General features: G+C 40.7%; 101 protein-coding genes and 1 riboswitch (2 of these 102 cut by a window edge). Of the genes, 34 read left to right on the top strand and 67 right to left on the bottom strand.

Going from position 1 to position 115,343, the window contains the following annotated elements; translation table 11 throughout:
* Window positions 1-812 carry the 5' portion of a tRNA dihydrouridine synthase gene (locus IGK85_RS15460; RefSeq protein ID WP_005230648.1) on the bottom strand. The gene continues 175 nt to the left of window position 1, outside the view, so the window shows 812 of its 987 coding nt (coding positions 1-812); it begins with the start codon at window positions 810-812; its stop codon lies off the left edge, out of view.
* Window positions 813-958: 146 nt separating this feature from the next.
* Window positions 959-1,519 carry a TIGR00730 family Rossman fold protein gene (locus IGK85_RS15465; RefSeq protein ID WP_008380221.1) on the bottom strand — a complete coding sequence of 187 codons (561 nt, stop codon included), beginning with the start codon at window positions 1,517-1,519 and terminating at the stop codon, window positions 959-961.
* A gap of 86 nt (window positions 1,520-1,605) precedes the next feature.
* Between IGK85_RS15465 and IGK85_RS15470 the strand changes: the two genes are divergently transcribed.
* Window positions 1,606-1,947, top strand: a complete 342-nt coding sequence (locus IGK85_RS15470; RefSeq protein WP_034872892.1) for a MazG nucleotide pyrophosphohydrolase domain-containing protein — start codon at window positions 1,606-1,608, stop codon at window positions 1,945-1,947.
* Between the two features lie 150 nt (window positions 1,948-2,097).
* Here the strand turns inward: IGK85_RS15470 and IGK85_RS15475 are convergent, their stop codons facing one another.
* From IGK85_RS15475 to IGK85_RS15515, 9 genes are all read right to left on the bottom strand, one after another.
* Complete coding sequence (locus tag IGK85_RS15475; RefSeq protein ID WP_005233274.1) at window positions 2,098-3,111, bottom strand: ABC transporter substrate-binding protein; 1,014 nt, start codon at window positions 3,109-3,111, stop codon at window positions 2,098-2,100.
* Window positions 3,104-3,886 carry an ABC transporter ATP-binding protein gene (locus IGK85_RS15480; RefSeq protein ID WP_008380226.1) on the bottom strand — a complete coding sequence of 261 codons (783 nt, stop codon included), beginning with the start codon at window positions 3,884-3,886 and terminating at the stop codon, window positions 3,104-3,106. The genes IGK85_RS15475 and IGK85_RS15480 overlap by 8 nt, the downstream gene beginning before the upstream one ends.
* 4 nt (window positions 3,887-3,890) lie before the next feature.
* Window positions 3,891-4,964 (bottom strand): FecCD family ABC transporter permease, encoded by a 1,074-nt coding sequence (locus IGK85_RS15485; protein ID WP_005233272.1) that lies wholly within the window; start codon window positions 4,962-4,964, stop codon window positions 3,891-3,893.
* 469 nt (window positions 4,965-5,433) lie between these two features.
* Window positions 5,434-5,907 (bottom strand): 6,7-dimethyl-8-ribityllumazine synthase, encoded by a 474-nt coding sequence (ribH, locus tag IGK85_RS15490; RefSeq protein ID WP_008380228.1) that lies wholly within the window; start codon window positions 5,905-5,907, stop codon window positions 5,434-5,436.
* 21 nt (window positions 5,908-5,928) lie between these two features.
* Window positions 5,929-7,140 carry a 3,4-dihydroxy-2-butanone-4-phosphate synthase gene (gene ribB / locus IGK85_RS15495; protein WP_081487932.1) on the bottom strand — a complete coding sequence of 404 codons (1,212 nt, stop codon included), beginning with the start codon at window positions 7,138-7,140 and terminating at the stop codon, window positions 5,929-5,931.
* Window positions 7,118-7,705: a riboflavin synthase gene (locus IGK85_RS15500; protein WP_008380232.1), complete on the bottom strand. Its 588-nt coding sequence runs from the start codon at window positions 7,703-7,705 to the stop codon at window positions 7,118-7,120. Before IGK85_RS15500 ends, ribB begins: the two co-directional genes overlap by 23 nt.
* Window positions 7,690-8,766 carry a bifunctional diaminohydroxyphosphoribosylaminopyrimidine deaminase/5-amino-6-(5-phosphoribosylamino)uracil reductase RibD gene (gene ribD, locus IGK85_RS15505; RefSeq protein WP_008380234.1) on the bottom strand — a complete coding sequence of 359 codons (1,077 nt, stop codon included), beginning with the start codon at window positions 8,764-8,766 and terminating at the stop codon, window positions 7,690-7,692. The genes IGK85_RS15500 and ribD overlap by 16 nt, the downstream gene beginning before the upstream one ends.
* A 112-nt stretch (window positions 8,767-8,878) precedes the next feature.
* A riboswitch (FMN riboswitch) is annotated at window positions 8,879-9,017 on the bottom strand.
* A 194-nt stretch (window positions 9,018-9,211) separates the two neighbouring features.
* Window positions 9,212-11,860: an HAD-IC family P-type ATPase gene (locus tag IGK85_RS15510; protein ID WP_008380237.1), complete on the bottom strand. Its 2,649-nt coding sequence runs from the start codon at window positions 11,858-11,860 to the stop codon at window positions 9,212-9,214.
* Between the two features lie 343 nt (window positions 11,861-12,203).
* The gene (locus IGK85_RS15515; protein ID WP_008380239.1) at window positions 12,204-12,839 is read right to left on the bottom strand and encodes an NAD(P)H-binding protein; all 636 of its coding nucleotides are present in this window, start codon (window positions 12,837-12,839) and stop codon (window positions 12,204-12,206) included.
* Between the two features lie 597 nt (window positions 12,840-13,436).
* On the opposite strand from IGK85_RS15515, the gene IGK85_RS15520 reads away from it, so the two are divergent.
* From IGK85_RS15520 to IGK85_RS15530, 3 genes are all read left to right on the top strand, one after another.
* Complete coding sequence (locus IGK85_RS15520) at window positions 13,437-14,438, top strand: bile acid:sodium symporter family protein (protein ID WP_008380241.1); 1,002 nt, start codon at window positions 13,437-13,439, stop codon at window positions 14,436-14,438.
* Window positions 14,374-15,474, top strand: coding sequence for an iron-containing alcohol dehydrogenase family protein (locus IGK85_RS15525; protein WP_035006912.1), 1,101 nt, complete (start codon window positions 14,374-14,376; stop codon window positions 15,472-15,474). Before IGK85_RS15520 ends, IGK85_RS15525 begins: the two co-directional genes overlap by 65 nt.
* Before the next feature lie 288 nt (window positions 15,475-15,762).
* Entirely contained in the window at window positions 15,763-16,512 is a 750-nt protein-coding gene (locus tag IGK85_RS15530) for a SagB/ThcOx family dehydrogenase (RefSeq protein WP_008380247.1), read from the top strand.
* Between the two features lie 141 nt (window positions 16,513-16,653).
* Here the strand turns inward: IGK85_RS15530 and IGK85_RS15535 are convergent, their stop codons facing one another.
* A complete protein-coding gene (locus IGK85_RS15535; protein ID WP_035006915.1) occupies window positions 16,654-17,091 on the bottom strand; it encodes a MerR family transcriptional regulator in 438 nt (145 codons plus the stop codon).
* Between the two features lie 164 nt (window positions 17,092-17,255).
* Between IGK85_RS15535 and IGK85_RS15540 the strand changes: the two genes are divergently transcribed.
* Entirely contained in the window at window positions 17,256-17,996 is a 741-nt protein-coding gene (locus tag IGK85_RS15540) for an SDR family oxidoreductase (RefSeq protein ID WP_008380252.1), read from the top strand.
* Between the two features lie 363 nt (window positions 17,997-18,359).
* Window positions 18,360-18,566 (top strand): hypothetical protein, encoded by a 207-nt coding sequence (locus IGK85_RS15545; RefSeq protein ID WP_008380254.1) that lies wholly within the window; start codon window positions 18,360-18,362, stop codon window positions 18,564-18,566.
* Between the two features lie 70 nt (window positions 18,567-18,636).
* Here the strand turns inward: IGK85_RS15545 and IGK85_RS15550 are convergent, their stop codons facing one another.
* The 5 genes from IGK85_RS15550 to IGK85_RS15570 all read right to left on the bottom strand — a co-directional run bounded on the left by IGK85_RS15550 (window position 18,637) and on the right by IGK85_RS15570 (window position 22,809).
* Window positions 18,637-19,953, bottom strand: a complete 1,317-nt coding sequence (locus IGK85_RS15550; protein ID WP_008380256.1) for an MATE family efflux transporter — start codon at window positions 19,951-19,953, stop codon at window positions 18,637-18,639.
* A gap of 331 nt (window positions 19,954-20,284) precedes the next feature.
* Window positions 20,285-20,545 carry a metal-sensitive transcriptional regulator gene (locus IGK85_RS15555; RefSeq protein ID WP_005230585.1) on the bottom strand — a complete coding sequence of 87 codons (261 nt, stop codon included), beginning with the start codon at window positions 20,543-20,545 and terminating at the stop codon, window positions 20,285-20,287.
* Entirely contained in the window at window positions 20,542-20,841 is a 300-nt protein-coding gene (locus IGK85_RS15560; protein ID WP_005233232.1) for a rhodanese-like domain-containing protein, read from the bottom strand. The genes IGK85_RS15555 and IGK85_RS15560 overlap by 4 nt, the downstream gene beginning before the upstream one ends.
* On the bottom strand, window positions 20,834-22,492 hold the full coding sequence (locus IGK85_RS15565; protein ID WP_008380260.1) for an FAD-dependent oxidoreductase: 1,659 nt from the start codon (window positions 22,490-22,492) through the stop codon (window positions 20,834-20,836). Before IGK85_RS15565 ends, IGK85_RS15560 begins: the two co-directional genes overlap by 8 nt.
* A gap of 2 nt (window positions 22,493-22,494) precedes the next feature.
* A complete protein-coding gene (locus IGK85_RS15570; protein WP_008380263.1) occupies window positions 22,495-22,809 on the bottom strand; it encodes a rhodanese-like domain-containing protein in 315 nt (104 codons plus the stop codon).
* Between the two features lie 424 nt (window positions 22,810-23,233).
* On the opposite strand from IGK85_RS15570, the gene IGK85_RS15575 reads away from it, so the two are divergent.
* A complete protein-coding gene (locus tag IGK85_RS15575) occupies window positions 23,234-23,707 on the top strand; it encodes a DUF3955 domain-containing protein (RefSeq protein ID WP_008380264.1) in 474 nt (157 codons plus the stop codon).
* Between the two features lie 61 nt (window positions 23,708-23,768).
* Here the strand turns inward: IGK85_RS15575 and cls are convergent, their stop codons facing one another.
* A complete protein-coding gene (gene cls, locus IGK85_RS15580) occupies window positions 23,769-25,298 on the bottom strand; it encodes a cardiolipin synthase (RefSeq protein WP_008380266.1) in 1,530 nt (509 codons plus the stop codon).
* A gap of 354 nt (window positions 25,299-25,652) precedes the next feature.
* On the opposite strand from cls, the gene IGK85_RS15585 reads away from it, so the two are divergent.
* Window positions 25,653-27,074, top strand: coding sequence for a cryptochrome/photolyase family protein (locus tag IGK85_RS15585; RefSeq protein ID WP_008380268.1), 1,422 nt, complete (start codon window positions 25,653-25,655; stop codon window positions 27,072-27,074).
* 421 nt (window positions 27,075-27,495) lie between these two features.
* Window positions 27,496-27,885 (top strand): YxeA family protein, encoded by a 390-nt coding sequence (locus tag IGK85_RS15590; protein WP_035006924.1) that lies wholly within the window; start codon window positions 27,496-27,498, stop codon window positions 27,883-27,885.
* Window positions 27,886-28,181: 296 nt separating this feature from the next.
* On the opposite strand, the gene IGK85_RS15595 is transcribed toward IGK85_RS15590, so the two are convergent.
* From IGK85_RS15595 to IGK85_RS15620, 6 genes are all read right to left on the bottom strand, one after another.
* Window positions 28,182-29,630, bottom strand: a complete 1,449-nt coding sequence (locus tag IGK85_RS15595) for a helix-turn-helix domain-containing protein (RefSeq protein ID WP_008380272.1) — start codon at window positions 29,628-29,630, stop codon at window positions 28,182-28,184.
* Between the two features lie 536 nt (window positions 29,631-30,166).
* Window positions 30,167-31,561: a glutamate decarboxylase gene (locus IGK85_RS15600; RefSeq protein ID WP_005233215.1), complete on the bottom strand. Its 1,395-nt coding sequence runs from the start codon at window positions 31,559-31,561 to the stop codon at window positions 30,167-30,169.
* A gap of 29 nt (window positions 31,562-31,590) precedes the next feature.
* Window positions 31,591-33,000, bottom strand: coding sequence for an amino acid permease (locus tag IGK85_RS15605; protein WP_005230559.1), 1,410 nt, complete (start codon window positions 32,998-33,000; stop codon window positions 31,591-31,593).
* A gap of 25 nt (window positions 33,001-33,025) precedes the next feature.
* Window positions 33,026-33,667, bottom strand: coding sequence for a hypothetical protein (locus IGK85_RS15610; protein ID WP_005230557.1), 642 nt, complete (start codon window positions 33,665-33,667; stop codon window positions 33,026-33,028).
* A gap of 1,132 nt (window positions 33,668-34,799) precedes the next feature.
* Complete coding sequence (locus IGK85_RS15615; protein WP_005233213.1) at window positions 34,800-36,062, bottom strand: radical SAM/SPASM domain-containing protein; 1,263 nt, start codon at window positions 36,060-36,062, stop codon at window positions 34,800-34,802.
* Between the two features lie 10 nt (window positions 36,063-36,072).
* Entirely contained in the window at window positions 36,073-37,341 is a 1,269-nt protein-coding gene (locus IGK85_RS15620) for a radical SAM protein (RefSeq protein WP_005230552.1), read from the bottom strand.
* 95 nt (window positions 37,342-37,436) lie between these two features.
* Here IGK85_RS15620 and IGK85_RS15625 point away from each other — a divergent pair, with 95 nt between their 5' ends.
* Both IGK85_RS15625 and IGK85_RS15630 read left to right on the top strand, forming a co-directional pair.
* Window positions 37,437-39,044 (top strand): ATP-binding cassette domain-containing protein, encoded by a 1,608-nt coding sequence (locus tag IGK85_RS15625; protein WP_005233211.1) that lies wholly within the window; start codon window positions 37,437-37,439, stop codon window positions 39,042-39,044.
* Window positions 39,045-39,106: 62 nt separating this feature from the next.
* The gene (locus IGK85_RS15630; protein WP_008380281.1) at window positions 39,107-39,265 is read left to right on the top strand and encodes a hypothetical protein; all 159 of its coding nucleotides are present in this window, start codon (window positions 39,107-39,109) and stop codon (window positions 39,263-39,265) included.
* Between the two features lie 130 nt (window positions 39,266-39,395).
* On the opposite strand, the gene IGK85_RS15635 is transcribed toward IGK85_RS15630, so the two are convergent.
* Complete coding sequence (locus tag IGK85_RS15635; protein ID WP_005230546.1) at window positions 39,396-39,848, bottom strand: GNAT family N-acetyltransferase; 453 nt, start codon at window positions 39,846-39,848, stop codon at window positions 39,396-39,398.
* A gap of 389 nt (window positions 39,849-40,237) precedes the next feature.
* Between IGK85_RS15635 and IGK85_RS15640 the strand changes: the two genes are divergently transcribed.
* Both IGK85_RS15640 and IGK85_RS15645 read left to right on the top strand, forming a co-directional pair.
* On the top strand, window positions 40,238-40,657 hold the full coding sequence (locus IGK85_RS15640) for a MerR family transcriptional regulator (RefSeq protein WP_005233209.1): 420 nt from the start codon (window positions 40,238-40,240) through the stop codon (window positions 40,655-40,657).
* A gap of 75 nt (window positions 40,658-40,732) precedes the next feature.
* Window positions 40,733-41,599 carry an aldo/keto reductase gene (locus IGK85_RS15645; protein ID WP_008380285.1) on the top strand — a complete coding sequence of 289 codons (867 nt, stop codon included), beginning with the start codon at window positions 40,733-40,735 and terminating at the stop codon, window positions 41,597-41,599.
* A gap of 376 nt (window positions 41,600-41,975) precedes the next feature.
* On the opposite strand, the gene IGK85_RS15650 is transcribed toward IGK85_RS15645, so the two are convergent.
* The 3 genes from IGK85_RS15650 to alsS form a co-directional block, all read right to left on the bottom strand.
* A complete protein-coding gene (locus IGK85_RS15650) occupies window positions 41,976-42,590 on the bottom strand; it encodes a CPBP family intramembrane glutamic endopeptidase (protein ID WP_008380288.1) in 615 nt (204 codons plus the stop codon).
* 54 nt (window positions 42,591-42,644) lie between these two features.
* Window positions 42,645-42,893, bottom strand: a complete 249-nt coding sequence (locus IGK85_RS15655; protein ID WP_008380289.1) for a hypothetical protein — start codon at window positions 42,891-42,893, stop codon at window positions 42,645-42,647.
* Between the two features lie 568 nt (window positions 42,894-43,461).
* Window positions 43,462-45,138 carry an acetolactate synthase AlsS gene (alsS, locus tag IGK85_RS15660; RefSeq protein WP_008380291.1) on the bottom strand — a complete coding sequence of 559 codons (1,677 nt, stop codon included), beginning with the start codon at window positions 45,136-45,138 and terminating at the stop codon, window positions 43,462-43,464.
* Window positions 45,139-45,378: 240 nt separating this feature from the next.
* On the opposite strand from alsS, the gene IGK85_RS15665 reads away from it, so the two are divergent.
* The 5 genes from IGK85_RS15665 to IGK85_RS15685 all read left to right on the top strand — a co-directional run bounded on the left by IGK85_RS15665 (window position 45,379) and on the right by IGK85_RS15685 (window position 49,295).
* The gene (locus IGK85_RS15665; RefSeq protein WP_008380292.1) at window positions 45,379-45,747 is read left to right on the top strand and encodes a winged helix-turn-helix transcriptional regulator; all 369 of its coding nucleotides are present in this window, start codon (window positions 45,379-45,381) and stop codon (window positions 45,745-45,747) included.
* Window positions 45,729-46,430 (top strand): endonuclease III domain-containing protein, encoded by a 702-nt coding sequence (locus IGK85_RS15670; protein WP_005233189.1) that lies wholly within the window; start codon window positions 45,729-45,731, stop codon window positions 46,428-46,430. Before IGK85_RS15665 ends, IGK85_RS15670 begins: the two co-directional genes overlap by 19 nt.
* A gap of 91 nt (window positions 46,431-46,521) precedes the next feature.
* Window positions 46,522-47,052: a YbhB/YbcL family Raf kinase inhibitor-like protein gene (locus IGK85_RS15675; RefSeq protein ID WP_005233187.1), complete on the top strand. Its 531-nt coding sequence runs from the start codon at window positions 46,522-46,524 to the stop codon at window positions 47,050-47,052.
* Between the two features lie 26 nt (window positions 47,053-47,078).
* Window positions 47,079-48,167 carry an L-dopachrome tautomerase-related protein gene (locus IGK85_RS15680; RefSeq protein ID WP_005233176.1) on the top strand — a complete coding sequence of 363 codons (1,089 nt, stop codon included), beginning with the start codon at window positions 47,079-47,081 and terminating at the stop codon, window positions 48,165-48,167.
* A 75-nt stretch (window positions 48,168-48,242) separates the two neighbouring features.
* A complete protein-coding gene (locus IGK85_RS15685) occupies window positions 48,243-49,295 on the top strand; it encodes a zinc-binding alcohol dehydrogenase family protein (RefSeq protein WP_008380297.1) in 1,053 nt (350 codons plus the stop codon).
* Window positions 49,296-49,776: 481 nt separating this feature from the next.
* Here IGK85_RS15685 and IGK85_RS15690 read toward each other — a convergent pair whose 3' ends face one another.
* The 11 genes from IGK85_RS15690 to IGK85_RS15740 form a co-directional block, all read right to left on the bottom strand.
* Window positions 49,777-49,983 carry a hypothetical protein gene (locus IGK85_RS15690; RefSeq protein ID WP_005233172.1) on the bottom strand — a complete coding sequence of 69 codons (207 nt, stop codon included), beginning with the start codon at window positions 49,981-49,983 and terminating at the stop codon, window positions 49,777-49,779.
* 111 nt (window positions 49,984-50,094) lie between these two features.
* Entirely contained in the window at window positions 50,095-50,586 is a 492-nt protein-coding gene (locus IGK85_RS15695; RefSeq protein ID WP_005233169.1) for a helix-turn-helix domain-containing protein, read from the bottom strand.
* A 311-nt stretch (window positions 50,587-50,897) separates the two neighbouring features.
* Window positions 50,898-53,459 carry a cation-translocating P-type ATPase gene (locus tag IGK85_RS15700; protein WP_429972323.1) on the bottom strand — a complete coding sequence of 854 codons (2,562 nt, stop codon included), beginning with the start codon at window positions 53,457-53,459 and terminating at the stop codon, window positions 50,898-50,900.
* A 256-nt stretch (window positions 53,460-53,715) separates the two neighbouring features.
* Window positions 53,716-54,414, bottom strand: a complete 699-nt coding sequence (locus IGK85_RS15705) for a B3/B4 domain-containing protein (protein ID WP_035006931.1) — start codon at window positions 54,412-54,414, stop codon at window positions 53,716-53,718.
* Window positions 54,415-54,612: 198 nt separating this feature from the next.
* Window positions 54,613-55,065, bottom strand: a complete 453-nt coding sequence (locus IGK85_RS15710; RefSeq protein ID WP_008380304.1) for a MarR family winged helix-turn-helix transcriptional regulator — start codon at window positions 55,063-55,065, stop codon at window positions 54,613-54,615.
* Between the two features lie 730 nt (window positions 55,066-55,795).
* Window positions 55,796-58,051: an ATP-binding cassette domain-containing protein gene (locus IGK85_RS15715; RefSeq protein ID WP_008380306.1), complete on the bottom strand. Its 2,256-nt coding sequence runs from the start codon at window positions 58,049-58,051 to the stop codon at window positions 55,796-55,798.
* Window positions 58,044-58,475 carry a MarR family winged helix-turn-helix transcriptional regulator gene (locus tag IGK85_RS15720; RefSeq protein WP_008380308.1) on the bottom strand — a complete coding sequence of 144 codons (432 nt, stop codon included), beginning with the start codon at window positions 58,473-58,475 and terminating at the stop codon, window positions 58,044-58,046. The genes IGK85_RS15715 and IGK85_RS15720 overlap by 8 nt, the downstream gene beginning before the upstream one ends.
* A gap of 414 nt (window positions 58,476-58,889) precedes the next feature.
* A complete protein-coding gene (locus IGK85_RS15725; protein ID WP_035006938.1) occupies window positions 58,890-60,077 on the bottom strand; it encodes an AI-2E family transporter in 1,188 nt (395 codons plus the stop codon).
* Between the two features lie 595 nt (window positions 60,078-60,672).
* The gene (locus IGK85_RS15730; RefSeq protein ID WP_429972324.1) at window positions 60,673-63,762 is read right to left on the bottom strand and encodes a MucBP domain-containing protein; all 3,090 of its coding nucleotides are present in this window, start codon (window positions 63,760-63,762) and stop codon (window positions 60,673-60,675) included.
* A gap of 234 nt (window positions 63,763-63,996) precedes the next feature.
* Window positions 63,997-64,161: an N-acetylmuramoyl-L-alanine amidase gene (locus IGK85_RS15735; RefSeq protein ID WP_008381653.1), complete on the bottom strand. Its 165-nt coding sequence runs from the start codon at window positions 64,159-64,161 to the stop codon at window positions 63,997-63,999.
* A 109-nt stretch (window positions 64,162-64,270) separates the two neighbouring features.
* The gene (locus IGK85_RS15740) at window positions 64,271-64,624 is read right to left on the bottom strand and encodes a DUF7006 family protein (protein ID WP_429972325.1); all 354 of its coding nucleotides are present in this window, start codon (window positions 64,622-64,624) and stop codon (window positions 64,271-64,273) included.
* Between the two features lie 761 nt (window positions 64,625-65,385).
* On the opposite strand from IGK85_RS15740, the gene IGK85_RS15745 reads away from it, so the two are divergent.
* The gene (locus IGK85_RS15745; RefSeq protein ID WP_081487947.1) at window positions 65,386-66,102 is read left to right on the top strand and encodes a MerR family transcriptional regulator; all 717 of its coding nucleotides are present in this window, start codon (window positions 65,386-65,388) and stop codon (window positions 66,100-66,102) included.
* A gap of 293 nt (window positions 66,103-66,395) precedes the next feature.
* On the opposite strand, the gene IGK85_RS15750 is transcribed toward IGK85_RS15745, so the two are convergent.
* The 11 genes from IGK85_RS15750 to IGK85_RS15800 all read right to left on the bottom strand — a co-directional run bounded on the left by IGK85_RS15750 (window position 66,396) and on the right by IGK85_RS15800 (window position 81,709).
* The gene (locus IGK85_RS15750; protein ID WP_008381647.1) at window positions 66,396-66,689 is read right to left on the bottom strand and encodes an LPXTG cell wall anchor domain-containing protein; all 294 of its coding nucleotides are present in this window, start codon (window positions 66,687-66,689) and stop codon (window positions 66,396-66,398) included.
* Window positions 66,686-69,058 (bottom strand): WxL domain-containing protein, encoded by a 2,373-nt coding sequence (locus IGK85_RS15755; RefSeq protein WP_237714965.1) that lies wholly within the window; start codon window positions 69,056-69,058, stop codon window positions 66,686-66,688. The genes IGK85_RS15750 and IGK85_RS15755 overlap by 4 nt, the downstream gene beginning before the upstream one ends.
* A gap of 52 nt (window positions 69,059-69,110) precedes the next feature.
* Entirely contained in the window at window positions 69,111-69,857 is a 747-nt protein-coding gene (locus IGK85_RS15760) for a WxL domain-containing protein (protein ID WP_008381643.1), read from the bottom strand.
* A 137-nt stretch (window positions 69,858-69,994) separates the two neighbouring features.
* Window positions 69,995-71,023 carry a DUF916 and DUF3324 domain-containing protein gene (locus IGK85_RS15765; protein WP_008381641.1) on the bottom strand — a complete coding sequence of 343 codons (1,029 nt, stop codon included), beginning with the start codon at window positions 71,021-71,023 and terminating at the stop codon, window positions 69,995-69,997.
* Between the two features lie 1,319 nt (window positions 71,024-72,342).
* Window positions 72,343-72,957, bottom strand: a complete 615-nt coding sequence (locus tag IGK85_RS15770) for a hypothetical protein (protein WP_008381639.1) — start codon at window positions 72,955-72,957, stop codon at window positions 72,343-72,345.
* Between the two features lie 556 nt (window positions 72,958-73,513).
* Window positions 73,514-74,365 carry a helix-turn-helix domain-containing protein gene (locus IGK85_RS15775; RefSeq protein ID WP_016612623.1) on the bottom strand — a complete coding sequence of 284 codons (852 nt, stop codon included), beginning with the start codon at window positions 74,363-74,365 and terminating at the stop codon, window positions 73,514-73,516.
* Window positions 74,366-74,634: 269 nt separating this feature from the next.
* On the bottom strand, window positions 74,635-76,782 hold the full coding sequence (locus IGK85_RS15780; protein WP_429972326.1) for a hypothetical protein: 2,148 nt from the start codon (window positions 76,780-76,782) through the stop codon (window positions 74,635-74,637).
* 1,802 nt (window positions 76,783-78,584) lie between these two features.
* The gene (locus tag IGK85_RS15785) at window positions 78,585-79,157 is read right to left on the bottom strand and encodes a hypothetical protein (RefSeq protein ID WP_008381862.1); all 573 of its coding nucleotides are present in this window, start codon (window positions 79,155-79,157) and stop codon (window positions 78,585-78,587) included.
* Window positions 79,158-79,184: 27 nt separating this feature from the next.
* Entirely contained in the window at window positions 79,185-79,601 is a 417-nt protein-coding gene (locus IGK85_RS15790) for a hypothetical protein (RefSeq protein ID WP_008381861.1), read from the bottom strand.
* Between the two features lie 3 nt (window positions 79,602-79,604).
* Window positions 79,605-80,213 carry a hypothetical protein gene (locus IGK85_RS15795; protein ID WP_008381860.1) on the bottom strand — a complete coding sequence of 203 codons (609 nt, stop codon included), beginning with the start codon at window positions 80,211-80,213 and terminating at the stop codon, window positions 79,605-79,607.
* Between the two features lie 599 nt (window positions 80,214-80,812).
* Window positions 80,813-81,709, bottom strand: a complete 897-nt coding sequence (locus IGK85_RS15800; protein WP_008381857.1) for a LysR family transcriptional regulator — start codon at window positions 81,707-81,709, stop codon at window positions 80,813-80,815.
* A gap of 116 nt (window positions 81,710-81,825) precedes the next feature.
* Between IGK85_RS15800 and IGK85_RS15805 the strand changes: the two genes are divergently transcribed.
* Window positions 81,826-83,487: a malolactic enzyme gene (locus tag IGK85_RS15805; protein WP_337447220.1), complete on the top strand. Its 1,662-nt coding sequence runs from the start codon at window positions 81,826-81,828 to the stop codon at window positions 83,485-83,487.
* A gap of 13 nt (window positions 83,488-83,500) precedes the next feature.
* Window positions 83,501-84,781 carry a 2-hydroxycarboxylate transporter family protein gene (locus IGK85_RS15810; protein ID WP_005230514.1) on the top strand — a complete coding sequence of 427 codons (1,281 nt, stop codon included), beginning with the start codon at window positions 83,501-83,503 and terminating at the stop codon, window positions 84,779-84,781.
* A 179-nt stretch (window positions 84,782-84,960) separates the two neighbouring features.
* Here the strand turns inward: IGK85_RS15810 and IGK85_RS15815 are convergent, their stop codons facing one another.
* Both IGK85_RS15815 and IGK85_RS15820 read right to left on the bottom strand, forming a co-directional pair.
* Complete coding sequence (locus IGK85_RS15815) at window positions 84,961-86,343, bottom strand: lytic polysaccharide monooxygenase (protein WP_008381854.1); 1,383 nt, start codon at window positions 86,341-86,343, stop codon at window positions 84,961-84,963.
* A gap of 277 nt (window positions 86,344-86,620) precedes the next feature.
* Complete coding sequence (locus IGK85_RS15820) at window positions 86,621-88,144, bottom strand: flavocytochrome c (protein WP_008381852.1); 1,524 nt, start codon at window positions 88,142-88,144, stop codon at window positions 86,621-86,623.
* 478 nt (window positions 88,145-88,622) lie between these two features.
* On the opposite strand from IGK85_RS15820, the gene IGK85_RS15825 reads away from it, so the two are divergent.
* Window positions 88,623-89,042 (top strand): phosphate-starvation-inducible PsiE family protein, encoded by a 420-nt coding sequence (locus IGK85_RS15825; protein WP_008381850.1) that lies wholly within the window; start codon window positions 88,623-88,625, stop codon window positions 89,040-89,042.
* A 15-nt stretch (window positions 89,043-89,057) separates the two neighbouring features.
* Here IGK85_RS15825 and IGK85_RS15830 read toward each other — a convergent pair whose 3' ends face one another.
* Window positions 89,058-90,863: a sensor histidine kinase gene (locus IGK85_RS15830; RefSeq protein WP_008381848.1), complete on the bottom strand. Its 1,806-nt coding sequence runs from the start codon at window positions 90,861-90,863 to the stop codon at window positions 89,058-89,060.
* A gap of 53 nt (window positions 90,864-90,916) precedes the next feature.
* Between IGK85_RS15830 and IGK85_RS15835 the strand changes: the two genes are divergently transcribed.
* Entirely contained in the window at window positions 90,917-91,633 is a 717-nt protein-coding gene (locus IGK85_RS15835) for a response regulator transcription factor (RefSeq protein ID WP_008381846.1), read from the top strand.
* Here the strand turns inward: IGK85_RS15835 and citG are convergent.
* The 3 genes from citG to IGK85_RS15850 form a co-directional block, all read right to left on the bottom strand.
* Window positions 91,610-92,473 (bottom strand): triphosphoribosyl-dephospho-CoA synthase CitG, encoded by an 864-nt coding sequence (citG, locus tag IGK85_RS15840; RefSeq protein WP_008381844.1) that lies wholly within the window; start codon window positions 92,471-92,473, stop codon window positions 91,610-91,612. The genes IGK85_RS15835 and citG overlap by 24 nt on opposite strands.
* On the bottom strand, window positions 92,466-93,161 hold the full coding sequence (locus IGK85_RS15845; protein ID WP_005233081.1) for a GntR family transcriptional regulator: 696 nt from the start codon (window positions 93,159-93,161) through the stop codon (window positions 92,466-92,468). Before IGK85_RS15845 ends, citG begins: the two co-directional genes overlap by 8 nt.
* Window positions 93,162-93,277: 116 nt before the next feature.
* Window positions 93,278-94,624 carry a CitMHS family transporter gene (locus tag IGK85_RS15850; RefSeq protein WP_008381841.1) on the bottom strand — a complete coding sequence of 449 codons (1,347 nt, stop codon included), beginning with the start codon at window positions 94,622-94,624 and terminating at the stop codon, window positions 93,278-93,280.
* 395 nt (window positions 94,625-95,019) lie between these two features.
* On the opposite strand from IGK85_RS15850, the gene IGK85_RS15855 reads away from it, so the two are divergent.
* From IGK85_RS15855 to IGK85_RS15905, 11 genes are all read left to right on the top strand, one after another.
* Window positions 95,020-95,403 (top strand): hypothetical protein, encoded by a 384-nt coding sequence (locus IGK85_RS15855; RefSeq protein ID WP_005233076.1) that lies wholly within the window; start codon window positions 95,020-95,022, stop codon window positions 95,401-95,403.
* Between the two features lie 9 nt (window positions 95,404-95,412).
* On the top strand, window positions 95,413-95,826 hold the full coding sequence (locus tag IGK85_RS15860; RefSeq protein WP_005233074.1) for an acetyl-CoA carboxylase biotin carboxyl carrier protein subunit: 414 nt from the start codon (window positions 95,413-95,415) through the stop codon (window positions 95,824-95,826).
* Window positions 95,827-95,849: 23 nt separating this feature from the next.
* Entirely contained in the window at window positions 95,850-96,965 is a 1,116-nt protein-coding gene (locus IGK85_RS15865) for a sodium ion-translocating decarboxylase subunit beta (RefSeq protein ID WP_005233072.1), read from the top strand.
* Between the two features lie 24 nt (window positions 96,966-96,989).
* Window positions 96,990-97,115 carry an OadG-related small transporter subunit gene (locus IGK85_RS15870; protein WP_008381833.1) on the top strand — a complete coding sequence of 42 codons (126 nt, stop codon included), beginning with the start codon at window positions 96,990-96,992 and terminating at the stop codon, window positions 97,113-97,115.
* 12 nt (window positions 97,116-97,127) lie between these two features.
* A complete protein-coding gene (citC, locus tag IGK85_RS15875; RefSeq protein WP_008381831.1) occupies window positions 97,128-98,123 on the top strand; it encodes a [citrate (pro-3S)-lyase] ligase in 996 nt (331 codons plus the stop codon).
* A 12-nt stretch (window positions 98,124-98,135) separates the two neighbouring features.
* Window positions 98,136-98,444, top strand: coding sequence for a citrate lyase acyl carrier protein (gene citD, locus IGK85_RS15880; RefSeq protein ID WP_005230465.1), 309 nt, complete (start codon window positions 98,136-98,138; stop codon window positions 98,442-98,444).
* Window positions 98,432-99,319 carry a citrate (pro-3S)-lyase subunit beta gene (gene citE / locus IGK85_RS15885; protein WP_005233062.1) on the top strand — a complete coding sequence of 296 codons (888 nt, stop codon included), beginning with the start codon at window positions 98,432-98,434 and terminating at the stop codon, window positions 99,317-99,319. Before citD ends, citE begins: the two co-directional genes overlap by 13 nt.
* Before the next feature lie 2 nt (window positions 99,320-99,321).
* Window positions 99,322-100,854, top strand: coding sequence for a citrate lyase subunit alpha (gene citF, locus IGK85_RS15890; RefSeq protein WP_005233060.1), 1,533 nt, complete (start codon window positions 99,322-99,324; stop codon window positions 100,852-100,854).
* The gene (gene citX / locus IGK85_RS15895; RefSeq protein ID WP_237714968.1) at window positions 100,847-101,389 is read left to right on the top strand and encodes a citrate lyase holo-[acyl-carrier protein] synthase; all 543 of its coding nucleotides are present in this window, start codon (window positions 100,847-100,849) and stop codon (window positions 101,387-101,389) included. Before citF ends, citX begins: the two co-directional genes overlap by 8 nt.
* Window positions 101,386-102,777, top strand: a complete 1,392-nt coding sequence (locus IGK85_RS15900) for an oxaloacetate decarboxylase subunit alpha (protein WP_008381824.1) — start codon at window positions 101,386-101,388, stop codon at window positions 102,775-102,777. Before citX ends, IGK85_RS15900 begins: the two co-directional genes overlap by 4 nt.
* A gap of 274 nt (window positions 102,778-103,051) precedes the next feature.
* A complete protein-coding gene (locus tag IGK85_RS15905; RefSeq protein ID WP_005233056.1) occupies window positions 103,052-103,591 on the top strand; it encodes a DUF1697 domain-containing protein in 540 nt (179 codons plus the stop codon).
* Between the two features lie 78 nt (window positions 103,592-103,669).
* On the opposite strand, the gene IGK85_RS15910 is transcribed toward IGK85_RS15905, so the two are convergent.
* The 11 genes from IGK85_RS15910 to IGK85_RS15960 all read right to left on the bottom strand — a co-directional run.
* Window positions 103,670-104,356 (bottom strand): YoaK family protein, encoded by a 687-nt coding sequence (locus tag IGK85_RS15910; RefSeq protein ID WP_008381821.1) that lies wholly within the window; start codon window positions 104,354-104,356, stop codon window positions 103,670-103,672.
* Between the two features lie 281 nt (window positions 104,357-104,637).
* The gene (locus tag IGK85_RS15915) at window positions 104,638-106,023 is read right to left on the bottom strand and encodes an MATE family efflux transporter (protein ID WP_008381820.1); all 1,386 of its coding nucleotides are present in this window, start codon (window positions 106,021-106,023) and stop codon (window positions 104,638-104,640) included.
* A gap of 80 nt (window positions 106,024-106,103) precedes the next feature.
* On the bottom strand, window positions 106,104-106,484 hold the full coding sequence (locus IGK85_RS15920; protein ID WP_050790977.1) for a MarR family winged helix-turn-helix transcriptional regulator: 381 nt from the start codon (window positions 106,482-106,484) through the stop codon (window positions 106,104-106,106).
* A gap of 409 nt (window positions 106,485-106,893) precedes the next feature.
* Complete coding sequence (locus tag IGK85_RS15925; protein WP_008381819.1) at window positions 106,894-107,733, bottom strand: RsiV family protein; 840 nt, start codon at window positions 107,731-107,733, stop codon at window positions 106,894-106,896.
* A gap of 32 nt (window positions 107,734-107,765) precedes the next feature.
* Window positions 107,766-108,284: an RNA polymerase sigma factor gene (locus tag IGK85_RS15930; RefSeq protein WP_008381818.1), complete on the bottom strand. Its 519-nt coding sequence runs from the start codon at window positions 108,282-108,284 to the stop codon at window positions 107,766-107,768.
* A gap of 36 nt (window positions 108,285-108,320) precedes the next feature.
* Complete coding sequence (locus IGK85_RS15935) at window positions 108,321-109,718, bottom strand: polysaccharide deacetylase family protein (RefSeq protein WP_008381817.1); 1,398 nt, start codon at window positions 109,716-109,718, stop codon at window positions 108,321-108,323.
* 616 nt (window positions 109,719-110,334) lie between these two features.
* On the bottom strand, window positions 110,335-112,707 hold the full coding sequence (locus tag IGK85_RS15940; protein ID WP_008381816.1) for a WxL domain-containing protein: 2,373 nt from the start codon (window positions 112,705-112,707) through the stop codon (window positions 110,335-110,337).
* An 18-nt stretch (window positions 112,708-112,725) separates the two neighbouring features.
* Window positions 112,726-113,781: a DUF916 and DUF3324 domain-containing protein gene (locus IGK85_RS15945; RefSeq protein ID WP_008381815.1), complete on the bottom strand. Its 1,056-nt coding sequence runs from the start codon at window positions 113,779-113,781 to the stop codon at window positions 112,726-112,728.
* A gap of 85 nt (window positions 113,782-113,866) precedes the next feature.
* Window positions 113,867-114,667 carry a WxL domain-containing protein gene (locus IGK85_RS15950; protein WP_008381814.1) on the bottom strand — a complete coding sequence of 267 codons (801 nt, stop codon included), beginning with the start codon at window positions 114,665-114,667 and terminating at the stop codon, window positions 113,867-113,869.
* 18 nt (window positions 114,668-114,685) lie between these two features.
* The gene (locus IGK85_RS15955; RefSeq protein ID WP_008381812.1) at window positions 114,686-114,985 is read right to left on the bottom strand and encodes an LPXTG cell wall anchor domain-containing protein; all 300 of its coding nucleotides are present in this window, start codon (window positions 114,983-114,985) and stop codon (window positions 114,686-114,688) included.
* A 341-nt stretch (window positions 114,986-115,326) separates the two neighbouring features.
* Window positions 115,327-115,343 carry the end of a helix-turn-helix domain-containing protein gene (locus IGK85_RS15960; RefSeq protein ID WP_008381810.1) on the bottom strand. 1,459 nt of this gene lie beyond the right edge of the window, so only the last 17 of its 1,476 coding nucleotides appear in the window; its start codon lies beyond the right edge, outside the window; its stop codon occupies window positions 115,327-115,329.

Consider the following 115,343-nt stretch of genomic DNA (forward strand, 5'->3'; position numbering starts at 1 on the left):
ATTTTGGCGTAATGATCCTGCAAGTCTAATTGCAGCTGTAGCAAGCCTAATAGCTCTTCTGAGGTATGCTCTTTCGGTTCTTTTTCAAAGGCATAGGGATTCTTGAAAATACCCCGACCGATCATGATTCCGTCTACGCCATATTTTTCTGCTAGCTCTAAACCTTTGGTACGATCAGGGATATCACCGTTGATCGTCAGCTTCGTTTGTGGGGCGATTCGGTCCCGCAAGGCCACCACTTCAGGAATCAATTCCCAATGGGCATCGACCTTGCTCATTTCTTTGCGGGTTCGTAAATGGATCGAAAGGTTAGCGATATCTTGTTGCAGGACATGGGTCAACCAGGCTTCCATTTCCCCTAGTTCGGTATAGCCCAAACGCGTCTTGACGCTGACCGGCAAGCCGCCAGCTTTGGCTGCTTGGATCAGCTCAGCAGCAACTTCTGGTCGCAAGATTAAGCCGCTGCCTTTGCCTCGTCCGGCAACGTTTGGCACTGGACAGCCCATATTTAAGTCAATCCCTTTAAAGCCCATCTCGGCTAATCCGATACTCATTTCACGGAAATACTCTGGCTTGTCTCCCCAAATGTGGGCTACCATCGGTTGCTCATCTTCGGTGAAGACTAAACGTCCCCGCACACTGTCGCGTCCTTCTGGATGACAGTAACTATCGGAGTTGGTAAATTCCGTAAAGAAAACATCTGGTGCGCCGGCAGCTTGAACGACATGCCGAAAAACGACATCGGTGACATCTTCCATTGGTGCTAGAATAAAAAAAGGCTTCGGCAATTCAGCCCAAAAATTTGTTGTCATGATTTACGCTCCATTTCTTTGTCCAAGGATCTTATTTTATGACCCCACTTGCAAAACAAACCCCATTATACTAAGAATGCGTCAAAGAAGCAAAAGAGCAAGACGACACCCGCCGGTGCTTCGCCTTGCTCTTTTGCAACAGACGCTTAATACTGCCGAATAACTGGTGGTTCGTAAGCTTGAATAAAGACTTCCAGCTCCTGGGTTGTTTGCGCAAAACCGATTTTTTCGCGATCGGCCTGCGTCAAGAACTCATTTTCCACCATGTTGTCATACAAGGCTCTCGTTGCGCGGTAAAAGTTGTTCACATCATAAAAAGCACAAGGATTCGGGTTTTGACCGATTCTTGACCACGAGATCATCTCCGTGATTTCTTCCAGCGTCCCGGGACCACCTGGCAGTGCGACAAACGCCTGCGACAATTCGAACATTTTTCGTTTTCTTTCTGACATCGTCTCGACGACATGGAGTTCGGTCAATCCAGGATGTGCTAGTTCCCGATCTTTTAAAAAGGTTGGGATCACCCCGATCACCTGACCGCCATTTTCTAAGACAGCATCTGCCAGCACGCCCATCAAGCCCGCTTTTCCGCCGCCATAGACCAGCGTATTTTGCCGTGAAGCGATCCACTGCCCCAATTCTTGGGCGGCTGTTGCAAAACTAGGTTCATTACCGACACTGGCACCACAATAGACTGCAATTTTCATAAAACTCTCCATCATCCTTCTCAATCATTTTGAAATAGTATATCATGATTCTGATAAAGGTTCTGGGAAAGGATGGAAAAAAAATTATGAACATTGAGGAATATCAACGATTTATCAGTGACTTCTACAAAGCCCGCAACTGGTATCAATATGATCCGTTTATTCGGGCGAATTTTTTAGCAGAAGAAGTCGGGGAAGTGAGCCGTGCCATTCGGACATTGGAGATTGGCCGTGACCGTCCCGATGAGCAAGAAGGCTTGCCGGAAGAAAAACTGGCAAATCTGACGGAAGAATTGGGCGATGTACTGGATAACTTATTTATTCTCGCCGATAAATACGATATTTCTCTGGAAACAATCATGCAAAAACACAAAGAAAAGCTTTTGTCTCGCTATCAAATGAACCAAGAGACAGAAAAAAACAGCTAACGGGCTACTTGTTGCGTAACGGGCAGCGGCAAAGGTTGCTTTTCCCAAATACAAAAAACCAACGTTTCTGTGGTCAATCGGCCAGTGAAACGTTGATTTTCTTCTATTATATAAAAAGTTGGTTCTCCTTTTTATGGGAATAGGAGGTGTTTATTGTGCCATTTGCTCTACCAGTTCTTCCAAACCAGTCAAGGCTTGGTAGCCGTAGCCAAAGAGATAATTGTAGTCCATGCTGTAGACTTGTTTGTTTTTGATGGCTTTCATGCTAGAGAGTTTGTCGTTTTTGTATAAGCCTTCAATGATTTCTTGACCGGAAACACTGCCTTCGATCGTTGACCAGTCGCCGACGATCAAGACATCGGGATCCGTTTCGATCAAAGTTTCGACACTGACTTCCCCTGAATAGTCTTGAAACACATTGTTCAGTTTGATCATATCAAAGTTGCTATTGAAAAAAGACTCGTCCTGAGCGGCATAGACACTGACAACACTAGGATCAGACATAAAGAGATGGGCAAAGGTTTGCTCTTCTTTGTCTGCTACTTTTTCTTCCAAGGCACTCTGACGATCCTTTAATTCTTTTTCAAAAGCAGCGGCTGCCTCAGGGACATTGAAGAGCTTACCAAGGTTTTCAATGTCTTGATAAACAGAATCAAACGTCGCCCCAGTGACAGAGGTTTCTTGGACATAAGTCGGAATGCCCATCTCATTCAAGGAATCAACGGTGCCGACGCCCCAATCTTGGTTATCGAAAAGTCCCCCGCGGCCAAAAATCAAATCTGGATCCACACTTAAGGCTGTTTCTTTACTGATATAGTCGCTGCCCAGGTCGTTGAGTTCTGCGTAATCGGCAGCAACTTCCTCATCAGCGGCACCAAAGGTTGCACCGACACCCGCAATCTGATCCTTGAGGCCGAGATGCAGCAGCAATTCCGCTGCTGGTCGTGTGTTGGCAACGACTTTTTTTGGTGCCTCATTAAAGGTTTGATCCTTGGCGGTCCATTGCGTGCCGCCTTCTGCTTTGGTGTAGTTGCTGATGGTTAAGGGATACGTACTTTCTGCCTGTGAGGAAGAAGCCGAAGTTCCTTCATCCTTCGTATTGCCGCAAGCGCTTAATGTAAAAACTGCCAATCCTACCCCAATCATTTTTCCCCATTTATTCATCTGTTTGCTCCTTTTCAAAATAATAATGAAACCCTAATCCGCTTGTGATCGGATGATGGTAAATACTGCATTTCACGCCATAGATTTCTTCGATCAGTTCTTCTGTCAGCAGCGTTTCTGGTTCGCCATACCCTACGACCCGACCATCTTTTAAGGCATAGATAATGTCGCAATAGTTGGCTGCTTGTTCCAAATTATGCAGCGCCGCCAACAAGCCAATCTTCAGATGCTTGACGGTCTCTAAGATTTCCAGCTGGTAACGGATATCCAAATGATTGGTCGGCTCATCGAGAATCATAAATTTCGGTTCTTGGGTGATGGCACGAGCAAGGACGACCCGCTGTTTTTCGCCTCCTGATAATGAGAGGTAGCTGCGTTTTCTGTAGGCACTTAACCCTGTTTTGGCTAAGGCTTCGGTGACCAGCTCATGATCGGCTTTGGTGTCTTGTTCCAACAACCCCTTGTGGGGCGTGCGGCCTAAAAGCACCATCTGTTCTACTGTTAAATCAAAGCTCAACTCATTGAACTGACTGACGACGCTGACTTGCTGGGCGACTTTTTTTTCGGAACTTTTCAAAATATTCATCTCACCCAAATAAATTTCGCCGCTGTCTGGTTTCAACGTTTTGTAGATGGCTTTTAACAACGTGGACTTACCACTGCCATTAGAACCAATCAAGCCGACAAATTGCCCCTGTGCGGTTTGGACGGAGATGTCTTTTAGAATCTGCTGATCCCCGATCGTCAGATTGAGCTTTTCAACTGCCAATTTCATCTCGTCACCCCCCAAAGTTGTATTGTCGTTTGACAATGATATAGATAAAGATCGGTGCGCCAATCAGCGCTGTAATGATCCCGATCGGCAGTTCGACTCCTTGCAGGGTCGAGCGGGCGATCACATCCGCCCAAATCAAAAACAACGCGCCTGTCAAAGCGGTCAAAGGCATCAACAGGCGATGATCCGAGCCGCTGACTCCACGTACGATATGAGGAATGATCAAGCCGACAAAGCCGATCATCCCAGAATTCGCCACGATGATACTAGTTAATAGCGCTGCTAGCAGCATGTAAAAACGCCGATAGAAGGTCAGCTTGACCCCTAAGGTGGAAGCAACTTCATCCCCCAGCAAAAGCGTATTCAAAACACGGTATTGCGTCAGGAAGAACAGCGTGATCAAAGAAACCAGAACCACGATAAAGCCCAATTTATTCCAAGAAGCCGAGGCTAGGCTGCCCATCGACCAAAATGCTACGGTCTTCATCCCTTCTGCATTGCTAGCCAGATAGATGATCAAGTTTGAAACAGAGCTGCATAAGGCACTGACGATCGTCCCCGACAGCACAAGTTTTGTGGAAGTCATTTTCCCACCGATACTGGCAAGCAGCAGCACCAAAATAGTCGCAATCCCCGCTCCTGCAAAGGCACCAAACGATAAGCCCAGCTGCAAGACTAGCGCCGAGCCGCCAAAACCGACTAAGATGGCGAAGGTCGCCCCTAGGGATGCGCCAGAAGAGATTCCTAGGATATAGGGATCTGCCAGCGGATTTTGGACCACTGCCTGCATCACCGCCCCACTGATCGCTAACCCCATACCCACAAAAATAGAGAGCAAGACCCGCGGTGCCCGAACAAACCAGACGATATTGATGTTTGCGTCTGAAATACCTGAAAGATCACCAACCAATCCATGGCTGATTTTATAGAAGAGAATTTGGTAAACTTCGCCAAGGGTGATATTGGCTTGTCCGTTTGCCAAAGCAACTCCTGCAGATAAGAGAATGGCGACAACTAAAACACAGCAAATGATTGTCGACACCATCCAACGATTTGATTTAATCAACCCTACCGACATGTGATTCTCCTTTATTCAGCACGATCCCCTCAGATTTCACAGCAAAAACAACCTGACTGTTGCCTCGCCGCCATCATAAAAGAAGCATCTGTGCGTTTTTTCGCTTATAAAAGTGCTTCTCATGAAAAGCGCCAAAGCCATGTGCTACTTTGACATCTATTTGCAAATGAGAATCACTCTCAATGAATAGAGTCATTATAAGGAACCTTTTGTGAAATGTAAATAATTTTCTGAAAATTCCCTTAAATAAGAGTTATTCTAATGTTCGGGATTGATTGGGCGTTTTCCTCTCCATTGACCTATCGAAAACACGGTATCCGTGAAGAAGCAAATTCTTCGGCAAAATAATCCATTTTTTTTTAATGATGAAAAAAGACAGACTTCATTTCGTACGAAGTCTGTCTCCAGTCTAATGCCTATGCTTAGGCAGGCTTTTTCTTGCTAGCTTCCCTTTGTTCGAACGTGAAACCTATGCGTTGCCAAGGATTTGCTGATTCAACGAAATCATCTCCAAAAGACCTTGAGCGGCTTCGCTGCCTTTGTTGCCGGCTTTGGTTCCCGCCCGTTCAACGGCTTGTTCGATCGTTTCAGTCGTCAACACACCAAACATGATCGGAATGTCGGCATTCAGACCAATTTGGGCTACGCCTTTCGCCACTTCATTTGAGATCAATTCATAGTGGGTCGTTGCTCCGCGAATCAAGGCACCTAATGTCACGATCCCATCGTATTGGTTGTGGTCAACGATTTTTTTGGTAATATACGGAATCTCATAAGCACCTGGTACCCAATACACATCGATGTTTTCTGCTTTGACTCCATGACGCACCAAATTGTCTTTGGCGCCTTCCACTAACTTGGAAGTGATAAACTCGTTGAATCGTGAAACCACGATCCCTACTTTGACTGCCTCTCCCTGAAACGTTCCTTCAAATACTGTCATCGCTCATTCTCCTTTGGTTGATTAAATAGATAGGTAATGGTGAAACTTTTCTTTCTTCGTTTTCAAATAGCTGCTGTTTTCTTTATGCACAGGCATCTCCAGCGGTACCCGTGCTACTACCTTGATCCCTAAGCTTTCTAATTCCTTCACCTTGTCAGGGTTATTGGTCATCAGTTGAATCTCCTGCACTTCTAAGGAACGTAAAACATCGGCAGCAAACGTGTAATGACGAGCATCTGCTGCAAAACCCAATGCAATATTTGCTTCATACGTATCCAATCCTTGTTCCTGCAACTGGTAGGCACGGAGCTTGTTCCGCAAGCCAATACCGCGGCCTTCTTGGCGTAGATACAAAATCGCACCACGGCCTTTTGCTTCGATCTGCCGCATCGCTTCTTGCAGCTGTTCGCCACAATCACAGCGATGAGAGCCGAAGACATCGCCTGTTAAACACTCTGAATGGATCCGTAGTAACAGCGGCTCGGTAGTATGTTGAATCTCGCCTTTGGCTAGTAAAAGGTGTTCATTGCCGAATTCATCTTCAAATAAGGTCAATTGGAACGCCCCATAAGCCGTTGGCAGATCCACCGTGATAAGTGCAGTTCCTCGTAGATATTCCGCCATCTCATCAATGGTCAAAAACGGCAGCTGCCATTTTTCTGCTAATTTTTTCAATTCTGGGACCCGAGCCATCGTGCCATCTTCATTTAAAATCTCACAAATGTAGGCTGCTTCCACGCTGCCAGCAAGCTTCGCTAAATCCACAGCCGCTTCTGTATGTCCTCTGCGTTCCAACACGCCGCCAGGTTGAGCGGTCAATGGGAAGATATGTCCAGGGCGATAAAAATCCGCAGCCTGTGACGCAGGATCAGCCAACTTTTCAATCGTCACTGCCCGGTCTTTCGCAGAAATTCCTGTACTCGTCATCACGTGATCGACACTGATGGTAAACGCGGTGCCAAAGGCATCCGTATTATTGGCGGTCATCTCAGGCAATGCCAGCTTTTCAGCGATCGCTTGTGAGAGGGGTGCACAGATCAAGCCGCGGCCATAAGTCGCCATAAAATTGACGGCTTCTGGCGTTGCGTATTCAGCAATCCCAATCAAATCTCCTTCTGATTCCCGATTTTCATCATCGGCGACAATCACTAAGCCGCCTTTTTTTAACCATTCCACTGCTTGTTCTACTTTATGCATCGTCTGCCTTCTTTCATTTTCGTTGGTATTTGACATATTTCCCAATCATATCCGTCTCGATATTGACCCACTCCCCTTGTTTCAACTGCCCCAGCGTCGTCTGGTCTTTGGAATGGGGGATCAAGCTAACGGAAAAGGCCTGTGCCGTCGTCTGGGTAACCGTCAAGCTGACGCCATTGATCGCAATCGACCCTTGCGGAATGATTTCCCCTTGCACACTGACAGGATAAGCAAACGTCAAGATCAAGGCTTTTTCCAACTGCTTTTTCTGGATCAAACGGGTCGTTACATCAATGTGGCCTGCGACAAAGTGGCCTTCAAAACGCTGCGTTGCTGCCATCGCTCGCTCCAAATTGACTTCGGCACCCACCGAGAGTTGTTTAAAGGTGGTTCGTTGAAAGGTTTCTGGCATGATATCCACCGTAAACGTCGTCGCTTGTTTGGCGATCGCCGTCAAACACGTCCCGTTGATCGCCATACTGTCTCCGATCTGGTAATCCGCCAACAAGCCTTCCGACGCACTGCAGGTTAGCTGGATCGTGCGGCTTTGCTTGCGGATCTCTTTGATGCGGCCTTTTTCCTGAATCAATCCTGTGAACATTCCTCTGGTCTCCTTCCTCGGATGCAAACATCTTCTCCAACTGCCGTCACCGTCACCTCTGTTAGCTGCTGCAGCTGTTTCGGGGTACGCTCACTGGTAAAACTTGCAAGACTATTGCCCCCAAGAAACTTTGGCGCCACATAAGTAATGCTTTCTTGCCACAGTCCGCTGGCTAAAAAGGCATCATGGATCGCAGCACCTCCTTCTACGTAAAGCGATTGGACCTGTCGTGCGGCAAGCTCCTTCAGCAATGCAGCGATCGTCAACTCTTCCAGCTGGATCACTGACACATGCGCTGGCAAGTCGCTGACAGCTGTCTGCTGCGTAAAAATCCACACGGGTGCTGAATCATCGGCAAACAGTGCCAAATGGGGTTGCGACAGCGTTCGTCCCCGACGGTCTACCACGATGCGAATCGGCGGAAAGCTGGTTTCAATCGTGGTCAATAAGGTGGGATCATCCGTCATCACCGTCTGACTGCCCACTAAGATCCCTTGGTAGTCCCCACGTTCTTGATGAACGTTTTGCCAAACTGCTGAACCAGTGATCGCACTGCGGGTCTGCGCATCATGAGCGATCCGACCATCTAAAGTGATCGCTTGCTTCAATGCCACGTAAGGTCGCTGATGCTGATGGTAAAAATTATAGTGTGGATTCAAACGGCGCACTTCTGTTTCTTCGATACCCACCAACACGTCGATGCCCTGATTTTCTAAAAAGCGCTTGCCTTGTCCAGCCACGATCGGGTTAGGGTCTAACTGGCCGACGACTACTTTTTTGATGCCGCTGTCGATGATCAGCTGGGTGCAAGGCGGCTGTTTTCCTTGATGGTTGCAAGGTTCTAACGTCACGTATAAAGTCGAATTGATTAGGTCTTCGGAGGAATGGCATTGTTCGATGGCGTTTCGTTCCGCATGGGGCTGCCCATAGACTAAGTGAGCCCCTTTGGCAATGATCCGTTGCTCTTTGACGATCACGGCGCCCACTAGCGGATTGGTAAAGGTTTGGTAACGCCCTTTTTTGGCTTCTGCGATCGCCAAACGCATGTATTCGTTATGCATCTTCCTTCCTCCTTTCAATAAAAAAATGCCTCGTGAGAATCTCACGAGGCATAGACAAACAAGACCGGCAAAAAATCAGTTTTAGACGCACTGCGCCCCTTGAAATTTTGTGGTTTTTCTTCTCCCATCCAGACTTTCACTGTCGGTGCCAGATTCACACTGGCTCCACCGCATAGCTATGCGGGTCACGGACTTCAAGCATTGTACTTGTCACCGTCGGTCGGGAATTACACCCTGCCCCGAAGAATACTATTCAATTCATGTGCATTTTAGCCCGACCATTTTTGTTTGTCAATAGGCCTGATTACAAGCCAATAGGAATTCCTCTTGGCTTTTTCTTTTGGCAATCCCAAAGCAGCGACAGCAGAAATCCCTTGTCGTTCCACCATTTCCCTAAGCTGCAGCAAGGCGATTTTGCCTGTAAAAAAACACGAGAAAACCTAGGTTAAATATTTTTTCTCGAACGAAGCCATTTATCGAACTCCGTCACGAGTAAGACGACCATCCCAGAAGCTGCTGAGATGACCCAGCCGATCAAGGACATGTCCTCCGTATGAAAGGCGCTTTGCATAAATGGAACATAGGTCAATAACAGTTGCAGAACCAGCATCACACCAATGATCAAGAACGCTTTTGGATTGGTGAAGGAAGCTTTAGAAAACGCTGGTGCACTGGTACGGATGTTGAACAAATAGAAAATCTTACTCAAGACCACGATATTGACCATCATGGTACTGGCAACGGCTTCGCTGACGCCTTGCAGCAAGAGCCAGTCATGGGCGATCAAACTGATGACTGCCATCAAAATCGATACATACGCCATCTGCCAAATATCGTGGCGATTCAACAATTTATTGCCTGTCTTTCGCGGTTTGCGGTTCATGATCCCAGACTCTGCTGGTTCAAAGATAAACGCAAACTGGATCGTAATAGCAGAAACCATGTTGATCCACAGCAGTTGTGTCGCCTGCAGCGGCAATTCTTTTTGCATCATGATCGTAAAGGCAATGATCAGCCCTTCGGCAAAAGATGTCGGCAACAGAAACAGAATGCTCTTTTTGATGTTGTCATAGATCCTGCGTCCTTCGCGAATCGCTAAGGACATGGTACCGAAATTGTCATCGGTCAAGATCATATCAGCAGAGTCTTTGGCTACATCCGTGCCGCTGATCCCCATCGCTACACCAATATCCGCCCGCTTCAACGCAGGGGCATCGTTGACCCCGTCCCCTGTCATCGCCGTGACTTTGCCTTTGGCTTGTAGCGCTCTGATAATGTCCAATTTATTTTTCGGCGTGGTTCGTGCAAAGACTTGATTCGTCAAGGCAGCATCTTGAAATTCAGCTTCACTCATCTGATCCAACTCGGCCCCAGTCACGACGTGAATCTCATCCGCTAAGCCAAGTTTTTCCCCAATCGCTTTGGCGGTCAGAGGGTGATCCCCAGTGATCATTTTCACTTGAACACCGGCTTGGTTCATTTCCTTCAGGGAAGCAATCACTTCTTCTCGCGGCGGATCGATGATCCCGGCGATCCCTAGTAATTGCAGCCCTTGCTCAAAAATCGTTTCATCAATGTGATCAATCGAAACTTTCTGATAGCCCACCGCTACCACTCGTTTGCCTTCTGCCGACAAGCGGCGGACATGGCCTGTCCAATAGGCTTCATCAAAAGGTGCCGCTTGTTTTTGCACCATTTCAAACAATTTATCTGGGGAGCCTTTAACAAATAACAAGCGTTCCCCCGCAGGGTTTGCCACTAGTTTCGCCATGTAGCGGTTGTCCGAATCAAAGGGCAGCATATCCAGTTCTTGGTAAGCGGGTGCTTGCGGATAGGTAAATTGCTTATGATACAGCGTCAAAAAGGAGCCGTCTGTTGGTTCCCCATTGATCGTCCAGTGATTTCCTTCTGGGACCAGTACCGTATCGTTGGCTTCGTAGCCAGCTTCCAAAAACAACTGCAAGATGTCTTGCGTGCGAACGTCCTCCTGCTTTGGACGAATCACGCCCATCGGCGCATAGCCGTCACCCGTCACTTCATATTCCTGCTCAGCCAATACGATGTCTTTGACCGTCATTTCATTTTTGGTCAGGGTACCGGTCTTATCCGTCGCGATCACATCCACTGAGCCTAGCGTTTCAACCGCCGGCAGTGTTTTGATGATAGTGTGCTTGTTTTTTGCCATGTCGCTGACACCCATCGCCAAAACCACCGATGTCGTTGCTGGCAATCCTTCTGGGATCGAGCCGACGATCATGGTGACGACGGCTAAGGACAAGACAGAGATCGCGTAGGTTTGCTGGAACAAACTGACGATAAACAGCAAGACCGCCACGCCCATGATCACATAGGTGATGCCTTTCCCCAGCCCATCGATTTCTTTCATCAACGGCGTTTTTCGTTCTTCCGTTTGATTGACTTCTGTGGAGATTTTCCCGATCTCAGTCGTGGCGCCGGTAGCGATCACGATGCCTTTCCCGCTTCCTGACGTCACGGAAGTCGAAGCAAACGCCAAATTCCGTTGTTCTGCTAATGGGGTTGCTTCATCCACTAAGGCATCTGTTATTTTTTCCACCGAATCGGCTTCACCAGTCAAGGCGGATTCTTGGATACGCAAGTTGTCGGCTTCGATGATCCGCAGATCCGCAGGCACATTGTCACCGGCTTCTAAGAATACAACATCCCCCGGAACGACTTCGGCAGCTGGAATGTCTTGCCGAATCCCATTCCGATAGACCGTGGCTTCTACTGATAGCATCTCTTTGATCCGCTCTAACGCATCGGAAGCATTTGCTTCTTGGTAATAACCGATCAACGCATTGACCAGTACGACGATGCCAATGATCACGGCATCAGAGAAATGCCCCATCAGCAGCGTTAAGATGGCGGAGAAAATCAAAATGTAGATGATCGTGTTATGAAATTGCCGCAGCAGCAACCGCCACTTGGCGGTTTTTTTGATCGCTAATTGGTTCAATCCGTAGGTTTCTAACCGCTCGGTTACTTGTGCCTCAGTCAATCCTTGATCGATAGAGGGCACCTGATACTGTTCGATTGTTTCTGACACTGATAACTGAAACTCTTTTTTATTCATTTTTTTTCTTCCTTTTCTTTTTCATTGATGGATAACACAAATAAGCCCCTTATTTAGAAACTGCTCCTAAATAACGCGCTGTTGTTGGTCTCCTATTCAATTAAAAAGTAAGGCAAGTCAAAATAGTGTTTCTGCTCACCGTCACTCGAGTCGCTTGACATTCGTTTACCACCCCCTCTAAAGTTAGCAATAAGCGTAACAAACTATTTTTCCAAAGTCAAGAGTCATCGCTTTCATAGCAATGAAGAGGCATCTCAAAGTTTTTACGAAAAAAAGCCGCACGACAACGATTCGCTGCCGTGCAGTTCCTTCAGTACATTCTCTTCAAGCCCAAAGGCACGCCTTAAAGCTGATCCAGTGCCTCGCTGATCGGTGTTTCTCCTGCTTGGACTTTGATGACTTTTTGATAAGTTGCTGGACGTTCCAGCATTTCACCTAACAATACGGCGACATCCTCGATGGGGATCGCACCAGAGGTCGTTTCACTGATCTCGATCAAACTAGATCCTGGTGTTTCTTTCAACGCACCCGGCTGCAAAATCGTATAGTCTAGTGCGGTATTGTCGATCAGCCAGCGATCAGAGAAAAATTTGGCGATCGTGTAATCCATCAATGACGCCATGCCTTCCCTTTGCCACTGTTCAGGTTCTAAGGCATAGGCTGAGCTAAGGTGGATGTAGCGCTTGATTCCTTTTGATTCAGCGGCTTGCATCACTTTGACCGCACCATACAGATCAGATTGCAGCAAGTCTTTGCCTCGGGAACCCGCCACGAAGTATACCGCTTCCGCATCTGCGAATTTGGCCGCCATCTCTTCCGGTTCCGTGTGTAAATCAAAGAACACGGGCTTGATATTCTCCGTTTCTGTGATTTTCTCACTGCTGCGCGCACCAGCATAAACGATGTGTCCTTGTTTTTCTAGAAAGGCGATCAATTTTTGGCCCACCCGTCCGGTAGCACCAACGACAAAAATTTTCATTTTCTTTACTCCTCTCGATTCTTTTTCCAACTCTTTCTAGTATCATCGTAGGACAAAAACCTAGATCCAACAACTATTCTGTTTCTAAACGAAGGAGAAAAAGGCACAGCACAAACCAATTCTTGCTATTTTTCCCCATAGAAACCCATGTTTTTAAAAAAACACCCGAAAAAATGAAAAAAATCTTCTCAAACGATTGACAAAGCCTTGACTCTTTTGTAGACTAGGTAGAAATAATTTAAATATTTAGAAAATTCCAAATAAAGAAAAGGACGGTGGCGTATATGACCTGCACCAATGATAGCAAACGAATTATTTTATTATTATAGCCGGGACTGTTTGATTTATACATTCAAAGAGTCCCTATTCACATTGCATCCAAAAAGAAGATCAACTTCTTGAGATGGAGTGTTTTTTTATACCCATTTTCAAGGAAGCGGCCTTTTGCAAACTGACACATTGATGTCAGATAGATCCAAAACGCTCGTTGAACAACTGCTGCCGATTCCCCGCGGTTATGCACTGCACTTATTCTAAAGACCCCTTCTGTTTGAACACTTGATTGGTCAAGCAGAAAAAGGAAGGATGATTTTTCTTATGAAAACCGTCAACACGATCGCTGCTTTTGTAAACAAGTATTTGATCTATATCATGATTTTATTGATGATCGTCTCTTATTTTTTCCCGCAACCCTTCTTATGGATTCCGCCTCGTACAACGATTCTTTTGAGCATCATCATGTTTTGTATGGGGATGACTTTAAACGTTGCTGCTTTTAAAATGGTCGTCTTACAGCCTAAAGCATTCATCTTAGGGGTGCTTTTCCAGTTCACCATCAGTCCTTTGGTGGCTTACGGCTTAGCGCAGCTGTTTGGTCTTTCTTCCGGTTTGATCATCGGGTTTGTCCTACTAGGTTGCGTTTCTGGTGGAACCGCCAGCAATGTCATGACCTTTATCGGCAAAGGCGATGTCGCCCTCACCGTTTCCATGACCACGGTATCGACCTTGTTAGCGACCGTCGTTACCCCCTTTTTGGTTTACGTCTTGGCTGGTCAGTATACCGAGATCTCCTTCTGGGAAATGCTCTTGTCTGTCTTGCAGATGGTGCTTTTGCCGATCATTTTAGGGGTGATCGTCCACAAACTCATTGCCAAGCACATCGAGCGATTTCTGCAATCATTTGTATTGATTTCTTCCGTTAGTATCTTATTGATCGTTGCCGGAACTGTCGCTCGCAACGGTGCCGTGATCGTCCAATCTGGCTTGATCGTGATTTTCTTAGTCTTGCTCCATAACTTGATTGGCTACGGTGCAGGCTATGGTCTGAGCCGTGTGATGGGCGTCAGTGCCACCCAAGCCAAATCCATCATGTTTCAATTAGGAATGAAAAATACCGGCCTAGCGATCTCGTTAGCCAATGCCCACTTTGCCGCCATTGCTGCAGCCGTTACCCCTGCCGCAGTCGGCATGGTGATCCATCAAATTACCGGACCAATTTTAGCCAATCTCGTGGCCAAGAAAGAAGGAAAACAGTATGAGTCAAAGTATCTTTTTGCCAAACTACACAATCGGGGCGGACGCCTACGAAAAAGTAAATGAGATCGTAAAACCATACGGCACCAATGCCGTGATCATCGGCGGAAAAACCGCCCTTGAAAAAGCCGAAGACAAGATCAAAGCCGGTTTAACGTCAGCAGTCAAAGTGACGGATACCTTGTGGTACGGCGGCAACTCGACCTATGAAAACGTCGATCAGCTGTTAGCCAATCCAAGCGTCCAAGCCGCCGATGTTCTATTCGCCGTTGGCGGCGGCCGCGTTTGCGATACCGTCAAAGTGGTTGGAGAAAAAGCAGGCAAACCAGTCTTCACCTTTCCAACGATCGGCTCCAACTGCTCACCAGTCACCGCGGTCTGTGTCATCTATAAAGAAAACGGCGAGATGCAAGGGCTGTTTTTCCCTTCGCAACCACCGACCCATGCCTTTATCGACAGTGAGATCATCGCCCAGGCCCCCGACAAGTACTTATGGGCAGGAATCGGCGATGCCCTCTCCAAAGAGATCGAATCGACGTTTTCAGCGCGGGGCGATGAGTTAGACTACACCGATGGGTTAGGCATCCAAATCGGCAAAATGTGCACGGAACGCTTATTGCAATACGGCACACAAGCCTTGAAAGACAGTGCCGCCAATCAGCCATCTTATGCCATTGAGCAAGTCGTCTTGGATATCATCGTGACTACCGGCTTAGTTTCCGTCTTAGTCATCAATGATTACAACTCCGCCCTTGCCCATTCCTTTTACTACGGAACGACCGTTTTGGAAAAAATGGAAGACTATTTGCATGGCGCTTCCGTTAGTTACGGCGTTTTGGCCTTGTTGCAGCTAGATCAGCAAGAAGCCCTCTTCCAGCGCATCTACGCCTTTATGAAGGAAAACAAATTACCGGTTTGCTTAGCTGATATGGGCCTTAACGACACCAGCGACCTTGAGGCAATCTTAGACAAAGCAATGACCACCAATGACATCGTCCACGTGCCTTATGAGATCACGCGAGAAATGTTCAAACAAGCAATCTTAGACGTAGAAGCCTACCATGCCAAACAAAACCAAGCGTCATTGGCAGCTGCCAATTAAATGAACCCCTCCAGCAACGAATTGCTGGAGGGGTTTTGTATGGCCTTTTTTTCTCTTACGTTTGATTGCAGTCGGTTTGGATTTCATAAAAAATATTCATAGCAAGTTCATACGATACTACTCATTATCTAGGTCTTTAGAAAATATTAAAAAGCACAATCAGCCTATGATACGACTGAGAGACTGCTTACCTCCCTAATTATCTACTTGTGAATAAAAGCGCATGAAAAAGCAATCCTTGTTATACTTATAAATAACACGAAGTCCTTAGGAAAAGGAGGAACCCTCATGACCCGTTACCAACGATTTCGCTTTGCTCATTTAGGCGCTCTTTGGATGCTGGGCTTACTCCTCACTGGCTGCAGTGCGGATACAGCACCGATTGAAGAACAACCGACTACCAACACCGCCACTTCTTCTGAACCTGCGGTTTCCTATGAAACCTTTCCACTGCCGCAACCGATCTTAGACGGGGAAACCAGTGTGGCGGAAGCTCTCTTCGAGCGGCGCTCGCAACGAGATTTTCAAGACACGGAGCTAACACAAGAACAGCTGGCACAGCTTTTATGGGCCGCTGCCGGTGTCACTACAGAAGATGGTCGCCGGACAGCGCCTTCGGCTGGTGCCTTGTATCCCTTAGACCTCTATGTCGTGGTCACACAGGTAACGGGGCTTGAGCCAGGGCTTTATCTGTATCAACCTGAGCAACATGCCTTAGAAAAAATCCTTGCTGGTGATTTTCGGACCGCATTGGCGGAAGGTTCGTTGGATCAGCAAGCGATCCAACAGGCACCTGCCACATTGCTTTATACAGTGGTTTATGAACGACTGATTGAGCGCTATGGGGACCGAGGAATCGAACGCTATGCCTATATCGAAGTCGGTCATTCCGCCCAAAACGTCCTTTTACAAGCCCAAGCGTTAGGCTTAGGCGCTGTGCCGATCGGCGCCTTCACGGATCATGAACTCAAAGAATTATTACAACTGCCGACGGAAAATGAACCCCGCTATTTGATTCCAGTGGGGGTTATTGAGTAGCGCTACTGAATAACAGAGCCCATTTTCGTAGGATTGTCAGTCTTTCATTAGAAAACGGCAACTGGCAAGGTTGATTTTCCCAGCAAAACCAGTAGAATCGAAAAACCACCTGCAAAAACAGCAGGTGGTTTTTCTCTTTGCTTACAATTTGTATTCCCGGACTTCTTCTGGTATTTCTTCTAGCGGTAGCTCTTTTACTACCGCTTCGGTGCCTGCTTCCATCGCTGTATCGTAGTACCAGCATTTGTATTTGATCGTATTCATCGTTTCTTGCAAGGCTGCCATTTGCTTGGTGACTTCTTCCAAACGTTCATGAAACAGCTGCTGCCGTTTCTGCAAAGACGCATCGCCTTCTTCGCCCCAATCCAAGAAATTCTTGATGTCTTTGATGGGCATGCCGGTATTCTTCAAACAATCGATCACTTTGATCGTCGCCACTTCTTTTTCTGAAAACACCCGAATGCCTCCATTGCTACGGGCCATATTCGGAAACATTCCTTCTCGATCGTAGTAACGTAGTGTCGAGATGGGGATGTTAGTCGTTTTTGATACTTCACCAATCGAGTAACTCACTTGCATCGCTCCTAAAAAAGTTTTGTTTATCGCTTGACCTAAACCTAACTTCAGGTTCTACAATAAAAATACACCGCAAGCACTGTACTGTCAATCACCCGTCATCTCGCAGGTTTGGGTTTGGCAGCAGCAGGATTCGATGAAAAAATCATTCACTGGAGGAAAGACAAATGACAGAAATCAAAGAAAAAGTTATCGTAATTATGGGAGCCTCTTCAGGAATTGGGGAAGCAACCGCCGTTAAGCTAGCCGAACAAGGGGCAAAAGTAGTAATCGCCGCCCGCCGTGAAGAGCGCATCAAAGCACTGGCTGAAAAACTAGGAGAAAATGTCTTGTATCAAACAGCCGATGTCACGAATCGCGAACAAGTCCAACAAGTCATTGATTTAGCCATGACCTCCTTTGGTCGGATTGATGTCCTTTTCAATAATGCTGGCATCATGCCTCAAGGAAACTTGGCAGAGTTGAACTATGACAGCTGGCAAAAAATGCTGGATATCAATATCATGGGGGTATTGAACGGGATCGGCGCTGTGCTGCCCATCATGCAAAAACAACAAGACGGCTTGATCATCGCCACTGACTCAGTTGCTGGACATGTCATTTACCCGGGATCTGCCGTGTACAACGGGACAAAGTTTGCGGTTCGTGCAATCATGGAAGGTTTGCGCCAAGAAGAACGTGAACATGGCATTCGTTCCACCATCGTCTCTCCGGGAATGGTCTCCACGGAATTGTTTGAAACCGTAGGTAATGCTCAACTAGAAGCAGCCTTGAAAGAAACCTCTCGCGTAGAAGGCAACAGCCTAACGCCAGAAGATGTAGCAAATGCAGTGGTTTATGCCATTCAACAGCCCAAACATGTGGCGATCAGCGAAGTCTTGCTGCGCCCAGCAAAACAAACCGTTTAAGCTATTTCTACTAGCCCGTGAAACCTGCTATCCGCCTGAGGCGATCGCAGGTTTTTTTGTCGTCAAATCCCGCCGTTCCCCTAGGAAAAATTACTTGTTTTTCTTGTAACACCCGCTTGTCCGAGTAATGTAAACCAATCGTTGCTTTATGTAAACGACTAGGTTCTGTTGCTACGGGGGAAATTTTTTTATACTTAGTACAAAGCTTCCGTATAAAACGACCAATCAGAAACGAACCTACCGTATTTCTCTTATTTATGAATAGCCGAGCATGATTGATATCCCGCCTTCAACGTTGACTTGCAAGTATTATTAGCTGTCCTCTTTTAGTACTTGCTTTTTATAAAAGAATGGAGTGAGTGTATGAATGTGAAACAGCTGCTCGTCATTGCCGAGCAACGAAGAAACATCACGAATCAGAAATTGACCTATGCAGAAAACTTCTTGGCGGCCGGCTACTCTGCTGCCGAATTGCTGGCAGACGAAACCTTTCTCGAATTAGAGCGAAGGGAAACCCAACTGATTGCAGAACGCAATGCTATCTTTTACGAAGAAGTCAGCCACAATTAATCTCCCCTGTCCAATTGTAGGCGACGAAAAAGCGAAGGATCAGCAGCACCTTCGCTTTTTTCTATCCCCCTCAAAGGCGTCCTTTGCCTTGAGGATAACGCTGCTTGATCGTCCAATAAAACAGCCCTGCAAAGAAACTGCCGAGAATCAGGAAATTCAAACCGTATAGACAGTAGAGGAAGAAAAAGTTCAGCTGCCCACTGCTCCAAAAGCCTGTGATTCCCATTAAAACCAGACTGTTGACGCATCCTGTCAACAGACAAACCATGCGACTGCACTCCAAACTTTGTAATAAGTATTTTGTGATTTCATATAACGGACTGACGAGCATTATCCCCAGCATGATTGGCAAAATAGCTGGCAACAAGTCTAAAACAGCGACATCTGTAGTAAACAACTGGAAAAAAGCAGAACGAAAGCCCCAGATCAGACTGACGATTCCAACATAAGCCACGAAAGAAGAAGCGAAGGCACTTTTTCCCACTGCTAAAATCTTCTGACGATTTTTCTGACCATTCGCCTCACTCGCAAAGACGGTCACTGCGTTGCCATACATCAAAGCAGGCAACCGTGCGATCATCAATCCTTGGCTGCCGATCGCATAGGCGGCCAGCGTACTAACACCCAACCGTGAGACGAAAGCTTCAAAAGCAATAATAAAGACTAAGCCTTCAAAGCATTCCTGAATCATTAAGGGGATCGATTTTTTCAATAAAAAGGCGCGTTTTCGTGGTCTTTGTTTTAGCCCTCTTGCTAGACTTTCTCTTAAAAGAACCCCATAAATCCCCAGCAAGCACAAAGTCGCAAGCATATTTGCGATGCCACTGCCTAAGACCCCCATGGCGGGAAAACCGAGATTGCCGTTGATCAATAAATAGCTAAGCAACACCTGTACCAACGCACTAATGATCGAAACACCGAGGATGTAGTTCGTTTTCTTTTCAATTTTTAAAAGGCTAGTAAAAACAAACGTGACTAACGTAAGTAAAATATAGGGGGACATGATTGCAAGATACAACGTCGCAGTTCCTAGCAGCTCCCCGCTAAATCCGTAGACAACCTGTAAAATGTCTCGTCCAAAAAGCAGGAAAATCAGCAAAAAGCTCACACCGATCGCGACTACTAAAAAAAGAACCGACGACAGATAATCATTTAACTGCGTCTCTTCTCTTTGCCCGACTGCCTTTGCGCCATAAATATTAAAAGCAAGCCCAATCGCACCTAAGATACCCGCAAAAGCATAGAGAAACCCGTCGATCAGTGCGATCGCCGCCAGCGCTTCCGTGGATCTTCTTGAAATAATCGCTAAGGAAACTTGTGCAATAATGATTTGAAACAAATTGGAAGCAATCAAAGGCAATGTAAAAGACTGTATTTTTTTGTTCAAGAAGCTCTCCTCTCTCCTTCGCAATAACTGAACAACGCCCACCCACTAATTGTGATTCACATCACAATACAAGCGATCGTTAATAGTCGCAAATACTCAACGACCCATCAGGCGTTTTGACGTTTCTCTCTCCATTTAACCATACAGCCTTCTCGGTGTATATTCCTTCGTAATTAAAAAACAAAACATCCCGACAAGCTCCGCTTATTTCCTCCATTGGTGTCGACAAGCAATCACTGATGAAGAATAAAAAGGTTCAGAAGAACATACTGCTCTTCTGAACCTTTTCTATGGGATGATAAAAAACGCGACAAACCTTTCAAAAATCCCGCTATTTCTTCACGATCAGCTGAACGGCTTGATCGATTTTCTGCTTTTGGGTTTCCGTGTCGCTGTCTGGATTTTCCAAACAATTTTTCAAATTCTCAGCGACAATGATTCCCATAATACGGTTGACGCTGGAACTGACGGCGGACAATTGCGTGATGACATCGACGCATTCTTTCTCGTCTTCGATCATTTTTTGAATCCCCCGCAACTGGCCTTCGGTTCGTTTTAACCGATTCAAAATATCTTTGTTGCATGCGGTCATCGTTTGATTTCTCCTCTCCATGCTGACATGCCGCCGAGGACATTGGTCACTTGAAACCCTTGCTGGCTCAAAAACTCAGACGCCATTTGCGAACGAGTCCCTGAGTGACAGATGACATAGTAATTTTTATCCTTCTCTAAGTCGCTGATCTGTTCCGTCAGCTCGCTCAACGGTAGGTTTTGTGCTGTTTTGATGTGTCCTTGTGCAAACTCATCAACTTCTCTGACATCAAGGATCTCAAGCGCCTCACGTTTTTCTTTTTGGGTAAATTCCTCCATAGATATTGCTTTAATCATGAATAATCATCTCCGGCTTAATAGTATTATACAACGAAAAGGCACCATCGAGGTTTTGACAATTGATGCCCGCTTGTTTTAAGATGCGTTCGGCAATGTAGCTTCTCAATCCGCTATGACACGTAACAACATACGAAACACTTGGATCCAATTCAGACAACCGATTTCTCAATTCATCTAACGGAATGTGGAGCGCCTCTTGAAAACGCCCATTATTGGCTAATTCCATCTCTGAACGAACATCCAACAACTGCTTACCGTTTTCTAAGGCCTCCGTCAATTCGTGCCATTGGATATTCTCACTGATTCCTTCTGCCAGATTGATCGCTGCATAGCCAATCATATTCACTGGATCTTTCGCTGAGCCAAAAGGCGGCGCGTAGGTGAATTCCAGTTCAGGCAAGTCAAAGATCGTTAAGCCACCTTTGATCGCTGTTGCTAAAATATCGATCCGTTTATCGACCCCTTTGGCACCGATGCCTTGCGCACCGTAGATGTTTCCAGTATCAGCATCAAAAATCAATTTCAAATAAATATCCGTCGCATCAGGATAATACCCAGCATGGTCTTTGCCTGAAAGATGAACCACCTGAGGATTTAGCCCCGCCAGTTTGGCGCTGCGCTCACTCAACCCAGTGGACGCTGCGGCAAGATCGAATACGCGCACGATCGCCGTCCCAATACTGCCTTTGTTTTTGCGAGTCAGTCCTCCCAATACATCAGCCACTTGCCGACCTTGGCGATTGGCTGGTGACGCCAAGGAGATCAGCGTGTCTTCGTTAGTGATTTGTTGTTTCACAACGATGGCATCTCCCACCGCGTAAATATCTTTCTTGCTGGTTTGGTATTGCTCATCTACCAGGATACCCCCCCGGTGTCCTAATTGGATACCGGCACGTTTTGCCAAATCCGTTTCTGGTTGGACACCCACCGAAAGAATCGTGATATCTGAAGCCAGAACCGTTCCATCCTCTAGAACGATTTCTTGCCCTGCTTTTTCAAAAGCGGTCGCTGACTGCGAGGTCAAAACATTGACCCCTTGCTTGATCAATTCATTTTTGACATACGCCGCCATTTCTTCATCCAAAGGTGGCAATACGTGGGGTGCTTTTTCCACGATCGTTACTTGTAGGCCTTTTTTATGTAAATTTTCAGCGACTTCTAAACCAATAAACCCAGCGCCAATGATCGTCGCTTTTTGAGGCTTTTTGTCTTCAAGATGTGCCATGATTTGGTCTAAATCAGGAACATTGCGCAAAGAAAAGGCGTTGGTTGCTTCTTCTAGCCCTTTGATCGCTGGTACTAGCGGTTTTGCCCCCGGTGATAAAATCAACGCATCATAAGATTCCGTGAAGACCTGTTCGCCATGTTTGACCGTCACCGTTTTCTCCTGCGGATCGATCGCCAGCACTTCATGAAGAGGCCGCACATCTAGGTTAAACCGTTTTTTTAATGCCTCAGGTGTTTGGACCAATAAGGCGTCTCGCTCTTCGATCTCACCAGAAATGGCATACGGCAGTCCACAATTCGCAAAAGAGACAAAAGGACCTTTTTCAAAAATAATGATCTCCGCTACTTCTTTAAGCCGACGTAAGCGCGTTGCTGCAGACATTCCTCCTGCTACCCCACCGACAATAACTATTTTTTCCATCGTTACTTTCCTCCTTTGGTTGTTCCCCGCCATTGATTCATGCCACCGCGAACATTGACCACATCAAACCCCTTTTTATTTAGGATTTTGGCTGCTTGTTTGCTTCGCATCCCTGATTGGCAAATGACTGCCAGTTTCTTGTCACCTTTTTGAGTGAAGCCCGCAATCTTGTTTAACGGTACATTTTTGGCGTAGGCAATGTGCCCGCTACGGTACTCCGCCGGCGTGCGAACATCCAGAACCGTCCATTCTTTGGCTCCTTCTTTTTGTAAATCTGCTGTTGACATACTTGGTATGCGTTTAAATAATGAAAACATTTCTTGCTCCTTTCTTATACCCCTCGGGGTATATTAAACAAGATGTTTCTCTTTTCGTCAACTAAGTGATCTTCTTTAAGAAAAGAAACTTGCTGTTGCGTTGCTCCCCACTCGATAAACTGTCATGTATCGGACATGTACCAATCAAGCAAGAGAAAAAACGAGCCACATATTTCCTTCCCCTTAGCCTCAGTGCTATAATAAACAAAATGATATGCAGTAAAAATAACATGCTTCAAGGTCACTTTGTCACAGACGTTTTTCACGACCTCAGAATGAAAACGATGCTCCTCTCAAAAAAACAGCAGATAAAAAACGACGCAAGCACCACTTTCCCTTGATTTATCAAGAAGCAAGCCCTGCTTTCTTGGAAACAACGCGGGTTTCGACTATGCTTAAGTCACATCAGCGAAAGGAAAAAAAGATGGAATTTGGCGAAAAAATCAAAGAAGTACGCACAAGAAATAACTTGACCCAAGAACAATTTGCCACTCAACTACACGTGACGAGACAAGCCGTTTCGAACTGGGAAAACAATCGCAATCTACCAGATTTAGAAATGTTGATTGCCATCGCCACGATTTTTCAACTCTCGCTTGATGAATTGATTTTAGGAGGAACTCAAGTGAACAAGATCACTGAAAAACTAATCAAAGACGGCAGCGAGACCCGACGCGCCAAACTCAATTTGATCACGACCTTGATCGGAACATTTTTACTACTATTCGGCTTTGCCTGCTTCTTCATCAAAGCAAGCTCCGTGGAATACATCGATCAATCCGGCATTTTACATGAAAATTTCTATCTAGTCCCCGTAGGATTTTTGTTCCTATTGGCTAGTTTCGTAGTATTTGCGGGAACCGGGATCAATTATTTTCGAGCTGCTAGAAGAAAATGACGCGAAAAAACTCGATTCCAGATGATGGAATCGAGTTTTTTTCTCTGTTCACTATCTTCCTTCAAAGAATCGGAACAAACAAGCCACTGATTTTTTCTTTTGTTTTCGTCAAAAGGCTTCTGGCTTGCCATTCTTCTTTTTCTACTAATTTTGCATGAGCTAAGTCTTCCATAAATTGCTGATTTAACTCTGTGATTATTTTCGACGGCCCATAGATGAACATAGATAACTCATGGTTAAGGTAAAAACTACGAATATCAAAATTTGTTGACCCGATCGTTGCAGCAAACTCATCGACGATCATATATTTACAGTGAATAAAAGCAGTCTCATCATAGGTGTAGACTTCGACGCCGGCAGATAATAATTCATCAATAAACGAATTCGTGCCATGAAAAGAAATTCCTCGATCCCCTTTTCCCGGCACAATCAATTGTACGTTGATCCCACACCGTGCTGCTCTTCTAAGCGCACCTAAACTTTCTTCATCAGGAATAAAGTAAGGCATTGCGATCTTAATCGAATCCGTTGCCTTTCCAATGAGGTCATTAAAGGAATCCTTAATGATTCGCTCGCTATCATAGGGTCCGCCGTAGATTACCTGAACGATTTCCGAACCGCTTTGAACGTCGGTCTTCAACGGAAAATACGTAGCTGTCTGTGTCAAAAAATGAGTGACCGTTTCTTCCGTTTCATCAAGAAAGAGCCAATCATAAATAAAGCATTCTTGTACTTCTAGAACAGCAGGTCCTTCTATCCGGATGTTTGTGTCTCGCCAATAAGAAAACTTACTGCCTCGCCCACTATATTCATTTCCAATATTCATGCCTCCTGTATGTGCAACCTCACCATCAATAACGACCATTTTACGGTGATTGCGCCAGTTCGCTTTATTACTTAGCCAAGGCGAATTCAACAAATCATACGTGCGCACCTCTACCCCATTCTTTCGCATCAATAATAATAATTGATTAGGAAAGGCGATCGACCCCACGCTATCATACATAAACCGAACTTCCACCCCTTGTTTGGCCTTTTCGACCAGAACATTTGTCAGCTCCTCCCCTGTTTCATCCCCTTTAACGATATAAAAAAACACATGCACATGATGCTTGGCTTTCTTGATATCTTCCAGCAAAGAAGCGAACGCCTCAGCGCCTTCGTTTAATACAGTCAGATGATTATTAGTTGTGGGATACTTGCCCGAAAGATGAAAAATCTCAGTGGAGAGATCATGTTTTCCATGAATGATCTCTGAATGTTCTTGCAGAATAGCCGAAACCGTTCGCTGTACTTCCCGTTCATTTTGTATCTGCTGTTTGGGCAATTTCCTTAACCGAGGTTCACGACCAATTAAATAATACAACATGACTCCTACAATCGGTAAAAACAATAAAGCTAAGATCCAAGCAATCTTCGAAGTTCCATCCCTTTGATCAAAAACCACTAAGTAGCCACAAAGAAGAATCGCCAAAATTTCAATGGCCTGCCAAGCATAAATCATCTGATTTAAAAAGAGAATTAATCCAACCGTCACAAGTATCAGTAAAATCGTTAAAATTTTGTATTGCTGTAATTTGTTTTTGATCATCCTTCACTCCATCCAAATATGCGCTTATTAATAAACGCTAAAGTAAAAAGCCTCACTATATACTATGATTATATACGTTCTCGTTACGCAAATGTAACTCATTTCATCCCCTACTACTCATTTTTTACCTATTATTTATTAAGAAGAGACGATTTGCAGAAACGAAACGGTAAATGACAAGCGCCTATTCAAATCGGTGTACCAATTAAAACAAACCCTGTAAGCATCCCTCGACTTGCTGAAACAGCAATTTTCCTTACGCAATCGCCAAATTTGAATAAATCCCATCTTTCCTTTACTATAAACGAAATCCGATCGTTTTTTTAGCACGGTTATACTATCAAGGAGGTTGTTATGGCAATTCATGTGATGTGGTTTAGAAAGGATCTGCGCTTAGAGGACAATACGGCGCTTACTGAGGCGCTTTTGTCTCTTCAAGCAAACGACCAATTGTTGTGTGTGTTTCATCTCAATGAAAAGCAGTTTCTCCCCGATGCACCAAGCCATGATTACTTTTTTAGCGCGGTTGCTCACTTTATCGAGGCTGCCAAAAAGCAAAATCTGACGATCCACCTCTTGACGGGGACTTTGACAGAAGCCTTTGATCAGTTGTTCGCTCACTATCCAGAATGGAGCCAACTGTACTTCAACTTTGATAACCGTGGATTTGGTCGTAAACGCGACCTCTATATAAAAGAATTGGTCGAGAAAAAAGGCGTCACTGTCCATTCCTTTGAAGAACATCATCTGCACCAACCAACGGAAGTCACCAAAGAGGACGGGACGTATTACAAAAAATTTACGCCCTATTATAAGAAATGGATCCAGCTGCCCAAACCGGTCTATCAAAAGCAGGCCCTTGATTTTGAAAAAGCCGCTCATTTTAATGATGCCCCTCACTTCAAAGCAGGGACAGCGCTGCTTGCTAAGCTGCTAAAAAATAGAAAGACCGATTTTTCAACGATCGTTGGGGAAGACTATGCACATAAACAATTGCAGGCCTTTGTGCAAAAGCGTTTGGCCGCCTATGAAAAAGACCGTGATCTCCCTTCGATCAAAGGAACCAGCCGCCTGTCCCCTTTCTTGTCTTTTGGACAACTCTCTATTCGGAAGGTTTGGGCCGCTTGCCAAGGGATGCCACCCAGCACTGGCAAAGCGACCTTTTTAAAAGAACTGGCTTGGCGAGATTTTTATCATATGATCTACTTCACTCATCCGGAGCAAAAAAACTATGAACTCATTGAGAAATATCGAAACATGGATTGGCAAAAGGATGAAGAGGCGTTTAACAAATGGCAAGCAGGACAAACCGGCTATCCGATCATTGATGCCGCGATGCGGCAGCTGAATCAAACCGGTTGGATGCATAACCGTCTACGGATGATCGTCGCTTCCTTTCTAACCAAAGATTTATTGATCGACTGGCGGCAAGGAGAAGCCTATTTTGCTCGACAATTGATCGACTACGACGCTGCCAGCAATATCGGCGGCTGGCAGTGGGCAGCTTCGACTGGCACCGATGCGGTTCCTTACTTTCGAATTTTCAACCCCATCACTCAGGGGAAAAAATTCGACAAAGAGGGGACGTTTATCAAACAATTTGTTCCCGAACTCGCCCAGTTGCCGCTAAAATTCATCCACGAACCTTACCTGATGACTGACGAAGAACAAGCCGACCTAAAGGTAGTTTTAGGCACCGACTATCCGTTGCCTATAGTCGACCATAACGAAGCCAGGAAAAGAGCCCTCGATTTGTATAGTAAAATCGAGCCGTAAGCAGCTGTCATGGCCTGCGCTCAAACATTTTCAGTAGAAAAAAACCAGCAAAGACGCTCCGTAAGAGCTCGTCTTTGCTGGTTTTTTATTAAACTGATGCGCCGTTTTTCATCTTTCTATAGTGAAAAAAACAACGACACGTCTTATCAAATAGTCTGCTGGTGAGCATACAAAAAAGAAACATTTTCCATGCTGTGTTTTTTTATTAAGGTCTTTTCGCCTGATTCCGCATTTATTTCTAGTCACTCTAAGCAACAATCCCCTGACGATTTATAGATAGAACCCTTTATTAGCGGCGTTCCCCACTTTTCCACGACTGGCTAGTAACATTTCTCCTTGCAAAACTGTTCGTCTGTTGAAAGGTCATCTATAGAACCATTCTGTTATAATATCTCCATATTTGAGGATAAGGATGGTTTATATGAAAAAAATAATCGGATTCGTCTTAGTCGTACTTTTAGGGTTTGCCGGATACAAAGGCTATGAATATTATCAATCCACCTACTCAGGACAAACAGCTTACGCGTATGTCCCATCTGAGATTCTCCCTAAGGTAGAACATGAAAGTAAAAGCGGCATCGGCGACCAGTCGCCTTGGTATTCTTACGATTACACGTTAAACTTTGTAAAAGAAGATGGTAGCACACAAACACTCGAGGTTTCATTATCAGAAGATAACGCAAAACCCTTAACCCCAAATTCTTATGTAAAAGCGGTGATCAGTGAAAAGCGCACAATAAAAGGCCCGAATAGCGTTGAAAAAGATGCAATTCCCAAAAAGGTTCTAGAAAAATTAGAAAATCAGAACTAACGATTGCAGACTCACATCATTATGTGGGTCTTTTTTTTACATCCTTCCAAAACCAGCATTTTGAATCCCTTCTGTTATTTTCACGCTTGATGTCTTCTGCTCTGTTGCGATACGTTATACAAGGATACTGGACACATTATCTAGCAGAAAGCTGCTTGACTGATCCCTGTTTTCATTCCGTCATCAATGATAAGAGCAATTCAAGCGCCTTTTCCTTTCCCTACTTCGCAGATAATTGAAAAAGCAGCGAATCACCTATCCGTTGACTCGCTGCTTTTTAACTAACAAGTGATGGCTCACACCACAAAAGAATGATACTTAGAATAAGCAATTTGATCGACGATCGCAGAAACCTGATTAACGTCTAAATCGGCACCAATGGCGGTCACTTGATAAAATTGGTCATAATTGTTCCCTAATTGGGGGAGATTGGCATTGGAAATCAACAAGTCAAACGTCTCGTCCGGAGTATAGGGTAAAACAACAACATTTTGCTTGCCTTTTAGTTCATTTTTTAACAAGTAAATCGAAGCATCCGCCAAAAGACTAGAGCACATATTTAAGACCCCGATCCGTACCCGATATTCTTCTTTAGGCGATAACATATAAATTAAAAAGACTAGGCGTTTCTTGAGATAGTTGAGTTTCGTGGGCGTAAACAAGTTGGTCGGTGCAATAATGTGTTCCAGAATGTCTGAGATCACTTGATCCCGCAAGGAATTGTGAAACATTTTGTGGTAATAATTTAGCGTGACTCGATCGATGGAATAATTCACTCCATGAAAGTAATAAACTTGTGCGATTAAGGAAAAGACATTGGCTTTGATATCGATCGTCGTATGCGAGGCATCAAGACGATAAATGGACTGGATTGCTGCCATGACTTCATCGGTGATCTCAAAGACGGGATTTTTATTGGTGTACAATCCTAAGCGAAGTTCCTCGTAAGGAATCCCGCCCACCGTAATGAGGAAGAGACAGATAAAGAATGGCACGATCTTCGCTTCATCTACTGAGCAGATACATTTTTTAGAAGCATAGATCTGTCGAATAAAGTGACAGAGGGGCATCTCTTGGCAGCGCTCGATTTTGGTTTGTTCTTCTGGACTTAAACTTCCCAAGGTCGTGTGAGACGTGACTTTTTTCATAATCACATACAACCAGATCTTCAGCTGCTTTTGTTGGGCAATCGATAAGGTTATTTTTTTCGCTAACTCCGCAACCAGGTCATCGATCAAAACAGAATCGATCGTTGTCGCACCCATTTTGAAAAAATTATAGTAAAAATAAATGCGTTGTGTCATCGTTCCAACTAGTTTTTTGTTTCTGATCTTTAATTCAAAATGCTGCAACAACTGATTGCACTCAGCAATCAATCGATTGAGGGTCCCCACACTTATGTTTAATTCATCAGCCAAGACGAAGGCATCATAGCCTGCATGTTGAAACAAATAATGGATGATTTGATATTTAGCAGATTTTTTCAATAGCGTGTCGGTCAAATCATCCAGTGAGACACTATCGGTTACTTGCAGTTCCAACGTATAACGATTGATGATAAATGAGACCTTCTCATTTTTTAGTTGCCGTTGAAGGCTCTCTGATAATTTCGTCAAGGTCGGCATCGTAATATCTAATTCCCGACACGCATCACTTTTTTTGATATGACCGGTCGATAAATACAAAAATTTGAGCAAGATATACTCTAATTTTAAGTCCTTATCCAGTAAGTCTTCTTTATACATGACTGTTTTTCCTCCAGTGTAAATCTATATTCATTCAGAATAGTTACAACCAATTTACAGAAAAAGATAGCAGTACGTTACTTATGAAACAAACAAGCGCAGTAAAAACAGGCCCTTTCTACACATATTTTTCCTTCACTTACTCCCCAACAAACCATGACTGACAAACAAAAACCCTCGATGCAAGACGAATTTCCCTAAGAATTCCCTCACGACAACGTTCTAAGATTTCCTTTTCGTTTATGTAAAACGTTCTTCTCTAAAAAAATATATTTAGACCATAATAATTAATACTATCACAAGTCAGAAATGTCAATAAATGAAATTATCAAGCACTGTTTTTTTACTTTCTCTTAAAAAACGACACTATCAAGTGCTTACCCGTTCTTACAAACAAAAAAATCAAAGGCAGTCGATGCAACCGCCTTTGATTTTTCTATAAACCAAGGTTCATTCAGTCTTGCAAAAAACGTTTCATAAAGGGACTTTTTATTCATTGAAAAAAGCAATGAAAGGGTTTCTAGCGATACCGTTTCTTAATGTGAAAAGCCATAGGTTTGATCGGATGAAACATGACGGCTTGGTCGCTTGTTCAAGCGCTCGATTCCTTCTTTCATGTCTTGCACCAGATCCATTGCCATTTGCATACTTAAATCTGCCCGGCAGACAAAGCGTTGGATATTGATATGTGATAGATTATCAGGTAATGGATAGGTAGGGACTTGCCAGCCTTTCATCGCAAATTCATCCGTCAAATCATACAGATTCCAAGAAATATCGGCATCTTCTTTTAATTTGTAGCAGACGATCGGCAACCGTGAACCATCATTATAAATATCGAAGTAACCCATGTTTTCAATCTCTTTTGCTAAATATTGGGCAACATCGCTGGTCTTTTTGTGGATCAAGCGGTAGCCTTCAAACCCATTGCGGATAAAGGTGTAATATTGTCCGATGATTTGGCTGGCGCTTCTTGAAAAGTTGATGGCCATCGTTGGCATTTCACCGCCAAGATAACTTACTTTAAAGACCAACTCTTCTGGTAAGAAATCTTTTTCTTTCCAAAGCACCCAACCGATACCAGGGTAGACTAACCCATATTTATGTCCAGACGTACTGATGGAACGAACGTTTTTCAAACGGAAATCCCATTCAAGTTCTGGTTCCATAAATGGCGTGTACAATCCCCCACTAGCCGCATCCACGTGGATGTAGACTTTGTAGTCGGTGTGTTTGTTGTATTCCTCTAATTTCTTGTCTAGTGCTTTGATATCATCGTATCGTCCAGTGTAAGTGATTCCTAAAATACCAACGACCCCGATCGTATATTCATCTAAATAGTCCGTGACCTTTTCAACATTAATGCTGCCATGTTCTTCATCGATAGGGATCGTTCGCATTTCAATGTCCCAGTAGACACAGAATTTTTCCCAAACGACTTGATAGGCAGAAGAAATCACTAAGTTTGGTTTTTGTTTATTGATATCTAAGCCAAGTTTTTTTGCCCGATTGCGCCAAGCAAATTTTAAGGCCAATCCACCTAACATACACGCTTCACTTGAGCCTACCGTTGATGTACCGATAAAATCGGACGCTTCTGGGGCATGCCATAAATCAGCGATCATATTGACACAGCGGTTTTCAATTTCTGCTGTCCGTGGGTACTCGGTTTTATCGATGGCGTTTTTATCAAGGGTTTCACTCATAATTTTGACTGCTTCTGGTTCCATGTAGGTTTGACAGAACGTCGCCAAATTTTGTCTTGAGACCCCTTCATCGATCAATTGATCTTTGACTAATTCATAGGCATCCCGCGGTACCAAGGACTCTTTTGGTAATTTGTACATAGGGATCGCTTGATCCATTGCCTCATTCCCATAGATAGGCTCCAAATATTGGGCTTCTTTTCGATTTTTTTTACTAAATAACATGCAGCTCTCCTCCTCATAGGTTGTGCTTTTTATTTTTTATCGCTTGCTTTTTCACCTACATATTTATAGATGACAAACGGTATCACGACAATAATCAGCCAACTGATGATCAAGATGGCTAAATAGGTTCCGCCCTTTCCGGTGCCGATATCGCTCGGTGGAAAGAAGGAAATAAAGAAAGAAAAAATAGAAACAAGCAAACCAACCATCGCAACACCAATTTTCACATTTTTCCCACCAGGAATATGATACGTTCTTGTTAAGTCGTCTTTTTCTTTGACTAATTTAATATAGGAAAGAAACAAGAGGACATAAGCCACCAGATAGATGCAGACCGTCAACGCCATCGCAACGAAGAAGGATAGATTGGCGCCTCCACCGCCTAATGTCAAGACAACCGCCCAAATGGAAACAATGATGCCTTGTACCAAAACGATATTGATTGGGACATTGTGTTGATTGACTTTGGCCATTTGTTTTGGCAGCAAGCCATTTTCAGCTGCTTCAAGCATCGCAGTCGATGGGCCGACCACCCAAGCAGCAATTTCTGCAATGACACCTAAACAGATGACCACGGCAATCAAACGAACCAGCCATTCTCCGCCGCCAAAATGATGGATCAAATAAGAATAGGCTTGAATCACGCCAGTATCAAGAGACAATTGATTTTGGGGAATCGTGGCAGCCACCGTTGCCCCACCTAACGTATCCAAAAGAATCGTTGCTACAACTAAAATCAAAATAGCTTTCGGGTAATTCTTTCCAGGATTGTCCATATCTTTTACGTGACTGGCAGAAGATTCAACCCCTGCATAGGCTAAAATAAAGGAAACAAAAACGACCAGCGTATTGATTTTCGTGAAATCAGGAATCCAAGCGCCTGATCCAAAAGAAACTTTGACGGGATTCCCTTGAGCAATGTAGACAATTCCTAAGATAAAAAGAATGATCCCTGTTGCGACGATCCCCACAAAGAACCCTACTTTGGCAATCTTCGCAGTATTTTTTGTTCCGCCAAATTGCGAGATCGTGATCAGCCAAAAGATCACTAAAGTGGCAATCAGCTTCAGCCAAACATTCGTATTAAGAGCCGGCCAATTTAGGGCATAGGAAAGCGCCCCGACAATAAAGTAAATCATCGTAATAAAGCCTACCGTGATTTGGAACCATTGGAAGAAAATGGCAGCAAAGCCCCATTTTCTCCCTAATGTTTTTGAGACCCAGGTATAGAGTCCCCCTTTTTCCCATCCCTTTACAGTAGCCATCTCCGCAGAGCAAAGGGCTACAGGGATAAACCAGAGGAAACCGCCGACGAGTAAATAAAAAACTAAATTCATCTTCGATGTCGCAAAGGTTGGATACTCATATACCGTCATCACCATTGAAGCAGTTATTGCAAAAAAACTCAACAATGATAGTTTTTTCTTGCTAGTATCCATTTTTTTTACCTCCTATCGTTAGATACTATTTTTCAGCAGCGGAAGATAGATCAATATGGTACGTATGTGTCAAATCTCCATCTGCTTTAAATTCGATTTCGACCGCTTTGATCGCTGGCAAACTTTGTTCTTGCGCCACTTTAAAATGAATAAAGCCATCTTTATGTTTGTCATGGGTCAAAATCTCATCATCTAAGTAGTCCACAAACACTTCCGCTTCTACTTTTTTGCCATCATTCAACACCAAATAGGCTTTGTCAGGTTTGATTTTTTTGTCTTTCGAATCTTCATTAAACAATTGATATTTCAGTGAGAGCAATGTTTTGTATTCTTTGTCTTTGTCTTTGAATTCTTCTACATTCACGATTTTTACATGATTCACTAAAAAGCGAATGTGATCCCAACCAGCATTTTCATAATTCGTTTCATACCAAACGACGTCTTTGATTTTCGGATCGATTCCCTTAGTTACGATTTCTTCAAAATACCCGTCATCACTCAATTTTTCACTTCCCACAACTACTTCATCTGACGAATCGCTGATCAACGTTTCCGTTCCAGACCCAGAGACCACTTCCCCTGATTCTTCCACTGTTGAGCATGCACCTAGAGTAAACAAAACGCCTACACCTAAAACGAAACCTGCAACTAATGATGTTTTCTTCATTGTAAATCCTGTCCTTTCTTTTATTATTTTTATTCCATCTCAGGTATACCATTTAACCCAAAAAAGCGAATACCTAATTTTTTATTTTAAAAACAAAAAAACGCGAAAAATAATTCGCGTTTCGGTGCTATCATGAAGTGCAGATAAGAACAATGACCATTGAAAAGAAAGGACTGAGTTTTTTTGAGAGCGCTTGTGGTCGTCCTAACTGCCGTTTTGTTAAGTATCAGCCCTCTTTCAGCTGACTTTTATCTGGAAAAGACGGACAGACATACTTCTAACGCAATGTTTTCTCGGATAGAAGTTGCCCAAAATGAGTGGGCGACTACTGGATCAAAAAGATTTGTTGGAACGCTGATGCTTCCTGATGCAAAAGGCAGCCTGTTGACAGCTGACGGGCATTTTATGAGAAGACCTTCCAAGCTTGCGACGAATAGACGCGTAGCAATAGCAGCTTGTAGGGTTCAAAAAACACCCAAAATCGCACGGGGCAGTCATCTGTCTCAGCGCTGTAGCTCTTTAGCCCCTACGACTTTGCGGTTAGAAAAAGCGTGTCAGGCACGGCAATCAAACGTCCTTAGCTCTCATCCGAGTATCTGGTGTCGTACATGACGCCTTCATCCACAGGGTTTCCGCAGTGATGGCACATAGGTAAGTCAAAAACAAATGATCCTCAAAACGTTTATCCTCCGGCGTATCCTAGACAAATCTACTTCCCCATCCTGAACAAAAAAATAGCCACTACCTACTTTCCACTTACTTGTGCCATCCTCTGCTTGATAAAATGATCAAAATTTTTTGATTGAAAAGAAAAAATTGCCTATTCTGTTTTGATCATTTTTTTAGTGATCGATCATTACTTAGCTAGCTAAGCCCCCCAAACCTCAAGCAGCCCCCGAAAACAGTTTCGGAGGCTGCTTGGGGTGAGCTTTGCTCACTATTTAGTTTTCTTATAAAAATTTTAATATGAGAAATCATTTATTACAATATGAATGAGAAAATTGAGTTACGCTTTCTATTTTCATAAGTAAGTATAGATTCTATTCACAATGTAACATAGTAACCTTATTTAACTAAGCTATTTTTTTAAGAAGACCTTATCAATCTTCTGAAGCAAAAATATTCCACCAGATTATATTAGTCTTGCCGAAGCCATTTTTATATGCTCTTCAATATTGTACTTATAGCTAACGCACTTCGACTCACCTGTATTCATTCGAATTAACGGACAGCCTCCTAAACACAAAGGTTGAACTTTACAACTTGAACATTTCGCTTTCGAAAAAAATTTGTACTCTGTAAATGTTTTATGCACACTGTTCAATTGTATTCCTGTATAGATATCTCCAACTCGTCCAATCGTTTTACCAATATGAACCCAGCATTTATATAAAAATCCATTAGGGTCGATTACATAGTCATCTCGATTGATAGCTTCGCAGAACCCAATCGTTGTCCGTGGTATGGCAACAATATTTATCCCTCTTTCCAAAAGACTTTTATAAACCATTATTTCTTCTTTCGAAAACTCTTGGGATGTATAACATGTGGGTGTTTTGTAGGTATCAAAATCCTCTACCGGCGCAAGATAAAAGCCAACTTTCTTAAGTAAATTAAAATTATCCAGCGAGTTCATCAAACGAATAACATCTTCATGATTATTCTCCCTATCTATATTTACTCTTACAGTTACTGGAATATATTTTAGAGTTTTAACTATATTCTGTAATATTCTTGCAAATGTCCCTTTCCCATTTGTTAAACATCTTCTAGAATCATGATTTATCTGATCCCCATCCAGAGTAATTTGAGCATAATTAACGTGATAACTTTTTAAAAGTTGTGCAACTTTTTCTGTTAGCAAATAACCATTGGATACAATTTCTGCGTTGAAATTTTTATATTTTTTTTCGTTTTTCATTATTATTTCACTTATAACTTTAATAGAGTTCAATCCCATCAAAGGCTCTCCTCCATACCAAATTACTTTCAATGACTGATGGGGTAATACATTTTTAAGAATAAACTCAGCTGTTTTCTTAGCAGTTTCAGTAGTCATAGTATGTTGTCTAAACCCTTGCTCGTAACAATAAAAACAGGAAAAATTACAGTTCATCGTAGGGGCAATTGTGAAAGTTACTTGACTAGGATTATATCGTTTTTCATTTGCCACAGACACTAATCTTGCTTCTTCATCAATCTCATCGGAAACAATGATATTTTGATTTTCTAAATAAGAGAATAATTCTGTTTTCTCAAAGTTATCGTTATTAATAAAAGTCTGTAGATCATGGAACTCGCTTTGAGTTAGTAAAACGATAGCAGAGTATACCGAATTGTACAAAAGTATTTCATTATCCACTTCTTCAACAATCGTATATTGCGATAATTTCATAAAATCACTCCTAATTAAATTGGGTAAAAAATTTTCTGTTACCTAGATTTGTATGCTTTACAAAAGAACGTATGAATGTTTCTCTATCAATTGAATAGTTGGGGTTACATGAAGTATCACACTGTACCTTTCCTCGACACACTGCAATTAATTCACATGAATTACACTGATTGTTGCTTTTCGGAAGAACACTCTTTTGGTCATAAAGGCTATATTGAACATCTTCTGCAAAAGAAGATGATTCTGTAAAACTTTTTATTATTCTACGTTCATAAAAATTTGTTGCATTACATAACCCTATAGATCCATCAGAGAAAAACTTTACAGACCAAGGATTATACGCATCGCACTCAAAGCGATACGAAGAAAATGGAGAGACATTCACCAGGAAACCGTTTTCAATTAGGTGATCAATTGCAGTTGAAGATACCCACTTTAGATATTTTTCATAGGATAATGCATTGAAATAATTTTCATTAAACTCATAGTTATTAATGTAATAGCAATTGATATGGGCTTTGATATCACTTTGGCGGATCGTAACGAGAAAAGACTGAAACTCTTCTGTATTTTTATCAGATGTATTATAACCAATATGGATTTTAACACGTCCGCTCTTAGATGCTACCGCTAGATTTTCAAAAATCTTATCATACGTTCCGCTTCCACTCTTAAGAGATCTATTTCTATCATGATCTTTTCTAGATGTTAGTGTAGTATCGACAATTAAAGAATCAAAATGATTTATAAAATCTGGAGTGAGTAGATAGGCGTTTGTTCCTAAACCATAAGAAATTGAGAGTGATTTCTCTGACGCAATTTGATCAATCTTACTTTTAATTGCGAGAATTCTTTTTTTATAAAGAAGTGGCTCGCCCCCGAAAAAATAGATATATAGTCTCCGAACGCCTAGCTGAGCAATGTCTAAAATGTATTGCATTATATTATTTATCGTCTGATCAGTAATAACATTTTTAGAAAGGAAATCATTCTGGTAACAATAAGTACACGAAAAGTTGCAATCTTCTGTGATATTTATAGTGATAGTAACTAAGTCTCTCTTTAAATTGATTGTTTTCTGTTTATAACTTTCCAAATCACCGTGTATAAATCCATTTTCAAATAAATATTTTCGTTCACCTTCACTTATTTCGCTCGAAATCTCCGTTTTACTTTTCATTTTTTTTGAATCAATAGTAACTATTTCTTGCGTTAATGTATTGCAAAGAATAGTCTCGTTACCGTTCTCAATGATATCGACATACCGTGAAAAACGCATCACCTAACCCCCTTTTTCAATAATTATACATTTCACAAAATAATATTTCAATTTTTTTTTAATTTGTGATATAGTTTTTACATAGGAGGGAGAGAATGAAAAAAATATTAAAAAGAAACCAACCACTTTTCTTTTTGCATGTGATTTTATGCGCAATGGCAGCGCTCATTCAAGTTGGGGTTGCTTTGGTGTATAGACAAATCACCGAGGTTGCTATGTCAGGAGATGTAAAAAGACTTTTATTTATTGGTATATTCGCCTTCTTTTACATCTTATTGAACACGATGAGCGATTTTATTCCAAGAAGAAGTAAATCCGTCTTAGTTCAATCAATAATGAATCAACTGAGAGAGAGTCTCTCGCAGAAAATCGTTCGAATGAATCCGGTACTATTTCTTAAAAATGAGAAAAACGAGTATCTCTCAAAGTTGGCAAATGAAATGAAAGTCGTTGAATTAGAATTTTTAAAGCCCGGATTTGGACTGATTTTAAGCATTTTTACCTTTCTATTCTCTCTTTTATTCACACTAAAATTAAACACTTCTTTTTCATTGATTATGCTGCTCTTAGCTTTTAGTCCTTTGCTAGCCCCTTATTTCGCTAAGCGAATCCTTAGTGATCGTCGCAAGTCCGTTGTTCTGGAGCAAGATCGTACACTTAGTTTATTTGACCAACTTCTCTCAGGATACCTGACCTTACGTGTCGGCAAAGGTTTTCCAACATATACGAAAATTTTTACTAACAGTAGTGAACGATTAAAAAAGGAAAGTATCACTTTTGAAACCTTACAAGGACTGACTTATGCAATTTCTTTTGGACTTGGGGATCTTGCCTATTCAGGGACATGGATCGTTGGTGGTTTCTTTGTTGCTGCCAAAATAATCACCATTCCCGATCTTATTGCGATGACTACACTAATGAGTACGATTGCCGGTCCGTTAGAGTATTTCAGTACTTCAGTTACAGATATTTTAGCGAGCAAGAAGGTCGCGGACGATCTTATAGCTTTCATTGATGGTACCGATGATGATGAGCCCAATCGCTCACTTGAACTTGCAGAACCAATAAATACTTTATCGATTGAAAATCTGCATTTCCATCATGGAAATCGTTTGATTTTTAATGGTTTTACTCAAACATTTGAGCGTGGAAAAAAATATGCTATCACTGGCGCAAGCGGTAGCGGGAAGTCGACACTATTGAATATTTTAGCGGGAATTTACCCTATCGACGATCATCAAGTATTGGTTGACCAGCAAGAGATGAATCAGCTATCTAGAGACTCCCTTTATGAGAAAGTTGCACTTGTCCAACAAAAAACTGCTATCTTCCAGACGAGTATTGCTTACAACGTTTCTATTTTTAGTGAATACGAACTTGAAAAAATCGTTGATGTTTTAAAACGAAGTGGATTAGATGATCGCTTTGATAACAATGATTTAACCGATACGCAAGATAATACATGGATAAACTTTCTTTCTGGCGGCGAGCTTAGACGGCTTGAGATTGCTCGGGCAATCTTTAAAGATTCCGATGTTATTCTTTTTGACGAACCAACATCTGGTCTAGACAGTATAAACGAGATGATTATCAGTGACTTAATCTGCTCACTTACAGATAAAATAATCATTGTCGTTACTCACTCAACAAATCAGGAATTTCTAGGTTCATTTGATGAGCTAATTCAGTTAAATAAATCATGAATTTAGATGATATAGGCCTACCTTATGTCATCTGGAAATATAAAAGAAAGGAGAGGTATACAATGAAAGTAATCTCTGAAGCTTCAAAAGAACAAATCATCACCATGTGTGGAAGTAATCAGCATTCCCATCATCCACCAATCATCTTACCTGAAGAGACTGATACACCATTTTCAAATCAGAAAAAAGAAGAGATAAAAAAAGAAGAGAAAGCTAGTTAAGAGAAAATCATTTGATCCTTACTTTACTTATTAATAAGGATAATAGCAATCAAAGAAGGGGTCGTGACTAGCTATATATGTCTCGACTCCTTCTTACATATTTCCCGCAAACGCAAATAATTTTTAACAGCTACTTGTTATCAACTTTCTTCATATAAAGAATTGGATAAGGGTTTCCTTGTTCGTCTAACTCGCTTCTTTTGTATACCTCAAATCCCATATGCTCATAAAATCCTTTCGCCTGAGGATTCTGTTCATTTACTCCCAGTTCATTTACAGAATAGTTTTCCATCCCGTATGCCAAGAGTTTTCTTCCTAGTCCCTTGCCTCTTTGTTCATTTGCTATAAAAAGCATTTCAAGATTTCGATCCGAGATCCCCATGAAGCCAGCTGGCTCTCCATTTTCACTTTCTACGATAATCAAATGTGGCACATGATGCAATGCCTCTGGAATGTATTGCTTAATGGCTTGGATTTCGGTCTCTGACAAAAAGGTGTGCGTCGCCTTAACAGAACTCTCCCATACTTCAATTAATTGTTGCTCTAACTTTTGATTCATACTACTTACTTCTTTTATATTCATGGATAGTCACACTCTCATCAGCTTATTTTCGTTTTTCATAACAAGAATCGCTGTTTCATTGATCCAAGTTAAGAATTTTCAACATCATCATAACATGAGATGGATTTATTTAAAATCTATGGATAAAAACTGCCTCGCTCAAATAGATAACGAAACAATCAATTCTAAGAGAGTATGACTTGCTTTGAAACACACTAAGAAAGGAGCTTTCAATACTGATGATTTCTCAAATCATTCTGTTGAAATAAAAATGCTTGTAGCTTTTTCTTCCCGAATAGTCGCCATAACGAACAAAATATATTCTTTTCAATAAACGATTTTAAACCACTTGCCCTAGAGTCCACTTCAGGGTTTATGATTACTTATAGAAAAGATAAGGAGAACCAACGATGAATATAAAAAAAGCAGCGGAAATGTTTGATTTGAGCGTAGACACATTGCGCTATTATGAACGAGTCGGTGTGATTCCACCTGTCCAACGCAATGAGAGTGGCTATCGGGTGTACACAACAAATGATCTAAACTGGATCTATTTAGCAAAACATTTACGAAATGCAGGATTGTCGATCGAATCGCTAATTGAATTTGCTCAATTGGCACAAGTACGTGAAAGTCAAAACGTCGAAACAGCTCAGAAACAGATTTTAGCCGATCAACTCGAAGAATTAGAGAAAAAGTTAGCAGCAATGCAGGAAGTAAGAGACCTACTTATTTATAAGATAGAAACGTATGATGAGCATATCGCAAAATTTAAAGCAGGAAATATGACCCCTGATAAAGTGGAAAAATTATGGGAACGAAAAAAGTAACATCTTTCACTTGCTATGGACTTAACTCCAAGGTTTAGGATAGAACATGCAATGAAAATTAGAGGAGGAAACATTATGCAAACAATCACACTCAATAATGGTGTCACCATGCCGCAACTAGGATTTGGCGTTTATCAAATACCTTTGGAAGAAACAGCAGAAGCTGTTTACCAAGCAATCAAAGCTGGGTATCGACTGATCGACACTGCTTCTATTTATGGAAATGAAACAGAAACAGGCGAGGGAATCAAGCGCGCCATCACTGAAGGTCTAGTCACTCGAGAAGAACTTTTTGTTACCTCTAAATTATTTATTCTCCAAGCTTCCGAAGATAAAGCGAAAGAAACGATTGAACATTCGCTTGAAACAATGGGATTAACTTATCTTGATCTCTACCTTATTCACCAACCATATGGAGATATTTATGGTGCTTGGCGCTCAATGGTTGCTGCTCAAAAAACAGGAAAATTACGTGCAATTGGCGTTTCAAATTTCAAATCAGCTAAGATGATCGAGTTTGTCGGCTTGAATGAGGCGAAACCTCAAATCAATCAAATCGAAGTGAACCCTTGGAATCAACGAGCGGAAGATCAGGAATGGCATGAAAAATATGACGTCCAAGTTGAAGCTTGGGCTCCCTTTGCAGAAGGACGCCATGACCTATTTACCAATCCGACATTAGCAGAAATTGGCAAGCAATATGGCAAAACGGTTGGTCAAGTTGTTCTTCGCTGGTTGATGCAAAGAGGGATTGTCGCTTTAGCAAAAACAGTTCGTCCAGAACGGATGGCTGAAAACATTGCTATTTTTGACTTTGAGCTTTCCCAAGAAGACATTGAAAAAATAGCCGCTTTAGATAAAAAAGAGTCCGCATTCTTTGACCACGATGCCCCCCAACAAGTGGAATGGTTTATGGAGCGGATGTTAGATACTGAAAGTTAATAGGTTTTTATTGAAGAAAACCAATACAAGTCCGCTCACATTGCAAAAGGAAGCGGACTTGTATTAGTTCTTACTGAATTGTATGTCGTCACTTTTCTTTGTCAGTATGACAATGTTCTTGGAAATAGGGCCAGTGAGTCATCTTTGAACAAGGAGTTGCTTTTCATATTTAGCAGTGGAACCTAAATGATGATCTAAAAAATGACGAAGGACAGACATTCGTAGATAAGAACTGTACAAAACAACATGCCTAAGACGCTTCTCTGACCTCTCAAATGTACTTTCACCAAATATGTTTTAGAGATTCTATACGTACATAATAGATAAATTGCCCCCAATTCTTCTACTATTAAGAGGAAACATTAAGAAGAAATCTTTAGATCAAGATAGCTGCTGCCATCACAACGAAATTATAGAAGCTATGTGCAAAAATGGATTCCCAAATATTTCCCCTACGTAAATAGGTGATCGTCAAATAAAACCCTATGACAAAGTAGGGAAAAAGAGCAAAAAGATTCCCGTTCACATTTACGATATGACTTTCAGTAAAAAGCAAGAGGCTTCCGACAGCAGTGATGATTCTCAACCATCGTTTTTCTCCAACATAAATCAGTGTATAGCGATAAAGCATTTCCTCGAAAACAGGTGCTAGCAAAAGTACATCGAATACAAATGGAAGGGTTCTTTGATCGGAGAGATAAACAAAAATCAACGCATTGAGATCACGAAATAAAAGAATATTAATTAAACCGATAGTGAGGATAATACTAGTAGGTACGATGAGACCGATTTTTATTAGCGCAATTTTATTTATCTTTTTATAACTCTCTACTAAATAGTTACGGAAAAGAAGGATACCAAGTAAAACGAACAATAGTTTTACTCCGAAATGATTATAACTCATCAAATATCTTGCATAAAAAGAAGGAATGCCACGTATTGCTAGCCCCTTCCATAGGACATAAAACAATAAAAATAACCCTCTTTTCAACTTATCCCTCCTAATGAACGAAAGCTTTATACTCCAGATAGTTTTACTCTTCTTTCAGTTCTTCCTATCTCTAAAATAACAATAAACCAAATAACCACTCGAGCATACTAACAAAGGAAGTCCGACATAGAGCATACCAGTTCCTAATGGATAATTAATAGCAAGATCAAGTTGGATATTCTTAAGCTCTTCTTGGCTTATTGTGTCAAAATCTTGAATAGGAATCAAAATCGTTTGTAAAAAAAAGCCAACGACCGTGATAAAAAGACTGAAACAAAAAACGCCGAGTGCAAATTTTTTCATAAGAGACCTCTTTTCAGCATACACTTTATTGCTTTACCATCTTATTATACATATCAATCATTAAAAAAAGAAACTTAAAATATTTTTACACATTATACTTACAACAATTAACAAGGAAACCATCCTATAGAAGTCATTCCTTAGCTGGAAAAAGGAGTCTCCTCACTAATAATTCTTCCATCAAACAACATAGGAAGTGCTTAATTTCCTTCATTCGACTTACTTGAAATCTGCCTCTATGAAGACTAGAAACACGTATCCAAATCACCGCTATCCACCGTATTTAGAGTATCGATGTGCTTTTTTAAGACAGTGCCGAATTGGCAGACCTTTTCTCCGAAAAAATCAGAGGAGATGCTAACAAAAATACCGCTAGCAGCAAACGAATCATCGTCCTTACCAACGGCATTTTATTAAAGACTTCTGTCCTGGATTCTCTAAAAATTCCACTTCATATTTTTAGTCAGGCACTGTTTTTATTGTAAAAAGAACTTTCTTTTCTTTAACGTAGTAAAGGTGCATTGCCATTCTTTTCTAACACATGTTTTGTGGCCCATAGTAGAAAGACTCAGTACTTTTTAAACGGTTCTTTATCTCGTAAATGAATATTCTCATGATTGTCTTCGATCATTTCAATCACTCTTGGTTCACTCGTAGCGTACGCTTCCTTCAGCGCAGCATCTAAAGCTTCTTTGGAACGTACACGAACTGCTTTAATACCGTAGCTTTCAGCCATTTCTTTATACCCAATATAATCGATATCGACCCCTTCTTTTTGTCCGTTATAGTCTAGTTCTTGTTGGAATTCAACCATGTTGTATTCTTTATCCACCCAGATTACTTGCACAATATTCAAATTGTAATGGGCTACTGTAGCTAATTCTTGTGAGGAAAACATAAAGCTGCCATCCCCACCTGAAGACAAAATCTTTTCCTCTGGACGTAACAGTGCTGCTGAAATCGCCCAAGGAAGACCGACGCCTAAGGTTTGTTCCCCATCAGACATTAAGAAATGTTTTGGCCGATACACATTTAGGTACGAACCCAGCCACACTTCATGACTTCCTCCATCCATAACAACGGTCGTATTTGGATGAGCCTCGATTATTTTTTGCAAAGAGTCAACAATTTCCAATGGATGTAGTGCATCCTCAGGTGTTTGGCTGGGTACTTTTTTCTTCGCTGTCAATTTTTCTTGCAAGTCATGAACCACCATTTTCCACTCATCCGTAATGGCTTGTTCCGTTATGCTATTGGTAATATTTTTTAGATTTTTTGCGATATTGCCTAAGAGGATGGTGTCAGGGAGATAAGTTTCATCTAAATGATCCACTACAGTATCAATATCAATAATGCGCTTGTTATCGGTATTCCAAACAGAAGCCCAGTATTCAACCAAATTTAATCCCAATGTAATCACTAAATCACTGTTAAAAACCAGTTCATCCCCAGGCAGGTTATTAAACAGCCCCACTCGACCCACATAGTTTTGGGAAAACTCATGCGTCAATAGACCTGTAGCTTCGAACGTCTCCACGACCGGAATTCCCGTTTTTTTAACGAACCCTTGAATGGCAGCCGCCGCATTATCATCGGCTGCCCGAGCACCAACGATAATAACTGGGCGTTTTGCCGCTTTGATTTTCTCAACTGCACTAAGAATGGCAGCTTCGTCACTAATCGTATTGTCCAATTGATTCACTAAGGTCGAAAAAGCCAAACCAGATTTAGTGGTCTCAGCTAACAGAATATTACCTGGAATATCCATAAAAACGGCCCCGGGATTGCCATTGATACTTGAGACATACGCATTCGCTACTTCATCCGCAAGGGCATCGGTATGCTGAATTTCCTTGGCATATTTAGTAATCGTTGAATCATTCATTACGCCAGAAATATTAGGATTTTGAGGATACGGTGTTACTAACTTCGCTTGTGGAACTTGTCCGGCAATAGCCAATACCGGGTCACCATCAGAAGTCGCCGTAGCTAAGGGCGTGACCAAATTCAAAGCCCCCGGTCCTGACGTAGTCATCACTACACCAGGTTTACCAGTCATGCGCCCAATTCCTTGTGCCATGAAACCAGCATTTTGTTCATGTCTTACCGTAACAACTTTAATCTCTTCACGTTTTTTCAAAGCCATTAATAACGGACCCAACTTGCCGCCTGGCAATTGAAAGACATATTCCACACCATTTTTAATCAATGTATCTACAATCAAGTCTGCACCGTTCTTATTCATAATAAATCTCTCCTAAATGTTTTTTGCAAGTTGTTTATTAGGATTACTTGAGATAACTGTAAAGGTAATAAATTTGCTTACTCGTGTACTATAGATTCAAAAGAAAGAGTTGTACATTAGGGAATTTTTTTATACGTCTATTTCTTATTGCCTTCTTACGATTAGGAGATGAATTGTTTTACAAATAGTAAGTAAATCCTTATGATACTCTCAGACATACGGAAAAGGAGACAACGGAAGATGACAAGAAAAATATACAATTGCGAACATGGCTGCGCGGTCGAATCGACTTTACAAATGATTTCAGGTCGTTGGAAAAGCGTTATCTTATATCATTTGATGTTTGATGGGTCACTTCGCTATAACGAACTACAAAAGCTGATTCCTGGCATCACTAGAAGAATGGTCTCTTTGCAGTTGAAAGATTTAGAAAAGGATGGATTGATCTATCGTAAGGTCGTTCAGGAAAAACCATTACAGGTTGTGTATGGAATGACCGATTATGGCTACTCTTTAAAAGAGATCATTGAATTATTGTATCGCTGGGGCGAAGATTTTAATCACAAAAACGCGGGATTACTTGAAGAAGAATGTTTAACTTGCAATTGATCGCGACTGCTAGTAAAAATGAGGTTTTTAACGTGAAAAAGATTGAAAATATTGAAGAATTATATGAAGCATTAAGCACATCAATGGAACATTCAACGTGGTGGGATACAGAAAATCCATGGGAAATCGTTGTCGGATCAATTTTGGTTCAAAATACCAATTGGAAAAATGTGGCCTATTCCTTAGCAAACATCAGAAGAGAGATTGGATTTTCTCCGAAAAGATTGGCAGAAATTGATCAGTTCCTTCTTCAGGATCTGATTCGGCCCAGTGGTTTCTACAAAAATAAATCCCGCGCGATAAAAGAAATCTTTTCTTGGTTTCAGCGCTACAACTATGATATCGGTATTCTACAGAAAAAAGAACAGGCTGAGTTACGAAAAGAGTTGCTAGCTATCTATGGTGTTGGCTATGAAACGGCAGATGTACTAATGGTTTTTGTGTTTAATAAGGTCGTGTTTATCGCTGATAAATACGCACAACGAATTTTTAGTCGCTTAGGCCTAAATGAGCCGCTTACTTACCTCACCCTTCAAAATATGATCGAATTACCAGATACATTTACCAATGAACAAGCTCAAAACTTTCATGGTTGGCTAGTTGATTACGGTCAAGTCCATTTGAAATCGGATAAAGACTGGCAAGCAGGCTTCTTAAGTCAGTTTACACTCGTTCACCTCTAATTGTGGTATAAAAAAATTCCCTAATTTACATTTCATTGACCGAGGATTACGCTATCCTTGTTACAAAAACACGTTTCAAGGAGGAGATAGTATGAACGATCCATTTTTAGGATTACAAGACGTGCCAGCGTTTCACGTGACCAGTAAGGACATTGTTGACGGGAAACTTATGGATAAAAAATTTATGTCTGGTGATTTTGGGATTGAGGATGGACAAGATATTTCACCAGAGCTTCACTGGACCGGTGCACCAAGCAATACGAAAAGCTATGCGGTTACCTTATACGACCCTGATGCACCAACTGGATCAGGATTTTGGCATTGGGCAGTCATGAATATCCCCGCTTCTGTAGAGGAATTATCACAAGGAGCCGGCAGTAGCGATAACGCAAAGCTGCCACCGGGAGCCGTTCAATTACCAAATGATGCCCGCATGAAAAAATATATTGGTGCTGCGCCGCCCAAAGGTCATGGTGTTCATCACTACTTCTTAACGGTTTGGGCATTGGCTATTGAGAAAGTTGAAATTCCTGAGGATTCTACCCCAGCTTTTTTCATTTTTAATACCTTTGGACATGTCCTAGCTCGTGGTGTTGTGAACTTTGAAGTCGAAGTGAAATAGGGAAAGCTCAGAGAGGAAGATACGTAATGAATGCTGCAAAAGAAAACTATTTTGGCAAACTAGAACAAGTCCATGAATTTTATGATGCGATGCCTACCGGCGTTAGCTTATCGGAAACCGGGAGAATCTTTATTAATTTTCCTGAATGGGGAGACCAAGTAACCGCGACAGTCGTTGAACGAGTAGACGGCAAATTAATTCCTTATCCTAGCCAAGAAGCGAATACATTTGATCCTCAAAAACCGGAAAACGGATTTCTAAGTGTACAAAGTATCGTTGCTGATGGTGCTGGTACTTTGTGGGTATTGGATACCGCTGCACCCAAATTCACCGTTCCTGTTAAGGGTGGGGCAAAACTGGTTGCTGTGGATTTAAGTACTAATCAAATTCGCAAAGTCTATACTTTTTCACCGGATGTCGTCCTAGACTCTACGTATTTGAATGATGTTCGAATTGATTTACGCCGCGGTTCTGAAGGGGTAGCCTATATAACCGATTCTTCTATTACCGGTCCTGGTGCGTTGATCGTACTCGATTTAGGTACTGGCGATGCATTCCGTATTTTAGATGGCACGCCCTCCACCGCGGTTGATCCAGCCTTTATTCCTAAAGTTGAAGGCGAGATTTTGTTAAATCGCTCGGCTGATGGAACAACTTCGCATTGGCAAGTGGCAGCTGACGGCCTAGCGATTTCTCCCGACGGAAAAACCTTGTTTTTTAGTCCTTTATCCAGTCGACATTTATACTCAATTGAAACCGATAAAATTTTCAACAAAGAAATTGATGATCACGCATTAGAAGCACATGTTAAAGATTGGGGCGAAAAAGGCGCCTCTGATGGCATGATTACGGCAGAAGATGGAACGATCTATGCTGGCGACTATGAAAACAACAGCATTCGTGTGATTCACACGGATGGTACTATGGAGACTTTGGCTCACGATCCGCGTATTTTATGGCCAGATACTTTATCTATTGGACCAGATCAATACTTATATTTTAACGCCAACCAGCTGCAACGGCAGGCTAGTTTTCACAAAGGAGAAGACCTGAGAGAGAAGCCTTACAGTCTGTTCCGCATTTTTATCGGAAAAAATCCTGCGAAAGCAAACTAACCGGTCTTGATCCAAAGGGAGGGCAATACGTAAAAGAACTAATGCGATTTTCTATCCAGAAAAGGAGGAATGAAGATGTCAGAACAGAAAACGATGAATGTAATAGGCTTTTTCGAAGGCCTGCCAATTGAATCTACGCATAGTTTTATTGACCAAAAAGAAGGAATCCCTGTTCCAGGCCCTCGTGATTTATTAGTAAAAATCAAAGCCGTTTCGGTCAATCCAGTCGACACCAAATTACGGCAAACGACTCGCAAGCGAAATGCCCTGCGTATCTTAGGTTTTGATGCGGTCGGAGAAGTGGTCGCTGTCGGAAAAGATGTCATGAAATTTACTGTTGGTGATCGGGTCTTTTATGCAGGAACCACCACTCGATCAGGAAGCAATCAAGAATATCAAGCAGTCGATGAACGGATCGTTGCCCTAGCCCCTAAAAATTTAACAGATGAAGAGGCTGCTGCATTCCCATTGACTGCATTAACCGCTTATGAATTGCTGTTTGAAAAATTCGGCTTGATTCCTAAAGAAAACGCCAATCAAGGGAAAAGTATTCTCGTCATCAATGGTGCGGGTGGCGTCGGATCGATACTGAATCAGTTGGCTCATTGGGCAGGTCTAGAAGTGTATGCTACCGCTAGTTCAAAAAATTTTGACTGGCTTCAAAAAACCGGGGTTGACCACCCTTTAGACTACCATCACGACCTAAGGGACAGCTTTCGAGAATTAGGCGTTCCGAATGTTGACTATATCGCTGTCTTGTTTGACATCACCCAATACTTTGATCAAATCAGCCATTTGGTAAAACCTTATGGTCATGTGGGCACGATCGTTGGCCTTCACGAGCCCCTTGATTTAAGTGTATGGAAAAACCTTTCTGTTAGCTTTGATTGGGAGTATATGTTCGCTAAAACAGACCACGACTATCAAATCGAGACACAAGGACAAGCGCTAAAAGTGATTGCTGATTTAGCAAATGAAGGGACACTAAAAACAACCTTAAGCAAAGTCTATTCGGATGGAATCAACGCGGCAAATTTGAAGCGCGCAACGAGAGATGTCGAAAGTGGCCATATGTTGGGAAAAGTCGTTGTAAGTGGTCCTTTTAATGGAAACCCTACAGGGAATTAATCGCCCGAGCCATTTAATGAACGCACCCTTCAACAGAATTCATCATATATTCTAATACACTATCACTGATTTTTCGCAACAGCCGGATTCTCAAAGAATGATTTGTAGATGAAAAAAGCATTCAGAAAACAATGGGTCTCTGGATGCTTCATTCATCAATATAATAATCTAATGGATAACATAGTTAAAACTGAAATCAAGGTAAATCCATATTCGTTTTTCATAAAATCATCATCCATTCATAACTTAAAAAATAGTCATTCTTAGTAAGTGTTTATTTTCAAGAAAATTCATTCTCTTTACTTAGTAAGATAGAAAAAGACAACAACCATTATGACAACAAGTACCCAAAAATACCATTTTTCAGAGTTTTTTTTCTTCATATCTATTCTCCCTTTCTATTCATCTCAATTTTGAAAGAAACATAATAAGCAAAATATCGCCTTCTTGAAGGGCAATCGCTATCTGATTCCCTATCCGATTAATTCTCGGTTAACTCATCCCTAAATTTCAGGAATAGGTCTTTCGCTTGTCCTGTACGCATGTTTGTCAGGACTTTAATTTTCTTGACCATGCCAATATCATTTTCGTTTTTCGAAAGAATTTGTCGTGCCATTTCTTCTTTGATCTCTGCTTCTTCTTCCTTCGTTAAATTTCTGACTTCTTTCTTTTTACCAAAGAATCCCACCCTGTTCTCCCCTTCTTATAAAATTTATGCGCTTTTCACACTAGCCAGACTGAGCATTCTTTTTATCTAAAATGCGTTTTTCTGTCCATGACTTGATTCCTATACTCTAATCTACCATTTCTGTCGAAACCGAGGAAATGGTTCGTTCTCTTTTTTATTTTTAGGGAAGATATAAAAATAAAACACGGAGCCAATGATGATCGCTGGCGGCACCGAGATGCTCAATAATTTTAAAGCAGTGTTTAAAAGTACACCAAATTTTTCTTGAATAGAAAGATTCATAATCGTGCTGAAGTCTTGATTGAACGAAGTAACGATCATCGTGACAAAAAAGAGCAAGCAAAAACTAATCACCCCATACTTGATACTTACTTTTAAATCATCATTGTCTTTCTTAGTTTCTTCCAAAAGTAATGTTTCTAATGAGATATCCAATTCTTCGGCTATTTTGATCATATTTTTTTTGCTAGGGTACGTAGCACCTAACTCCCATTTTGAGATTGTCTTGTCACTTACTTCTAATAATTCTGCTAGCATACTTTGTGTTAGCTTGTTTTTTTCTCTATATTCTTTCAGCTTCATTGCTAATATTGTTTCCTTCATTTCAACAACTCCTCATCGATTTCTACCTTTCATTTTGACATAAAACCTACCATTTAACAGGAATTCTTGAAAAAGAGAGTAGAATAGAGGGGATTTTTTTAGCTACTTCTGGTGATTTTCCTGAAACATACTACCGATTCCTTCCTTTCAACAATAGTTGCTATGCATTCTGATATCTTCTAAATAATATCAAACCAGAAATCATAAGCGTCTGTAAATAATTAAAGGAGACGCAAAAACTTCCCAGTTTTTGCCCTCCCTCATTTCTCAAGAAAATTTGTTAACAGAGGATTTTCTATTTATCATTCTTATTAGAAGAAACCAAAGTATTTTTTCACTTCAATATACACTAAAGGAAAAATGAATAAGCCGATTACCCATAGCCAGTCAACTGCACGAAGAGAAACAAAGCCAAAAATAGTTTGCATGAATGGAATCGTTACTAACAAGATAATGATCAATGCACCTATGAAGGTTGTCATTACTAACAACGGATTGCTCAAAAAACGCAGCTTCAGAATAGATTCTTTACTTCTACAATTAAACATATGCACAATAGTTGATAATCCCAATACAATAAATGTCATTGTCTGCGAAACCTCTATCGATTCTAGACGTCCAATTAGAATCGCGCCTAATGTGACGCCTGTAAAAACAATTGAGATTTCTACAATTTTTACCAATAATCCTTGCGCAAAAATGCTCGTGTATTTAGCGATCGGGGCTTCCATCATTGCTTTTTTATCGACTGGTTCAATGCTAAGACTCATTCCTGGGATTCCATCTGCAACTACTTTTATGATTAACAATTGAACCGCTGTAACAGGTGCTCCCCACCCAACGAGCAAGGAAATTAAAACGATCGTCAGTGCAGAAATATTGCAACCAAGCATCGCGTATAATGATTTTCTGATATTGCTGTATACCCGTCGTCCTTCTTCAACCGCCTGAACAATCGTCGCAAAATTATCGTCTACTAAAACCATATCAGAAGCTTCCTTTGCTACTTCTGTGCCACCTCCCATTGCGATCCCTACATCAGCTGCTTTTAATGCAGGTGCATCATTGACACCATCGCCAGTCATAGCGACAATCTCATCATTTTTTTGAAATGCTTTTACGATTCGAATTTTATCTTCTGGGGAAGTACGGGCAAAGACTCGATAGTCATCAATCACATGGGCTAATTTTTCATCGCTCATTTCATGTAAATCCGCGCCGGTCATTGCTTTTTTCCCATCGGTGAGAATTCCTACATCTTCTGCGATTTTTTTTGCTGTTAGTAAGTGGTCCCCTGTGATCATTACGGTTTGAATCCCTGCTTGTTTTGCAATAGAAACAGCCGTATAGCTTTCGGGCCGAGCTGGGTCGATAATCCCAACAAATCCTGCAAACTCTAACTGACTTTCAAGAATTTCTTCAGTAAGACGTGTAGGTTTTTCATCGTATCTTTTATAAGCAACGCCCAAAACACGGTATGCTTGATTGGCCAACTCATCATGCTTGTTCAAGTAGGCAGGGTTGTTCGCATCAATGAGATCCAAGCGATCAAAAGCCCCTTTTGTGACAGAAACATATTGGTCGTTTACTTTATATAAGACAGTCATCCTTTTTCGTTTTGAATCAAAGGGAACTTCATGAATCTGTTCAAAGGTTGAAGCGACTTTACCTAGTTCCTCTTTAGTGAAGAGCGATGCCAGTTTTTTTCTGATCGCCAACTCTGTTGGATTACTGGTTACTGTTGCATTTTCTTCCATCGAACTAGCAAGATAGAAGAGAAACAAGAGATTTTTTTCCTTCTCTTCTGTTATTTCTAAGCAGGAAGTCAGTCTATCCTTCATCATAATAACTTCTTTCACGATCATCTTATTTTCGGTAATTGTTCCAGTTTTATCTGAGCAGATGATTGAAACACCCCCAACGGTTTCTACTGTTGAAGGAGTCCTAACGATGGTTTTCTTCAGTGCCATATTCCTCATCCCAACAGCTAGAGAGATTGTTACTACGACTGGCAAAACCTCTGGAATAGCAGCAACAGCCATTGATATTGCAGTCATGATACTGGTCTCTAAAGACAATCCTTTGCTGATTCCTATAGCAATCGCTAGAAAGCCAGAGAGAATAGCGATTAGGCCTAGAACTTTCCCCAGTTTTTGCATTTTTATTTGTAGAGGTGCTATGGTTGTTTCTTCCTTGCTTAATAAGCTCGATATTTTACCAATTTCCGTATTCATTCCTGTCTTTTCAACTCGAACGTTTGCTTTTCCTGTGACTACTAATGAGCCAGAAAAAACCAAGTCTTTTCTGTCCCCTAAAGAATCTTCTTTAGAAGAAATATAGGTGGGATCTTTTTCACTTGGTTCACTTTCACCAGTTAGAAACGACTCATCAACAAAGAAATTACTACTCGTTAAAAGCTTAGCATCTGCTGGAATACGGTCCCCTAATGCCAACTGAACAATATCACCAGGAACAATGTTCAAACTTTCAATCTCTTTTAACACCCCATCTCTGAATACTTTACTCACGGGAACACTCATTTTATTTAATTCACTCATTGATTTTTCCGCATGTTTTTGCTGTCGAATCGACAAATATAGATTAAGAATGACAATTGAAAAGATGACTATTGGTTCCGTAAAATCATCAGGATGGTTTTGAAATGCAACGTAACTAGATAAGAGCGTTGCAACGATTAAAATCAAGATGGTAATATCCTTCATCGACTCTTTCAAATAGTCATAAAAATGCTTCTCGTCTGTGCTTTCTATGGAATTAAACCCATATTTCTCTAGCTTCATTTCTGCTTCTTTACTGGAAAGTCCCGACTGGTTAGGGCTCTTTCCTTTTTCTTTCAATTGTTCTTTTAACATCTGCCTATACCTCCTAAAACAAAAAAGAAGTCAGACAAACTAACCATAAAAGCCTAAGGTTAGTTTTTCTGACTTCAATAAGATTTATTCCGGCGAACAAATCTAATGTCATTATTTAAATTCCACCTAATTATTGCACATCCGAATATTTGGGTCAAGATTTTCACGATGACCGATCAATCAAAATGAGAGAATGGTATGCAAAATCGAGAAAAAGTACGTGTACATCCTTATCCTATAGACAAGAAGCTCGCCCTTACAAAATGATTTCAGGACTTTCTTTACTTAGCACATAATCATTACCTGCTACTTTAAAATACTCTTGAACCAACTGACTTAACTCTTTGATTGCTTCATTCGCCCGAGCCCGTTGCGTTTCATTGATCGATTCAATGAATAAAACAGCATTGGTGGTCTCTTCTGTTAGCATCGTACGTTGGGCTTCCCGCCAATTTAAGCATCGACAGATTGCACCTTTCTCATCATAGTAAATGACTTCCTTTTCCAAGGCTGGGGAATCAGTATCTGCACCTAAGGGAAAGAAAGATTCGCCACCTTTTGCAACGCCTAAATGAAGGTCGCCAACGATTGTATCGAGGTCTTCTCCGCCTAAAGGGACACCATATTTCAAGGAAATACTATTATAAATATCTACTAAAGGATTGATGGGAGAAAATTCTCTGTCTTGATTCACCCGTTTCAACAGTGCTTCGATGGAAGAGCGTACCCCTTTTTTCGTTTTAAATTGCTGAAAAGCACTTCGCCAATCTTGGATCACCTGGTTTTCACTGAAGGTGTCGGTCGTTAAGTAGCGCTTTGCTTGCTCTTTACTACTTTTTAGCAAGTTAGTAAAAAACGTCTCTTGTGAAACATCCGCAACATTGTTTATATTTTTTACAACAAGGCAGTTGATTTGGGCTTCTGGAAATAGCGCCCAAAATTCTTGATCGATCATTATTTTCTTCACTTTCTCTACACTCCTACTTAGTTTATTTGAACAAATTCATGTCCTTTATTTTTCAGGCTCTCTGTTTTTTCAGCAGCCAGCCGAGCTATATCCTTTTTAACAAAATATCAGCTACCTGTGCTTCCTACCCTAGGTAGCATGAATGTACATTCAATCAGATCCAATCTCCCCAGTTGCGTTATTCGTTCAATAGTCTCTTTTGATCCCATTCTTGACGTTGACCCAATCAACTTCTACAGAAGATTTTATTTTTGCCAGCATTTCCGCAAGATTTTTTCTTTCTAAAGCAGATAACTGTTGAATCGCTACTTTATTTGAATAGTTATTTTCTCTTATGATTAATTGAACCGCTTGTTTCCCTTTGGCGGTTGTGTATAAGTGTTTGATTTTTTTATTTTCTTTGTCTGACTCTTTTAGAATGAAGCCATTTTCCTCTAATTTTTTTACCGCCCTGGACAAAGTCGTGCGATCAACTTTGATCCGTTCGGCTAATCGTTCAGGAATAATTCCTTCATTTTCAAATATACGAACTAAGTAAATATATTGCCCTTTACTGAGTTGAACCTCTTTAAATTCAATATTAGCAATTGATTCCAACATTCTACTGATTGATCCTATCTCACGAAGGATATCCTCCACGAACTATCCCCTCCCTATCTAGCACTATAATAGCCCATTATTGTTGCATATGCAACAATAATGGGCTTGATTTACTTTTTTACTCACTCTTAGAAAATGGGTGTATTGCATAAGCTTGTCTCAAAAAAGTAGGAGAATACCGAGAAAAACTTCTCTGTACTCTCCTTTTACAAACATTCCAAGTGGAAATACTATCCAAATTTCTCCTAATTTCAAAACCAAATTCATGAAGATGATTGCTTAGTACAGTAGTGAATGAATCAACTTCGTTTTCATTTACTTTCCCCGAATCGTATAATTTCTTTCTTTTTGCTTGCTAAGTTTTTATTTAACCTTGTCTAACGCAGATTGATTGGTTACATCCAATTCGTTGTTTAAAATCACTAAAATTCACATTAGATTTACGACATAAGTTTATGACGCTCTCTCGAGCTTATTTCAATGAGAGTTTACCAACGTATCAAAAACTATTAAGTTTCTGACTCTTTCTAAGAATTGTCCTAATATTCATGAACCTAAATTTTAAATGAACAATGATTTATTTACGAGTTTATGAACACAAAAATACAGTGACACATATAAATTATTGTATCTAAAAAGAGTGTCCAGAAATTCGTCACTTTCTTAACACTCTTTGTCGAAAAATTAAGAAGATCAAAAGCTATTAAATTTCTTCCCCTCATATAGCTGTTAAAAAAATCATGAACTAAAATTCTTATAAACACCTTTTTTAATTGTTGTTTTTTGTATATCTTTTCAAATGTTTTGCTGTGTATGAATCTTCTAACGTTAATAAGTCTATTGGGTACCCTTGAAACAATACTTTACCTCCAAAGTTCCCCCCGCCAGGTCCCATTTCGATAAGCCATTGAGCCTGACTAATTATTTTGAGATTGTGCTCTAGAACAATCAATGTATTTCCTTTTTGCAAAAGTTTATTCAACAATAATAACAGCCTGTCAATATCCGCCTCATGAAGGCCGGTAGATGGTTCATCTAATATTAGACAGTTAGAAGTATTTTGAGCAATTATTTTTGCTATCTTTAAACGCTGAAGTTCTCCACCAGAAAATGTATCTAGCGACTGCCCCAACTTCATATACTCTAGATGAACATCCATGAGAATTTGCATCGTTCTGATCAATAAGCGATCATCAAACAAATCTACTGCTTTTCGAACTGATAATTGTAAAATATCGTAAATAGTGAAACCATGCCATAAAATAGATAAGGCTTCATCGTTATATCTTTTTCCTCGGCATTTCTCACAAACTTGCTCTGCATCCCCCATAAAAGCCAAATCCATTTTTATCACTCCTTTGCCTTTGCACAGAGGACATGCTCCTTTACCGTTATAGCTGAAAAGAGAGGCACTTTTACCAGAACATTGCGCGTAGATGCTCCGAATTTTATCAAAGACATTTAGATACGTGAGAACATTTGAGCGAATGTTGCCATTTATCTGACTCTGGTCTAATATACTTGCTTCAGGATATTTTTTTTTGAAAAGATAGCGAATGAGTGTGCTCTTCCCAGAACCAGCTACTCCGGTTACAACCGTTAATGCTTGTTTTGGCAACACCACAGAAGCGTTTACAACATTGTGCAAACTAACCTCATTTAATTCGTAATAGGAAGAAAATTGTTGTCTTTGTGTATTAACGTTCAACTGATCTGCCAACGCTCTTCCAGTGATGGTGTTCGACTTCAGTAGTTCATCATAGGTTCCTTCAAAGGTGATTTTTCCACCGCTATCCCCGGATCCTGGACCGATCTCAATGATATGGTCTGCAATTTGTATAATATCCGGATCATGGTCAACAAGAACAACAGTATTTCCTTTATCTTTTAACCCCCTAATTATCTTTGCTATTTTTTGAATATCTTCTGGATGGAGTCCAATACTAGGCTCATCAAAAATGTATAGAATATCACTAAGTGCACTGTTAAGATGTTTAACCATTTTTATTCTTTGAGATTCTCCACCAGATAATGTTGCTGTTGGACGGTTAAGAAACAAATAGCCTAAGCCAACCTCCTCCAAACTCTGTAGTTTCTTACTTAAATCTTTCAAAATCACCTGAACAGCAGAAGAATGAATCCCTTTAATAAATTTGCTTAGTTCAGGAATAGGCATCCTTACACAGTCTGCGATCGATTTTCCATTTATCTTTGCAGAGCGAACAAGTTTACTTACTCTAGTGCCTTGACAATTGGGACATTCTTTCACTTGCAGAATGTGATTTAATGGTGCACTATATTGCGTGCTCTCTTTTTCGATAAAATTTTTGGTAATTCTGGGAATGATCCCCTCATAACGTGCAGTTTTTGGCCAATTATTCGTAGGATTACTTGGAGTGCTACCGAGATCATTTAGTAAACGGTCCAATTCTTCTGCTAGGTAGTCTTTAATTTTTTTATTGTTATCGAAATTACCAGATTCTGTATACCTAGACAGGCGCCATCCTCCCGATTGAAAAGTAGGAAATTGAATAGCTCCCTCTGATAAAGATTTGTCAAAATCGATTAACTTATCGACATCAATCTCTTTGACCTCACCTAATCCCTTACAAACTTCACACATTCCCTTGGGATTATTAAACGAATAATTCATAGAATATCCAATAAAAGGGGTTGCAACCCTCGAGAATAGCAGCCTTAAACTTGAATATATATCTGTTACAGTTCCAACTGTGGAACGTGCATTTCCTCCTAGTTTCTTCTGATTAATCACAATAGATACTGGTAGATTTTCTATTTTATCAACGATCGGTTGAGAATAGTGAGGTAGTAGCTGTTGGATATAACTCGAATAGGTCTCGTTTAGTAATCGTTGGGATTCAGCTGCTAAGGTATCAAATACCAAAGAAGATTTTCCCGAGCCTGAAACACCTGTTACGACAGTTACTTGATACTTAGAAAATTTCAGAGAAAGATTTTTTAAATTGTTTGTTTTAGCTCCTTCGATAGAAATGAGATCATTCATCATACCTCAGCCTTTCCGTTTTAAGCGCTTCTAAATATTTCTTTGCTAGTTCAGCGAACTGCTCTTTTTCCTTCCGGTTAAAAACTGCATTTGCGATTTCAGATAAGTGTGTATGTCCATTATCAATAGTTGTTAATAAATGACTTCCCTCTTTTGTCAAAAAAGTGAGTAGTTCTCGACCATCTGTATCATTGGGTTTCTGTTGAATATAATTCATTAATTTTAGCTCTTTTAACGCCTTTGAAAGTTTTGTCCTACTAATTCCTAGCAAAACACTCATTTTTGACGGGCGCATCTCAATTTCAGAATTTAGAATATTTAAAATATCATATTGAAGCCAACTAATTGTTTTAGGATTTAGTCTGGTTCTTTCAGCCACCAATTCACATTGTAAGTTTACTAATACCTCTTCTAAATTATTCATTGAAAACTTCCCTTCAAATTGATTTCTATTTGGAAACTATATCATTTGGGAAATCAGATGTCAAATAGGTAGTCTATCCATCTGGCGCTTATCATTGTTGCGCGTTGATTCCTGCTTAGTCAAGCAGCCTCTTTCGTAGAAAAACGACAAGTTATTGGAATGGCTATAAAGGAGTCATGATCCAATGAATTTCTGACACTGGAAAACTTAATTATCGGAAATTCATCGGCCCAAACTAAAAATAGAGTACTCAGAAAATAGATATTTCCAAGCACTCTATGTATTAAAAATCTTTCTTTCACTATCAAAGCAAATGATTTAACTCAAACGATCAATTTGGATCGCACCTTTTATGACGATCAATTTGAGCAGGACATGCGTACTTGAATTCATTTGTTCAACAGGTTTCCCTCGTTAACCATGGCTGCTTTTCTTAGTGTATGATTCTAAACTAAATTCAGTTTCTTCATAGGGAACATCTTCCGCATGTATGCGATTGTATCGCTGCTTAAATTTTCGAAACCCAAACACCACTAACACTTTCACGATTGCATAAAGTGGTATACCGAAAATCAACCCAAACATGCCGAAAAGTTCACCCATTATCCATAGCACAAAAATAATTGTTACTGGATGGATCACCATATGTTTTCCCATGACCTGAGGTTCGATCAGCTCCCCATTTAATAATTGAACAACGATCCAGACAATGCACAACTGAATGAACATCGTAGGAGACGTCATGATTGCAATGATTGCACAAGGGAAAAAGGCTACAACCGGTCCGATATAAGGAACGATAGCTGTTGCGCCAACAAGAAATGCTAAGCTTCCAGAAAAAGGCATGTCGATAATTAAGAAGCCAATAAAAGTCAATGTTCCTATGATCACACAAACGACTAGTTGGCCCTTTAGATAGGCGCCCACCTGATTTTCCATCGTCCGAATGATTTCTTTGACTTCATGACGTAATCTAGGGGGGAAGATACCTAAAGAATACTCTACAAATTGACGGTCATTTTTCAATAAAAAGAACGTGATGATCGGCACTGTCAATAACAACAATAGGACATGGGTAATCGTTGAAAACACTTGTGAAGCACCGAAAATAATATTGCCCAGATATACGCCCACATTATTAGAAACTTGATTTATCCAATTCGCCAGAACCTCGAGTCCCTCATGATATGCTTGTTCATATCTAGTATTTTGTATAAAAGTTTCTATTACTCGTTCAGCTTCGATCAAATAATTTGGGAAGTTTTCGATCAATCGTTCAAATTGTTGGATAAGTAACGGCAGTGCGAGGGCAGTTGACAAGATGAAGGCAGCAGTAAGTGTGCATAATGTAATAATAATACTCAGTACTTTTGAAAGTCCTAGCCCTACCAAAAACTTTACAACTGGTTTAAGTACAAAATATAAAACGAGCGTCATAGTTAACGGAGGAAGAACCACCTGAAATACTTTAACTACTGGCTCAATCAAAAAGGTAAGATTTTTGAACAGCAATAGTGTTGCGCCCCCTATAAACAGGACCGCTAAGATGTATAAGAGTGTAGCCCCACCCAACATTTGTATCACTTTATGTTTCTTTTTCATTTCTTCTCCCCGTTCTTTCATTATCTAAATCAACCTTCTTTTCTTGTAAAGATTAGCTCACCCCAAATGGACCTTTTCATTTACTAATCTCCCGCACTTGAGGATTCGATGCGATTTGAAATGAAGACAACTTTTATTTAATAATCTTACCATAATTAGTCATAAAAATACCTCTAAGCTATATCTCTAGCCTAGAGGTGTTTTTCAGATTGATTAATGAGCTATCTTCTCTATATTATTTGACAAACTCCCTTTATTATTTTAGTATTTTCAGAACTTTTTATAATCATTCACAATAAATAAATTTTAATTATCAATGAAAAGTCAGCCTCCAAAAAAATTATACCGTTAGCTTAAATGAACATAATAAAAAGAGCCTAATCAAAAATGAAAAAACAGGTGAATCATTAATGAATCAAGAACTTTAAAGTTTGCAATTCCTTAAATGAATTATTCTTATATTTAGCGACTCCTATTTTATCTAGACATAGATTTCATTGTAGGTTTCTATACACAATATCGAATAGCATTATTAGAAATTTGATTCAAAAAGAGTGTCCAGAAACGATCATTTTCTGAACACTCTTTCTTCCTCTTATCGATTACTTCTTTTACGTTTTTTAATTGCTACAAATACGAGTGTGACTAACAAAGCTCCGACACTACTTAAAATCAGTTGTCCTTTAATCTGTTGTCCAGTTTTTGGTAAATGATTATTTGAATTACCATTGTTCTTAGGATTATGCGCTTTAGTGTTATATACGTACACGACTTCTTCAGCTGCGTCACTGAAAGTACCTGAAGCATTATCTGGGGTTTCTACTACATACCACCCTGGGATCTCTTTGGCTTCGCTTGTATATGGTAACCCTACTTTTCCGCTTAATACCGTTGGGTCTGCCAACTGATTCCCTTCGGAATCTTGATATTTCACTGTGACTGGTGCTGCATCGCTGCGTTCATATACGTACACCACTTCTTGCCCTGTATCACTGAAGGTGCCGGAAGCATTATCTGGGGTTTCTACTACATACCACCCTGGGATTTCTTTGGCTTCGCTTGTATATGGTAACCCTACTTTTCCGCTTAATACCGTTGGGTCTGCCAACTGATTCCCTTCGGAATCTTGATATTTCACTGTGACTGGTGCTGCATCGCTGCGTTCGTACACGTACACCACTTCTTGCCCTGTATCACTGAAGGTGCCGGAAGCATTATCTGGGGTTTCTACTACATACCACCCTGGGATCTCTTTGGCTTCGCTTGTATATGGTAACCCTACTTTTCCGCTTAATACCGTTGGGTCTGCCAACTGATTCCCTTCGGAATCTTGATATTTCACTGTGACTGGTGCTGCATCGCTGCGTTCATATACGTACACCACTTCTTGCCCTGTGTCGCTAAACGTGCCTGAAGTATTTGTCGGTGTTTGTGCTACATACCACCCTGGGATCTCTTTGGCTTCACTTGTGTATGGTAACCCTACTTTTCCGCTTAATACCGTTGGATCTGCCAACTGATTCCCTTCGGAATCTTGATACTTCACTGTGACTGGTGCTGCATCGCTGCGTTCGTACACGTACACGACTTCTTGCCCTGTATCACTGAAGGTGCCGGAAGCATTATCTGGGGTTTCTACTACATACCACCCTGGGATCTCTTTGGCTTCGCTTGTATATGGTAACCCTACTTTTCCGCTTAATACCGTTGGGTCTGCCAACTGATTCCCTTCGGAATCTTGATATTTCACTGTGACTGGTGCTGCATCGCTGCGTTCATATACGTACACCACTTCTTGCCCTGTATCACTGAAGGTGCCGGAAGCATTATCTGGGGTTTCTACTACATACCACCCTGGGATCTCTTTGGCTTCGCTTGTATATGGTAACCCTACTTTTCCGCTTAATACGGTTGGATCTGCCAACTGATTCCCTTCGGAATCTTGATATTTCACTGTGACTGGTGCTGCATCGCTGCGTTCGTACACGTACACCACTTCTTGCCCTGTATCACTGAAGGTGCCGGAAGCATTATCTGGGGTTTCTACTACATACCACCCTGGGATCTCTTTGGCTTCGCTTGTATATGGTAACCCTACTTTTCCGCTTAATACGGTTGGATCTGCCAACTGATTCCCTTCGGAATCTTGATATTTCACCGTGACTGGTGCTGCATCGCTGCGTTCATATACGTACACGACTTCTTGCGCTGTATCACTGAAGGTTCCCGTCGGATTACCTTGAACTTCTTTTATAGTATACCCGTCTATTTCTAACTTATACTCTGGCGTTGTTGCATCAAAAGATTCACCAATATTACCGCTAATTTTTTGAGAAGGCTTCAATTCATTCCCTTCAGTATCAATATAACTCACCGTAACATCTGCAGCGGCTTCTTGATGATTGATCGAAAATTGGTGCAAATAGGTTCCTGAAGAAATGGCGTAAAAACTATATCCATCTGGTTGAGCATAGGATCCGGCAGGATTATTCAGTCGTGCGTTATACTCCATTGTTTCGATACTTTCAAATTCACTTTGAGTAACCCCAGATACAGTAATCCCATCTTCTGTAATACTTAATCTTGAGGAGGGTACCTGTACACCATTCAAATCAAAGTACGTCTGACTAGTACTATTCGATTTTGTAAAAGGAGGCTGATATCCATCAAAATTTGTTAAACGATTAGGCATAATGGAAAATGGAACAAAAAATGATTGATTATCGGGATCGTAATTTAACTCTTTTGCAGATAATGAAGTAATCGCATCATTTCTTCCTGTGTTTTGGCCATAAGCAGCTAAGTTTGATAATTTGGGAAACTCATTTATCACAGTAAAATCTGTCACGCCACAGAACTGTATTCTTAATTCTGTTAGATTTGGTAATGCAACCAGAGGTGCAATTGTCGTAATATTCATATTGGACTCGAAACTTAGCGACTCTAGTCCTTTCATATGAACTATTTTTGAAAATACAGCATCGGTTACATTTGCGGAACTAAGATTTAATCTAGTTAAACTGGCACCAAAGTTTGGTACATTATCATCCGTTACATTAGCACCCATCAAATATACATAAACTAAGTTATTTAACGAAGTGAGAACGGAAAAGTCAGTAACCTGATTTTGGCCGCTCATATAAAATGATGATAGATTTGTTGCATATTCCAAGCCTGTCAAATCAGCAATAGCGGAATCTGCAGCGTAGATATAGAGAGTCTGAAGTTTGCTCATCTGTTCCTTCGTGATTTCGGACACATCTATACCTAAAGATTTAGCAACTACGGATTGTAGTGCTGGATCCGGAAGCCAAGCTGCAAAATCTTCTTGATCATTATTTACTGCGACCTCAGATGGATTTGCAGAACTTTGACTTGTCGTCTCATTTTCAACTTGGCTATTCCCCTGATCTTCGCCAGAATATTTTGCGTTGTTAGAAGAGCTTTGCGTTGTTGTTTCTTCCGTGGATTCATTATTATCTTCTGTCGAAGTATCAGAAGATTCACTTTGCGTTGTTGAAGAATCCAGCGTTGTAATCGAATTACTCATATTTTCAGATTCTTCATTAGTTGCTTGTGCTACACTTTCTTGTTGCTCATCTGATCGAACATTCACAATGGGAACAAAAAAAGAAGGTACTATTAAACTTGCCAAAGATATGTAGGAAAAGATTTTCTTTTTCATCTGCCAACTCCATCGTGGTATTTTTTTAACCACCTATTTTTATATCTCATCTATTGTAGTAATAATGTATTCTATAGTAAATACTTTTCAAGCAAGGACAGAGTTCCTTCAACCAAAAATAATCATTATTTTTATAAGATACTTGGTATTATGTAATAATAGTTCCTCTTTGTTTTTTAACAACCCCAGAACAAAATTTAAAGAATGAAAGTTTCTATCTTTGTTAAATGATAGTTAGTGAAAGTCTTCCCGATGTGGACCAAACGTCGAAGAGATGCCCAGATTCATGATAAGATAGATCATTTCTGCATTACCTTTGACCACTTCTGCTTTTCCCGTGTCATAGTTGGTAAGTGAATAGGATTCAATAAGCACGTTTAGCTTCTCGCAATTTTTCACGTCTGTCCTCTATCGTTCGGTTAGAAATTTTATTACGTCTTCATAGGATTCCATCCCTGACTTCAAAATATATTATAAAAGACTACTTTTCCTTGATTCTTTTTCCAGATCACTTTATTTTAAAAATTAGTGAATGGCTAGTTACATCATTCAATTTATATCCACATAATTCTTTATTGTAGTATGGATAATCTTGTTCTACTATTTTTAACACTTCTTCGTCTGAAAAATCAAAATCTTCAATAGTGATAATGAGTTCTCGTAATAATACTAACTTAGAATCTATTCCTATAATTATTGGAATATCAATCCAAAAATTCGCGGACGTTAATGCTTCTATCAATTCTTTTAATTTTTGAACTTGATTTTCAATATAATTTTTTATCAACGGATGTGCTTTTAACTGCTTTTCTTCAAATTGAAATTCTTTGATATATTCAGATAGATTACTGATTTCGATCATAATTTTCGTCCTTTCCAAAATGAAATCAATACTATAAGCCGGTTTCATTTATTGTTTTTCCCTAGATGAAAGCCTCTGAAAGAAGATGCTTCCTTTACAGGTGAACAATGACCTATTTGAAAATTAAAAGAAAAACGCAAGTTGTTTGTTGCGCTGAACTATACACATTAAAGTTGGTTTGAGGTCTAGTTTTTAAAAAGCAATCGTCCTCTTAATAAATAATTGATATTTCACTCGTTATCCAAATGCCAAGTACTATAAGATCTATAATCTAAGTGGATTGGAAGAACCTTTAAGTATTTGTAAATTTTTATTTATCCTTAGGCAAGAAAGCTCAATTCAATGACAATGCTTTTTTTATAGAAAATGAGTTTCTTTATTCATTTCCTACTACAGCTTATTAATTTCCCTTGAATCTATACCTCATTAATACTACCCTTCGCTTTATTTCAAAATACGAATTTGTTGATTTTTTAAACCTTCAAAATCAACAGTTGGTGATTTATACAAAATAGAAGAATTGCGTTTTTACTTTCACAATGTCCTGACTGATTAGTTGATAGAATTAAAATAATGCATTACTATTCTTTTAAATAGAGTTGAAGAATATGGTCTATTTGTTTATAGTATTTTAGAAAGTTAAGATTACTTTAATCGAATTTCAAAGTCGAAGATGATGTGTTCTACTACTTATATATCTCTATAAGTTACAAAAAAGAGGAGGAATAGTTATCTCAAATAAAAAAAGAACGATAACGGAAATTGCTAATCTATTCAATATTGAACCTTCAACTATCCGGTTTTGGGAAAAAAAACAACTAATTTCGTTGAGTAGAGACGAAGAGAATAACTACAGATATTTTGATGCTCATTCTATATTACAGTTAGTTGATATTACTTTTTTTAGAAACTTAGAAATTCCCATTACCGATCTAACCCTTCATTTAAATGGTGATTTGGATCAAAGAAACCAAATATTAAACAATACTCTTATTACCGTTGACAACTGGATCAAACAATTAAATGCTGTATCAAAAGTACTTAATACAAGAATAAAGGATATTGCTCATATCAATCATTGTTTAAACGGAGAGAAAAACCTAAATCTAGAGTTTCCTTTTTCGAAATTTGAACCTCTTGATCTTTACAAAAAAGAACACATTTCTTCTTTATTAAATAATCCAACAAATTTTTTATTATTATTTACTGGAGATCATTTTGATACCATAACAGAAGAAATTGGCATTATAGACATTCCCAATAACACTATTCCTAAAGATCACCTTGCGGAATCAAGTGAAATATACTTTGGTGGGGCGTTAACTGTTGATAGATACGACTATAGTGAAAATAACTTGAATCAGTTATTGGATGATATACAAGATTCTGCCGATTACTCCAGTGTAGTCGCACAGTACATCGTCGGAGGTTTAGAAAATAACCGGCCTATTGACTACTACTTTTTTTGGCTTCTGTAACTGATCATTATCTATGAAAACAATCAAAGCAGAGGGATTAAAATGAACATTTTCTAAGTAATCATTCCCAAAGTTTCATCATGTATGTAGTATTATTTATCGTAGGAATGATTTCCTAAACACTACACTTTTGCAATCTATTATTTCTCGATTATCAAGATATTCCTTTATAAAATGATGTTAAAACTACTACGTTACTTTAATTGCTTATTATTAAGATATTAAGGTACTATATGTTTCTATTATATTTTTTCATATTGTTAAACACAAAAACATATAGTACCGAAAAAAAATCAACTTGTCTTTTCTTTCTTTTTTATTAACCAAACTATTAAGATTACGCTGCCTCCCAAAAAGCTCATTGAAGAAATTACTCCTCCTGTTTGTGGCAGACTCTTCTGAATATCTATTTCTGATGGTTGACTATCTAATTCATTTTGTTCAGAACTTACTGTCTCTTCTCTCTGATAAAATTGTACCCCCGCTTGATTCTCATAAGTAGATGCTTCTACGCTTGGCAAAGAATTTGAATAATTCATATAAAGAGAAATTATACTGAAAAAGAGTGCGATTAGTATTTTCTTCATTCGCTTCCTCCTAACGTAGGATCACCCACTAGTTCCCAAGTGATCACTGAGCGATACGTCCCATCATCCACTGGCGTATTCGCCGGCAATCTCAATTGAACGCCTGTCAAAGATCCATTCATTACTTCCCCAATTTGAATCTCTGTTGTACCATGTTCTCCTTCATATAATTCATTGGGATTGCTCATTGCCCCAACTAACTTCGGAGTGTGGCTCAATACAATGTCTTTTGACGGAACCGTGAACCCCGTATGGACCGTTTCTTGGACACTTAAATCTTTGAGTATCATCGTTGCCCCAGTCAACACTTGCTTTTCTGAATTCACAAATGGACTAGCAGAAACAAAAATGGACCATTGCGTAGTATTGCTGTAATCATCAATCGTAATGGTTGGTGCGTGTTCACCCTTGGCCGCTACCTCTTGATGGCGGCTTGATTGCTCAATGATTCCAAAATTAAAATTTCCATTCGTTACATTAGCCAGCTCCAACCGACCTGGTTCAACCGTAAAAGGCACTTCATAATCACGTAGAATAAATTTCCCAGTACTCAAACGTTCTTCAACACGAATAATTCCGACTACTTGTCCGATTTTGGATGTATCGGGATATTCTTGAAAACCGCTAATCGAGACATGACTGGTGTCAGAAAGATCTAAATATTTTGATATGTTTGCCTCCAATTCTTTTTCAGACATTCCTAACTGAATAGTGGTAGGATTTGGGTGTGCTCGATCAAATGTCAATAGGCTGTATCCATTACTTGTCAATTCAAAATATGCACGATTATTCAAGCTATTTACTCTTTCAGATTCAGAATGGGGGGCGTCATATTTTCTGAGTCGTGTAGGTTCACGATGATAGACTTCGACAATATCGCCAACTTTAGCATTTGTCTCCCCAAAACCGTTCCCAAAGTCAGAAACAGCTGAAGCAATCGTTTGAGTTCCTCTTACATCATACGAATAGGTCAACGTATCAGTGCCTATGACACGCCGCGTGTTATCACCTAAATCATGTATGCTAAAGTTATAATAAATACCAGAAAAATTGTTGTGTACATTTCCTGTCGTGCTTGTCGTTCCTCTTCGAGCAGTGATAATTCCAATGTCGGAATGCCAAGTGTAGATCCCAGCACTATAGTCATTAAACCCACTGAATCTTATTGCGTTTCCGAAAGTAACTGTAATTGGTATCTCGAGTATTAATTGTTGACTAGTTCTGTTGTGGTTTAATACTACAGAAGCACTGGTTGTTGTTCCGACAATACTCGTATCTGGAGATTTATTTATATTAAGGGTATACTCATCACTCGATAACAAGCCTCCATTAAGCGAAACATTGGTTATGGCCTGGGTAAGCTGACTTTCCGTCAATCGACCACCTAAATCAATTGTTTGAGGCACAACTTCTGCTGTCAATGCACTCTTCGCATAAACATAGGTCACTTCGATGACTCTTCCTAAAATATAGTTTCCAGAAGCTTCACCTCTGATTTCTAGAAGATAAAATTCGTCCAAATTTAAAGCCTCTGTTGTATATTCCGCCCCTGGCATCCCAAGATTTGACTCAGCATCACCTATCTCCTTTCCAGACTCATCAATATGAGTTACATTGAGTATTCCCCCCAAGGCCATTAAACGTGTACTGGATGTCACATCCGGTTCTCTTCTAACCGTATCGCCACGCATATTTACGACAAATATTCCGAAAGTAAGTTCCCCAAAATCGAAATATCCTCCTAAACCGTCAAAGATAATATTTACAGGCGCATGTTTATTAACAAAACCAAAAATTTCAAGAGTAATCCAACCATTTCCTGGAGAACTATCTGCTCTCGTTCGAAAATCTACATAATCAGACCTAATGTCCGTAAAAAAGGCAGCACTGATATCATTTCCATGCGCATCAACCGCTCGAACACTAAATCTTGAAAACTGATTACTGATTCCATAAACACGTGCCACATTGTACGCTCCGGGATTCACTCCGTTAAACGCAGTCGTAAGTTCCATATTAATAGTAGCGATTAGAATTGGTTCATCTATGTGCCAATCACTTATTGTGCTAGTGACAATGCTAGTTAATCTTTGATTTCTTTGCAATTGATCTTCAATAACTCCCTCGACAGTATCTTCAATTGATGACTCTTCCAGATTTTTTGCACTTGTTTGATCAGAGGATCCATCTGATTCTGTCTCCGATTCTTCTCCCTGCTGCTCCTGATTATTACTAGTTTCTTGGATCTCTTCTTCGTAATCAGATTCACTCGTAGACTCTTCGATCACAGTGGCCACAACGATCGCGGGAAATAAAAAATGAGTTGATAGAACTAGGCTCAACACAAAAACAAGTAAGACTTTTTTCATTGGACTATCCCTTTCTCTTTGGTTTCTGTACTGGAGAATAGGGGACATCCCCTTATTCTCCAGATGCGTTTGTTGGATCCGCGACCAACTCCCAAACTAGTGCAGTTGAGTAAGCCGTATCATTTTTTGTGGTATTGGCTGGAATACGTAAGACAACGCCATCAGTCTGTCCTTCTGCATTCGCATTCCCCAGAGCTAGTGTCCATGCACCGGCACCCTGTGAAGCATTGGCGGTTGCCAAAGTTTGTGCGGCTTCTCCTAATACAATCTCGTTTTGATTCGCAATGGGCGTAGCTGATGTGGGATTCACATAACGCAGACCACTCAAGGTGATCGTTGCTCCTTGCAGCTCATGTCCGCTTGCATCACTCAATTGTTTAGGCTGTGAAACTTGCAGCTCCCAGCCTAATCGATCACTCCCACGACGATCTTCTGTTGCGACAAATGGTACCCGTCCTTCTTCTGATGTACCAGAAAATACATGGTCCAATCGTGCCTCTTGAACGATTTCACTTGAAATATTCGGAATCTTACCAAAATCAAAGTTTGAAACATAATTGATTCTTAGTCGGCCTGGGTGGGGGTTAACTGGTACTTCAGGATCTACTTCTTCTCCTGGATTTTCTGGATCTGGAATCACCGGATTAGATGAATCATTTTCTAAAATAATCACCGTTCCCTCTGTCCTTGCGTTCGTCGCATCCTCATACTCTACTTCTGCTGCCTGACTAATTAATGTACCTAGTCCCATACTTCCCGCTAAAAGTGCTGCTGCTATTGTGATTGTTGTTTTCTTCATTGTTCATCCTCCAATTTTTTTGTTTTTTCTTTGTTTTGTTCGTACGTGTTGCTTTCTTATTCTCCTTTATTCTCAATTGATTTAGTATTTTTCCCCTTCCGGTTTCAGCTGGATGAACACTATAAACCAGCATTTTTTTAGAGCGATTCAGCCTTCTTTCTCCCATTAATTCTAATCCATCTGCCAATAATCAGGAGAATAAGAAGTCCAATTCCCCCTAAAATCAGATAAGATAGATAAGGCGTCCTCTCATCAATATTCACTGCACTTTGGTTTAACTGGCGGGCTTCTGACGCGGCAATCGTGAAATTTTCTTCAAAATGATACTCCTTCCCATCTGCTTTTACCCTCATTTTAAGAACATAGTCCCCAGCCTTTATGGGTCGTTCCCCCGTTGGTATACCAAAATTAAAATTAGAATTGGGCGCCATGCGAAGATCGTAGACATCGTACGTATAAATCGCTGCTTTCCCCCCTTTTTCAGTCACAGTAGATTCAACACTCATATTGCGAACAATCGATGCTGCACTATTTTGAATGTTAGCTTCAATAAAGTTTCGATAATTTCTTTGTCCTGTTGTAATGTCTTGTAAATGCAAGTCATTTTCAACTGTTTCCCCGTCTTTATTGTTTAACAAAATACCAACGGTGTACGCAACTTCATGAACTACTGTTTGTTCGCTTATATTTTTAACTTCTTCCGTAAACCGAATCCCTCCGAGAATGTCTCCCGCCCAGTCTTCTTCTGGGAATAAAACTACTACTTTCATGGTGACAAAACCTAACGCTGGAATCGTACGTTTTGCTTCGTCAATCTTGACCAATTGATCCATTCGATGCGTTAATGAATCATCGTACGTGTCTTCTGCCAAATAACCAGGGATACCATTTTCATTGGTGGAAGCGGGATTCACCGCAGCTTTTACCGTAATTGCTACATCAGACGCATTATAAATCCTAATAGAAACTTCACGTTTTTCTCCCGGCAGACCGTCGAAATGGTAATAGCCTTGCGCATTTACATTTCCATCCTCATCTAACGTTTGAATCGAAAAATTATTCACCTCATCTGCATAGCCTGTTTGATAAAAAAAACCAAGACTTAGGATTACCGTAAATAGAATCCATCGGATTGCGTGTTTCTTTCGTTCTTTCTTTGTTTTCAATATAATTTCCTCATTTCATAAAAGTGAGATAGTTCATTATTAAATATTTAATTCACAAATTAATATACGGGTTAAACCAGGTTTAAGGTCAATGCCTTTTTTTCAAAAAAAAACTACAAAATAAAAAAAATTCAAAAACAGACTTGTAAATGCTGATTTATTAGGCGTTTTCAGGAAAATAAATTAAAATGATTTTTCTTAATTTTTATAAATCAGCATTTATAATAATCAACAGTCTTATTATTTCCTTTCCCACTTGAAATATATTGAACAATTGATTTAATAAACTCAGCTCTATAGAATCCTTCTCTCTTAACACGTACAATGTACTTTCTGATTGCTTTCAATATCAACTTCTAGCAATCCGTCAAAAATAATCCGAGCGCTCGCCACTTTTTTCTAGAGGAGCTTTTTGATTTACCGATAGGTTGAATGATAATCCCATCTTTCATTACGTTTGTTGAATTTTGTTCAAAAAACAATACAAAATACGCAACGGTAGTTACGTATTGTTACATATGTTCTTTCCGCAACAATTAAAGTGTCTCTATTTCTATAAACTTTCTTTTTAAATGAACAATATTTTGTATATCAATAGACACAAAACGAAAGCTACGTGCTTCAATTGTCATAAAAAAAGAGGGTCCAGAAACTAGTCATTTTCTGAACACTCTTTTAATAGTTACATAATGCACATTCCATTATCCGAAATTTATTTTTGCGCAACATATTTAGCTGCCAATAATGATTTGTATATTTCATTCGGCAAAAAATCCATGGAGTATACTCTACTGTTCTCTGAAATAATACCTTTTTGATCTAGTTATTGAATTACTTAAGGAGTTATGAAATAAGTAACTAAAAAGGATCAAAACCTTTTAAGTTTCTGTTCACTTTTGATGAGCTGTTCTAATACTCACAAATCTGATTTTTAAGTGAACAATGAGTTGTATCCGATTCTATAGATACAAAAATAAGCTACTCGTTCAGAAAATAAACGAGTAGCCTTGAACTGCCAAAATCTCTAAGGTGTAAATTCTTTAATTTTGTAAAAAATGATTATTGATACAAGAGAATTTCCTTAACAATTTTGATTGAATCTACCATAAAAAACGATCTTCCTACTTAAGTACATAAAAAAGGTATCTAGAGAGGATTCATTTTCTAGATACCTTTCTTTATAAATAGTCCCAGCGAAAGGAAACATTGCTCCTAAAATATAAGCGTATGTTCACTCGTTTTTCTATTATACACTCAAAAAATTATTCAAGCAGCACGACTATTGCAGGGAAAACCGAATCTATCTTAGAGATTCTATGCTATTTTGCTTTGTTTGCTTCATCGACAGCTTGTTGCGCTTTTTCCTTACTTCCATTGCTGTCATTAGCTTTACTAATTGCGGCTTGCAGTTCACTGTCCACTTGACTCAACGCATCATTGGTATTATCGACGTCTATGGAGCTATCGCTTAAACCGGCGTCCGCAGCAACTGCGTTCGCATAATCCTTTAGCTTCGTATTTGCAGATTCTAAATCTTTTGCATATTGCGCTACCTTATTAACATTGGCGTTCGCACCACTTACAGCAGCAGAAGCTTCACTATTTTGGGCTTGCACGTTTTCGATTGTTTCATTGGCCGCTTGTAAATCACTTTCCGCTTTTGCTTTTGCTGCTTCAGCTTCCGCTTTTTCTTGGACTAGTTGTGCTATTTGGGCTTTTTGACCTTTAATCTCTATCCCCAAAGCGCTTAAAACTTGTGCAATTCTTATGGAATCGTCTTTTGTCCCCAAAAAATGAAACGTCGTTGCAATCGCTGCATAGGCGCCCACACTAAATGAAAAGATCATTCCCAGTGCAGCAAGAGCTAGGACACACCCTTTCTTATGCTCTTCAATATACCTTCCGATCCTTGTTTGTTTCCTTCTTTCTCTCATACACTTCTTCCCTCTCTCATTTTAATTATTTATACTTCTATCTTTCGATAGTTTTTTTATATTGTTTGCTAACTTAGACGATGATAGTCGCTACTCACTCTCTCATTACCCTTTGTTGAAAAGCAACGAAAATAAACTCAGTTACAAATCGACTCCATCCTATCCATAATTGAAAAATGGCCAATGTCAATGTCCTAGATTTGATTAAAAAGTAAATCATCAGAAAACCAGTTCTGCCGGAGCACTATTGTGACATTAAGCACAATGTATAGTTTATCAAACCTCGTTTGTTCGAAACATTTTGGTCTGGTATTTCGGACTTTCCAGATTTGCTGAATTCCACTTTCCTTTTATAAACCTATGAAAATAAGCAATAAAAAAAAGAGTTCAAAAACGTTTTAGTTTTTTGAACCTTTGCTTCTGAGATTCCCTATACTTTTTGAACTATATCTTCACAAAGCGCCTATCTATGAGTCACCTTGCATGGCGCTGTCTTAAACATTATATTTAGTAGCTTCTAACTTCAACATAGATTTAATACACTGGAATCAGCATGTTACTCCAACAATAACGAGAACATTTTTGATAAAGGTGCTTGATCAAGTTCAACCATGATGTCTAGCATTCTTGTTGCCATTGTTCTTCCCTGCTCCTCATTGACTGTCCTCATAATCAGTAATCCTTCAAAAAATTTGTACAGCGTTCTCGAAAAAAAGTCTTGGAAACTGGTGGATAACAACCCCAATTGGGTAAGTAAAACTTCTGCAAACTCATACTGATTTTTTACAAATGTATATTCAATAATATTAATCAGGAGACCACAATATACTTCTCTGCCTTTCTCAAATTGAATATAATACTCCAGCAGTTTAGAAACTCTTTTAAAAAAGATAAATATAAATTCGTGATCTAAAAAATCTAGTGTATTGGCAAATAAATGTATTTCTTGAAGCGTCCAGCTTTCAATCCCCATTAAATAGGACAAAATCAGTTGCTTATCTTCTTCTAAAACGACAGCGGTATTGTATACTCCATAAACTTCTAAATGCTGTAAAATTCTTATTCTCGAGCGTACCTCAGCCACTCTGATCGCATTTATTTGTCCTGATTTTCTTTCTAGTTCTTTTAAAAGTAACGCTAATCCTTTTATGTCTTGCTTATTAGATAGGTTGGCGTAATGATAAGTGTAATGATTTTGTTCATTTAATTTATAGCCATTGGCAATAAACAAGAACTCGCTAATATCCATAGACAAGTTTTCTAATATCTTAATAAGGACATCAGAAGATATATTATGTTTCCCTTTCTCAAATTCAATCGCATATGATTTTGAGATAATATTTCTATAGACTTCTTTTTGACTAAATCCTTTTTTTAGCCGTATTTCTCTAATCGTTTCTCCAAACATGCATTATCCCTCTCTAAAAACGTGATACATTTCTAAATAAAACTGAGTAATACTAAAGTGCATATCATAAAAAACCATTTCATAAATTATTCTCCTTTTCTATTTTTGATGTTCTATGGCACCTAAAGATTATGCTTTCACTGAGAATCTAGGCAAAGACTGATCACAATAGCTTCAGTCTTTGCCTATTTTGATTTCTATACAGTTTCTGCGTACCCGGCAGATGACGTTTGGAGAAAATTATTATCCAAATCAATTAATTAAATTGATTAGTTCTTTGTTTTCTTCACTCTTATGCTAACTACACCTAGGACACTTATAACTAAAAAACCTACAGCTTGTAAAATATTGGAAAATAGCGTACTTTCACCAGTCTTTGGGAAAGTATGACCGTTGTTTTTAGATAAAATATTAGAGAAAGCAGTGTCTTTTTTGATAGCTCTCATGGGAACGCTTTTTTTAGCTGAACTTAAAAACCTAACAGGTTTCGCTACAACATCCGTTTTTGTCTTTTCTTTTGATGTTGAGCCATTTGTTCGGTTCGATCCTTTTCCACTAGTTTCGGCTATCCTTGTATCTTCTTCGGACTTTGTTGCTTCTGTTTTGCTTGATACAGCTTCTTTTGTGATCGTTGTCGTTCCTAATGTCGGATCTTTTGTTGTTGGTTGTTCTACAGTTGCTTCAACGGTCATTCCCGTTTGACTTTCTATTGTTGATTCATTTGTTTGGTTTGATCTTGTCTTTGTGGTACCAGCCATTCTTGTATCTTCTTCGAGCTGTGTTGCTTCTGTTTTGGTTGGTACAGCTTCTTTTGTGATTGTTGTCGTTCCTAATGTCGGATCTGTTGTTGTTGGTTGTTCTACAGTTGCTTCAACGGTCATTCCCGTTTGACTTTCTATTGTTGATTCATTTGTTTGGTTTGATATTGTCTCTGTGGTACCAGCCATTCTTGTATCTTCTTCGGGCTGTGTTGCTTCTGTTGTGGTTGGTACGGCTCCTTTTTTAATCGTTGTCGTTCCTAATGTCGGATCTTTTGTTGTTGGTTGTTCTACAGTTGCTTCAACGGTCATTCCCGTTTGACTTTCTATTGTTGATTCATTTGTTTGGTTTGATCTTGTCTTTGTGGTACCAGCCATTCTTGTATCTTCTTCGGGCTGTGTTGCTTCTGTTGTGGTTGGTACGGCTCCTTTTTTAATCGTTGTCGTTCCTAATGTCGGATCTTTTGTTGTTGGTTGTTCTACAGTTGCTTCAACGGTCATTCCCGTTTGACTTTCTATTGTTGATTCATTTGTTTGGTTTGATCTTGTCTTTGTGGTACCAGCCATTCTTGTATCTTCTTCGGGCTGTGTTGCTTCTGTTTTGGTTGGTACAGCTTCTTTTGTGATTGTTGTCGTTCCTAATGTCGGATCTTTTGTTGTTGGTTGTTCTACAGTTGCTTCAACGGTCATTCCCGTTTGACTTTCTATTGTTGATTCATTTGTTTGGTTTGATCTTGTCTTTGTGGTACCAGCCATTCTTGTATCTTCTTCGGGCTGTGTTGCTTCTGTTGTGGTTGGTACGGCTCCTTTTTTAATCGTTGTCGTTCCTAATGTCGGATCTTTTGTTGTTGGTTGTTCTACAGTTGCTTCAACGGTCATTCCCGTTTGACTTTCTATTGTTGATTCATTTGTTTGGTTTGATCTTGTCTCTGTGGTACCAGCCATTCTTGTATCTTCTTCGAGCTGTGTTGCTTCTGTTTTGGTTGGTACAGCTTCTTTTGTGATTGTTGTCGTTCCTAAGGTCGGATCTGTTGTTGTTGGTTGTTCTACAGTTGCTTCAACGGTCATTCCCGTTTGACTTTCTATTGTTGATTCATTTGTTTGGTTTGATCTTGTCTTTGTGGTACCAGCCATTCTTGTATCTTCTTCGGGCTGTGTTGCTTCTGTTGTGGTTGATACAGCTTCTTTTGTGATCGTTGTCGTTCCTAAGGTCGGATCTGTTGTTGTTGGTTGTTCTACAGTTGCTCCAACAGTCATTCCCGTTTGACTTTCTATTGTTGATTCATTTGTTTGGTTTGATTTAGATTCTGTGGTACCTGCTGTTGTTAACATTTGTTGGTGTACCGATGTTCCTTCATCTTGCACTTGTATTTGAACTAATTCGTTCGGTTTGTCTGAGTCAGGTTCCTTTAGTTCAGGGTAATATGATGAGCCTTGTATTGATTCTAATGAATCGGAGACGATCTTGCCGTATTCTCTTGTTTCATCATTGAACCAGACATTGCCGTCCTTAGACCATCTATCTCCCTTATCATCAACTGCTCGGCTTTCACTTAAACGTGTAACATGATGACCATTGATTGTATCCGCATGAGCTTCCGCTGCAAACACTAGAATAAATCCCGCAGCTAAAGTAGTAGTTATAACTCTCTTTTTCATTATTTACTCTCCTATAAATTTCTAAATAAATGTTTCAGCTGAGCATCATTGTGATAAAAAACACAACCGAAAACATTTTTAAATTCATTCCTAATTTTCTGAAATTATTGTTGCGGTTTTCATTATAGTCTCCTTTAAATAAAAATTGCATTAGGTCTTATATTTGAGACCATCTTATTGGCCATGTTTAAAATATCTTAAATATAGCACTTTTATAAATAATTCTGTTTATAAGTTAATCTTAAAAAGGGTCATAAACTATTAAGTTTCTGACCCCTTCCAAGATTTATCCTAATACTCATAAATCTAAATTTTCATTGAACAATGATTTAGTTACGAGTTTATGAACACAAAAATAGAGTGATACATATAAATTATAGTATTAAAAAAGAGTGTCCAGAAATTAGTCATTTTCTGAACACTCTTCTTAGCAGTTCAATAATGAATATTCTATCTATTCAAAGACTAATTTTGCTCAACATATCCGACCATCCAGAATGATTTATACATCACCTAAAAGAAAGGTCAACAATGTATACTCTGATGTCCTTTAAATGGAGATACTTTCTGACCTAATTAATTGAGCTGCTGAAAGAGCTATGAAATGAGGAATCAAAAAAGGATCAAAAACTTAAAAGTTTCTGACCCCTTCCATTATGAATTAAATCAATTTCAAAATTCGCTGGTAATATCTCTTGCTACGGCTGATAGTAGAATTCAAAATTATTTTAGATATTTCTAAAGTCTTGAAAATTCTCTAGTTTTCTATCTTTTAACATGTATAGCTCATCGCAAATATTTGCTACGGAAGCATCATGTATCACCATTACAAAGCTCGTATTATTCCATTCAATTCTTTGAAAAATATCTAATACCATTAATTCTGTCTCTGAGTCTAGTGAACCAGTTGGTTCATCTATACATTGTGTTCGACAAAACAGGCACGCAATTATCATGTTACATCCCTGAAAACATGCTATTCTACCGTATTCGCCTTTCTATTTGTTGCCCCTCATCTTTTCATGGGAGGGACCCACTCTTCTAAAGATTCGACTTTTCCACCAGCCTCTTCGATCTATCTTTTTTGCTTTTGCACGATAAGGTTAACTATTTTAGTAATCCCTTGAAAATAAAAGGTCAGTATTCTGGTAATCTTCTTGATTTATAGGCTGATCGATTTCATCGTAAATTTTACCATAACTTAATACCGACTGAATAACTGAACTTAGATTTTGTTACGTATTTCTGAACACAAAAAAATGTACGAAATTTTTTTACATTTTCCTTGCAATTACTCTTCTAAAAATAGCCGCCACTGTCCAATGATTGCGTACATCCATATTTCTTTGATAGAAAACAACTTCTTTCTCGTTAAATCCAATCACTATCTTTTTCATCGATTATACTAAGCATCTTAAACACTTAAGGTTTCTTGATAAGTATTCTGATTAAATATTCTGTTGAACATTCCCTTTCATTAATTTCTAACATCTGAAACTTTTTGTCCACGTATTGATCAGATCATTAAATCTGTTTTCAGCACTCACCAATTTTTTTATTCGAGTATTTCAAGCGGATATTTTTGGTACTCTTTCGCTCGACAAATAGTAAATTATGATGCTAAAACCATTTCATTTCCGTACGACCCGAGCTAGCGTTAGAAAGAGAATAAACTTCAGTCCTCTCTCCTAGAAATTTGTCCTAAATTTATTGAAGCTGATTATAATAAAAAATACCCGATCATGAATGATCGGGCTCAGAGAATTGTAGCGAAGTTAATATTATACGAAAAATCAATTTATCTAATTGGCGTTTTTCATTACTAAATACTTATCATATAAATAATTCTCAACACTAACTACATCAATACATAGAATAGTTTCTAAGCTGACTGATTGTTTGTGATCTATTTCAATATTTTCATAATCTAGTAATGAGAGTACCAATCTATTTATATCTAATAAAACAATTTTCCCTGTTAGTATACTCTCGTCGATTGACGTTATGATCGATATCGTTTTATTTCGCTTCAATGCCGTATTCAAAATCTCTTTAGGCGTTGTATTCTCAGTTAAAGCAACTGATTTCTCTAATGAAAATCCATCAAAAGCGTTCATTTTTTTAGAGTAACTAACAAAAAAATCATACATTTTTGTATACTCAGTATTACTAAAAATATTTGTTATAAATTTTTTGCTTCTCAGTTGAATACTTTCCAGTGTGCCAATTTCACTAATTGACATAAATACAATAAATGAATCTAGCTCCATTAATATATACCCTAGTGAAAAAGATTCGTCTCCATTCTCTATAAAATTTCTTGAATATAGCTCGATTAGGTGATTATTAAAAGATAAAAAGTCTATTTTCTTCATACTATATTATACTCAATGTTCTCAAACTTATTCATATAAAAAACCTCGAAAATCAATATATTCATAGGTCATTTCATCTGCTCCATGATCGGCTTCTTCTTCATTTAATGTCGAATCATCAATCCACTGATAATAATGTTGTATTTCATGACAAATACTGTGAACAATTGTATATATTGCACTATCTTTTCCTTCTGCTTTAACAAATTCAAAAAAATCACCAGTTGATATATTTATCTCAGCAACTTCATATTTTGAACATGGCAGATAACAAGTTGCGGTAGCTTTTTCTCCCGTTACTCCATTTGTAATATAATTTGCTCCAGTCACATTAACATGTACAGCAGAAGGAAAATCATAATTTTTCTTTAACCAGCTGACAAATTCTGAGATACTCTTTGCTACAAATTTATTAGTTGAAGGTTTTAAATTTAGTTTAATCAAAATTTACTGAGCCCCCTTTTTGTGTCCTCTACCAGGAGTATGTTTTTTCATAGGACGGTTTGTCTTTTTATTTGAATTCGATTTCCAACCGTTTTTCTTTTTCTTCTCGTTAACTTCCCGTCCTTGTTTTTTTCTGTTCTCCTTCCCTACAGGACCACTACTTTTGTTATTTTCGAAGTAATTTTTAATTGTGCTGTATGCCCAATGCCCAGCACCAATCGTAATGCCCCCCAGAACAATCGCTCCAGTCGCAGCCAAAGCTACTTGTCCAATACCAGGAATAAAGTAAACTCCTGCGGCAGCTGCAAATCTCTTTTGTCGTCCGCCGTTACTAGCTTGACCAATTTCCTCTGCTGTCGCTAAAAGAGATTCTAGTTTTTCTTGATTATAAGCTTCTCCATTGATAATTAAAACGTCATCTGTTATTTGAATCGTTGCTGTTTCGTCCTGTTTAGAATCATAGATGGTGTCAGTTTCTTCTTCAATATTATACAATGAAACACGGTTTTCTTGCTCTATTTCTGTGGCTAGAGCAGTCAAACCAGACGTTACTACACTTAGACCTAAAATCGTTACCAAAGCTGCTACACCAATTTTAAACTTAATACCCATGATTCAACCTCTTCCATTTTCTTATTATAGATTTTTATCAATCCACAATAAGAAAATATCATTTAGGTAATAAAATCACAACTTACATTTTTGTCATGGGTTATTTGATTAACCAACTTAAACTATACCAGATATTGCAGAATTATTAGCGTCAATTTCGATTCATTTGAATCAAAATACGAACGCTTCGTTTTCACTAACATGTTCTTTATCTTATACGTTTTGCTACTTCATTTGAATTATTTTTGGTAAGATTCATCACACGATACGGTGTGTGAGAGGGGTTCTGAAATTTTCTCTTTTTGCTTATTCTTAAAATGAATAAAACTGTAGGCTATTAGGGATCACTTTCTTGATCAACTGGTAACTTACTTCATCAACACCAGAAAATATTTCTAATGGCACTATATTGTATCTCTTACTATCTTCGATTCCATAGAAATCTTGATTGGTAAAAAGGAAGCTTTTTCTCGTTTCATTGGTTAAAGGAACCATCCATTCGTCTTGTCCCGCGTTGAAAGATCCCTTTTATTTCAACATCCGAAGAACACACACCTGCACCATTTTTCTCTGACCTTACCTCAAGAAATCCCCATTCCTCATCCTTCCTCCTCCCAGGACAGCTCATCCAAGATCCTAATCAACTTTTGAACCTCTTGATTCAACATCGCACTCTTTAAATAGGCATATTGAATATAAAAAATTTCCTTATCTTCAGGGACTAGCGGTATTTTCACTAAGCCTTCCATTTCTTGAAACACAGGAAATTCCGTCATCAAGGTAATGCCGATATTGGAACTGACCAGCTGGCCAATCGTCTGGACGTCTGAAAAATAAAAAGGGACTTCCGGCTTCTTCTTTGATTTCTCACTTAAATTCTGAAAGGCGCGCATGTGGGTATAGCCTTTTTCCAATAGGATAAAGGGATATTCGGCAGCTTCTTCAAATGAGATTTCCTTTTTCTTAGCTAATGGGTTTTCTTTTGACACAAAAATAAAAAACTCTTGCTGATGCAATAATTTCACCTGCAGATTCGGGTGGACGAGGGGATTGACACTGCCCAGCAAGCTAAAATCGATTTTTCCTGACAATAGTTTTGAAAGCAATTCATTGGATCCCCCAGATACCAAGTGAAATTTCGAAATAAAGCGGATGATCTCTTTTTCATCTAAGAGTTTTGAAAAGACTTTGGAACGAATGATCGGTGGCAGGCCGATGTGGGTGCGGTTGTTTTTGGCATGGTCGATGGCTCTGTCTAAGGTCACAAATTCATCTAAGATATATTGCGCATGAGCCTTCAAAATTTCCCCTTCCGTGGTCAATGAGATGGAGCGATGTGAGGCTTCTCGCACGATCAAATCACAGCCATAATGCTCTTCCAAGCGTTTGACAGCGTAGCTGACGGTTGGTTGACTGACCGCAAATTTATGCGCCACTTGGGTAAAAGAAAGCATATCTGCCAAAGCGTTAAAGTATTCTAAATCTCGTATATTCATCGTCTGATTCCTCCCTTAACCGGTTTAAACTAGCAGCGGTTTTGTTATAAATAATTTTTATTATACCACCGATAGTTGACTATAATTCTGTCCGAGGATTAAAGTAGCTAATGGAAATGAACGAGTACTCAAAATACACCTATCGGAGGAACATAATGAAAGCACATGACATTTTAAATAACCCCTTTTTAAACAAAGGAACTGCGTTTACACAAGAAGAACGGAAAGAACTAGGGTTGATCGGTTTATTGCCCCCTCACGTGCAAACGATCGAAGAACAAGCAGAACAAGCCTATTTGCAATATGTCACCAAAGAATCAGACATTGAAAAACGTCACTTTTTAATGGAGATCTTTAATACCAATCGGACATTGTTCTACTATTTGTTCAACCAACATATCGTTGAATTCAATCCGATCGTCTACGATCCAACGATTGCCGATACCATTGAAAATTACAGCCGCCTATTTGTGGATCCTCAATATGCAGCGTATTTAGATATCAATCATCCAGAGAATATCGAAGAAACGTTGAAAAATGCCGCTGGCGATCGAGACATTCGCTTGATCGTAGCCACTGACGCTGAAGGGATTCTTGGGATTGGTGACTGGGGTGTCCAAGGTGTCGATATTTCTGTCGGTAAATTGATGATTTATACAGCAGCTGCTGGGATCGACCCTGCTTCTGTTTTACCAATCGTGATCGATGCTGGCACGAACCGAAAAGAATTGTTAGAGGATCATTTGTATCTAGGCAATCGTCAAGAACGTGTCTACGGTGATGCCTACTACCAATTCATCGATCAATTTGTTCAAACGGCAGAATCATTGTTCCCTAAACTTTACTTGCATTGGGAAGACTTTGGCCGTTCAAATGCTGCAACGATTTTGGACAAATACAAACAATCGATTCCAACTTTCAATGATGATATCCAAGGAACGGGAATCGTTGTACTGGGCGGTATCTTCGGCGCATTAGATATTACAGGTGAAAAATTAACGGATCAAGTCTACTTATGTTATGGCGGTGGTTCCGCTGGTGCCGGGATTGCCAGCCGTGTCCATGCCGAAATGGTCAGCGAAGGTCTTTCAGAAGAAGAAGCCTACAATCATTTCTTTATGGTTGACAAACAAGGGCTTTTGTTCGATGATATGTCCGATTTGACTCCTGCACAAAAACCATTTGCCAAAAAACGGGCTGACTTTGCCAATGCTGGCGATATGACGCAATTGATCAATGTCATTAAAGTCGCAAAACCAACGATTTTGGTCGGTACTTCAACCAATGCCGGCGCCTTTACCAAAGAAGTTGTGGAAGCGATGTGTGAAAACACAGCTCGTCCAGTGATTTTCCCTATCTCGAATCCAACCAAAAAATTAGAAGCAACGGCTGAACAAGTAATCGAATGGTCTGATGGAAAAGCCTTTGTGGCAACCGGTGTCCCTTCAGGAACGATCCAATACAAAGGGGTCGACTACCAAATCGGTCAAGCAAACAACGCCTTGATCTATCCTGGTCTAGGGTTAGGTATGTTGGCTTCAGAAGCCTCTCTCTTGACCGACGAAATGATTGGTGCCGCTGCTCACTCATTAAGTGGTTTGGTTGATTTGAGCCAACCTGGTGCACCTGTTCTTCCACCATTTGAATACGTTGCGGACGTTTCTATCAAAGTGGCTGAAGCAGTTGCCAATAAAGCCAAAGAACAAGGACTAGCCCAAGCGCAAGAAACCGATATGGCAAAAGCTGTCCAAAATCTTAAATGGTATCCAACATACTAGGAAGGTCTGAAAAATGAATAAATTAAAAACGATGACGATTTCGGGAATTAGTCTTCCCTTGTATCTCTTTTTCATGGTTGTCATATTCAGTGCGATTGCCTTAGACAAGTTGCCATTAAATATGGTCGGGATCACCATTTTACTGGTTGCCTTAGGACACCTGCTGTATTTCATTGGGGAAAAACTCCCGATCATGAATTCTTATCTTGGCGGTGGGTCAGTTTTTACCCTGCTTGGTGCCACCCTTTTGGCCTCCTTCCATCTCGTTCCCACGAAAGTCATTGACGCGGTCAGTGACTTCATGGGGGGCGGTTTTGGTTTTCTTGATTTCTATATTGCCGCTTTGATTTGCGGCTCGATTTTAGGTATGAACCGCAATTTGTTGGTGAAGGCTTCTACGAAATTCATTCCTGTTGCTTTGATCACCATGGTAGTAGGCTTTTTCTCCGTCGGCCTTGTCGGTATGCTGCTAGGCAATGGATTCGCTGATTCGGTGATGTATGTGTCTCTACCAATGATGTCTGGCGGGATGGGGGCGGGAATCACCCCACTTTCACAAATTTATGCTGATGGCTTGGCAAACGGCAATCAAGCCGCCATCTTTTCTCAATTAGCGCCAGCAGTTACTTTCGGGAATATTCTTGCCATTATTGGTGCTTTATTTATCGCAAAGGCCTTTGCTAAAACCAAATACAATGGCCATGGCACCCTGATCAATGCCACGAAAGAAGAATTAGAAAAACCAAAAATAACGCTTGATGCCCAACAAATCGGGGTCGGGATGCTGTTTTCCTTTTCACTGTTGGTCGTTGGTGCGATTTTAAGCGACTTTTTCCCTAAAATTCACGAGTATGCCTTTATGATCGTGATTGTCTTTATTCTGAAAGCCTTGAATATTGTCCCTAAGAAACTCGAAGATTCTGTGGTGATGTTCAACAATGTTGTGATGACGAATTTGACCCACGCAGTCTTGGCGGGGATTGGTTTGGCATTGATCGATCTGTCAACATTGGCCTCTGCCTTTACTTGGCAATTTGTCGTGCTTTGCCTAACCAGTGTCGTATCTATGGGGGCTGCCAGCTGGTTCTTCGGGATGGTATTGGGGATGTACCCCGTTGAAACCGCAATTGGCGCCGGTATGATCAACAACTCCATGGGGGGAACAGGTAATATCGCTGTATTGTCTGCCTCTGATAGAATGGAAATGATTGCTTTTGCCCAAATGGCCAACCGTTTATGCGGTGCAATCGTGCTGATTTTAGGTGGGATCTTGATCCGTTTCTTCTATTCTTGATCAAGAACAAAAAACAGGTGCTGCTACGCATGATGCATAGCAGCACCTGTTTTTGCATTCCTCAAACGAATTCGTCCAATTGGTTGCACGAATCAAACAAGGTTCAATCATTTCCTCATAAAAGAGCCAAAAAGAGCAGTGCCACCGCACTGCTCTTGCGTTACTGATTCATTCAAGGGTTACAACTTCTGAAACAAGGTTGGTGCTTGATCAGGAGACCAAGTGGTGTCCCCGTAATTTGAGTGGGTGTTGATCACGACATAGTTGCTGCCTTTATGGCTCACGATTTCACCGCTTGTATACACTTCTGGTGCAGAGAAAGTTCCTAGTTTCCACACACGGTATTCTGACTCCCCGCCTCCAGGTGTTTCAGTTTCTTCTTTGGCATTGGTTTTCACGCTCAGCTGGTTACTGAAAGCGGATTGTTCGCCCGTTTTGCTGATTGCTTTGATTTGGTAATTGTAGGTTGTATCCGCTGCTAGATTCGTGTCTTCATAGGTTGTTCCTGTGGCCGTAGCAATTTTGACGCCATTGCGGTAAACATCATATCCAGCGATCCCATTTGTATGAGTCGATGCTTGCCACATTAAGGACACGCTGCTGTCTGTCACGCTCATTTGGTGCAGGTTGCCTGGTGTCGAAGGTGTTTCGACTTGATTATCTGCTGAGGTAGTCACTTTCACTGCAGCACTTTTTTCTGAAACTAACGCAGTAAAGCCAACTGCTTCTACTTGATAGCTATAGGTTGTGTTGGCTTTTAATTGTGTGTCGGTAAAAGTTGGCTCAGTAGTCGTTGCCACTAAGGCACCATCGCGATACACGTTGTATTCTTTCGCATCGGTTTGACCGTTCCATGCTAAAGCCACCGTGCTGCTAGTCACTCGTTCTGAGCGGACATTTGCTGGTGCTGCTGGTTTTTCGGGAATGACCGTTGAGCCGGAAACGTTGACGTCGATCACGTTATAAAAGGCATTTGGCGTATCTGCAACATCCCAGACCGCTAAAATGACATGGTAACCGAGACGATTTTCTGGAATGGTAATGGTATGGCTTGGGCTATTGCTGGCAGCCGAACCATCGTGATTCACAGTAGCGATCAATTCCAAGCTATCTCTTGAAAGTGGCGCGTTTTGATCCCAACCTGGTTTCGTGATATAGTAATGCCATTTTGTGGTCTTGTGAGGCGCTGTATAATGCCAATTGACCCGCAATGGTCCTTGATTGATGTCTTGTTTGGTCCAACGATTGGTTCCTTGTTCATCAAGAACAAAGTCCCCGATTTGTCCGAGTCCACCATCTGCCGAAGCGATGCGACCATCTACTGGTCCTGCTTCTGGAAAGCCTTTTTTAGTTTCCAATGATTGTGGGTTTGAAATGACATTGCCATATTTCTCAAACGCAGCGCTCCACCCTAACGTATTGCGATCCAAAGACCCTTGATAGCCCCGACTGACCGGTGATTCCACATAACCATGAGCAAATACTTGTTTCCCCGTGAAGAATAAGCTCCCTCCAAGTAAGATTGCCACCCCGACCGACCATTTTACCAATGCGTTTTTCATACTCTGCCTCCTAAAATTTTTTATCATCGAATAAACCAATCCTATCCGTTTATTCCTTGATTCCGATTCATTGAAAAGCAAACCCTACATTTAAAAATAGTTTATTTATATATGTATGATAAACGACTTAATCATTATAAGATTATAATGACTAGTTTTCCGTCCTTTCAGTGAGAAATACAAAAAAACTTGAAACGATTCTCCTCCTAATCACTTAAGAGGATTCGTTCCAAGTTTCTTTCTTTATAGACGATCTTTTTTAGGAAAAAACAGCCGCTTATTTCCCATTTTCTTTCACATAGTCAGAGGATTGCGCGCCTGCTTGGCGACCAAAGACCATAATGTCGGCTACAGCATTGCCGCCGATTCGATTTTGTCCGTGGATACCGCCGGTCACTTCACCTGCTGCATACAAGCCAGTGATTGGTGTGCCATCTTCTTTCAACACTTGGGTCTTCGTATTGATCTTGACGCCGCCCATTGTATGGTGGATCCCAGGTGCAATTTGAATCGCATAGAATGGCCCTTCCGTCAAATCATAGTCCATCGCCGTTTCACGACCAAAATCTTTGTCGGCTTTTTCTGCCACTGCTTGGTTCCATGTATCTAAAGTTTTCTTCAAGGTTGCTGGATCGACATCGATTTTTTCAGCTAACGCTTCGATGGTGTCAGCTTCTACCACTACACCTTGTTCTTTGTAGTAATCGACTTGTTTGGCTCTACCTGCTAACGCATTGTCAAAAATCAAGTAGGCATAGCTTTCTGGCAGATCCGTAATAGCAGCTGAAACATTGTCGCGGGTTTCTAATTCATTGTAGAAACGTTCCCCTTGTTGGTTCACCAAAATGGCGCCTTCTCCACGAACGGTTTCACTGATCAACATACCTGTATCTTGAACCACTGTTGGATGGACTTGGATTTGATCCATATCAACCGTTGCGCCGCCTAATTCTTCGATCATCTTGATGCCATCGCCTGTACTTCCTTCAGAAGTCGTGCTGACATAGCCTTTCAGATCTGGACGATATTTTTCGATCAGTTCTTTGTTGGAGCCAAAACCACCAGTAGTAACAACCACTGCATCACCAGCGATTTCTTTTTCTTCGCCATTGATTTTCACGTTGACGCCAGTGACTTTGCCGTCTGTTTCATTGATTTTTGTCACATCAGCATTTACAAATAAAGGAATTTCTTGCTCATGAATGTTTCTCAACAGGCCATCCACCAAATACGTACCGACTGCTGAACCGTCGTGAGGACGATGGATCCGTTTTACACTGGCACCGCCGCTGTAACTGATATTGTCTAAAGTGATCCCCATTGAATCCAACCAATCAATCGCTGAAGCAGAGTTGTCTACTAAATAATGCAGCAATTCTTGATCGTTGGTTCCTTTACCACCTTTAAGGGTATCTTCAAAAAATTGTTCATTCGAATCTTCAATGCCTTGGGCTTCTTGGAATTTGGTTTCTGATGCGTTCATTCCGCCAGAAGATTTCAAGGTATTTCCGCCTGCGATCGGCATTTTTTCTAAAATGACTGGATTCATTCCAGCATCTTTAGCCGACAAGGCTGCTGCCATCCCTGCACCGCCAGCACCAACGATGACGATATCATATTGATCTTTTAACTCTGCTGGATCGGTATACTCTTGTTGGGAAGCACCTGAAGTGACTTCACTTTCTGAAGAAGAGCTTGCCGCACTGCTGCTGGCTTTTGTACCGCCATCGGCACCACATGCACTAAGCAACAATAATGAGGCTGCCCCAATCACCCATTTTGACCATCCACTTTTTTTCATTTGTTTCCCTCCGTTTTTCTTGCTCTTTTCTCCTCACTGATCCCCGTCATATATGATGAGAAAAGAAGCATTTTTCTTGCGAACCCTGCTTAACTTGTTACTTTATTAACAATGGTAAACATCTTGCGATCGGACTATTTTTCTATTCGATAGCGATAAAAACATTGTTTAAGCAACGTTTCAACAGAGTTCTATTTTATTTAACCATTGTAACAAAAAAAGAAACTAAGTGTCTCGTAATAATTTGTGTATATTTTAACTATCCATTCTCATCTTTTTCTAATTTTATTGGAAAAAGATACTATATTTTCCTCGCTACTTTCTTCTATTCAAAGCTGCCACAAAGGTCCCGCTCATAGAATGACCGTTAAGTTCGCGGTCAAAAAGATATTGCCGCGATTGTTCTTTCACTGTTCTTTTCTCTTTGTCCTGCGCCTTCTTTTGTATAATAAAAGAAAAAGCAGAAATGGAGTGGCAAATGGAAAAATTGACCCGGATGTTCGAGCGAGTGATCAGTATCTGTATTGATAGCATGTTAGCGATCTTAGTCGTTGTCGTCTTGATTTTTATGGGAAAAGCGATTTTTATGATCAGCACGACGCTCTTTCCTTTAAGTGAAGCGCCCCACCTGTCCTTTTTGATTGAAGAAATTGCCACGTTATTCATCTTGTTAGAAATCATTTTGATGTTGCTGCGGTATATGAAGGACGGACACCATATTCCCGTCCGTTACTTGATTTTGATCAGTATTACTGCGATTTTGCGCGAGCTATTGCTGACGCAAGGCATGGCGAACGATGCCCTATTTTTTGCTCTAGCGATTTTTGTCTTGGTACTCGTCTTGCTAGTCCTGCAAAAAATCAATGCCTTCCAGCATGCCCAAGAAAAAGACCACTGAAACTAGCCCGTCGGATCAGTTGGGTTCAGTGGCTTTTTCGGGATCAGTTAGAGGAATACCAATATAAAAGGTGGTTCCTTTAGGCGTACTTGTAACATCAATCAACCAGTCGTTTTTTTCCACGATTGAAGAGACAGTGAAGAGTCCTAGACCAGTACCGCCAGTGGCACTCTTGGTCGTGAAGAAGCGGGTAAAGATTTTTTCTTGGATTGCTTCTGGTATGCCGGGACCGTTGTCGACGATTTCGATCAAAGCAAACTCCTGTTGTGCGGAGAAAGCTTGCTTACGAAATGGAAAGGTGGCGCTTTCTGTCGAAGTGCGACTCAATCGAATGCTGCAATCGGCATTTGCTTGGTACACATTCATCAACAAATTGTAAATGATGACTTGCAGATCGATCTTCTCGTAGACGGCATATCCTACTTCTTGGATATCATACGTAAGGGAAAAGGCTTTTGGCAACAGTGCGCGCATAGTATCAATGGCTTCTGTCAAGGTAGTAGCGATCGACTGCACAGTTTTATCGGCACTTTCGAGTTTCGAAAAACGTAGCACATTGCTGGATAACTCTTTGCCTTTTTCCGCCGCTTTGCAGACTTCTTGCAAGTCCTCCACTAAGACTTCATCGTGTTGGTTTTCCTCGATCAGCAATTGCAGATGACCAATCATAGGCGTCAAAAAGTTGTTTAGGTCATGGACGATTGAGGTCGTTAGCAAGCCAATGGTTTCCAGTTTTGATTCTTGCAAAATGTTTTTTTCGATTTCGTGCTTTTCTTTTAACAGCCGTTGTCGTTCTTTCAATGCTTGGTTTTCGACATAGGCTTGATTGCGTTTCATGTAGTTTTTGATCAGTACGGTCAATAAAATCATAATGACAAACAACAAACCCAGCAGGCCGATCAAAATCAAGTTGTCTTGTAAGAAGAGACCGCTTTGCTCCAAAAAATCGGCATTGCTGGCGACGATCAGCCGACTGTCGCCGATGGTGATCCATTGATAAGCAGCCAATTTCAGCACTTTTTGCAGTGTTTCTTCGTTCCACCAATAAGAATAATAGACGGAGGTGCCTTCTTCATTGTCGATTTGTTCTTGCTCCAAGCGCTCAAGATCGGTGAAATCCAGCTCTGGAAATTCTTTTTTGCGGCTCTCAACGATGGAAAAACCAATTTGTTCGTCCGATGGGTGCATAACGATCCGCATATCGGCGTTTTTGACCATCGTATAGCCGGAAACATTGCGATCGGTGGTAAATTCATGATGATACATGCGCTGCAGATTCAAAGGCATCACAAGAACCGCTTCTTTGTCGTCAAGGGTTAGGGACTGATACACATTTAAATAGGCCTCTTTACCATCGAAATAGACTTGCCCATTTTGTACCTGCCGACCCGCCAATACTTTGTCTAAGGATGGATCTTTAAATAACAGTTCCTGCATCGTTGGATCTTGTGGTTTATTGATAGACGTTGCGGTATTTTGGGCGATGACCTGACCCGTTTGGTCGATCAAAAACAATCCGACCATGGCATTGTTCGCGGAATTGATCACTGGTAACGTTAAGGGGCGCTGCAAATCAGCCAAGGCGGCACCTTCGAGGTGGTCATCGGCATAATTGGCAAGAGCCATGTGGTACGATTCGATACTACGGCTGATCAGCTTGATCGCCGCTTGGTTGACCGTTTCTAACTGCCGCAACCCGACGGTTTCAGCTTGTCTTTGTGCGCTTTTATAACTTGTAAAGGTAAAAATAAGTCCAATCAATGTAATGAATAAGGTAGCGACCACGCTTAAATACAGCCAAAACTTTGATGGCGGTTTCATTGTAAACCCCTTTCATATTTACTATAATACTATTGATACAGGAGGCGGATATTTTGCGAGATGAAAAAATTTTAATCGTTGATGATGACCCTGCTATTCGGCGGCTGATTTGGAAATCTTTACAATCGACGGGCATTTTGATCTACCAGACTGATTCCGTTGAAAAAACGATTGCGATCAATTCTCGTGTCAGCTTTGATCTTTTTTTACTGGATATCAGTTTGGAGCATGAAAATGACGGCTATCATTTGGCACAACTGATTCGAGAAGAAAACCCCACGGTGCCGATCGTCTTTTTGAGCGGTAAAAGTGACGAAAAAGATATGATCAACGGCTATGAGATTGGCGCTGACCACTACATTACGAAGCCTTTTTCACCGGCACTCTTAAAAGCACAAATCGTTTCGATTCTAGATCGCCGCAACGTGCTGCGAGAAAAAGGGATCGCTAAACCGGAAGGAGATCTGTGCAGCGGCATGTTTCGTTTTGACCAAAAACGCTATCAGTTTTTCAAAAATGATCAGCCCATCAAGTTGTCTTCAAAAGAAATCATGCTGATGCGCTTTTTCATGGAAAATCCGGATCAAGTGTTCTCGAAAGAACAGATTTACAGCAATGTTTGGCAAGATGGCCAATTCGATGCCAATACCGTGATGGTTTTTATCAATCATCTGCGAAACAAAATTGAAGATGAGCCGAAGCAAGCCCGTTTTTTGAAAACCGTTTGGGGGATCGGCTATACCTTTTTACCAGAAGGAGACGCCTTCTAGCTGCAAGAAATAAAGGGCCAAGGCTAAAAGATCCGCCGAGCCGCCGGGACTCAAATGGCGTGCAATCAATACTTGATCATAGGTCGTTAATTCACGAAGCAAGTCTGTATCCGACAGATTGGCTTCGTGAATTTTTTGCATCTCCTGCTGCACTGTCTTCATCGCCTCGTAGCCGCCTCGGTGGACGAGGTTGCTGTCTTCGGTTTCACTCATTAGATAGACCAACCCTCGTAACAAGGAAACGGAGGTTTTTTGTGGTTGCTGCCGTAAGTACTCCAGCAGTTTTTTAACCGTTGGATAACCAGCTGCGGCTTCTCCACGAATCCCCATCGTGCCGTAGGTTAAATAATTTTTTTCTCCGTAAGACAACTGGTCTTTGTGGGTGATTTGCTGCAGGTCTTGCTTGACCAAATGCTGGCAGATGTCGGCGGCAAGCTGCAGGATCTGATTGGTATCTTCAGCCGTCAGCACAGCCTTGTCATGCTGTTGATAATAGACTCCTGTCGCCCCCAACAAAACTGCAAAGGAAAAGTTCGCCCCTTTGTGGGTATTGATGCCTTTGGTTGCCTGAAGCATCGCTTCTTCTGCTTCTTGACCGATCCCACGTAACTGGTCAAACAGCTGGATCAGGGCGCCTGTATGGGCAAAGCCAGCTTGGCTATAGCGCTGAAAAAAAGGCGCCAAACAAGTGATACTATTGATAAAGGTAAACACATTCATGTCCTGATGCGCACCAGAGGAGCAAGGATCTACTAAACCAGGCTTGGGTGCTAACGCTACCTCATAATGCAGCGCATTGACTGCATAGCTGCTGGCGATAAAAAGACGGGAATCAGTCAATTTTTCTTCGCTCCATTTCAGCAAGAATAAATTGCAGGGAGTGATCCAAATGTTCATGGGTCAACAACGTGATCTGTTCCGTGTCATTGGTTCTCATGCCGCGATAAATCAGCCAATGTTCCGCCAATGCCGCATCCCTTCTTCTAGAAGAGCGAATCGCAATGTCACGAAAATAAACGAGGTACGCTTGCAGATCCAGCACGATACTTTTTAACCGCAGCATCTGGCTTTTTTCGTAAATAAACGCATTGAAGTCAGAAAAGTTTTTCAAGACCCCATCCACATCATCCTCACGATTCAGCTGTTCGCCATGTTCTAACAAGCAGCGCATCTCCCGGAAATCCTCCTCACTCATCAAGGCCATTGCTTTGATAGTCGCCAATGTATCCAATGATTTGCGGATATCGTAAATCTCATAAGCATCTTTGATACTGATCCCTTTTACGACGATGCCGATTTTTGGTACGTGTTCCACCAGTTTTTCAGCCACCAGCTGCGTCATGGCGTAACGAATTGGGGTCCGGCTGATGTTTAACGTATCGGAAAATTCTTTCTCATTGATGCGAGAGCCTGCGGGAATGTCTCCTAAAATGATGGTTTTTTTGAACGCTTCATAGATCAAATCTTTTAATGGTTTATTTTTGGTCAGATCCAGATTTTTATTTACTGCATCAATAATTGGATTCATGATTTACTCCTATCATACTAAAAACAAATGAGATTTTTGGGAAAAAATAGATATATCGATAAACAAGGAAAACTACCGAGCAAAATGGCAGCCTGCTCGATAGTTTCTTTATGAAGTTACTGTGGAATATAAAACGGCATATGACCCAATAGTACGATCGTAACGACAAAGATCACGAAAATCCCCAGTGCGTATTTCGCCGCTTCTTTTTGCCATTGCCCCATATCTAAGCCAGTCAAGCGCAATAGCAAGTAGATGAAGGCAACCAATGGACTTAACAAGTGGAACGCTTGGCCCATTAAGGACGCCAAGGCCATCTGCATATTGGTGAAGCCATACGAACGACCCGCTTCTGCTAAGACCGGTAGAACCCCAAAGTAAAACCCATCATTGGAAATAAAGAAAGTCCCAGGTGCAGAGATCAGGGCGATAACTATGCCCCAGAAACCAGCCAATTGTTTAGGAATGATTTGCGTGAAACTATTCGCTAAGGCAGTAGCCATCCCAGAGCCTTGGAACAAGCCCATGAAGACGCCTGCTGCAAAAACTAAAATTACTACTTGAACAGCATCGCCGCCGTTGGCACCGATCCGTGACGATTGATCTTTCAAAATTGGGTAGTTGACCATCAATGCGATACAAGTACCTACAAGGAATAACAAGATTGGTGGTAAAGCGATACTAGAAATAAAGGAGCTTGCTACTAACCAGCCAATCAAGACGATCGTTAAGATACCATTGAAGACAAAGTTTTTCGGACGACGGATCGCTAATGTATCAGGATCAGTCACAGTCGTCATTTCTAATATCTCATCGTTCGTCAGTTCCGTAACCCCTAAACGTTTCCGTTCTTGGATCCCCATTCTGCGAGCCACGAAGAAAATCACATATAACAGAGACAAAATCATTCCTGGCAACAAATAAGAAAGAATATCCGCATCAACTTCCAGCACGGCCATTGCTCGGGCAGTCGGTCCGCCCCATGGCAATAAGTTCATGATGGTGTTTTGCAAAATGATCAAGACACCAAGGTTCATCATTTTCATATTCAGCTTCTTGTAGATGGGAATAAACGCAGAACAACAAATCAAGGTAGTGGTCGTTCCATCACCGTTCAAAGAGACCGCAGCGGCAACGACTGCCGTTGCCATCAAGACTTTCATCGGATCGCCTTTAGCAAAATAAATCATTTTTTTCGTGATTGGATCAAACAAACCGGCATCCAACATAATGGAAAAGTACAAAATCGCAAACAGCAACATGATTCCTGTGTTGGCTGTTGTCGAGATGCCCTCAAGGACAAAATCACCGATGTTGCCTTTTTCGGAAACACCAGCAACCATCGCAACGAGGGTAAATAGTAATGGGATAATTACTAAGGATGTAAAGGGTGACATTTTTTTCTTCATGATGACAAACATGAAGACAATAATCATGGCATAGGACAAAATTGTTAAGAACATTTTCTTCTTCCTTTCATGCATCGAAATGTGTAAGCGTTATCAAAAAACATTTTAAAAAAATTACAGGCCCGTAATTTGTTAGCGACAAGCGTCACTAGTTTGTGAATATTTTTCTTTTCTTAAAGGAAATAATGTTATTGAATGCTTTACACGTCTAAGAATAAACAATCAAGAAATAGAAAAAAAGACCCGTTTAAAAAAAGAACAGCAAAAAAACAATTTCTCTTTTCAAATCTTATTTTTCGTTTAAAAAGTTCTTAACAGAATATTAACGCAAGAAAAACCTTGATAAATCAACGTTTATATCGATTTTTCACTCTTTTCTCAAAAAAGGAACACTGAAAAAACAATTTTCAGCCGAAATAAATCTCGCTGATTGAACGGGAGTTTCTATAATGAAAGGGAACGAATCATTGAGAAAGGAGAAACCCATGAATCTTATTAAAAGATTGTTCAAAAAAACGCATGATGAACCAGATGCGCCTGTCAGTCCTCCTCTGAAGCCAAGGGAAATGATAGCGGACCCACCCGCGTCTGATTGGCAAGAAGTGTCGGGCTATCAGCCGGCGCCTGCAGAAGATTATCCGTTAGTCAGTCTGATAGCCGCCGCACTAGGTGCCGAGTGTTCCCCTGAAAGTCAGTTTGTCATTCGAAGAATTGAGAAACGCAATCCTGAATTTAAGCGAGTCACCCTGATTGCCGCCAGTATTGCCGCAGGAGAGCTGCCTGATTCTCAGTTCACAATCAAAAAAATAGCCAAAAAAAATGAAAACAAGTGAGGGAAAAACATGTTACGTAAATTTAAAATAGCGATCGATGGGCAAGAATACCTTGTCGAAATGGAAGAAATCGGTGCCCCGCAACCTACCGCTCCTGCCCCAGCAGTGCCAACACCGGCTCCAGCAGCGGCACCCGCTCAACCAGAACCAGTCAGCACACCAGAACCAGAAGTAGCACCACAGCCAGCGCCAGGTACGCTTCCTGCTGACGGCGAGCCGATTCATTCTCCAATGCCGGGAACGATTTTACGTCTCTTGGTCAATGTGGGGGATACTGTGCAAGAAAACCAATCATTGATGATTTTAGAAGCCATGAAAATGGAAAATGAAATCGTGGCACCAAAAGCAGGAACCGTTGTTGCCATTGCAGTCAATGCGGGCGACATGGTCAACCCAGGAGAACTGCTGATTACGATCGGCTAATTTATTGAAAAGGAAGTGACGTAGTGGAAACGTTAATTGAAGGTGTAGTCGGGTTAGGATCGGAGCCGGGACGGATCGTTATGATGCTCATCGGTGGTCTATTGATGTATTTGGGGATCAAGAAAGAATATGAACCAACCTTGTTGGTCCCTATGGGATTGGGCACGTTGTTAGTGAACTTCCCGAACTCAGGTGTGTTAAGTGCTGGTGGAGAAGCTGGCCCGTTCCAAGTATTGTTTGATATGGGGATCTCAACTGAATTGTTCCCTTTGCTTTTGTTTATCGGGATTGGTGCGATGATCGACTTCGGTCCATTGCTGCAAAATCCATTTCTTTTATTGTTTGGTGCCGCTGCGCAATTCGGGATCTTCTTTACGATCATCGTTGCCGTGCTGCTTGGTTTTGATTTAAACGACGCAGCTTCCATCGGGATCATCGGTGCCGCTGACGGACCAACGTCGATTTTTGTCGCAAATACGCTGAACTCGAAATATATGGGTGCGATCATGGTAGCAGCTTACTCTTACATGGCGCTAGTACCGATCATTCAACCGGTAGCCATCAAAGCTGTGACGACCAAGCACGAACGAAAAATCCGCATGACGTATCGTGCCGGTGAAGTTTCGCAAACGGCAAAAATTTTGTTCCCGATCGTGATCTCGATCGTAGCAGGGTTGATTGCTCCTGTTTCATTGCCATTGGTCGGATTTTTGATGTTCGGAAATCTCTTGCGGGAATGTGGTGTCTTAGATCGTTTGTCCATCACCGCTCAAAACGAACTGGTGAATATCATCAGTATCCTCCTAGGTTTATCAATTTCTGTGAAAATGCAATATGAAGAATTTTTACAAGTCGATACATTGATGGTTATTGGTTTAGGGCTGGTTGCCTTCATTATGGACTCGGTCGGCGGCGTGTTGTTTGCGAAAGTGCTGAACTTGTTCCGTAAAGAAAAAATCAACCCAATGATCGGTGCAGCTGGTATCTCTGCGTTTCCAATGTCTAGTCGTGTCATCCAAAAAATGGCGACAGATGAAGATCCGCAAAACTTTATCTTAATGCATGCAGCCGGTGCCAACGTTTCAGGACAGATTGCTTCGGTCATCGCCGGTGGCTTACTGCTGGCACTGATTGCTTAGGTCACTAGAAAGGAGAGGAAAATTATGAGTCAAGATTTACTGACTTCATTTGAATTGTTGTTATTCGGTTGGGGCGGCGTCTTTGTCGTGATCCTGATCATCTACTTCGCATCCTTGCTTTTGTCGAAGCTCTTCCCAGTAAAAAAATAAAGAAGGCATTGTATGTATACCCTAAAAAGAATCTGGCTGCAAAAAGATCCGGAAGTCTTTTTGCAATGGCAAAAATTGATCACCCGTGCTGGCTTAGCCGTCGGTGAAGAAGTTGCCTATACCGTCGGCATTTTTGACCAGCAAACCTTGATTGCTACTGCTTCTTGCTATGCCAATATCATCAAGTATGTGGTGGTCTGTGAAAAAAAACGCTCCGAACAGCTGTTGACGCAATTGATTTCGCACCTTAGCGATCATATCAAAGACGAGGGCTATACTAAGTCCTTCGTCTATACAGCACCGAAAAATCGTCTGTTTTTTGAATCTCTCGGGTTTCGTGAAGTGCTCGCTGCGCAAGACATCTTGTTCATGGAACAAGGCGTTCCTTCTTATGAAAGCTATGCCCAACAACTGCAACGGCAGCGAATCGGACAAAACAACGGCGCGATCGTGATGAACGCCAATCCTTTTACCAAGGGACATTTGTACTTAGTCGAAACGGCTGCGAGTCAAAAAGAACAGGTTTATGTGTTCGTTTTATCAGAAGACCGCTCGCAATTTTCTGCCAGTGAACGGCTGCAGATGGTGATGGATGGCGTGGCTCACCTGCCAAATGTAACGGTGCTGCCAACCAACAACTATCTCGTCTCTTCGGCAGTTTTTCCCAGTTATTTCTTGAAAGAGCAAGCACCTGAGGCGATCGCCAAAAAACAAGCCGCCTTTGATGCAACCCTCTTCAAAGAAAAAATTGCCCCGCTGTTGGCGATCACCACGCGTTTTGTAGGCTCAGAGCCTTATTCGCCCGTGACCCAACTCTACAATGAGGCGATGGCTGCCGTTTTTTCTCCCGAGCTTGAACTGATCGTGATCGACCGTCTGAAGATCAACCAATCAACCGTTTCGGCTACAAACGTTCGGAAAGCGATTGCAGAAAAAGATATACCTTCCTTGCAGCAATTTTTGCCAGAAACAACGTTCTCATTTTTAATGCAGCATAACTATATTTAGAGGTGATAATAAGTGGAAATCAAAAAAAGTGCGGTTGCCGGCTCCGTTGAATCCAGTGATATCTTGATCGCGATCGAGCCCACCACAACCCAAACCATCGAGCTGACCCTCGATAGCAGTGTCGAAAAACAATTCGGCAAACAAATTCGCGCCGTCATCCTTGAGACGCTGAACCATCTAGGCGTGACACAGGCCAAAATCACCGCCACCGATAAAGGCGCATTGGACTGTACCATCAAAGCCCGAACTCTGACAGCCGTTCATCGGGCCGCCGAACAAGAACAGTATGCTTGGAAGGAGATCGACACATGGAACGTTTAAGAAGAACGATGATGTTTGTACCAGGAGCTAACGCTGCCATGCTACGGGATGCGCCATTGTATGGCGCCGATTCCGTTATGTTTGATTTAGAAGATGCGGTCTCCTTGAATGAAAAAGACTCTGCTCGGACCCTGGTGCATTTTGCCTTAAAAACCTTTGACTATTCTGCCATCGAAACCGTCGTGCGCATCAACGGCCTCGACACGGTGGGTGCCCTTGATATCGAAGCGATGGTCCTAGCGGGGGTCAACGTCATTCGACTACCGAAAACCGAAACCGCCCAAGATATCATTGACGTTGCCGCTGTGATCACACAAGTAGAAGAAGAAAACGATCTGCCTGTAGGAACCACCAAAATGATGGCTGCCATCGAGTCGGCCGAAGGCGTTTTAAATGCCCGAGACATCGCCACAGCTTCCGACCGCTTGATCGGGATCGCTTTAGGGGCAGAAGATTATGTCACCAATATGAAAACCCGTCGCTACCCAGATGGGCAAGAATTGTTGTTTGCCCGCAGTATGATTTTGCATGCAGCTAGAGCTGCAGGGATCGCCGCCATCGATACCGTCTTTTCTGATATCAATGACACCGATGGCTTTCTCGCTGAAACGACTCGCATCAAGCAGCTTGGTTTTGACGGAAAATCAGTGATCAATCCACGGCAGATTCCCCTAGTCAATGGGATCTATGCGCCTTCAAAAGCCGAGATCCAACAGGCCAAAGAAGTGATCTGGGCCATTCGCGAAGCCGAAAGCAAAGGTTCTGGTGTGATCTCCTTGAATGGCAAAATGGTCGATAAACCAATCGTTGAGCGAGCGGAACGCGTGATTGCCCTTGCCAAAGCAGCGAAATTGATTACCGAGGAGGAAGTGTAATTATGGTGTTAAACAAAGCAGGAAAAGACATCCCTGAATGCTATGCCAACCAATACGGGGTCTTTGAAAATGAAACGGCCAATATCCATGCCTACAAAGAAGCGAGTCGCAAGATCGAGCCAGTCCTGCCGGGCAAAAGCAAGGTCTTGGGCAGTATTCGTGAAGCCATTGAAAAAACAGGGTTAACGGACGGCATGACGATCTCCTTCCACCATCATTTTCGCGAAGGGGATTTTATCATGAATCTCGTTTTAGATGAGATCGCAAAAATGGGCATCAAGAATCTTGCGATTGCCCCTAGTTCCATCGCCAATGTCCATGAACCATTGATCGGACATATCAAATCTGGCGTCGTAACCAATATCACCTCCAGCGGTCTGCGGGACAAAGTCGGTGCCGCAATCTCCGAAGGCATTATGGATGCTCCAGTCATTATCCGTTCTCATGGCGGTCGGGCTCGTGCCATTGCCGCCGGCGATATCCACATCGATGTCGCCTTCTTAGGGGCCCCTAGCTCAGATGCGTATGGCAATGCCAATGGCACCGTCGGAAAAGCAACCTGCGGCTCATTGGGCTATGCGATGGTCGATGCAAAATACGCCGACCAAGTCGTGATCATCACCGACACCCTGGTACCGTTTCCAAATACCCCAATCAGCATCCCCCAAACGGATGTCGATTATGTCGTGGAAGTCGACGCCATCGGTGATCCTGCAGGGATCGCAAAAGGGGCGACCCGCTTTACCAAAAATCCAAAAGAATTGCTGATTGCTGAGTATGCAGCCAAGGTCATCACCAGCTCGCCTTACTACCAACAAGGCTTCTCCTTCCAAACCGGAACAGGCGGTGCCGCATTAGCCGTTTCTCGTTTTTTACGCGAAGCGATGATCAAAGATGAGATCAAAGCCAGCTTTGCCCTCGGCGGCATTACCAATGCCATGGTGGAACTGTTAGAAGAAGGATTAGTGGAAAAACTGATCGATGTCCAAGACTTTGATCATCCTTCCGCGCAATCGCTAGGGAAAAACGCCAATCATTACGAGATCGATGCCAATATGTATGCCTCACCGTTAAGCAAAGGGGCGTTTATCAATCAATTGGATACCGCCATTCTTTCCGCACTGGAAGTCGACACGGATTTCAACATCAATGTCATCACCGGTTCTGACGGTGTGATCCGCGGTGCCTCTGGCGGCCACTCAGATACTAGTATGGCGTGCAAAATGAGCTTAGTGATCGCTCCTCTTGTGCGGGGACGGATCCCAACAATCGTCGATACCGTCAACACGATCGTCACGCCAGGCGCCAGTATTGATGTCGTCGTTACGGAAATCGGGATCGCCATCAATCCTGCTCGCAAAGACTTGATCAGCCATTTTGAAGCATTGGATATTCCCCAGTACACCATTGAAGAATTAAAAGAAAAAGCCTACAGCATTGTCGGTCAACCCGAACCAATCAAGTACGGGGAAAAAACCGTCGCTTTGATCGAATACCGCGATGGCACGATCATTGATGTGGTCAAAAATGTCTGATGCCCTATTTTCAGGAACCCCTGTGACGCTAACCGATATGCTGCAGGCGCGAGAAAATAGAAGCTCCCTTCAACGGGAGCTTCTCGCTGCGGATGAAAAAGCGGCATTGCTTGTTGCCACCATGAATATTCCCGGTCCCGTGAAAAATTCTGTCCCATTGACCGCCGTTTTTGAAGAACTCATTACGGAAATCGAAGAGGCCGTCAAGGAACTGATTCCACTGGCAAACCTCTACCGTAGTTTGGAAACCGGACCGGAATATTATCTCGTACTGCCCACAGATCCTTATGAACTAAAACGAATGATGGTTCAGATTGAGACCCATCATCCTTATGGTCGATTGGTGGATCTGGATGTCTTAGCCAAAAACCAAGACCAGCTTTTACCTATCAGCCGCACCGAAATCGGACTGCCGACAAGAAGCTGCTACGTCTGTGAACAAGATGCCAAAGTTTGTGGCCGTTCTAGAACTCATAGCGTAGCAGATATACAGCAGCAGATCCGTAAAATCATTCAGGAAAGAGTGAAAGAATGAAAAAAATCCAATTTACCGAAACCGTCTTGCGGGACGGCCAACAAAGTCTGATCGCTACACGAATGCCTACCAGCGATATGCTACCGATTTTAAAAACCATGGATCAAGCGGGCTATCATGCCTTGGAAATGTGGGGCGGCGCAACCTTCGATGCTTGTCTGCGTTTTTTAAATGAAGACCCATGGGAAAGATTGCGCGCAATCCGCAAAGAAGTGAAAAAGACCAAACTACAAATGCTCTTACGGGGGCAAAATCTCTTAGGGTACAAAAACTATGCCGATGACGTCGTTGCTGACTTTGTGACCAAATCGGTTGAAAACGGCATCGACATTCTTCGTTTGTTTGATGCCTTAAATGATGTCCGCAATTTAGAAACCGCCATCCGCGCCACAAAAGCAGCCGGCGGACACTGTCAAACAGCAATCTCTTATACTACTAGCCAAATCCATACGGTGGATTACTTCGTCGACCTTGCCCATAAAATGGCAAACCTCGGCGCCGATTCCATCTGTATCAAAGATATGGCAGGCGTTTTGACACCGCAAACTGGCTACGAGCTGGTCAGCCGAATCAAAGATGCCGTCGATCTACCGCTAGAAGTCCATACCCATGCCACCAGCGGCATCGCTGAGATGACTTACTTAAAAGTTGCGGAAGCTGGCGCAGACATCATTGATACCGCCATCTCCTCCTTTGCTGGCGGCACCAGTCAGCCAGCAACCGAATCTGTGGCAATCGCCTTAGAAGATTGCGGCTTTGCTACGGGACTTGATTTGCAGAAAGTCGCTGAGATTGCTGAACATTTCAATCCCGTTCGTGATCGTTTCCGCGAAGAAGGACTACTGAACCCGAAAGTCAAAGATATCGAACCTAAAACCTTGATCTATCAAGTACCTGGTGGCATGTTGTCAAACCTACTCAGCCAATTGACGGAACAAGGATTGCAAGACAAGTATGAAGAAGTCCTAGCAGAAGTACCAAAAGTCAGAGCAGACTTGGGCTATCCGCCACTAGTGACCCCATTGTCGCAAATGGTCGGTACCCAAGCCTTGATGAATGTGATTTCAGGAGAACGTTACAAACTTGTCCCAAGTGAGATCAAAGATTACGTCAAAGGACTTTACGGTCAATCGCCAGCACCCATCACCGACGAAATCAAAGAAACAATCATCGGAGATGCTGAAGTGATCACCGTCAGACCAGCTGATCTACTGGCACCACAACTGCCAGCCTTTCGGGAAGAAATCGCTGAGTATGCCCAAAGTGAAGAAGACGTGCTGATGTACGCCCTCTTCCCTCAGCAAGCCCAAGACTTTTTAGGCCGACGAGAAGATCCCTTTTATGATGTCCCCGTACAGACCGTGTCTGTGAGGATTGCGGTGGATTAACAACGAAGCCAGAAACAGAGAAAACGACTGAAAGTGCCCCTCACAAATTCGCTTGCTTGAGCAGATTTGTGAGGGTTGTTATCATTTACAGGCTGTTTATTCGTTTTTACTAATTAGCAGCGCAAAAATACATGCGCCATAGCCACTCCACCAATAAGCTTGCATTCGTCGTTTCTCACTCACGTATTTTGGGTAGCTGAGAAGCCAGGATTGTGCTTCCGCTCCATCCATTCTATAATCAGCTAAAAGAAGGGGTTTAAAGGAGGGGTTATCCATGCAACGATATATCGCTTTATTAAGAGGCATCAATGTCGGTGGAAAGAACAAAATTTCTATGAAAGAATTGAAAGCCGGTTTTGAAGAATTGGGGTTTAGCAATGTGGTCACTTATTTGAATAGCGGCAATGTGATTTTTTCCAGTAAAGGGGATGATCCACAAGCCCTTGCCGAAACGATTAAAGCAATGGTCAAACGCGACTTTTCCTTTGATATCGCTATTTATATCATTCGCCAATCAGAGCTGCAGGAACGCTTGACCCATATGCCCGACTGGTCAGGAACGGAAGATAAAACCATCTATGACAACCTGATCTTTTTGATGCCTTCACTGTCCTACGAGGTGTTATCTGAAAAACTCGGGGCTCCGAATGCCACCCTTGAACAGGTTTTTCCTTACAAAGACGTCGTCTTCTGGTCCTACCTCCGCAAAGACTATCAAAAAACCAATTGGTGGAAAAAAACAGCCAGCACTAGCGTCGGCAAGCAGATTACGATTCGGACCATCAATACCGTAAGGAAGATTGCGGAGCTGTGAGGACATTCTAAAAAATATTCCTGTTTCAGCTTATAAGAAAAACCGTCAGAAGGAGTCCCTCTGACGGTTTTTCTTTGACTATCGAATCGTCTTTTTCGCTTGATGGATTTCAATAAAAAGAGCAAGCAGAAACGTGAAGGTTACGATCCAAATTGAATATTTTTTTAAAACAAGACTGACAAAGGCTAGTAAACAAGCACCAATGACAAATGAGAGCACGACGATCGTATAGTTATGGGCATTGCGTCTTTGAAGCGACGTTTTATTCCGTGAGGTCAGATAAAGATACCATTCATTTAGCATTTTCCGATAATTGCCTGAGGTCATCATGATCGTATAAGGATTTCCTTCGATTTGCGTTCCAGTGAACGTCAGCATCAGCAAGCCACTGCCAAAAGCAAGCAGACCAATTTTAAAAAGGTGTAGATTTTGAGACAATAATGGAATGATCAAACTCGATAAAATAACAGGTAGCATGGTGTAACTGCGCCAATAATGACTGAAATTGCTGCGCTTTAGAAGAATACCTAATAAAAATCCTACCGTAAACAAAATGATCGATACGATCTTAGGCAGCATTTGCTGCCAATTATATTGGGATAAATTCGAAGCCATCAAAATAATGTTCCCAGTTTGAGTAGCAACTAATCCATGAAAGTAATTATGAGAATAGACATCTAATGCCCCACCTGAAAAAGCCATTAAAATCGCAAACAGACGACTGTTATTCGAGACAGCGACAACTTTATAAATTTTTTTTTGCATAGTAGATTCCTCAATCGCTTGATAATTTTGCTAATAGCATTTGTTTTAGACGCTTTTCTTCTATTGATACATGAAAAAGATCGTTTATCCTTGAAATGGAGTTTTTTTCAATAGTAAGTATAACAGAATCAACATCTCCTCTTACTTTAACGAAAAGGAAATATATAGCAAGTAAAGAAGCCCAACAAAGCAAACTTCGTTGGGCTTTCCTTATAGGACGTTCGAAAAGAAACCTTTCGTTTTCCTTTCTTCCATAAACAAATATTCCGAATGTATCTGATTCATATACGTTGTTGGTTTTGCATGGCGGGCAGGTCATCCTTATTTAGTTTATTTAGATAAGGAATCATCATTAAGACACCCGCAACAAACGCGATACCTTCTGTAATCGTCATTGACCAAATCAATCCATCCAATCCATAGAAATGATGCAGCAATAAAACGATCGGAATAAAGAATGTTCCTTGAATCGTGGACATCACTCCGGTCTGAGCACCTAGTCCAGATGCCTGAAAGATGCCCGTGAATAAACCAGAGAAACCATTAAAGATCGAAGAAACCAACTGTGCCCCTAAAATCGTTAAGCCAACTTGGATCACACGAGGATCACTTGTAAATAACCCCAGCACAGGCACTCGCAACCAATACACAATCAATGCAAAAAGGATGGAGATCCCACCTATCCACAAAGATACTTCTTTCAGTGCTTCTTTCACTCGTTTCGTGTTATGGGCAGAGAAACTGTAGGCAAATAACGGTATGACGCCCAAAAATAGACCCATTGTTAAAAATTCCGGTAATTGCATGATTCGAACAGCGATACCAAAGCTAGCCACAACATTGTCTCCATATTCAGCAGAAAAATTGTTCAATAATAATGTGGTGACGATCATGAAAGCTGATTTAAACAGCTCGGATATCCCTATTTTATAAACTTCTAGCTGATCTTTGATTGAAAGTTTCATGTTCTTTAAAAAGCCCTTCAATGTCTCGCTTTTCGTTTCTAGGAACCAGACATAATACGTTGTTGAAGCGATATTCGCAATCACTAGTGATAGCCCTGCACCGATCACATGTAGGTTAAAGACGAGAATCAATAATGCATCCAGTAGGATACTCACTGCAACACTGACAAACATGCCATACATTGATTCTTTTGATGCCCCTTCTGAACGCACCAACTGTTCCAAAGCAAAATTTAAAATGAACGATGCTCCACCAACAAACAAAATCAGTGAATATTGTTTTGTATACAAAAATGTCTGCCCACCTGCTCCTAGTAAATGAATAAACGGATCCATGAAAATTACTGCGACAATCCCTATGATCACACCGAGCAGGATGCTCGAGTAAAACGCATAGCCGGCAACTTTCTTGCCCTTTTGAGTGTCTCCATTGCCTAGTAGTCGTGTGATATAGCTTCCTCCACCAACACCCAGTATGTTCCCAACGGCCATCAACAGAATCGTAATGGGCATCGCCAAGGTAATCGCCGACATCATATTGGTATCATGGATCAATCCAATAAAATAGGCATGAATCAAATTATAGATCGTCGTGGTTGAAATACCAACCATCATCGGGATCGATAAATGGGCAATTGCCTTTCGCACCGGACTTTCGCTTAAGTAGTAAATATTGGATTCATTCATTGTGACTTCTTCCATGATGATCCCTCCTTCTATTAGATAGTTAACTATTAGAAATCTAACTTTCAGGCAATAAGCAGTGATTGACTGCTTATTGCTCATAGACTTTGATCGATTTTTCTTAACAAACGAGTCAGTTCTTCGACTTCTTCTGCATTCAGTGCTTGGACCAGTTCTTTTTCTGCCGCATAAAAAGCTTCATTGGTTTGATCAATCAACGCTTTTCCTTTAGGTAAAACGTATATATTTTTTTGTCGCTCATTATTTTTTGGGATGCGGCGTTCGATATACCCTTTTTTTTCTAACCCTTGAAGCATACTTGTGATGCTGGCATCACGACGTTGAAACACTTGGGCCAAATCCTTCTGAATCAAGCCTTTGTCTTCATTTTGTGCGATATACGCAATCATTCTTCCTTGCTGTTGACTGATATCCAGGTCTTTTATACGCATTTCCATCGATTCCCGTGACTTATTCATAATGGAACGCATCAAATTCGATACGATCAGTTCCTCCAAAACGACTCCCCCTTTGCCAAATGTTAGATATCTAACTATTCGAAAAGAATATACACCGGTTAAAAAGGAAAGTCAATAAAAAGATTCGCTATCTAATAATTAGACCTCTAATTATTTTCAAATTCAATAATGATAGTACGGCTCAGGGAGTTCCACACTGTGGAAAAGTTACTGACAAAAGCAGACAACAAGGGACTTTTTATTGCATTTTTAGTAAACGTGTATAAAAGAGCCCCTGGGTTCATCGATTTTTTCCCTCATGGTATCACAGCCAATTAGAAAAGTAGGCTTTATTTTCCGCTCTTGCTAGAGAAAAAAGAAAGCTTATCCAGAAATCATTTTCCGAATAAGCTTAAACTGATTTATCGATCTAATTAAAAAAATTTTCGTCAACTAAGATCGGCTTCAATACTGTAGTAGGTATTATGAACTCTTGTGTCCCCATGTATCCAGCCGAAACTTCATATTTATCAAATGAAATAACTAGTTCATGATTTTCATTAATATAAAAATTCGGATCATTCTCCAACCAATTTGTATCATTATAGTCTAAAACCCAATATTTGATATCGCTATTTACTCTCATCCGCTCTTTCATTTGGTGCTCAATTTCCTGAGCCAGCACCTCTAAATAGTTTTCCGTTTTAAATAACATCTTTAATGATAATAAGACCTCGTTCTTTTTATCGAATGTATCAAATCGATGTTCGACATTGGTGCTCCCCACTGTCTCTTCAAACGTACGGTCGATTACTAAAAATCGATTATCATTGACTTTCACATCATAGGTACCACTGACATACATTTGTTTTTCGTCCACCTTATTTATTACGTCTATATAACTTTGATATGCTCGTTGTCCTTCACGGAGATATTTTTTATTTAATTGCGAATACACTTGATTTTCTTCTGTTATCTTAGGCACATCAATAGTGATTTCTGCTTCCTCTTGACTGAACAGAAGCGTTTCCCCAGTTATAATTGATACCAAATCCCCCAAAATAGGTATTTCTGATGCAAAACCTCTAAAGGTAGTATTTTGAAGCATAATCAAAAAACTAAAAACCACCAAGATCACGCTTTCGACGCCTCTTCTAAGTACTTTTCGTTTCTTTTCTTCGTATACCTTTGCCTTTTCTATTTGAAAACGCGCAACTATTTCACGCTTTAATTGTTCTTGGTTTTCTCCATCAAACGTGTGCTGTTTCATTTCGCTCATTCTCCTTTTCATATCTTGTTTTTTTAATTTAAAAGATGCTTAAATTGAACAAGAGAACGGTACATTTTCGTTTTCACCGTATTCTCATTTAAATTAAGTATTTGAGCAATTTCCTGCAAGGTAAATCCATCAAAATATTTTAAAATGATGATATCTCTTTCCGGACTAGGGGTTCTCTCTAGAATTTCCTTTAGTTCAAGAAATTCACTTTGATCGAAACGAAAATGTCTTAGTTCTATAGTTTCTTCAAAGGCTAACCCAAATGGTCTTAGTCTCTTCACTCGCCATTGATCAATCGCGGTTCTTACTAAAATTTTATAGAACCATGCTTGAAAATTATCAATTTCTACTGTGTTTCTAAAGCTTTTTAACGCCTTTTGAAAGCTATCTTGCAGGACATCTAAAGCATCTTCATGATCATAAACATAACTATAGGCAATTCGATACATTTGATCATATTTACCTTCTATCAGTTCTTCTAGTAGATGCTCATAATAGCGCACTTTTTTTGTTTGACTTCTATTCTTAAAAATAAAGATCACTCCTTCAACAACTCTCCAAGGGACTAGAAAAGACTGCTATTTAATTTCTCTTTGGTCAGCTAAACCAAAATACTGATTTAGTGGTTTTTGTCCATAAGAGAGCAATTCGCTTATAGTCACAAACTCATAGCCTCTTTTTCTTAGTTGACTTACCATTTCTGGAATGGATTCTACGGAACGTTCATGGATATCATGAATCAAAATGATTGATCCATTTTCTACAGTATCAATTACCTTATTTACAATCAAATCTTTATTTTTGACTTGCCAATCTTCAGAGTCTACATTCCATTGAATAATAGGCAATCCGATAGTTTTGGCAACGGCGCCGTTTACTGCTCCGTAAGGTGGTCGAAAGAGTTTTGGCAATACCCCTGAAGCATGAAATATTGCCTTATCAGTCTTCAGTACTTCTTCTTTGACTTTATCCAGGGTTACTTGAGTCAAGTCTGGGTGAGTGTATGAATGACTGCCAATTTCATGCCCCTCTCCCACTATTTTTTTCGCGACCTCTGGGTTCTTATCAACCATCTGACCTAAAACAAAAAAAGTCGCTTTGATCTTTTCTTTTTTTAACTCTCCTAGTAATTTTTTAGTAGACGTATCATTAGGTCCATCATCAAAGGTGAGCGCGACATAGTTTCTTTTTTGGTCTAAGGATTTTTTTGGCAGATTATTATCAAAAACGATTGCTGGATCAATAAAAGGCAGAATTTTTTCAATGTCGACATTCATCTTTGTCACCCCTAAAACCTCTTTATCAAAAGCGATTTGTATTGAGTGGGGGAGAATGGTTATCTTACTATCCTTGCTTAAAAAGTCATTTGTTAACACTTGATCTAATTCTTCCTCATCAATTGTTGATTTTAATTTAGTTCGAGTACTAAGTAGTTGTTCTTGTACAACTCTGTTTATCGCAAGCAAGTCTGATTCATCGTTGACAATATCTTTTAATCGAGGCTCATTTCGATTTTTGGATAAGAGTATTTCAGATAATTCTTTTAATTCACCTAAATATTTCAAAGACTTTGTTTTATCATCCCAAATATATTCCTTTGTTACTAATTGTCGATTAATAAGGGCATCATTCACCTTTTCCTCATTGACATAGGAAAGCACCATTGACCGAGAATCCTTCAATTGTTTCGAAGCAACCTGAGTTTGAGCTTCCAATTGTTTTATAATATTTTTATTTTCAGTCGCAGAATAGTACAGGTAATATTTATTGTATTGATTATCGCCACTCTTTGATTCTTCAATCTGAGTGATATCACGATCAAAAAATGCATTTTTAATTGTTTTTTCGACTTGCGTTTCAAAATTTGTTTGTTCTTCTCCATACACTTGACTCATTAGGTACTTATACGTGACACCCACTACTAACGTAAGAATCAATGCACAGAATATAGCTATTAACAGTAATTTTTTTCTCATAGTATTTCCTCTCTTTCGTTGTTCTATAGGGTATGACGAAAGAACAGGTCAATTAGTTTCATTTATTAGCAAGTTTTTATCAATCGTGAACTTTCTTAATCGTGATTCCTTTATCTCCATAATATTGCTGTCTAAATTCATTAGCGAAAAATAGTAACTTCCCAATTATTCGTTTTTTTCCTATCTTTTCCTTTAAGGTTTAGCTTTGACATCAGATCTTTACGTTTTCCCTTAACTATGTCATTAGACAGTAGCGTTAGTTCTTAATCTTAATACTTGCGGAAAACAAAAAAAGGCTTCAAAAAATTTTTTTTGAAGCCTTTTTTAAGATAATTTGTATTTATGCAAACTCTATGACACATTGAATACGATAGAATTCTTCTTTTCTACACTTAGATCATAACCACAGATTTCTTTGAAATATGTCTTGATTTGTTTGATATTTCCTTTAACTATTGGTGGCATGACGCTTAGTTTCTCTTTTAATTCTTTGTTCGTCATGGCTTGACTTTCTTTTGAATGAACCAGGATCATACACGAACTATTCATCTTTTTTCGAACCAATCTAGCCGTCTTATTAATAAATGGCAGAAAAAGGAAAAAAGAAATTTCTCTTTTAATTGTCAGGAATAGCATTCAATTCCCATATCAGGGTTGTGGAATAGCTTGTGGCTTCAGGATTTGAACCTTTCGGTACGTTGAGCGTAACACTTTCCCTTGCTGTATGCTCATCTCCAAAACGATAGATCCATGTGCCTGTTCCTTCAGTATCTTCTGCACGAATCAGTGCTCGCTTGTTTCCTGGTACCAACGTTAACGGGTTGGCTGTCTGTAAAGAAGGGGTATCGCCACCTTGAGCGGTCACTAATTGTTGATTTGAGAAAGTAATACTCGCACCTGTAAGCTGTTGATTTTTTAATCCTTCAAATTGTTTCGTCTGGGTAACCGATAGCTGCCAGCCATTACGCTCAGTAGCTGATCGACGATCGCTGATCTGAACATAGTTAGGACGCTCTTCCATCTCATTTACAGTTCCGTCTTCATTCAATAAACGTTGTGGTTGCGCGTAATAGGTTTGGTCATGAACTGAGATAGGTTGCGAGCCAAAGTTAAAGGAGGAAATGAAGTCAATACTCAGAAGCCCTTGATTTTCTGGCAGCTCTGGTTTATTTTCTGGGCTCACTTCTATTTCAGGATCCAATGGATCTACTGGTGGCATGGAGCCTTGTAAGATATAAACGAGCCAATAATTTTGTTGCTCTCGAGTAAATACCGTATTCAATAATTGATTGTCTCTTTCAAATAAAAACTTGTAGTTTTCTATTTCTTTAATCGTTACTTCTAGCTCCTCATTCACATAACCAATGATTGTATCAGATGGCGAAATAACTGTCCCGGCATCATCAATGTAATGAATTGTCACCTCGGACTCAGCACGATTAAAAAAGTAAGTAACATTCCGACGCTCAGCCTCTGGTTTTATCGTATTGTTTGTTTCATCGAAATAAAGTGCATCTGTCTCAACATGACTATAGTCATAACCAAGAAGGTACGGTTCATCATCAATCCCTGAATTTGGATTAAGAACTGCCTCTGATTTAAAAGGAATTTCTAACAATTGACTAGGTATTATTTCTTCATTTGTAGCTGCATCACGATAACTGACTTCAACTTCTCCTGTCCCTATTACATAGTCCATCTGTTCAAATATAAAGCTATGAACATTGTTTCTTGCACCTGTACTTCCTGAGATTAAAAAAGATAATGCAGTAGTATCGATTCCTTGCCAATCGGATATATCTCGTTCCCAGGTTTCTCCTTTATAGTTAATACGGAAAATATTTGCTTCTTCACTTGGCAGATACTCAATGACTATATCATCGTAAGCGCCATTCAATGTCCCTGTTCGCTTTGCTGGAGCATCGCTTCCCATATAAGTAGTCAATAAACCATTCGTCTCATGATAAACGTATCCAGCAAAAGGAGCCCCACCTAAAGCAGCAGGATCTCTAGCTGCACCCGCTCCCTGAGTTGTATTAAAATTTGAATCCAATTTGAATCCAAAGCCTCCTGTTAGGCCAGCAATCCCCATACCGTTTCCACTATTTCCAACAGCAGAATTTTCAGATCTATGGAAACCAAAAGCCATACCATCTGCACCATTCGTATTAGAACCAATATTTGCCTTCCCTGTCAAAACAAATGGATAATTCACACTTAATTTTTCCTTCAATGTAACATTTCCAACTTGATTATTACTAGCTGTAGTTAAGGTTACTTCCCCTGTTTCTGAATCATACGTTGCAGAACCCTGTAAGTCAAAATGCTGCAAAAAATTATCTTTTGTGACGGTAGCATTTGAACTGTATTCATTATCTAAACTTTGTGATGGCTGCTCCTTCATTTGATTCTCTTCTACTGCATTCTCTTTCGCTTCCAGATCCGCTTGTACTGTTTGAGCATCATCAGAAGCTTCTATTCCTTCAGTAGGGTTCTCCACAATACTATCTTCTTGTTCACTGATTTCAAGATAAGCCGTTGCTCCTCCCACAGACAGTTCATAGCGTCCCGCCTGTTCAAATACTAAAGGAAGAACAAATGTATTTTGCGCCCGTTTTGACTGAACCAGCCATTCCTGAGACTGCTCTATCTGTTCGACTGATCCCCCTGCCGGTAACTGCTCGTTGATAAGCGTTGCTTCTTCAGGTAAAAATACTCGTGCCTCTGACACTTCTTGATCAGAAAAGAAGGTTACTTGTATGGTTTCTTCTACCGTGCCTTGCATCCGCGCCTGAGTAAAGAAAAAGCGCGCATCACTAGCCTGTTCTTCTTTTAGAAGGTTTTTCATGGATGGGTGTTCTACCTGTTTTTGTTCCTCAGTGTCCATCGTTGTCTCAGCGTAGACCATGCCAATCGATAGAATCAATGCTTGCATCATTAGAATAGACGCCCCTAATAGAAGCAGCGGTCTTCTTAATCTCGTGGTCATTCCATTCACTCCTTTTTACTACTCTTGTTCGCTTCGGTTTGCTTTCTTTTTTTGAATAAGTAGATAAAGAATGACCCCCAGTAAAAGAACAAGTAAAATGATTGCGCCAATCATCCACCAATTCATACTTGAATCAATGGTCACATCTGCTTGATTCAATGCCCTGGCTTCATCTGCTTTAATTGTGAAGGGTCTCTCCCATACCCACTCATCTTCACCAGATATTGCTCTTAATTTCAATACATAGTCGCCACTTTGAAAGCGATCGCCTTCTAACGAGATTGGAAAATCAAAATTAGAATTAGGCGCCATTTGCATCATTTCTTCACTCGCTTCATAAAGAACCTCGTTTTCTCCTGCTCGTTGTACTGTCGCTTCCACCGCCATTCGATTGACAAAGGTAGGCGTGAAGTTTTGGATCGTTGCACTAATAACATTCCGATAATTCAACTGATCTGCAAAAACAGCTAATAAATCGAGATCCGGTTGAACTGAATCCCGAGAATTGCTGACAACAATCCCAATCACATAGGCAAATTCATTTTTGATCGCTACGCCTTCTTCATTGATTGCCGTTTCTTCTTGCTTCTCTTTGACTTCCGAAATCCGTAGACCTCCCGCTAAAAATCCCTCAAACGATTCTTCTGGCATATGTAAAGGAACACTAATTGTTTGGGTTTCATTTCCTGCCAGTTCAATGACGCCAGATGAGTCAATCAATTCGTCCAATGAATAAGTAAGGCTACTATCTGGTTCTTGGGCATCTTTTCCGTACTCAACGACTCCATGAACATTGGTATACGCTGTATGAGGGGTTACTTGCACTTGAATTGGGTCACTACTAACATTTTGCAGTTTCAATGCTAAGGTTTCTGTTGCTCCAGCTGCTAGATTCAAATCGAAATAACTATTTGATCCTTCTACCTGGCTTTCAGGAAATTCAGGCGTGACATAAAATGTCAGTGTTTCCTCCGCTTGAGCTACTGATGGAAAAATTCCAAAAAGAAGAAAAAGAAGCGTAAGTCCCCACCAAGAGGCTCTTTGAGAACGATGAGCTAAAGTTGTTTGTTTCAAGGTTACGTCTCCTTTCTTAGAAAAACAGCGTCACAATTTTACTGTGACGCTGCCGAGAGTTTCAAAACAAATGGTTACAAGGCTTTTATAGTTCGTCTCCAGGTGTTAAGTTTAATTCCCAAGTTAGCGTTGACGTATACGTTGTCGCATCTTTGGCTGTTGAACCTGGAATCGACAATTGTATTGCGTTGTTTTCTACAACGTCTGTCTCAGGATTAAAGCCCTCTGCTTCAAATTGGGCAGTCAAGTCTGCTTGGTCTCCCCAGATAACTGAAGAAGCTCCTGCACCTTGTCCTTGTGCCGCAGTCATCACTGAACGCGCTGCACCATTAGGAAGTAATGTTAGTCCAGCCTGGTGCACTGTAGGTTCGTTATCAGTATTGCTACCTTCATAATTTAACTGAGCATTAGCAAAGGTGATTTGCGCTCCCGTTAGAATTTTATTTTGTGCTTCTGGAGCTTCAAAATCACTTAAGCTCACTTTTAGATCCCATCCAGCATTGGTTCCACGAACGTCTTGTACTTGAGCAAAACTAATATATGGAACGTCAGTAGGCCCACCTTCTTCTGGATTAGCGAGTTCAGCAGTCTCTGCAACCATATTATATGTTTGATCTTGGTTGGAGATGACCTGAGTACCAAAGTTCATTGTAGGTGCCTGTACGATAGACAATGGACCTGTAACTGGATCGATAATCGGTGGAATAATCACATCCGGATCAGGTACAGGAGGGATGACTTCCAGATCACCGTCTTCATCCGCTGTAAACTGGATTTGACCTTCGGTTGTTACTTCTCTCATTTCATCGGCAAAAACAGAAGCTGCTCCTCCTGCTAAAATAGTAGTTGATAGTGCGGCAATTGTTGCTAAACGAATAAATTTCATTTGATTATTCCTGCTTTCTTATTGTTTTAGATTTTTATTATGATTTCTTTTTTGTTTCCATAAGAGGAAGACGAAACTGATTAGAAAAACGCCTAGCCAAGCGTGCCATGAATATCCTATTTCGTTTGTTTGTGGCAACGTACCATCTGGTTTGGCCACTTCGGTAATTGGTGGTCTGACAATAGTTTCGGGCGGCGCTGGATCAGGTGTACCAATGGGTTCATAGACACCAGTAAATCCAATGGTCCCATTTGTTTCAACTTGCTGGACTTCTGCAGCGTTTACCAACGGTAATGATAAAACTGAGAGTATTCCCATAAATATTATCCACCTTTTTGTTTTCTCAATCATGATCCTCCCCTTTGTTGTATCTCAAAATTCTTCGTTTTTGGGTTGACGACAAAAAAAGACATTCGATCGGATCGAATGTCTTGGAAAAGTTATTAGATTAGGTTTTCTATTTTAGAGAATACATAACAAATATCTATTCTAAAAAACGAAGGTTTTTGATACTTTTATTTGTAAGTTTGTATGCATACCTTTTCCTTACATGATTAAGGTTACCTGATTTTTTGGTCAAATTGGAATCAATATTTTCATATACGGATGAAATAAATGAAAAAAAACACTCGTTAATACTTTTAACGAGTGTACGGAGATTAGAGAAATGGTTTTC

Origin of the sequence: Enterococcus sp. AZ015 (assembly GCF_050499225.1) — a bacterium.
GTDB lineage: Bacteria > Bacillota > Bacilli > Lactobacillales > Enterococcaceae > Enterococcus_D > Enterococcus_D entomosocium.

Excerpts from the sequence above, each read along its gene's own strand:
- IGK85_RS15465 (WP_008380221.1), bottom strand. The coding sequence starts at position 1,519 with ATGAAAATTGCAGTCTATTGTGGTGCCAGTGTCGGTAATGAACCTAGT.
- IGK85_RS15470 (WP_034872892.1), top strand. The coding sequence starts at position 1,606 with ATGAACATTGAGGAATATCAACGATTTATCAGTGACTTCTACAAAGCC.
- IGK85_RS15475 (WP_005233274.1), bottom strand. The coding sequence starts at position 3,111 with ATGAATAAATGGGGAAAAATGATTGGGGTAGGATTGGCAGTTTTTACA.
- IGK85_RS15480 (WP_008380226.1), bottom strand. The coding sequence starts at position 3,886 with ATGAAATTGGCAGTTGAAAAGCTCAATCTGACGATCGGGGATCAGCAG.
- IGK85_RS15485 (WP_005233272.1), bottom strand. The coding sequence starts at position 4,964 with ATGTCGGTAGGGTTGATTAAATCAAATCGTTGGATGGTGTCGACAATC.
- ribH (WP_008380228.1), bottom strand. The coding sequence starts at position 5,907 with ATGACAGTATTTGAAGGAACGTTTCAGGGAGAGGCAGTCAAAGTAGGG.
- ribB (WP_081487932.1), bottom strand. The coding sequence starts at position 7,140 with ATGTCAAATACCAACGAAAATGAAAGAAGGCAGACGATGCATAAAGTA.
- IGK85_RS15500 (WP_008380232.1), bottom strand. The coding sequence starts at position 7,705 with ATGTTCACAGGATTGATTCAGGAAAAAGGCCGCATCAAAGAGATCCGC.
- ribD (WP_008380234.1), bottom strand. The coding sequence starts at position 8,766 with ATGCATAACGAATACATGCGTTTGGCGATCGCAGAAGCCAAAAAAGGG.
- IGK85_RS15510 (WP_008380237.1), bottom strand. The coding sequence starts at position 11,860 with ATGAATAAAAAAGAGTTTCAGTTATCAGTGTCAGAAACAATCGAACAG.
- IGK85_RS15515 (WP_008380239.1), bottom strand. The coding sequence starts at position 12,839 with ATGAAAATTTTTGTCGTTGGTGCTACCGGACGGGTGGGCCAAAAATTG.
- IGK85_RS15520 (WP_008380241.1), top strand. The coding sequence starts at position 13,437 with ATGAAAACCGTCAACACGATCGCTGCTTTTGTAAACAAGTATTTGATC.
- IGK85_RS15525 (WP_035006912.1), top strand. The coding sequence starts at position 14,374 with ATGAGTCAAAGTATCTTTTTGCCAAACTACACAATCGGGGCGGACGCC.
- IGK85_RS15530 (WP_008380247.1), top strand. The coding sequence starts at position 15,763 with ATGACCCGTTACCAACGATTTCGCTTTGCTCATTTAGGCGCTCTTTGG.
- IGK85_RS15535 (WP_035006915.1), bottom strand. The coding sequence starts at position 17,091 with ATGCAAGTGAGTTACTCGATTGGTGAAGTATCAAAAACGACTAACATC.
- IGK85_RS15540 (WP_008380252.1), top strand. The coding sequence starts at position 17,256 with ATGACAGAAATCAAAGAAAAAGTTATCGTAATTATGGGAGCCTCTTCA.
- IGK85_RS15545 (WP_008380254.1), top strand. The coding sequence starts at position 18,360 with ATGAATGTGAAACAGCTGCTCGTCATTGCCGAGCAACGAAGAAACATC.
- IGK85_RS15555 (WP_005230585.1), bottom strand. The coding sequence starts at position 20,545 with ATGACCGCATGCAACAAAGATATTTTGAATCGGTTAAAACGAACCGAA.
- IGK85_RS15560 (WP_005233232.1), bottom strand. The coding sequence starts at position 20,841 with ATGATTAAAGCAATATCTATGGAGGAATTTACCCAAAAAGAAAAACGT.
- IGK85_RS15565 (WP_008380260.1), bottom strand. The coding sequence starts at position 22,492 with ATGGAAAAAATAGTTATTGTCGGTGGGGTAGCAGGAGGAATGTCTGCA.
- IGK85_RS15570 (WP_008380263.1), bottom strand. The coding sequence starts at position 22,809 with ATGTTTTCATTATTTAAACGCATACCAAGTATGTCAACAGCAGATTTA.
- IGK85_RS15575 (WP_008380264.1), top strand. The coding sequence starts at position 23,234 with ATGGAATTTGGCGAAAAAATCAAAGAAGTACGCACAAGAAATAACTTG.
- cls (WP_008380266.1), bottom strand. The coding sequence starts at position 25,298 with ATGATCAAAAACAAATTACAGCAATACAAAATTTTAACGATTTTACTG.
- IGK85_RS15585 (WP_008380268.1), top strand. The coding sequence starts at position 25,653 with ATGGCAATTCATGTGATGTGGTTTAGAAAGGATCTGCGCTTAGAGGAC.
- IGK85_RS15590 (WP_035006924.1), top strand. The coding sequence starts at position 27,496 with ATGAAAAAAATAATCGGATTCGTCTTAGTCGTACTTTTAGGGTTTGCC.
- IGK85_RS15595 (WP_008380272.1), bottom strand. The coding sequence starts at position 29,630 with ATGTATAAAGAAGACTTACTGGATAAGGACTTAAAATTAGAGTATATC.
- IGK85_RS15600 (WP_005233215.1), bottom strand. The coding sequence starts at position 31,561 with ATGTTATTTAGTAAAAAAAATCGAAAAGAAGCCCAATATTTGGAGCCT.
- IGK85_RS15605 (WP_005230559.1), bottom strand. The coding sequence starts at position 33,000 with ATGGATACTAGCAAGAAAAAACTATCATTGTTGAGTTTTTTTGCAATA.
- IGK85_RS15610 (WP_005230557.1), bottom strand. The coding sequence starts at position 33,667 with ATGAAGAAAACATCATTAGTTGCAGGTTTCGTTTTAGGTGTAGGCGTT.
- IGK85_RS15615 (WP_005233213.1), bottom strand. The coding sequence starts at position 36,062 with ATGAAATTATCGCAATATACGATTGTTGAAGAAGTGGATAATGAAATA.
- IGK85_RS15620 (WP_005230552.1), bottom strand. The coding sequence starts at position 37,341 with ATGCGTTTTTCACGGTATGTCGATATCATTGAGAACGGTAACGAGACT.
- IGK85_RS15625 (WP_005233211.1), top strand. The coding sequence starts at position 37,437 with ATGAAAAAAATATTAAAAAGAAACCAACCACTTTTCTTTTTGCATGTG.
- IGK85_RS15630 (WP_008380281.1), top strand. The coding sequence starts at position 39,107 with ATGAAAGTAATCTCTGAAGCTTCAAAAGAACAAATCATCACCATGTGT.
- IGK85_RS15635 (WP_005230546.1), bottom strand. The coding sequence starts at position 39,848 with ATGAATATAAAAGAAGTAAGTAGTATGAATCAAAAGTTAGAGCAACAA.
- IGK85_RS15640 (WP_005233209.1), top strand. The coding sequence starts at position 40,238 with ATGAATATAAAAAAAGCAGCGGAAATGTTTGATTTGAGCGTAGACACA.
- IGK85_RS15645 (WP_008380285.1), top strand. The coding sequence starts at position 40,733 with ATGCAAACAATCACACTCAATAATGGTGTCACCATGCCGCAACTAGGA.
- IGK85_RS15655 (WP_008380289.1), bottom strand. The coding sequence starts at position 42,893 with ATGAAAAAATTTGCACTCGGCGTTTTTTGTTTCAGTCTTTTTATCACG.
- alsS (WP_008380291.1), bottom strand. The coding sequence starts at position 45,138 with ATGAATAAGAACGGTGCAGACTTGATTGTAGATACATTGATTAAAAAT.
- IGK85_RS15665 (WP_008380292.1), top strand. The coding sequence starts at position 45,379 with ATGACAAGAAAAATATACAATTGCGAACATGGCTGCGCGGTCGAATCG.
- IGK85_RS15670 (WP_005233189.1), top strand. The coding sequence starts at position 45,729 with ATGTTTAACTTGCAATTGATCGCGACTGCTAGTAAAAATGAGGTTTTT.
- IGK85_RS15675 (WP_005233187.1), top strand. The coding sequence starts at position 46,522 with ATGAACGATCCATTTTTAGGATTACAAGACGTGCCAGCGTTTCACGTG.
- IGK85_RS15680 (WP_005233176.1), top strand. The coding sequence starts at position 47,079 with ATGAATGCTGCAAAAGAAAACTATTTTGGCAAACTAGAACAAGTCCAT.
- IGK85_RS15685 (WP_008380297.1), top strand. The coding sequence starts at position 48,243 with ATGTCAGAACAGAAAACGATGAATGTAATAGGCTTTTTCGAAGGCCTG.
- IGK85_RS15695 (WP_005233169.1), bottom strand. The coding sequence starts at position 50,586 with ATGAAGGAAACAATATTAGCAATGAAGCTGAAAGAATATAGAGAAAAA.
- IGK85_RS15700 (WP_429972323.1), bottom strand. The coding sequence starts at position 53,459 with ATGTTAAAAGAACAATTGAAAGAAAAAGGAAAGAGCCCTAACCAGTCG.
- IGK85_RS15705 (WP_035006931.1), bottom strand. The coding sequence starts at position 54,414 with ATGATCGATCAAGAATTTTGGGCGCTATTTCCAGAAGCCCAAATCAAC.
- IGK85_RS15715 (WP_008380306.1), bottom strand. The coding sequence starts at position 58,051 with ATGAATGATCTCATTTCTATCGAAGGAGCTAAAACAAACAATTTAAAA.
- IGK85_RS15720 (WP_008380308.1), bottom strand. The coding sequence starts at position 58,475 with ATGAATAATTTAGAAGAGGTATTAGTAAACTTACAATGTGAATTGGTG.
- IGK85_RS15725 (WP_035006938.1), bottom strand. The coding sequence starts at position 60,077 with ATGAAAAAGAAACATAAAGTGATACAAATGTTGGGTGGGGCTACACTC.
- IGK85_RS15730 (WP_429972324.1), bottom strand. The coding sequence starts at position 63,762 with ATGAAAAAGAAAATCTTTTCCTACATATCTTTGGCAAGTTTAATAGTA.
- IGK85_RS15740 (WP_429972325.1), bottom strand. The coding sequence starts at position 64,624 with ATGATCGAAATCAGTAATCTATCTGAATATATCAAAGAATTTCAATTT.
- IGK85_RS15750 (WP_008381647.1), bottom strand. The coding sequence starts at position 66,689 with ATGAAGAAAATACTAATCGCACTCTTTTTCAGTATAATTTCTCTTTAT.
- IGK85_RS15755 (WP_237714965.1), bottom strand. The coding sequence starts at position 69,058 with ATGAAAAAAGTCTTACTTGTTTTTGTGTTGAGCCTAGTTCTATCAACT.
- IGK85_RS15760 (WP_008381643.1), bottom strand. The coding sequence starts at position 69,857 with ATGAAGAAAACAACAATCACAATAGCAGCAGCACTTTTAGCGGGAAGT.
- IGK85_RS15770 (WP_008381639.1), bottom strand. The coding sequence starts at position 72,957 with ATGAGAGAAAGAAGGAAACAAACAAGGATCGGAAGGTATATTGAAGAG.
- IGK85_RS15775 (WP_016612623.1), bottom strand. The coding sequence starts at position 74,365 with ATGTTTGGAGAAACGATTAGAGAAATACGGCTAAAAAAAGGATTTAGT.
- IGK85_RS15780 (WP_429972326.1), bottom strand. The coding sequence starts at position 76,782 with ATGAAAAAGAGAGTTATAACTACTACTTTAGCTGCGGGATTTATTCTA.
- IGK85_RS15785 (WP_008381862.1), bottom strand. The coding sequence starts at position 79,157 with ATGAAGAAAATAGACTTTTTATCTTTTAATAATCACCTAATCGAGCTA.
- IGK85_RS15795 (WP_008381860.1), bottom strand. The coding sequence starts at position 80,213 with ATGGGTATTAAGTTTAAAATTGGTGTAGCAGCTTTGGTAACGATTTTA.
- IGK85_RS15800 (WP_008381857.1), bottom strand. The coding sequence starts at position 81,709 with ATGAATATACGAGATTTAGAATACTTTAACGCTTTGGCAGATATGCTT.
- IGK85_RS15805 (WP_337447220.1), top strand. The coding sequence starts at position 81,826 with ATGAACGAGTACTCAAAATACACCTATCGGAGGAACATAATGAAAGCA.
- IGK85_RS15810 (WP_005230514.1), top strand. The coding sequence starts at position 83,501 with ATGAATAAATTAAAAACGATGACGATTTCGGGAATTAGTCTTCCCTTG.
- IGK85_RS15815 (WP_008381854.1), bottom strand. The coding sequence starts at position 86,343 with ATGAAAAACGCATTGGTAAAATGGTCGGTCGGGGTGGCAATCTTACTT.
- IGK85_RS15820 (WP_008381852.1), bottom strand. The coding sequence starts at position 88,144 with ATGAAAAAAAGTGGATGGTCAAAATGGGTGATTGGGGCAGCCTCATTA.
- IGK85_RS15825 (WP_008381850.1), top strand. The coding sequence starts at position 88,623 with ATGGAAAAATTGACCCGGATGTTCGAGCGAGTGATCAGTATCTGTATT.
- IGK85_RS15830 (WP_008381848.1), bottom strand. The coding sequence starts at position 90,863 with ATGAAACCGCCATCAAAGTTTTGGCTGTATTTAAGCGTGGTCGCTACC.
- IGK85_RS15845 (WP_005233081.1), bottom strand. The coding sequence starts at position 93,161 with ATGAATCCAATTATTGATGCAGTAAATAAAAATCTGGATCTGACCAAA.
- IGK85_RS15850 (WP_008381841.1), bottom strand. The coding sequence starts at position 94,624 with ATGTTCTTAACAATTTTGTCCTATGCCATGATTATTGTCTTCATGTTT.
- IGK85_RS15855 (WP_005233076.1), top strand. The coding sequence starts at position 95,020 with ATGAAAGGGAACGAATCATTGAGAAAGGAGAAACCCATGAATCTTATT.
- IGK85_RS15860 (WP_005233074.1), top strand. The coding sequence starts at position 95,413 with ATGTTACGTAAATTTAAAATAGCGATCGATGGGCAAGAATACCTTGTC.
- IGK85_RS15870 (WP_008381833.1), top strand. The coding sequence starts at position 96,990 with ATGAGTCAAGATTTACTGACTTCATTTGAATTGTTGTTATTCGGTTGG.
- citC (WP_008381831.1), top strand. The coding sequence starts at position 97,128 with ATGTATACCCTAAAAAGAATCTGGCTGCAAAAAGATCCGGAAGTCTTT.
- citE (WP_005233062.1), top strand. The coding sequence starts at position 98,432 with ATGGAACGTTTAAGAAGAACGATGATGTTTGTACCAGGAGCTAACGCT.
- citF (WP_005233060.1), top strand. The coding sequence starts at position 99,322 with ATGGTGTTAAACAAAGCAGGAAAAGACATCCCTGAATGCTATGCCAAC.
- citX (WP_237714968.1), top strand. The coding sequence starts at position 100,847 with ATGTCTGATGCCCTATTTTCAGGAACCCCTGTGACGCTAACCGATATG.
- IGK85_RS15900 (WP_008381824.1), top strand. The coding sequence starts at position 101,386 with ATGAAAAAAATCCAATTTACCGAAACCGTCTTGCGGGACGGCCAACAA.
- IGK85_RS15905 (WP_005233056.1), top strand. The coding sequence starts at position 103,052 with ATGCAACGATATATCGCTTTATTAAGAGGCATCAATGTCGGTGGAAAG.
- IGK85_RS15910 (WP_008381821.1), bottom strand. The coding sequence starts at position 104,356 with ATGCAAAAAAAAATTTATAAAGTTGTCGCTGTCTCGAATAACAGTCGT.
- IGK85_RS15915 (WP_008381820.1), bottom strand. The coding sequence starts at position 106,023 with ATGGAAGAAGTCACAATGAATGAATCCAATATTTACTACTTAAGCGAA.
- IGK85_RS15920 (WP_050790977.1), bottom strand. The coding sequence starts at position 106,484 with ATGAATAAGTCACGGGAATCGATGGAAATGCGTATAAAAGACCTGGAT.
- IGK85_RS15925 (WP_008381819.1), bottom strand. The coding sequence starts at position 107,733 with ATGAAACAGCACACGTTTGATGGAGAAAACCAAGAACAATTAAAGCGT.
- IGK85_RS15935 (WP_008381817.1), bottom strand. The coding sequence starts at position 109,718 with ATGAGAAAAAAATTACTGTTAATAGCTATATTCTGTGCATTGATTCTT.
- IGK85_RS15940 (WP_008381816.1), bottom strand. The coding sequence starts at position 112,707 with ATGACCACGAGATTAAGAAGACCGCTGCTTCTATTAGGGGCGTCTATT.
- IGK85_RS15950 (WP_008381814.1), bottom strand. The coding sequence starts at position 114,667 with ATGAAATTTATTCGTTTAGCAACAATTGCCGCACTATCAACTACTATT.
- IGK85_RS15955 (WP_008381812.1), bottom strand. The coding sequence starts at position 114,985 with ATGGGAATACTCTCAGTTTTATCATTACCGTTGGTAAACGCTGCAGAA.